This is a genomic window from Mycobacteriales bacterium (genome assembly GCA_030697205.1).
Classification (GTDB): domain Bacteria; phylum Actinomycetota; class Actinomycetes; order Mycobacteriales; family SCTD01; genus JAUYQP01.
The window spans coordinates 55,053-170,395 of record JAUYQP010000013.1; the positions used below are offsets into that span (position 1 = coordinate 55,053).

Annotated in this window: 103 protein-coding genes, 2 tRNA genes, 1 pseudogene and 1 riboswitch (2 of these 107 cut by a window edge); of the genes and pseudogenes, 31 read left to right on the top strand and 75 right to left on the bottom strand. The window is 73.3% G+C overall.

Translation table 11 applies throughout. The features are described 5' to 3' along the window. Positions 1-107, top strand: the end of a protein-coding gene (locus Q8R60_03645; protein MDP3711564.1) for a hypothetical protein. Its footprint begins 295 nt before the window's first position; the window shows 107 of its 402 coding nt (coding positions 296-402); the start codon falls outside the window, past its left edge; its stop codon occupies positions 105-107. A 2-nt stretch (positions 108-109) separates the two neighbouring features. Here Q8R60_03645 and Q8R60_03650 read toward each other — a convergent pair whose 3' ends face one another. Beyond that, positions 110-1,762 carry a DUF222 domain-containing protein gene (locus Q8R60_03650; protein MDP3711565.1) on the bottom strand — a complete coding sequence of 551 codons (1,653 nt, stop codon included), beginning with the start codon at positions 1,760-1,762 and terminating at the stop codon, positions 110-112. A gap of 153 nt (positions 1,763-1,915) precedes the next feature. Then, positions 1,916-2,239: a hypothetical protein gene (locus tag Q8R60_03655; protein ID MDP3711566.1), complete on the bottom strand. Its 324-nt coding sequence runs from the start codon at positions 2,237-2,239 to the stop codon at positions 1,916-1,918. A gap of 313 nt (positions 2,240-2,552) precedes the next feature. Here Q8R60_03655 and Q8R60_03660 point away from each other — a divergent pair, with 313 nt between their 5' ends. Further along, entirely contained in the window at positions 2,553-4,901 is a 2,349-nt protein-coding gene (locus tag Q8R60_03660; GenBank protein ID MDP3711567.1) for a helicase C-terminal domain-containing protein, read from the top strand. A 37-nt stretch (positions 4,902-4,938) separates the two neighbouring features. Then, complete coding sequence (locus Q8R60_03665) at positions 4,939-6,591, top strand: DEAD/DEAH box helicase (protein MDP3711568.1); 1,653 nt, start codon at positions 4,939-4,941, stop codon at positions 6,589-6,591. Between the two features lie 76 nt (positions 6,592-6,667). Here Q8R60_03665 and Q8R60_03670 read toward each other — a convergent pair whose 3' ends face one another. Beyond that, positions 6,668-7,168, bottom strand: coding sequence for a hypothetical protein (locus Q8R60_03670; GenBank protein ID MDP3711569.1), 501 nt, complete (start codon positions 7,166-7,168; stop codon positions 6,668-6,670). Positions 7,169-7,421: 253 nt separating this feature from the next. Then, on the bottom strand, positions 7,422-7,634 hold the full coding sequence (locus Q8R60_03675; protein MDP3711570.1) for a hypothetical protein: 213 nt from the start codon (positions 7,632-7,634) through the stop codon (positions 7,422-7,424). A 112-nt stretch (positions 7,635-7,746) separates the two neighbouring features. Here Q8R60_03675 and Q8R60_03680 point away from each other — a divergent pair, with 112 nt between their 5' ends. Further along, the gene (locus Q8R60_03680; GenBank protein MDP3711571.1) at positions 7,747-9,273 is read left to right on the top strand and encodes a methyl-accepting chemotaxis protein; all 1,527 of its coding nucleotides are present in this window, start codon (positions 7,747-7,749) and stop codon (positions 9,271-9,273) included. A gap of 22 nt (positions 9,274-9,295) precedes the next feature. Here the strand turns inward: Q8R60_03680 and Q8R60_03685 are convergent, their stop codons facing one another. The 5 genes from Q8R60_03685 to groL all read right to left on the bottom strand — a co-directional run bounded on the left by Q8R60_03685 (position 9,296) and on the right by groL (position 14,776). Further along, entirely contained in the window at positions 9,296-9,844 is a 549-nt protein-coding gene (locus Q8R60_03685) for a Uma2 family endonuclease (protein MDP3711572.1), read from the bottom strand. Between the two features lie 1,127 nt (positions 9,845-10,971). After that, positions 10,972-12,321, bottom strand: coding sequence for a dipeptidase (locus tag Q8R60_03690; GenBank protein ID MDP3711573.1), 1,350 nt, complete (start codon positions 12,319-12,321; stop codon positions 10,972-10,974). A 22-nt stretch (positions 12,322-12,343) separates the two neighbouring features. After that, positions 12,344-12,718, bottom strand: a complete 375-nt coding sequence (locus Q8R60_03695) for a Fic family protein (GenBank protein MDP3711574.1) — start codon at positions 12,716-12,718, stop codon at positions 12,344-12,346. Then, complete coding sequence (locus Q8R60_03700) at positions 12,715-12,921, bottom strand: ribbon-helix-helix protein, CopG family (GenBank protein ID MDP3711575.1); 207 nt, start codon at positions 12,919-12,921, stop codon at positions 12,715-12,717. Before Q8R60_03700 ends, Q8R60_03695 begins: the two co-directional genes overlap by 4 nt. Positions 12,922-13,147: 226 nt before the next feature. Then, complete coding sequence (gene groL, locus Q8R60_03705) at positions 13,148-14,776, bottom strand: chaperonin GroEL (protein ID MDP3711576.1); 1,629 nt, start codon at positions 14,774-14,776, stop codon at positions 13,148-13,150. A gap of 210 nt (positions 14,777-14,986) precedes the next feature. On the opposite strand from groL, the gene Q8R60_03710 reads away from it, so the two are divergent. Then, positions 14,987-15,721 (top strand): hypothetical protein, encoded by a 735-nt coding sequence (locus tag Q8R60_03710; GenBank protein MDP3711577.1) that lies wholly within the window; start codon positions 14,987-14,989, stop codon positions 15,719-15,721. A 1-nt stretch (position 15,722) separates the two neighbouring features. Here Q8R60_03710 and Q8R60_03715 read toward each other — a convergent pair whose 3' ends face one another. From Q8R60_03715 to Q8R60_03725, 3 genes are all read right to left on the bottom strand, one after another. Next, positions 15,723-17,954 (bottom strand): diguanylate cyclase, encoded by a 2,232-nt coding sequence (locus tag Q8R60_03715; protein MDP3711578.1) that lies wholly within the window; start codon positions 17,952-17,954, stop codon positions 15,723-15,725. Between the two features lie 98 nt (positions 17,955-18,052). Beyond that, positions 18,053-19,318 (bottom strand): threonine synthase, encoded by a 1,266-nt coding sequence (gene thrC, locus Q8R60_03720; GenBank protein ID MDP3711579.1) that lies wholly within the window; start codon positions 19,316-19,318, stop codon positions 18,053-18,055. Between the two features lie 12 nt (positions 19,319-19,330). Further along, a riboswitch (SAM riboswitch) is annotated at positions 19,331-19,478 on the bottom strand. Positions 19,479-19,517: 39 nt separating this feature from the next. Further along, on the bottom strand, positions 19,518-19,748 hold the full coding sequence (locus Q8R60_03725; protein MDP3711580.1) for a hypothetical protein: 231 nt from the start codon (positions 19,746-19,748) through the stop codon (positions 19,518-19,520). 169 nt (positions 19,749-19,917) lie between these two features. On the opposite strand from Q8R60_03725, the gene Q8R60_03730 reads away from it, so the two are divergent. Further along, entirely contained in the window at positions 19,918-21,312 is a 1,395-nt protein-coding gene (locus Q8R60_03730; GenBank protein ID MDP3711581.1) for a trehalose-6-phosphate synthase, read from the top strand. Between the two features lie 9 nt (positions 21,313-21,321). Further along, positions 21,322-23,562, top strand: coding sequence for an AAA family ATPase (locus tag Q8R60_03735; protein MDP3711582.1), 2,241 nt, complete (start codon positions 21,322-21,324; stop codon positions 23,560-23,562). A 161-nt stretch (positions 23,563-23,723) separates the two neighbouring features. On the opposite strand, the gene otsB is transcribed toward Q8R60_03735, so the two are convergent. The 3 genes from otsB to Q8R60_03750 form a co-directional block, all read right to left on the bottom strand. Then, positions 23,724-24,473: a trehalose-phosphatase gene (otsB, locus tag Q8R60_03740; GenBank protein MDP3711583.1), complete on the bottom strand. Its 750-nt coding sequence runs from the start codon at positions 24,471-24,473 to the stop codon at positions 23,724-23,726. A 14-nt stretch (positions 24,474-24,487) separates the two neighbouring features. After that, entirely contained in the window at positions 24,488-25,357 is an 870-nt protein-coding gene (locus Q8R60_03745) for a LytR C-terminal domain-containing protein (protein MDP3711584.1), read from the bottom strand. Between the two features lie 71 nt (positions 25,358-25,428). Next, a complete protein-coding gene (locus Q8R60_03750) occupies positions 25,429-25,734 on the bottom strand; it encodes a DUF3263 domain-containing protein (protein ID MDP3711585.1) in 306 nt (101 codons plus the stop codon). A gap of 210 nt (positions 25,735-25,944) precedes the next feature. On the opposite strand from Q8R60_03750, the gene Q8R60_03755 reads away from it, so the two are divergent. Continuing rightward, positions 25,945-27,909 carry a phosphodiester glycosidase family protein gene (locus tag Q8R60_03755; GenBank protein ID MDP3711586.1) on the top strand — a complete coding sequence of 655 codons (1,965 nt, stop codon included), beginning with the start codon at positions 25,945-25,947 and terminating at the stop codon, positions 27,907-27,909. Here Q8R60_03755 and Q8R60_03760 read toward each other — a convergent pair. The 3 genes from Q8R60_03760 to Q8R60_03770 all read right to left on the bottom strand — a co-directional run bounded on the left by Q8R60_03760 (position 27,906) and on the right by Q8R60_03770 (position 35,297). Then, positions 27,906-32,696, bottom strand: a complete 4,791-nt coding sequence (locus Q8R60_03760) for an NAD-glutamate dehydrogenase (protein MDP3711587.1) — start codon at positions 32,694-32,696, stop codon at positions 27,906-27,908. The two genes, Q8R60_03755 and Q8R60_03760, sit on opposite strands and share 4 nt — an antisense overlap. Before the next feature lie 98 nt (positions 32,697-32,794). Next, entirely contained in the window at positions 32,795-34,150 is a 1,356-nt protein-coding gene (locus tag Q8R60_03765) for an MCE family protein (GenBank protein ID MDP3711588.1), read from the bottom strand. Between the two features lie 73 nt (positions 34,151-34,223). Further along, positions 34,224-35,297 carry a penicillin-binding transpeptidase domain-containing protein gene (locus Q8R60_03770; GenBank protein ID MDP3711589.1) on the bottom strand — a complete coding sequence of 358 codons (1,074 nt, stop codon included), beginning with the start codon at positions 35,295-35,297 and terminating at the stop codon, positions 34,224-34,226. A 65-nt stretch (positions 35,298-35,362) separates the two neighbouring features. Here Q8R60_03770 and Q8R60_03775 point away from each other — a divergent pair, with 65 nt between their 5' ends. Beyond that, positions 35,363-35,551, top strand: a complete 189-nt coding sequence (locus tag Q8R60_03775) for a hypothetical protein (GenBank protein ID MDP3711590.1) — start codon at positions 35,363-35,365, stop codon at positions 35,549-35,551. 187 nt (positions 35,552-35,738) lie between these two features. On the opposite strand, the gene Q8R60_03780 is transcribed toward Q8R60_03775, so the two are convergent. The 7 genes from Q8R60_03780 to Q8R60_03810 form a co-directional block, all read right to left on the bottom strand. After that, complete coding sequence (locus Q8R60_03780) at positions 35,739-35,936, bottom strand: hypothetical protein (GenBank protein ID MDP3711591.1); 198 nt, start codon at positions 35,934-35,936, stop codon at positions 35,739-35,741. Further along, positions 35,933-36,760, bottom strand: a complete 828-nt coding sequence (locus Q8R60_03785) for a DUF692 family protein (GenBank protein ID MDP3711592.1) — start codon at positions 36,758-36,760, stop codon at positions 35,933-35,935. The genes Q8R60_03780 and Q8R60_03785 overlap by 4 nt, the downstream gene beginning before the upstream one ends. A 26-nt stretch (positions 36,761-36,786) precedes the next feature. Further along, positions 36,787-37,017 (bottom strand): hypothetical protein, encoded by a 231-nt coding sequence (locus tag Q8R60_03790; protein MDP3711593.1) that lies wholly within the window; start codon positions 37,015-37,017, stop codon positions 36,787-36,789. 23 nt (positions 37,018-37,040) lie between these two features. Then, a complete protein-coding gene (locus Q8R60_03795; GenBank protein ID MDP3711594.1) occupies positions 37,041-38,780 on the bottom strand; it encodes a glycosyltransferase 87 family protein in 1,740 nt (579 codons plus the stop codon). 92 nt (positions 38,781-38,872) lie between these two features. Then, positions 38,873-39,133 (bottom strand): hypothetical protein, encoded by a 261-nt coding sequence (locus Q8R60_03800; protein ID MDP3711595.1) that lies wholly within the window; start codon positions 39,131-39,133, stop codon positions 38,873-38,875. A gap of 17 nt (positions 39,134-39,150) precedes the next feature. Then, the gene (locus Q8R60_03805) at positions 39,151-39,381 is read right to left on the bottom strand and encodes a hypothetical protein (protein ID MDP3711596.1); all 231 of its coding nucleotides are present in this window, start codon (positions 39,379-39,381) and stop codon (positions 39,151-39,153) included. Positions 39,382-39,554: 173 nt separating this feature from the next. After that, positions 39,555-39,629, bottom strand: a tRNA-Thr gene (locus Q8R60_03810). 177 nt (positions 39,630-39,806) lie between these two features. Between Q8R60_03810 and Q8R60_03815 the strand changes: the two genes are divergently transcribed. The 7 genes from Q8R60_03815 (at position 39,807) to Q8R60_03845 (ending at position 44,973) form a co-directional block, all read left to right on the top strand. Further along, the gene (locus tag Q8R60_03815) at positions 39,807-40,145 is read left to right on the top strand and encodes a helix-turn-helix transcriptional regulator (protein MDP3711597.1); all 339 of its coding nucleotides are present in this window, start codon (positions 39,807-39,809) and stop codon (positions 40,143-40,145) included. Beyond that, complete coding sequence (locus Q8R60_03820; GenBank protein MDP3711598.1) at positions 40,135-41,481, top strand: HipA domain-containing protein; 1,347 nt, start codon at positions 40,135-40,137, stop codon at positions 41,479-41,481. Before Q8R60_03815 ends, Q8R60_03820 begins: the two co-directional genes overlap by 11 nt. A gap of 128 nt (positions 41,482-41,609) precedes the next feature. Then, positions 41,610-42,176 (top strand): hypothetical protein, encoded by a 567-nt coding sequence (locus tag Q8R60_03825; protein ID MDP3711599.1) that lies wholly within the window; start codon positions 41,610-41,612, stop codon positions 42,174-42,176. Then, entirely contained in the window at positions 42,173-42,829 is a 657-nt protein-coding gene (locus Q8R60_03830) for an RES domain-containing protein (protein MDP3711600.1), read from the top strand. The genes Q8R60_03825 and Q8R60_03830 overlap by 4 nt, the downstream gene beginning before the upstream one ends. Then, positions 42,826-43,683, top strand: coding sequence for an aminoglycoside phosphotransferase family protein (locus Q8R60_03835; GenBank protein MDP3711601.1), 858 nt, complete (start codon positions 42,826-42,828; stop codon positions 43,681-43,683). Before Q8R60_03830 ends, Q8R60_03835 begins: the two co-directional genes overlap by 4 nt. A 179-nt stretch (positions 43,684-43,862) precedes the next feature. After that, the gene (locus Q8R60_03840) at positions 43,863-44,477 is read left to right on the top strand and encodes a DUF305 domain-containing protein (protein MDP3711602.1); all 615 of its coding nucleotides are present in this window, start codon (positions 43,863-43,865) and stop codon (positions 44,475-44,477) included. Between the two features lie 40 nt (positions 44,478-44,517). Beyond that, positions 44,518-44,973: a DUF4442 domain-containing protein gene (locus Q8R60_03845; GenBank protein MDP3711603.1), complete on the top strand. Its 456-nt coding sequence runs from the start codon at positions 44,518-44,520 to the stop codon at positions 44,971-44,973. Here the strand turns inward: Q8R60_03845 and Q8R60_03850 are convergent. The 11 genes from Q8R60_03850 to Q8R60_03900 form a co-directional block, all read right to left on the bottom strand. Further along, the gene (locus tag Q8R60_03850; GenBank protein MDP3711604.1) at positions 44,948-45,523 is read right to left on the bottom strand and encodes a DUF998 domain-containing protein; all 576 of its coding nucleotides are present in this window, start codon (positions 45,521-45,523) and stop codon (positions 44,948-44,950) included. The genes Q8R60_03845 and Q8R60_03850 overlap by 26 nt on opposite strands. Continuing rightward, positions 45,520-46,437: an RNA polymerase sporulation sigma factor SigH gene (sigH, locus tag Q8R60_03855; protein MDP3711605.1), complete on the bottom strand. Its 918-nt coding sequence runs from the start codon at positions 46,435-46,437 to the stop codon at positions 45,520-45,522. The genes Q8R60_03850 and sigH overlap by 4 nt, the downstream gene beginning before the upstream one ends. 402 nt (positions 46,438-46,839) lie before the next feature. Continuing rightward, entirely contained in the window at positions 46,840-47,865 is a 1,026-nt protein-coding gene (gene rlmB / locus Q8R60_03860) for a 23S rRNA (guanosine(2251)-2'-O)-methyltransferase RlmB (protein ID MDP3711606.1), read from the bottom strand. Further along, the gene (gene cysS / locus Q8R60_03865) at positions 47,862-49,271 is read right to left on the bottom strand and encodes a cysteine--tRNA ligase (protein ID MDP3711607.1); all 1,410 of its coding nucleotides are present in this window, start codon (positions 49,269-49,271) and stop codon (positions 47,862-47,864) included. Before cysS ends, rlmB begins: the two co-directional genes overlap by 4 nt. Before the next feature lie 47 nt (positions 49,272-49,318). Further along, positions 49,319-49,792 (bottom strand): 2-C-methyl-D-erythritol 2,4-cyclodiphosphate synthase, encoded by a 474-nt coding sequence (gene ispF / locus Q8R60_03870; protein MDP3711608.1) that lies wholly within the window; start codon positions 49,790-49,792, stop codon positions 49,319-49,321. Continuing rightward, a complete protein-coding gene (ispD, locus tag Q8R60_03875) occupies positions 49,789-50,454 on the bottom strand; it encodes a 2-C-methyl-D-erythritol 4-phosphate cytidylyltransferase (GenBank protein MDP3711609.1) in 666 nt (221 codons plus the stop codon). The genes ispF and ispD overlap by 4 nt, the downstream gene beginning before the upstream one ends. 35 nt (positions 50,455-50,489) lie before the next feature. Next, positions 50,490-51,677, bottom strand: coding sequence for a hypothetical protein (locus Q8R60_03880; GenBank protein ID MDP3711610.1), 1,188 nt, complete (start codon positions 51,675-51,677; stop codon positions 50,490-50,492). 57 nt (positions 51,678-51,734) lie between these two features. After that, positions 51,735-52,217: a CarD family transcriptional regulator gene (locus tag Q8R60_03885; GenBank protein MDP3711611.1), complete on the bottom strand. Its 483-nt coding sequence runs from the start codon at positions 52,215-52,217 to the stop codon at positions 51,735-51,737. A gap of 166 nt (positions 52,218-52,383) precedes the next feature. Continuing rightward, the gene (locus Q8R60_03890) at positions 52,384-52,974 is read right to left on the bottom strand and encodes a GAF domain-containing protein (protein ID MDP3711612.1); all 591 of its coding nucleotides are present in this window, start codon (positions 52,972-52,974) and stop codon (positions 52,384-52,386) included. A gap of 130 nt (positions 52,975-53,104) precedes the next feature. Beyond that, entirely contained in the window at positions 53,105-54,154 is a 1,050-nt protein-coding gene (locus Q8R60_03895; protein ID MDP3711613.1) for a type III polyketide synthase, read from the bottom strand. Further along, positions 54,151-54,882 (bottom strand): methyltransferase domain-containing protein, encoded by a 732-nt coding sequence (locus tag Q8R60_03900; GenBank protein ID MDP3711614.1) that lies wholly within the window; start codon positions 54,880-54,882, stop codon positions 54,151-54,153. Before Q8R60_03900 ends, Q8R60_03895 begins: the two co-directional genes overlap by 4 nt. Positions 54,883-54,908: 26 nt before the next feature. Here Q8R60_03900 and Q8R60_03905 point away from each other — a divergent pair, with 26 nt between their 5' ends. The 6 genes from Q8R60_03905 to Q8R60_03930 all read left to right on the top strand — a co-directional run bounded on the left by Q8R60_03905 (position 54,909) and on the right by Q8R60_03930 (position 64,833). Next, positions 54,909-55,730 (top strand): UbiA family prenyltransferase, encoded by an 822-nt coding sequence (locus tag Q8R60_03905; GenBank protein ID MDP3711615.1) that lies wholly within the window; start codon positions 54,909-54,911, stop codon positions 55,728-55,730. A gap of 54 nt (positions 55,731-55,784) precedes the next feature. Further along, positions 55,785-56,486 carry an SCO family protein gene (locus Q8R60_03910; GenBank protein ID MDP3711616.1) on the top strand — a complete coding sequence of 234 codons (702 nt, stop codon included), beginning with the start codon at positions 55,785-55,787 and terminating at the stop codon, positions 56,484-56,486. A gap of 8 nt (positions 56,487-56,494) precedes the next feature. Beyond that, positions 56,495-57,112: a copper chaperone PCu(A)C gene (locus Q8R60_03915; GenBank protein ID MDP3711617.1), complete on the top strand. Its 618-nt coding sequence runs from the start codon at positions 56,495-56,497 to the stop codon at positions 57,110-57,112. 70 nt (positions 57,113-57,182) lie between these two features. Then, the gene (gene radA / locus Q8R60_03920) at positions 57,183-58,670 is read left to right on the top strand and encodes a DNA repair protein RadA (protein ID MDP3711618.1); all 1,488 of its coding nucleotides are present in this window, start codon (positions 57,183-57,185) and stop codon (positions 58,668-58,670) included. Positions 58,671-58,768: 98 nt separating this feature from the next. Continuing rightward, complete coding sequence (gene disA / locus Q8R60_03925) at positions 58,769-59,854, top strand: DNA integrity scanning diadenylate cyclase DisA (protein ID MDP3711619.1); 1,086 nt, start codon at positions 58,769-58,771, stop codon at positions 59,852-59,854. Between the two features lie 158 nt (positions 59,855-60,012). Further along, complete coding sequence (locus Q8R60_03930) at positions 60,013-64,833, top strand: hypothetical protein (protein ID MDP3711620.1); 4,821 nt, start codon at positions 60,013-60,015, stop codon at positions 64,831-64,833. Positions 64,834-64,845: 12 nt separating this feature from the next. Here the strand turns inward: Q8R60_03930 and Q8R60_03935 are convergent, their stop codons facing one another. The 5 genes from Q8R60_03935 to Q8R60_03955 all read right to left on the bottom strand — a co-directional run bounded on the left by Q8R60_03935 (position 64,846) and on the right by Q8R60_03955 (position 68,947). Next, positions 64,846-65,310, bottom strand: a complete 465-nt coding sequence (locus tag Q8R60_03935) for a chemotaxis protein CheW (GenBank protein MDP3711621.1) — start codon at positions 65,308-65,310, stop codon at positions 64,846-64,848. Between the two features lie 5 nt (positions 65,311-65,315). Next, positions 65,316-66,785, bottom strand: coding sequence for a CheR family methyltransferase (locus Q8R60_03940; protein MDP3711622.1), 1,470 nt, complete (start codon positions 66,783-66,785; stop codon positions 65,316-65,318). Then, positions 66,782-67,921 carry a chemotaxis-specific protein-glutamate methyltransferase CheB gene (gene cheB / locus Q8R60_03945; GenBank protein MDP3711623.1) on the bottom strand — a complete coding sequence of 380 codons (1,140 nt, stop codon included), beginning with the start codon at positions 67,919-67,921 and terminating at the stop codon, positions 66,782-66,784. The genes Q8R60_03940 and cheB overlap by 4 nt, the downstream gene beginning before the upstream one ends. Then, a complete protein-coding gene (locus Q8R60_03950; protein MDP3711624.1) occupies positions 67,918-68,244 on the bottom strand; it encodes an Hpt domain-containing protein in 327 nt (108 codons plus the stop codon). Before Q8R60_03950 ends, cheB begins: the two co-directional genes overlap by 4 nt. A gap of 109 nt (positions 68,245-68,353) precedes the next feature. Then, positions 68,354-68,947 (bottom strand): hypothetical protein, encoded by a 594-nt coding sequence (locus Q8R60_03955; protein ID MDP3711625.1) that lies wholly within the window; start codon positions 68,945-68,947, stop codon positions 68,354-68,356. A 26-nt stretch (positions 68,948-68,973) separates the two neighbouring features. Here Q8R60_03955 and Q8R60_03960 point away from each other — a divergent pair, with 26 nt between their 5' ends. Beyond that, the gene (locus Q8R60_03960; GenBank protein ID MDP3711626.1) at positions 68,974-69,891 is read left to right on the top strand and encodes an A/G-specific adenine glycosylase; all 918 of its coding nucleotides are present in this window, start codon (positions 68,974-68,976) and stop codon (positions 69,889-69,891) included. On the opposite strand, the gene Q8R60_03965 is transcribed toward Q8R60_03960, so the two are convergent. Both Q8R60_03965 and Q8R60_03970 read right to left on the bottom strand, forming a co-directional pair. Next, complete coding sequence (locus Q8R60_03965; protein MDP3711627.1) at positions 69,813-70,187, bottom strand: response regulator; 375 nt, start codon at positions 70,185-70,187, stop codon at positions 69,813-69,815. The two genes, Q8R60_03960 and Q8R60_03965, sit on opposite strands and share 79 nt — an antisense overlap. After that, on the bottom strand, positions 70,184-71,692 hold the full coding sequence (locus tag Q8R60_03970) for a HAMP domain-containing sensor histidine kinase (GenBank protein MDP3711628.1): 1,509 nt from the start codon (positions 71,690-71,692) through the stop codon (positions 70,184-70,186). The genes Q8R60_03965 and Q8R60_03970 overlap by 4 nt, the downstream gene beginning before the upstream one ends. Positions 71,693-71,800: 108 nt before the next feature. Here Q8R60_03970 and Q8R60_03975 point away from each other — a divergent pair, with 108 nt between their 5' ends. Further along, complete coding sequence (locus Q8R60_03975; protein MDP3711629.1) at positions 71,801-74,896, top strand: adenylate/guanylate cyclase domain-containing protein; 3,096 nt, start codon at positions 71,801-71,803, stop codon at positions 74,894-74,896. Here the strand turns inward: Q8R60_03975 and Q8R60_03980 are convergent. The 7 genes from Q8R60_03980 to Q8R60_04010 form a co-directional block, all read right to left on the bottom strand. Then, a complete protein-coding gene (locus Q8R60_03980) occupies positions 74,878-75,474 on the bottom strand; it encodes a hypothetical protein (GenBank protein ID MDP3711630.1) in 597 nt (198 codons plus the stop codon). The genes Q8R60_03975 and Q8R60_03980 overlap by 19 nt on opposite strands. A 15-nt stretch (positions 75,475-75,489) precedes the next feature. Next, positions 75,490-78,189 (bottom strand): hypothetical protein, encoded by a 2,700-nt coding sequence (locus tag Q8R60_03985; GenBank protein MDP3711631.1) that lies wholly within the window; start codon positions 78,187-78,189, stop codon positions 75,490-75,492. Positions 78,190-78,535: 346 nt separating this feature from the next. After that, positions 78,536-81,052, bottom strand: a complete 2,517-nt coding sequence (locus Q8R60_03990; protein ID MDP3711632.1) for an ATP-dependent Clp protease ATP-binding subunit — start codon at positions 81,050-81,052, stop codon at positions 78,536-78,538. Positions 81,053-81,350: 298 nt separating this feature from the next. Continuing rightward, positions 81,351-81,707, bottom strand: coding sequence for an Lsr2 family protein (locus Q8R60_03995; GenBank protein ID MDP3711633.1), 357 nt, complete (start codon positions 81,705-81,707; stop codon positions 81,351-81,353). Positions 81,708-81,829: 122 nt separating this feature from the next. Next, positions 81,830-84,217 (bottom strand): EAL domain-containing protein, encoded by a 2,388-nt coding sequence (locus Q8R60_04000; GenBank protein MDP3711634.1) that lies wholly within the window; start codon positions 84,215-84,217, stop codon positions 81,830-81,832. Between the two features lie 85 nt (positions 84,218-84,302). Beyond that, positions 84,303-85,790, bottom strand: coding sequence for a lysine--tRNA ligase (gene lysS, locus Q8R60_04005; protein ID MDP3711635.1), 1,488 nt, complete (start codon positions 85,788-85,790; stop codon positions 84,303-84,305). Positions 85,791-85,945: 155 nt separating this feature from the next. Then, a complete protein-coding gene (locus Q8R60_04010; GenBank protein MDP3711636.1) occupies positions 85,946-87,181 on the bottom strand; it encodes a DUF445 domain-containing protein in 1,236 nt (411 codons plus the stop codon). Between the two features lie 111 nt (positions 87,182-87,292). Between Q8R60_04010 and Q8R60_04015 the strand changes: the two genes are divergently transcribed. After that, on the top strand, positions 87,293-87,835 hold the full coding sequence (locus Q8R60_04015) for a Uma2 family endonuclease (protein MDP3711637.1): 543 nt from the start codon (positions 87,293-87,295) through the stop codon (positions 87,833-87,835). Positions 87,836-87,855: 20 nt separating this feature from the next. Here Q8R60_04015 and Q8R60_04020 read toward each other — a convergent pair whose 3' ends face one another. From Q8R60_04020 to Q8R60_04050, 7 genes are all read right to left on the bottom strand, one after another. Beyond that, positions 87,856-88,611 (bottom strand): type III pantothenate kinase, encoded by a 756-nt coding sequence (locus Q8R60_04020; GenBank protein MDP3711638.1) that lies wholly within the window; start codon positions 88,609-88,611, stop codon positions 87,856-87,858. Between the two features lies 1 nt (position 88,612). Beyond that, positions 88,613-89,491 (bottom strand): carboxylating nicotinate-nucleotide diphosphorylase, encoded by an 879-nt coding sequence (gene nadC / locus Q8R60_04025; protein MDP3711639.1) that lies wholly within the window; start codon positions 89,489-89,491, stop codon positions 88,613-88,615. A gap of 5 nt (positions 89,492-89,496) precedes the next feature. Then, a complete protein-coding gene (locus Q8R60_04030) occupies positions 89,497-91,110 on the bottom strand; it encodes an L-aspartate oxidase (protein MDP3711640.1) in 1,614 nt (537 codons plus the stop codon). Then, positions 91,107-91,568 carry an aspartate 1-decarboxylase gene (locus Q8R60_04035; protein ID MDP3711641.1) on the bottom strand — a complete coding sequence of 154 codons (462 nt, stop codon included), beginning with the start codon at positions 91,566-91,568 and terminating at the stop codon, positions 91,107-91,109. The genes Q8R60_04030 and Q8R60_04035 overlap by 4 nt, the downstream gene beginning before the upstream one ends. Further along, entirely contained in the window at positions 91,568-92,374 is an 807-nt protein-coding gene (panC, locus tag Q8R60_04040) for a pantoate--beta-alanine ligase (GenBank protein MDP3711642.1), read from the bottom strand. The genes Q8R60_04035 and panC overlap by 1 nt, the downstream gene beginning before the upstream one ends. Further along, positions 92,371-93,243 (bottom strand): DUF2520 domain-containing protein, encoded by an 873-nt coding sequence (locus tag Q8R60_04045; GenBank protein MDP3711643.1) that lies wholly within the window; start codon positions 93,241-93,243, stop codon positions 92,371-92,373. Before Q8R60_04045 ends, panC begins: the two co-directional genes overlap by 4 nt. Positions 93,244-93,333: 90 nt before the next feature. Then, positions 93,334-93,825 (bottom strand): PaaI family thioesterase, encoded by a 492-nt coding sequence (locus tag Q8R60_04050; protein MDP3711644.1) that lies wholly within the window; start codon positions 93,823-93,825, stop codon positions 93,334-93,336. 18 nt (positions 93,826-93,843) lie between these two features. Here Q8R60_04050 and Q8R60_04055 point away from each other — a divergent pair, with 18 nt between their 5' ends. Further along, complete coding sequence (locus tag Q8R60_04055) at positions 93,844-94,752, top strand: SAM-dependent methyltransferase (GenBank protein ID MDP3711645.1); 909 nt, start codon at positions 93,844-93,846, stop codon at positions 94,750-94,752. A 12-nt stretch (positions 94,753-94,764) separates the two neighbouring features. Next, positions 94,765-95,892 carry a hypothetical protein gene (locus tag Q8R60_04060; GenBank protein ID MDP3711646.1) on the top strand — a complete coding sequence of 376 codons (1,128 nt, stop codon included), beginning with the start codon at positions 94,765-94,767 and terminating at the stop codon, positions 95,890-95,892. A gap of 131 nt (positions 95,893-96,023) precedes the next feature. Here the strand turns inward: Q8R60_04060 and Q8R60_04065 are convergent, their stop codons facing one another. The 11 genes from Q8R60_04065 to dacB all read right to left on the bottom strand — a co-directional run bounded on the left by Q8R60_04065 (position 96,024) and on the right by dacB (position 105,258). Then, entirely contained in the window at positions 96,024-96,293 is a 270-nt protein-coding gene (locus Q8R60_04065) for a hypothetical protein (GenBank protein MDP3711647.1), read from the bottom strand. After that, positions 96,290-96,757, bottom strand: a complete 468-nt coding sequence (locus Q8R60_04070; GenBank protein ID MDP3711648.1) for a DUF3180 domain-containing protein — start codon at positions 96,755-96,757, stop codon at positions 96,290-96,292. The genes Q8R60_04065 and Q8R60_04070 overlap by 4 nt, the downstream gene beginning before the upstream one ends. Further along, positions 96,754-97,245 carry a 2-amino-4-hydroxy-6-hydroxymethyldihydropteridine diphosphokinase gene (gene folK, locus Q8R60_04075; protein MDP3711649.1) on the bottom strand — a complete coding sequence of 164 codons (492 nt, stop codon included), beginning with the start codon at positions 97,243-97,245 and terminating at the stop codon, positions 96,754-96,756. Before folK ends, Q8R60_04070 begins: the two co-directional genes overlap by 4 nt. Positions 97,246-97,269: 24 nt before the next feature. Next, a complete protein-coding gene (gene folB, locus Q8R60_04080; GenBank protein MDP3711650.1) occupies positions 97,270-97,626 on the bottom strand; it encodes a dihydroneopterin aldolase in 357 nt (118 codons plus the stop codon). Beyond that, entirely contained in the window at positions 97,619-98,077 is a 459-nt protein-coding gene (locus Q8R60_04085; protein MDP3711651.1) for a nuclear transport factor 2 family protein, read from the bottom strand. The genes folB and Q8R60_04085 overlap by 8 nt, the downstream gene beginning before the upstream one ends. Next, complete coding sequence (gene folP, locus Q8R60_04090) at positions 98,074-98,910, bottom strand: dihydropteroate synthase (GenBank protein ID MDP3711652.1); 837 nt, start codon at positions 98,908-98,910, stop codon at positions 98,074-98,076. Before folP ends, Q8R60_04085 begins: the two co-directional genes overlap by 4 nt. A gap of 2 nt (positions 98,911-98,912) precedes the next feature. Beyond that, complete coding sequence (gene ftsH, locus Q8R60_04095; GenBank protein ID MDP3711653.1) at positions 98,913-101,039, bottom strand: ATP-dependent zinc metalloprotease FtsH; 2,127 nt, start codon at positions 101,037-101,039, stop codon at positions 98,913-98,915. Between the two features lie 137 nt (positions 101,040-101,176). Next, complete coding sequence (hpt, locus tag Q8R60_04100; GenBank protein MDP3711654.1) at positions 101,177-101,731, bottom strand: hypoxanthine phosphoribosyltransferase; 555 nt, start codon at positions 101,729-101,731, stop codon at positions 101,177-101,179. Continuing rightward, on the bottom strand, positions 101,728-102,804 hold the full coding sequence (locus Q8R60_04105; protein MDP3711655.1) for a tRNA lysidine(34) synthetase: 1,077 nt from the start codon (positions 102,802-102,804) through the stop codon (positions 101,728-101,730). Before Q8R60_04105 ends, hpt begins: the two co-directional genes overlap by 4 nt. Positions 102,805-102,831: 27 nt before the next feature. Further along, on the bottom strand, positions 102,832-103,869 hold the full coding sequence (locus Q8R60_04110; protein MDP3711656.1) for a zinc-dependent metalloprotease: 1,038 nt from the start codon (positions 103,867-103,869) through the stop codon (positions 102,832-102,834). Positions 103,870-103,899: 30 nt separating this feature from the next. Further along, on the bottom strand, positions 103,900-105,258 hold the full coding sequence (gene dacB, locus Q8R60_04115) for a D-alanyl-D-alanine carboxypeptidase/D-alanyl-D-alanine-endopeptidase (GenBank protein MDP3711657.1): 1,359 nt from the start codon (positions 105,256-105,258) through the stop codon (positions 103,900-103,902). A gap of 74 nt (positions 105,259-105,332) precedes the next feature. On the opposite strand from dacB, the gene Q8R60_04120 reads away from it, so the two are divergent. Both Q8R60_04120 and Q8R60_04125 read left to right on the top strand, forming a co-directional pair. Beyond that, the gene (locus Q8R60_04120) at positions 105,333-105,857 is read left to right on the top strand and encodes an inorganic diphosphatase (GenBank protein MDP3711658.1); all 525 of its coding nucleotides are present in this window, start codon (positions 105,333-105,335) and stop codon (positions 105,855-105,857) included. 3 nt (positions 105,858-105,860) lie between these two features. Then, positions 105,861-106,628, top strand: coding sequence for a TSUP family transporter (locus Q8R60_04125; protein MDP3711659.1), 768 nt, complete (start codon positions 105,861-105,863; stop codon positions 106,626-106,628). Between the two features lie 182 nt (positions 106,629-106,810). Here Q8R60_04125 and Q8R60_04130 read toward each other — a convergent pair whose 3' ends face one another. Further along, positions 106,811-107,140: a hypothetical protein gene (locus Q8R60_04130; GenBank protein ID MDP3711660.1), complete on the bottom strand. Its 330-nt coding sequence runs from the start codon at positions 107,138-107,140 to the stop codon at positions 106,811-106,813. A 115-nt stretch (positions 107,141-107,255) separates the two neighbouring features. Here Q8R60_04130 and Q8R60_04135 point away from each other — a divergent pair, with 115 nt between their 5' ends. After that, positions 107,256-107,807, top strand: a complete 552-nt coding sequence (locus Q8R60_04135; GenBank protein ID MDP3711661.1) for an RNA polymerase sigma factor — start codon at positions 107,256-107,258, stop codon at positions 107,805-107,807. After that, the gene (locus Q8R60_04140; protein MDP3711662.1) at positions 107,804-108,205 is read left to right on the top strand and encodes a zf-HC2 domain-containing protein; all 402 of its coding nucleotides are present in this window, start codon (positions 107,804-107,806) and stop codon (positions 108,203-108,205) included. Before Q8R60_04135 ends, Q8R60_04140 begins: the two co-directional genes overlap by 4 nt. A 6-nt stretch (positions 108,206-108,211) precedes the next feature. On the opposite strand, the gene Q8R60_04145 is transcribed toward Q8R60_04140, so the two are convergent. The 6 genes and pseudogenes from Q8R60_04145 to topA all read right to left on the bottom strand — a co-directional run. Then, positions 108,212-109,450: a bifunctional diguanylate cyclase/phosphodiesterase gene (locus tag Q8R60_04145; GenBank protein MDP3711663.1), complete on the bottom strand. Its 1,239-nt coding sequence runs from the start codon at positions 109,448-109,450 to the stop codon at positions 108,212-108,214. Positions 109,451-109,550: 100 nt separating this feature from the next. Continuing rightward, a pseudogene (locus tag Q8R60_04150) lies at positions 109,551-110,099 on the bottom strand (PAS domain-containing protein). 510 nt (positions 110,100-110,609) lie between these two features. Beyond that, positions 110,610-110,685, bottom strand: a tRNA-Thr gene (locus Q8R60_04155). Positions 110,686-110,766: 81 nt separating this feature from the next. Beyond that, positions 110,767-111,945, bottom strand: a complete 1,179-nt coding sequence (locus tag Q8R60_04160) for a DNA polymerase III subunit delta' (GenBank protein MDP3711664.1) — start codon at positions 111,943-111,945, stop codon at positions 110,767-110,769. After that, positions 111,942-113,924 carry a dTMP kinase gene (tmk, locus tag Q8R60_04165; protein MDP3711665.1) on the bottom strand — a complete coding sequence of 661 codons (1,983 nt, stop codon included), beginning with the start codon at positions 113,922-113,924 and terminating at the stop codon, positions 111,942-111,944. Before tmk ends, Q8R60_04160 begins: the two co-directional genes overlap by 4 nt. A 61-nt stretch (positions 113,925-113,985) precedes the next feature. Continuing rightward, positions 113,986-115,343, bottom strand: the 3' portion of a protein-coding gene (gene topA, locus Q8R60_04170; protein ID MDP3711666.1) for a type I DNA topoisomerase. The gene runs 1,321 nt beyond the window's last position; 1,358 of the gene's 2,679 nt are visible here — the last part of the coding sequence; the start codon falls outside the window, past its right edge; its stop codon occupies positions 113,986-113,988.

Here is a 115,343-nt window from a genome sequence, read left to right on the forward strand (position 1 = left end):
GTGACTGGCTGGCGTTCGTGGGTCGCGCGGACTCAGACGGGACGCTGTTCCACCTCGACCTCGACGCGGGTGTGGTCGTCGGAGTCGAGGAGCAGTACCGGCCCTGACCTCAGCGAGCGGCCGGCCACCAGGTGTCGACGAGGGTGCGGGTGGTGGGTGGTCGTGGGTCGGGAATGACCGTCAGCAGTTCGAGGGGTGAGTACGACGTGAGGTCCTCGTCGGCCTCGTGTTCGCAGGGGTTGTCGTGCCGGCGCGGCTCGGGGTCGGACGGCTCGGGGTCAGGTGGCTCGACGATCTCGTGCGTGTCGACTGCCGCGACGTCGAGCAGCTCGCGGAGGTCGGGCGTGCGGAGCAGTTCCGGCTGTCGGCGCTGCTGCCTCGCCGGGACGGGCTCGTCGCTGCCGCTGTGGGGGGTGGTGAGCCAGCCGTGGGGTCCGAGGCGGCGTCCGTCGGTGAGGGTGAGGAGGTGCCCTTCGTGCAGGCGGGTGTAGTCGTGTTGGCACAGCGGGACGCTGTTGACGACCGAGGTCGGTCCGCCTTCGCTCCAGGGAATGGGGTGGTGCATCTCGAGCTGCGCGGGTGGGGCGTGGCAGTGCGCGCGGGCGCACCGGAAGCCCCATTGGGTCATCGCGGCGGTCCACATCGCGTGAGTGTGCAACCTGACGGTCCGTCCGACGTCCAACGGTTGGCTCGCGGCGTCGAGCACGACCCGGGTCAGCCGGGCGTCGCAGAGGTAGCGGGCCAGGACGTGCTCGGGGACGGCCTGACCGTTGGCGTAGGTCGCGGGCGGGACCGGCAGGTCACCGATGACGTCGGCGGGCTGCAGCAGCCCGTCGCGGTCGGTGAACAGCGGTTGGGTGAACGGGTCCGGGAACACCGGCCCCGACCCGCCTGCCGATCCGGGACTGATCTGGTGGGCGGCGAAGCGGGCTTCGGGGACGATCACGAGCAGGTGCGGGGCGGTCCCGCGGACGTGTTGCGCGCCGGCCTGGTCGAGGTAGAACCGGCTGATCCCGACGAGTGCGTCGGCGGTGCGTTGCGCGGGGGTGCGGGTGTCCCCGGCGCTGTGGTCACCGCGCCGGTAGGCAGCGACGGCGGTCGCGACGAGCTGCCCACCGTCGGCGTCGAGCAGCGCGCTGAGGTCCCACATCTCGTCATAGCCGGGTGTGATCGAGGCGGTCCGGCGGTCGTGGCGGTGCGCGTCATCACGGGCCTTCGGCTCCGGAGCGAGCGCACGGACCCGCTTGTCGAGCTCGGTCCGCAAGGTCGCTGAGTCAGTCAGCCGTGCGGCCTGGAGGAACGCGGCTTCCTGCGCGGTGAACCACTCCGGTCGACCGGCCCAGACCGTCCCGATGATGTGACGGCCGAGCAGCGTCAGCGCGGACGCGAGGACCTTCGCGTGCTCCCGGGAGACCTCCCCCGCCGCGAATGCTGCGGAGACCAGCGGCAACGCGGCGAGCTGCTTGCGCATCCGGACGTGGGTGCGGGCGTCAGCCTCCGACATGCGGGTGCGGGCCCGCAACGCCGACCAGGCCGCTTTGCACCCGTCGACCCGCCACGCCTCAGTGCGCTCGATCGCGTCCAACGCGGTGAGCTTCGCCGCGGCGATGAGGGCCTCCGCGTGGTGCAGCGCCTCGAAGTCCTCCAGACACGAGGCGTCCGCGCGGCCGTCAGCCAAGGCACCAGCGAGGGCAGTGGCGGCGTCGAGGACCTCGGCCACCGCAGGGGAGAGCGACGCACGGGTGGTGTCGTCGTACGGCACAGCCTCTCCCTCCTCGCTGACGCTAGTGAAGCATAGGTAGACTGGAGTCGCAAGAACCTAGGAAAAGTCGCGGTGCCGGTCTTTCGTGCAGCCGGTCATCGTCCCACGCAGCGAAGCCCCCACAGGACCACCTGTGGACAGCACCCAAGGGGCTTATTCGCCGCGGGCGAGAGAGCGCAGCTCGGCCAGGACCATCTGACGCAAGGTGTAGCCGTCGAGCTCGGCATCCGCCGCCGGGGTGGGCGAAGGGATCGCCACCCTCGGCGCAGCCACCGGCGGAGCAGCCACCGGGGGCGCGACAACCGGCGGAGCAACAGCCGGGCGGGGGGCCGGGACCAGGCGGGCGATCGCGTCGAAGACCGCGGGCGGAACGGGTTCCGGGACCATGCTGAGGTGGCGGGGCGAGGGGTCCGGCACGTCTGCCACCCCGACGACGGGCGGGAGCCAGTCGGGACTGAGTGGGTCGGCGACGGTCACGTCTTGGGCATCGGCACGTTCGGGGACAGAGCGGACCACCGGAACGGGTGATCCAGCGCGGCTCAGCCCTCGCCGAGCGCGAGCTGCTGACCGTCGGCGTCAGCGCCCACCTCGCCGAGCGGAGGAGCCGGTTGCTGCTCCGAGTCCGGCTGGCCGGACGGCGGGGAGCCGACGCCGGGCCGAGGCCGGGACTCCTCCGTCGCTGCCTAGGCCGAGCCCTCGTCCACACCTTCGTCGGTCACCAGGTCGTCGCGTTCCACAGCTCACCCCTGCCCGCCTGCGGCCGCGCCACACCGCGACTAGCGTTGTCCGGATGACCGGGCACCCGCGCTCCCTCGCGGATGCCCTGCGGGCCTGGCCGGACGACCGGCTCGCGGAGTTGCTGCAGGCCCGCCCCGACCTGGCGACGCCGGTCCCGCCCGATCTCGGGGTGCTGGCCGCTCGGGCCGCCGTGCGGCTGTCGGTCCTGCGGACCCTCGAGTCGCTCGACGCGGTGACGCTCGCCGTCCTGGAAGCCATGCTGCTGCTCGACGAGCCGCCGACGCTGACGGCGCTGCAGGGGCTCGTCAATGGTGCGGTCGGGCCGGAGCGGCTGCGCGATGCGGTCGACCGGCTCGAGGCCCTCGCACTCGTGTGGGGCGTGGACGACGAGCTCCACGTCATCGGTTCGGTCCGGGAGGCGCTCTTCGCCGGCGCGCTCGGCCTCGGGCGACCCGCCTCCGCTGTGCTCGGGGCTCTGTCAGACCGCCAGCTCGCGGCGATCGCGACGGTCCACGGCGTCGAGGGCAGCGGCCCGGCACCGCTGGTGGAGCTGCTCGGCGACCGGGAGCGGGTCGCAGCGCTGCTCGCCAGCGCCAGCGAGCAGTCCCGGGAGGTGTTGACGTCGCTCGCGGCCGGTCCGCCGGTCGGCCAGGTCCGCGACGCCCTGCGGCCGCACACCCCTGACGACGAGGCCAACCCGGTGCGCTGGCTGATCGCGCGCGGGTTGCTCGTCCCGGTCGACGGCGGCACCGTCGAGCTCCCGCGCGAGGTCGGGCTGGCCGTGCGCGGTGCCCGCCCCCTGGGCCGCGTCAGCCCGGAGCCGCCCCTCGTCACGACCACGGCGCTCGGTGTCGCGGCCGTCGACCGCGCCGCTGCCCACGCCGCGGGCGACCTCGTCGCGAAGGTCGAAGCGGTGCTGGAGTCGTGGTCGGTGCAGCCGGCCGTGGTGCTGCGCGCCGGCGGTCTCGGGGTGCGCGAGCTCAAGCGGACCGCCAAGGAGCTCGACTGCACGGAGCAGGTCGCGGCGCTGGTCGTCGAGGTCGTCGCCGCGGCCGGGCTCGCGGAGCAGACCGGGTCGGTGGAGCCGGAGTGGGTGCCGACCACCGCCTACGACCAGTGGACCCGCAAGGCGGGCGCAGCGCGCTGGGCCGCGCTCGCCCAGGCGTGGGTCGCGATGCCGCGCGTCGTCGGACTGGTCGGCCAGCGCGACGACCGCGACAAGGTGCTCGCCGCGCTCGGCCCCGACATCCTGCGCCCGGGGATCGTCTCCGACCGCAGCGCCGTCCTCGACGCGCTGCTCGACCTGCCGCCCGGCGAGGTGGCGGATCGCGACGCCCTCGTCGAGCGGCTGAGGTGGCAGGCGCCGCGACGCGGTGGCCGGGCCCGCGAGGCCGTCCTCGGGTGGGTGCTCGACGAGGCGGAGCTGCTCGGGATCACCGGCCGGGGAGCGGCAGCGTCGTACTCCCGCTCGTTGCTCGAAGGCGACGAGCGCAAGGCGGTCGACCGCCTCGAGGACCTCCTGCCGGCGCCGCTCGACCACGTGCTCGTGCAGCCCGACCTCACCGTGGTCGCACCCGGGCCGCTCGAGCGCGAGCTGGCGCGCGAGATCGCGCTGGTGGCCGACGTCGAGTCCACCGGTGGCGCGACGGTCTACCGCATCAGCGAGGCCAGCGTCCGGCGGGCGCTCGACGCGGGCCGCTCCGCGGACGAGATCGCGCAGCTGCTCACGACCCGTTCGCGCACGCCGGTGCCGCAGTCGCTGACCTACCTCGTCGACGACGTGGCCCGCCGGCACGGGCGGCTGCGGGTGGGGGCGGCGTCGGCGTACCTCCGCTGCGACGACGAGGCGCTGCTCGCCGAGGTGCTGGCCGACAAGCGGACCGCGTCGCTGCGGCTGCGCCGGCTCGCGCCGACCGTGCTGCTGTCGACCGCGTCGATCAACGAGGTGCTCGACGGGCTGCGCGGCGCCGGCTACGCCCCGGCGGCGGAGGCCCCCGACGGTGCGCTGCTCATCGCACGGGCCGACGCGCGTCGAACGACCGCCCGCCCCAAGCCGCCGCGCCAGTCGGAGCACGTCCTCCGGCCCGAGCAGGCCGCGCTCGCCGTGACGGCGCTGCGCGCCGGCGACGTCGCGTCACGCGCCGCGCGCCGCGCCCCGGTCACGGTCTCCCGCACCTCCGACGCGCTCGCCGCCCTGCAGGAAGCCGTCCGCGAGACGCGGCAGGTGTGGCTCGGCTACGTCGACGCGCAGGGCCGCTCGACCTCGCGCGTCGTCGAGCCGCGCGCGATCGAGGGCGGCTTCGTGCTGGCCTTCGACCACCTGCGCCAGGAGGACCGGACCTTCGCGCTGCACCGCATCACCGGCGTCGCCGCCGTCGAGGACGAGGGTGCCAGCGCATGAAGGAAGTCCCCGGGCCCGCGCAGGGTTGGACACACCGATGACCACTCCCGATGGACCGCTGATCGTGCAGAGCGACAAGACGCTGCTGCTCGAGGTCGACCACCCCCTGGCCGGCGAGTGCCGGATGGCGATCGCGCCCTTCGCCGAGCTCGAGCGCTCCCCCGAGCACGTCCACACCTACCGCCTCACGCCGCTCGGCCTGTGGAACGCGCGCGCCGCCGGTCACGACGCCGAGCAGGTCGTCGACGCGCTGGTCCGCTTCAGCCGCTACGCCGTGCCGCACGCGCTGCTCGTCGACGTCATGGACACGATGGACCGCTACGGCCGGCTGACCCTGGAGCAGGACCCGGTGCACGGCCTCGTGCTGCGCACCACCGACCGCGCGGTGCTCGAGGAGATCACCCGGTCGAAGAAGGTCAGCCCGATGCTCGGCGCCCGCGTCGACCCCGACACGGTGCTGGCCTTCCCGTCCGAGCGCGGCCGCCTCAAGCAGGCGCTGCTCAAGGCCGGGTGGCCGGCGGAGGACCTCGCGGGCTACGTCGACGGCGAGGCCCACGCGATCGCGCTCGACGAGAGCGACTGGCAGCTGCGCGACTACCAGCAGCTCGCGGTCGACGGCTTCTGGCACGGCGGCTCCGGCGTGGTCGTGCTGCCGTGCGGTGCCGGCAAGACGATGGTTGGCGCCGCCGCGATGGCGCGCGCGTCCGCGACCACGCTCATCCTCGTGACCAACACCGTCAGCGGGCGGCAGTGGAAGTCCGAGCTTCTCAAGCGGACCTCGCTGACGGAGGAGGAGATCGGCGAGTACTCCGGTGAGAAGAAGGAGATCAAGCCGGTCACGATCGCGACGTACCAGATCATGACCACCCGCCGGAAGGGCGAGTACACCCACCTCGAGCTCTTCGGCGCCCGCGACTGGGGTCTCGTGGTGTACGACGAGGTGCACCTCCTGCCCGCGCCGGTCTTCCGGATGACCGCCGACCTGCAGTCGCGCCGGCGCCTCGGTCTGACTGCGACGCTCGTGCGGGAGGACGGTCGCGAGGGCGACGTCTTCAGCCTCATCGGCCCGAAGCGCTTCGACGCGCCGTGGAAGGACATCGAGGCGCAGGGCTACATCGCGCCCGCCGACTGCACCGAGGTGCGGGTGACGATGACCGACGCCGAGCGGCTGACCTACGCGACCTCGGAGCCGGAGGAGCGCTACAAGGTGGGCGCCACCGCCCACACCAAGATCGCCGTCGTGAAGGCGCTCGCCGAGCGGCACAAGGACGACCAGGTGCTGGTGATCGGTGCCTACCTCGACCAGCTCGACGAGCTCGGGGCAGCCCTCGACATGCCGATCATCCAGGGCTCCACGAAGAACGCCGAGCGCGAGCGGCTCTACGACCTCTTCCGCCGCAAGGAGATCCCCGGCCTGGTCGTGTCGAAGGTCGCCAACTTCTCCATCGACCTGCCCGAGGCCGCCGTCGCCATCCAGGTCAGCGGCACCTTCGGCTCGCGGCAGGAGGAGGCCCAGCGGCTCGGTCGCGTGCTGCGCCCCAAGGCCGACGGCCGGTCGGCGCACTTCTACACCGTGATCTCGCGCGACACCGTCGACCAGGACTACGCCGCCCACCGGCAGCGCTTCCTCGCCGAGCAGGGCTACCCCTACACGATCGTGGACGCCGACGACGTCCTTACCGACGGCTGAGCGGTCCGCGCCTCCCACCCCTGCCGGCGCAGGCGAGATCGACGGCCCGCCCCTCCGCTGACCGCGCCTGTCCGAGTCAGGGGCAGCGGACGAGCTCGCAGGCCGCGGCGTCGCGCACGACCCGCCAGCGGTCACGCTCGACGAGTCGCAGCTGCTTGACCACGGCCGTGCCGCCCTCGGGCGCGAGCTCGACACTGACGCGAGCCAACCCGCCCTCCTGCACGACGTCGCCCACGACCCGGACCCTCGTCCGGACCGCGGCGGCCAGCCTCTCCCGCGCCACGTCGGCGAGGTCGTCGCACAGCTGCTGCTCGCCGCGGCTCTCGGGCTCGTCGGGGGTCGACAGCAAGCGGTAGCGCGCGCAGTCGCCCGACAGCGTCGCGGTCACCCAGCCCTGCGCGGCCCCGGCCGGGGTGTCGAGCCGACGCAGGTCGATGGCGGCGGTGATGCCGACAGCGAAGGTCAGCACGACGAGCAGGCCAAGGACCACGACCGGCGTACGTCGTACCTGCCTGGCCGTGCGGGCCTCGTTCTTGCGCTCCCCCGCCAGCTGACGCTCGGAGACAGGTGGGGACATGCCCCCATCCTGCCCGTTCGGCGTGCACACTCGCTGCCGTGGGGGCAGACGTCGGTCAGGGTCACCGGTGGGTGCCGAGCGTCGGGGTCGACCTCGCGTGCCTGTCGGCGCTGCTCGCCGCCGAAGGCGCTGGCCTGGGGCGAGCTCGCGGTGTGGCTGTCAGCCTGGACCTACTGGCCCTCCTGGTTGCAGCCGACCCTGCTGCCGGTGCTCTTCCCGACCGGTCGCACCGACTCCTCGAACTTCTGGGGGGTCAGCGCGAGCTGTTGCTCCGCGACGGGAGCCGGCTCGACGCGGGGCCGATCAGCAGGGTCGAGAGGGCACCGGCCAGCACGCCCCAAAGGACGGGGTTGCCCACCCCTGCGAGGTGCAGACCGACGCCGACGACCACCCCGACCACGACCGCGACGAGCGCGATCCGCATGAGGTCACCGTCGAAGGAGTAGGCACTGCGCTGTCGGCTCATGACGCGTCCCTACCCGGAGCGGCTGTGATCCACTCCAGCGCTTCAGCCGCGCCCGGTACGTGCCGATCGTCCCCCTATCCAGCAGGGGGGTTCCGTGGACCACCGTCAGCGCATGCTGCGGGCAGTCAACGTCTTCGGGTGGGGCGGCGTCGCGCTCTCCACCCTGGTGGCGGTCGTCGCCGAGCGCACGCTCGACGGCACCGCTGGGCTGCTCGCGATCGGCCTGTGGGCGCTCGCCAACACCGTCAACATGACCGTGGTCAGTGCGATCCCGGTCCTGCTGCGGCGCGCGCCGCACCTTCGGCCCGCCCTGCGCGGCATCCAGATCGGCCTCTACGTCACCAACCTCGTCGTGCAGAGCGGGTTGCTGGTCGCCGGCGGTGGCCTCGCCACCCCGCTGTGGTTGCTGTTCCTGCCGACCGTGCTCTTCGCGGCCCTCGACACCTCGCGCGCCGAGGCTCTTGTCTGGAGCCTGCTGACGAGCACGACCCTCGTCGGGTGCGCAGCCGCGACCGGCACGCTCGACCGCGAGCACGCCGCCGCCCTGGTCACCGGTGTCGTGCTCTTCCCTGCGCTCGCGGCCTACCTCAGCGCCCTGTCAGGTGCGCTCTACGGCATGCGGGCCGACGCGCGCGGTGCCCGGGCGGCGCTCGCCGGCCGGGTCGGCGAGATCGCCGGCGTCCTCGGCCAAGCCGCCGACGGTGACCTGCAGGTCAGCGTGACCGCGCACGCCGACGACCACGAGATCGCGCCCCTCGTCGCCGGCATCTCGACCAACCTCGAGGGACTGCGGACGCTGGTGGTGCAGGTCCGCACCGGGGGCGAGCAGGTCCGCGCCGCCGCCAGCGAGCTGCTCGCGACCGCGGAGGAGCACGCCGCCTCGGCGACCCAGCAGTCGTCGGCCGTCGCCGAGACGACGTCGACCATCGAGGAGCTCGCCGCTACCGCGGCCCAGATCGCCGAGACCTCGCAGGCGGTCGCCCGCTACGCCGAGGAGACCCTGCGCCACGCCGAGCAGGGCCGCACCGCCGTGTCGCGCAGCGTCGCCGCCATGGACACGATCAACGACCGGGTCGAGGGCATCGCGACCCGGGCGCTCGCGCTGGGCGAGAAGTCCCACGAGATCGGCCGGATCCTCGACGTCATCGACGACCTGGCCGACCAGACCAACCTGCTCGCGCTCAACGCCGCGATCGAGGCCGCCAGGGCCGGCGAGCAGGGTCGCGGCTTCGCGGTCGTGGCCGCCGAGGTCCGCAAGCTCGCCGAGCGCTCCCAGGCGTCGGCCGGCCATATCCAGGCACTGGTCGCGGACATCCAGGCCGAAACGCACCACACGATCGTCGCGACCGAGGAGGGCGCGAAGGAGGTCCGGGCCGGCACCGCACTGGCCCGCGACGTCGTCGACGCGCTCGAGCGGATCAGCGGGATGGTCGACGAGACCACCACCGCTGCCAAGGAGATCTCGATCGCGACCCAGCAGCAGCGCTCGGCCTCGGAGCAGGTCGTGGCGGCCATGACGCAGGTGTCCGACGCCTCCAGGCAGTACGCCGTGGGCTCCCGTCAGACGGCCGCGTCCGCGGCGCAGCTCGGCGCGCTCGCCGACGACCTGCGCGGGTCGACCGAGCGCTTCCGGACCTGAGCTCGCGGAATCCTCCGGCCGGTCAGTCCTGCAGCTCGGTCGGGGCGATGCGGACCGGGAATGGCGCGCTCAGCTCGCAGGCCTCGTCGCCGCGGACGTGTGCGACCTCGACGTAGCTGCCGTCGCGCAGCTCCAGCGCAAGCAGCGACGGCTCGTCGGGATCGACCAGCCAGTACGACGCAACCCCCGCCGACTGCAACCGGTCCCGCTTGAGGAGCAGGTCAACCCGCCGGGTGCTGGGTGAGAGCACCTCGACGGCGAGCAGCGGTGGCCCGGGGAGCTCCGTGCGGGTGAACTGGCCACGAGGGGCGACGAGGAGATCCGGGTGGACCTCTGTGTCGTCGGCCAGGGCGACGGCGAAGGGCGCGAGGACCACCTTGAGGTGCGGCGGGCAGGCCGCCCGCAGCAGCAGGTGGAGATTGCCCACCACGTCCTGGTGGGGCAGCGCAGGCCCCGGGCTCACGATCAGCGACCCGTCGATGAGCTCGTAGCGGTGCCCGTCATCGGGCAGCCTTTCGAGATCGGCCCGCGTCAGCGGTCGTACGAACGGCAAGGTGGTCATGGTCGTCATGGTGCCCCTGTTCGTCGCCCACGGCCACACCCTGCGCCACACGGGTCAGCCCTACCAGAGGGCGCAGTGGATCTGTGGGCGAGCGCTGCTCGGCTCGGAAACCTGCTGGCTGGAGGATGGGTAGCGGCGCACCTACCCGTCGTTGCGGCGAACGTCGTCAGACCTGGCGTCCGCCCACGTCAGAGCCTCGGCCAGCGGCACGTCAAGCGGTCCCTGCTCTAGCCAATCATCGTCAGTCCAGTGGGCGCTGTAGGCGCCGCGCCGGCTCCTGCCAACCCACACCTGGCCACGTCTGCCGATGTGCGCGGGCAGAGTGTTCAGAGCGGCTAACGCCTTGCTAGCGCAATCGGAGTGTGGGGAGCCTGTCGCCACGACAGCGTGGAGTGCCTGGGCAGTCCCGAACGCGTACGCGGCGTCTCGCCCTCGGGACCCTCGGGCGCTGCCCTCTGAATCATGCTCTGGAGCCGCAGCGGTAAGTCCCTGAGGGACCTCCCGTCGGCACCCTGCGAGGCATTCATAAACGGAGGCTAACGCGGGGTTACCCCCGGAGCTGCACCTCTGAACGGCTGGCGGTCATCGGCGTATCCAGGAGTGAGCCTCGCTGCTCCAAGCTGTCCTCATGGCGATCCGCCTAGTCGAGGCACTCCAACTCGGTGACAATCGAGGTCGCCGGTCGCTCCAGCCGACCAGGTACGTCGAGCACCCGCAGCCGGACCTTGTTGACCTTGTCCTCGCGTAGGCAAGACGGCAGCGGGCCCGGCTCGTACCAGGGGCTCGGACTCTCCTTGGTCGCGTCACGCCAGTACGCGAGTCGCAACGAGAGGCCCGCACCCCCCGGATCGGTCGCTTCCGAGGAGCAGCACCCAATGGTGACGCCGTCGCCGAGTCGTAGACCCCAGCCCTCAATGACGCGTTCCTTCGGCGCTGGGGGTGACGAGTCGCTGCACGCAACAAGCCCCGCTAGGCCGAGCAGAGCCAGGACGAAGGAGCACGAGCAATGGATCACAACCAACGGTAGGCCGGAGCTCATTCTGGTGGACAACACGCTTCACGGAAGCTTCCAACAGCGAGGAAGGCCGGCTATCCGTCAACCCGACGCCTCCTGGTCACGTCGAACGGTCGACGGGCTACTGCGTCGCCGACGACCCCGCGAGCCGCGAGAGGAACAGCGCCTCGGCGAGGCAGGCCCGCTGCCACATGGCGAGATCGAGGCTCTCGTCGATGCCGTGCCAGCGCGACGCCGGGTCACCGACCCCGGTGACCATCACGGTCGCGCCGGGGTAGGTCCGCGCGAACTCCGCGATGAAGGGGATCGACCCGCCGATGCCGGCTTCCACCGCGGGGTTGCCGTAGGCGTCGGCGAAGGCCTGCCGCGCCACGTCGTAGACGTCGCCCTCGGTGGACAGCGCGAAGGGCTGGCCCTCCGAGCCGGCGGTGACGGTCACTTCGGCGCCCCACGGGGCGTGGTCGCGCAGGTGCTGCGTGAGCGCCTTCATGGCCGCGCCGGCCTCGTCGCCGGGACCGATCCGCAGGCTGACCTTGGCGCGGGCGCGGGGCAGCAGGACGTTGGACGCCTCGGTGGTCGACGGCGCGTCGAGGCCGATGACGGAGACGGCCGGGCCGTGCCACATCCGGTCGGCCAGGGTGCCGCGGCCGAGCAACCGAGCGCCCTCGACCAGCCCGGCGTCGGCGCGGTAGGACGCCTCGTCGAGGTCCGGCGCCGACGAGGTCCCGGTGTGCAGGCCCTCGACGGCCACACAGCCTGCGTCGTCGTGCAGCGTCGCGAGCAGCCGGCACAGCGCCGTGAGCGCGTCGCCGGCAGGCCCGCCGAACATCCCCGAGTGCACCGGTCGCTCGAGCAGCCGCACCTCGACGTAGAGGTCGACGAGGCCGCGCAGCGAGGTCGTGAACGCGGGCACGTCGACGGCAGCGTTGGCCGAGTCGGCGATGACGATGACGTCGGAGCGCAGCAGGTCGCGGTGCTCGGCGAGCAGCGCGGTCAGCGTTGGCGAGCCGATCTCCTCCTCGCCCTCGACGAAGAGCACGACCCCCACCGGCGGTCGACCCCCGAAGGCCCGCAGCACCGCGAGGTGCATGAGCACCCCGGCCTTGTCGTCGGCGGCACCGCGCGCGTAGAGCCGCCCGTCGCGCTCGGTCGGCTCGAAGGGCGGAGTCGTCCACTCCGACAGCGGCCCGGTCGGCTGCACGTCGAGGTGGGCGTAGAGCAGCACCGTCGGTGCGCCCTCCGGCGCCGGCCAGATGGCGATCACCGCGGGCGCCCCGCCGGCGGAGACGATCTGCACGTCGGCCGCCCCGGCCGCGCCTGCGTGGGCGGCCACGACGTCGGCGGCCCGTCGTACCTCGGCTGCGGAGCCGGGGTCGCACGACAGCGACGGGATCCGGACGAGGTCCTCGAGGTCGCGGCGGGCGTCGGGGAGGACCTCGGCAAGGGCGCTGCGCAGGGCGTCGATCGTCATGCCCGCCACGGTAGCCGCGGCCTCAGCGCTCCCGGACGAGCAGCCTCGACGCGATGGCCTCGACGTCGACAGCGGTGGCGGAGACGTCCATGACGAGCTGGAAGGCCGCCTCGTCGTCCAGGTCCGGTGCGGCACCGTTGATGTCGAGGAAGACCACGGTGGCCAACCAGGCCAACCGCTTGTTGCCGTCGACCAGAGCGTGGTTGCCCGCCAGCGAGTGCAGCAGCGCCGCGGCCTTCAGCGCGAGCGACGGGTAGGCGTCCTGACCGAAGGCCGACGACCTCGGCCTGGAGCACGCGGAGTCCAGCAGCCCCAGGTCTCGGACCGGACCGGCACCGAGCAGCCGCACGAGTCCGAGCAGGTCGTCGAGGTCGAGGTAGCTGACGTGTCCCGTCACACGGAACCGAGCCGGTCGAGCACGTCTCCCCAACGCGCCGCGAGCCGCTGTGCGCTCTCCTCCACCGTCAACCGGTGACCCGCGCGCTCGTGCCGTTCGAGGACTGCCCGCCGGATCACCTCTTGCTTCGACGTCCCTTCGGCAGTGGCGAGCGCAGTGAGCGCAGCATCGAGCTCGTCGTCGGTACGCAGGGTGAGTGCCACGGATTGAGCGTACGCCGGGTGGTACCGGAGTGGTACCGCTTTCCTCGCGGGACGTCCTCGGAACTGGCCCGACGGTCACGCTCGCCCCTGAGGACGCAAGGAGGTGAGGAGGTACGACGGAAACGCCGACGGGGCGGGCGCCTCCGCGAGGAGAGCGCCCGCCCCGTCGTACGAGCTGGCCCGGCCGGAGGCCGGAAGTGCTGTGGTGCGTGTGCTGGGGGGTGGACTAGAAGTCCATGTCTCCCATGCCGCCACCGGGCATGCCGCCGCCGGCGGGGGCCTTCTCCGGCTTGTCGGCGATGACGCACTCGGTGGTGAGGAACAGCGCCGCGATGGAGGCGGCGTTCTGCAGCGCCGAGCGGGTGACCTTGGCCGGGTCGATGATGCCGACGGCGATCATGTCGACGTACTCACCGGTCGCGGCGTTGAGGCCCTGGCCCACGGGGAGGTTGCGGACCTTCTCGACCACGACGCCACCCTCGAGGCCGGCGTTGATGGCGATCTGCTTGATCGGGGCCTCGAGCGCCAGGCGCACGATGTTGGCACCGGTCGCCTCGTCACCGACGAGGTCGAGCTTCTCGAACGCGGTGACCGACGCCTGCAGGAGCGCGACGCCACCACCGGCGACGATGCCCTCCTCGACGGCCGCCTTGGCGTTGCGGACGGCGTCCTCGATGCGGTGCTTGCGCTCCTTGAGCTCCACCTCGGTGGCCGCGCCGACCTTGATGACGGCGACGCCGCCGGCCAGCTTGGCGAGGCGCTCCTGGAGCTTCTCGCGGTCGTAGTCGGAGTCCGACTTCTCGATCTCGGCGCGGATCTGGTTGACGCGACCGGCGATCTGGTCGGCGTCGCCCGAGCCCTCGACGATGGTCGTCTCGTCCTTGGTGATGACGACCTTGCGCGCGCGGCCGAGCAGCTCGAGGCCCGCGGTCTCCAGCTTGAGGCCGACCTCCTCGGAGACGACCTGGCCGCCCGTGAGGATCGCGATGTCCTGGAGCATGGCCTTGCGGCGGTCACCGAAGCCGGGCGCCTTGACCGCAGCGGACTTGAAGGTGCCGCGGATCTTGTTGACGACCAGGGTCGCGAGGGCCTCGCCCTCGACGTCCTCGGCGATGATCGCGAGCGGGCGACCGCTCTGCATGACCTTCTCCAGCAGCGGGAGCAGGTCCTTGACGGAGCCGATCTTGGAGTTGACGACGAGGACGTAGGGGTCCTCGAGGACGGTCTCCATGCGCTCGGGGTCGGTGACGAAGTAGGGCGAGATGTAGCCCTTGTCGAAGCGCATGCCCTCGGTGAGCTCGAGCTCGAGGCCGAAGGTGTTGCTCTCCTCGACGGTGATGACGCCTTCCTTGCCGACCTTGTCCATCGCCTCGGCGATGATCTCGCCGACCGTGGTGTCAGCAGCGGAGATGGAGGCGGTGGAGGCGATCTGCTCCTTGGTCTCCACGTCCTTGGCGGCCTTGCCGATCGCCTCGACGACGCGCTCGACGGCGGCCTCGATGCCCTTCTTCAGGCCCATCGGGTTGGCGCCGGCGGCGACGTTGCGCAGGCCCTCGCGCACGAGCGCCTGGGCGAGCACGGTGGCGGTGGTGGTGCCGTCACCCGCGACGTCGTCGGTCTTCTTGGCGACCTCCTTGACGAGCTCGGCGCCGATCTTCTCGTAGGGGTCCTCGAGCTCGATCTCCTTGGCGATGGAGACGCCGTCGTTGGTGATCGTGGGGGCACCCCACTTCTTCTCCAGGACGACGTTGCGGCCCTTCGGGCCGAGGGTGACCTTGACGGCGTCGGCGAGCTGGTTCATGCCGCGCTCGAGACCGCGGCGGGCCTCCTCGTCGAAGGCGATGATCTTGGCCATGCTGGTGGGTCCTCCCGGTAGGGACGTGCTCGACCACTCCGGCGCCCGCGACGGACGGACCGGATACGCCGGCCCTCGTCGGGTGGTCTGGCACTCGGGTGTGAAGAGTGCTACGTCCTTGTTAGCACTCTCCCCCTGCGAGTGCAAGACAGGTGGCGGTCGTCACCCCTGCGCTCCCATCCGCAACGGGCCCTCGTGCGAACGCCTGTCATGACGACCCTCGCCGCCCCGTCCCCGCGGGCGGGGGCCGTCGCTCCTTCACGCGCGAGGCACCTGCGCGGGACCTCGGGGAGGGAGGCCGCCCGCAGCGCCCTCGCCGTCGCCGCGGCCGGCGCCGGGGCCATCCACCTGTCGTCGGCCGGGGCTCACCTCACCGAGTGGGCACCGCTGGGCTACTCCTTCGCCGCCGCCGCTGCGCTTCAGGTCGTGTGGGGCGCCGCGCTGGTCCGCCGCGAGTCGCGGGCCCTGCTCCTCGCCGGCGCGCTCGGCATGGCGGCCGTCCTCGGCGTCTGGCTGCTATCGCGCACCGCCGGGCTCCCCGTCGGCCCCGGCCGCGGCGTCGCGCAGGCGGTCGGTGTCGCCGACGGGCTGTGCGTCGCGCTCGAGGTCCCCGTCCTACTCGGCGCCCTGGTCCTGCTCCGTCGGCCGGCGGCCCTGCGCCCGCCGGCGGGGCGCACGGCGCGCCGCCTCGTCGCCGCGACCACGCTCGGCGTCCTCGCCACGACCGGCGTCGCCGTCGCCCAGCCCCCGCACGCCCACCCCGGCCCGGCTGCGACCGCGAAGGCCGGCGGCCCGGGAGACATCGCCGGGACCCCAATGGTCGAGACCGGCATCGACGGCAACGGCAACGGGGTCGACGACGGCGTCGAGGCCTACTTCGCCGCGGAGTCCCTCGCCGCCCACGAGGGCCACGAGGGCTATCCCCAACCGGGCGCCTCAGGCTGACTCAGCCGCCACCCCTCGGCACGGGCAGCCCGCCCGCCCTGACCAGCCGGTCCCGGCCCGCTGCCTTCGCGGCGTAGAGGGCCTGGTCAGCGGTCAGCACCAGGTCGGCGCCCGTGCCACCGTCGTCCGGCCAGACCGCCAGCCCGCACGAGACGGTCGGGGCGGCGAGCAGGCCGTCCCGCGTGGGGACGCGCAGGTCCCCGAGGCGCTCGCGCAGCGCGGCGAAGCGCTGTCCGGCGGCCTCGGCGTCGGTGCGGGCCAGGATGACCGACAGCTCCTCCCCGCCGTAGCGGCACACCACGTCGGAGTCGCGGAAGACCGCACGCATCTCATCGGCCACAGCGCGCAGCACGGTGTCGCCGACGTCGTGGCCGTGCTCGTCGTTGACGCACTTGAAGTGGTCCACGTCGATCTGCAGCACGGCCAGCGGCTCGCCGCTGCGCTCCGCGCGGGCGACCTCGCGCTGCAGGGTCTCCTCCATGTAGCGCCGGTTGAACAGCCCGGTCAACGGGTCGCGGACCGACAGCGCGCGCAAGGTGTCGCGCAGGGCGAGGTTGGCGAGAGCGAGCGAGAGCTGGGCTGCGGTCGTGAGCGCCAGCTCCTCCAGCAGCTGTTCGTTCCGGTCCTCGTACAGGCACATGAGGTGCAGCGCGCCCGACGTGGACCCCTGGGCGATCATCGGGACGCAGAGCGCGGCCGCGACCGTCTCCTTGAGGTGCGTGCACCGCGGTGTGCCCGGACCGCTGCGGTGGACCTGCCCCCGACGTAGGGCCCAGCACTGGTCCGGCCGGAACCGCTCGCTCGAGGTCGGCTCTCCCCAGCTGGCCCGCACCTCGACGTCGTCGCGTGAGGCACCCATCGACGACAGCGCGCCGACCACGCCGGGGAACAGCCGCGGCGCGACGCGGGCCACGACGGAGTAGCCCTCGTCGGCGTCCGCGCACGACTGCAGCAGGTCACCGAGCTCGCGTAGCACCCGCATCTCGGCGTTGCTCCGCTCCAGGTCGACCTGCCGGAGCTCGAGCTCGGCCTCCCGCTCGCGCTCGGCCGTCACGTCGCGCGTCACCACGACGAAGCCGTCACCGACCTTGCTGGCCCGCACGTCGAAGCAGCGCCGCGCCTTCTGGCCGTCGCCCCAGACGTCCTCGTACCACAGCGCCGGCTCGACGTAGGACTCACCGGTCTCGACCACGGCGGCGTAGGCGGCGATCATTCCGGCGGGTCCCTGCTGCGGGAACACCCCGAGCAGGGTGCGACCGACGAGCTCCTCGCTGGAGTAGCCCGTGGTGATGCTCGCGTTGCGGTTGGCGTAGTCCCAGCGGAAGTCCACGATCGCACCGGAGTCGTCGCGCAGGGCGGTGAACAGCGACAGCGATTCGGTGAAGCTGGCCATCACCGCGCGCAGCCGCTCCTCGCTGGCCTGCGCCTCCGCCGCGACCCTCACCTGCCCGGACACGTCGCGCCAGGTCACGGCGAAGCCGTCGCCGAGCCGCCAGGCCCGCAGCTCGAAGGTGCCGGCCAGATCGTCGTCGGCGTAGTCGAGCGCAGCCGACGACCAGGGCACACCGGTCTCGACGACCTTGACGTATCGCTCGAAGAAGCCACTGTCGCGAAACTGGGGGAGCACCTCGCACAGCCGTGCCCCGACCAGCTCCGCCGGAGTGCGTCGGTAGGTGGTCGCGCCGACCGCGTTGATGTAGGTCCACTCGAAGTCGACGACGACCCCCTGCTCGCGCACAGAGCGGTACGCCGCGAAGCCGTCCAGCATGCTGTCGAGGCTCGTCCGCATCCGCTCCTCGCTCGCCTGCAGCGCCGACTCGGCCGCGCGACGGACCGAGGCGTCCCTGATGGCGGCCGCGACCAGGTTCGCACCACCCGCGCGCAGCGGCGTGAGGCTGATCTCGACGGGGACCTCGGTGCCGTCGGACCGCACCGCGGTGAGCGTCAGCGCCGGGCCCATCGAGCGCGGCGCCGGCGATGCGTGGAAGCCGTCGCGATGACCGACGTGGCGGACCTTGAGCGCGGTCGGCAGCAGCACTTCCACTGGGCGCCCGACCAGGTCTGCGGGGTCCCACCCGAGCAGTCCGCCGACCTGGTCGTTGCACCACACCACGCGGCCGTCCTCGCCCGAGACGACCACGGCGTCGGGGCTGCGCTCCGCGAGCTCCTCGAAGAAGGCGCCGCCGAGGACCGGCCGTGCGGAGTCCGGCTGCTCTCCGGTCACCGGGGTCACACCACCTTCGCGACGGGTCGGGCCCGATCGTCCGCCACCGCTCCAAGGCGGGTGGTCACCCTTTCGGGTGACGACGACCTCGCGCGGCTGCCGAGCGGTCAGTCCCCCAGACCGGTGCGGGCGAAGGCGGAGTACGACGGGGCGATCGTCGCGGTCGGCCCCACCTGGCCCGCGACGGCGTCGAGGGTCTTCAGCCCGTCGCCGGTGTTGTAGAGGACCGTCTCGGCGTCGGGGTCGACCGCGCCGGAGCGCAGCAGCTGGCGCAGGGTCGCGACGGTGACCCCGCCGGCGGTCTCGGCGAAGACGCCCTCGGTCTCGGCGAGCAGCCGGATGCCCTCCACGACCTCCTCGTCGGAGACGTGGCCCATCGCGCCGCCGGTGCATCGGACGGTGTCGAGGGCGTAGGGGCCGTCAGCCGGGTTGCCGATGGCGAGCGACTTGGCGATGGTCTGCGGCTTGACCGGCTGCACGGTGTCCCAGCCGTTCTCGAAGGCGGTCGCGATCGGCGAGCAGCCGGTCGCCTGGGCGCCGAAGACGCGGTAGGGCGTCGGCTCGACGAGGCCGAGCCGGCCGAGCTCGCCGAAGGCCTTGTCGACCTTGGTGAGCAGCGATCCGGACGCCATCGGGATGATGACCTGCTCCGGCAGTCGCCAGCCGAGCTGCTCGGCGACCTCGTAGCCGAGCGTCTTGGAGCCCTCGGCGTAGTAGGGCCGGACGTTGACGTTGACGAACGCCCACTCCTCGTTCTCGGCGATCTCCGAGCACAGCCGGTTGACGTCGTCGTAGGAGCCGTCGACGGCGACCAGCGCCTGGCCGTAGACGGCGGTCTGCACCACCTTGCCCTGCTCGAGGTCGCTCGGGATGAAGACGACCGAGCGCAGTCCGGCGTGGGTGGCGTGGGCGGCAACGGAGTTGGCGAGGTTGCCGGTGGAGGCGCAGGAGACCGTCGTGTAGCCGAAGGCCCGGGCAGCGGACAGCGCGACCGAGACGACGCGGTCCTTGAAGGAGTGCGTCGGGTTGCCGCTGTCGTCCTTGACGTAGAGCGAGCGCATGCCGAGCGCGGCGGCCAGCCGGGGCGCCGGGCGCAGCAGGGTCATGCCCGCGCCCAGGTCGACGCGGGTGGCGAGGTCCTGCCCGGCGGGCAGCAGGCCGGCGTAGCGCCAGATGGTCTGCGGCCCGGCCTCGATCGAGGCGCGGGTCACCAGTCGCAAGCGGTCCTCGTCGTAGGCGACCTCGAGGGGCGCGAAGCACTGGGAGCACACGTGCACGGGCGCGAGCGGCGTGACGGCCTTGCACTCGCGGCAGACGAGCCCGATCGCGGGTGAGTCCGCGAAGGCAGCGGGGACAGGGGTGGCGACGGTCATGCGGGAGGCCTCTCCTCATCTTCCCCGCGCGACCGGACTGGTCCGCGGGACGGAGTTGGCACCTGGCAGCGGGAGGCCTCGCGTGCCCTTGTGGGGCGGACCTGCGTGCTGGTTGCCGGGGCTTCGTCGGGCCGTGTCCCTCTGCCCCTCGGGATGAGCACTGCGTGTGGAGTTGTGGGTCGATCCTACCCGGCGCGGCTCAGGGGGTCGCGGCGACCGCCCCCTCGGGGGTGCGGGCCCGCCGCCAGAAGCGGAAGCGCGCGGCGTCGGCCGCGTGGGCCGCGACGACAGCGCGCACCGCGTGCTGCGTGGCGTGGCAGCGGCAGGCCCGACCGCAGCCGACGATGCCGGGGACGGGGCGACTGCCGGTGTCGTCGCGCATCGACGAGCATGCGCAGGACGAGCAGCGGTCGACGTAGGTGACCAGCACCGAGAGCTCCGGGGTCCGGGAGCGGAGCGCAGCCGTGCGCGCCGTGGTCCCGTGCCGAGCGACGCGGTGAAGTCCGTCCCACCGCCTTGTGGATCGATGATCGGCCACGGACAGTCACGGAGTAGTCACCCGCACGGGTGGAACCCTCCCGGGTGGATACGGTCCGTGCGTGCCCCGCCTCCTGCTCGCCTCCAACCGCGGGCCCGTGTCGTTCGTCGAGGAGCCCGACGGGTCGCTGCACCAGCGCCGCAGCGGGGGCGGGCTGGTCAGCGCGCTCGCCGGAGCCCCCGAGGACGCCCTGTGGGTCTGCGCGGCGCTCACCGACGCCGACCGGCGGGCCGTCCGCGAGGGGGTCGTCGTCGACGGGCCGGTCCCGACCCGGGTCCTCGACCTCGATCCGGTGGTGCTCGAGCGGGCCTACAACGGGGTCGCCAACTCCACGCTGTGGTTCGCCCACCACCTGCTGTGGGACGTGCCGTCGACGCCGACCTTCGACGCGGGCACCCGCGCGGAGTGGGGCGCCTTCACGGCGTACTGCTCGTCGTTCGCCGAGGCGCTGGCGGACGCGGGCGACCCCGGCGCCACCGTGCTCGTGCAGGACTACCACCTCTCGCTGGTGCCGCGGCTGCTGCGGGCCCTGCGCCCCGACCTGCGGATCGGGCACTTCAGCCACACCCCGTGGGCGCCCGCGGAGTACCTCCGGCTGTTGCCCGACGCGCAGAGCCGCGACCTGCTGACCGGCCTGCTCGGCGCCGACAGCGTCGGCTTCCACAGCCCGCGCTGGGCCGCGGCCTTCGGCCGCTGCTGCCAGGAGCTGCTCGGGGCGGAGTACGACGGGGAGGTCGTCCGTCACGCGGGCGGCTCGACCCGGGTGCGGGTGCACCCGCTAGGTGTCGCCGCCGACGAGCTGCGGGAGCGGGCGGGACAGCCCGACGTCGCGCTGCGGGCCGCGGCCCTGCGCGCGGTTGTCGGCGACCGGCAGGCCCTCGTGCGGATCGACCGCACCGAGCTGTCCAAGAACATCGTGCGCGGGCTCGAGGCCTACCGCGAGCTGCTGGTGCGGTGGCCCGAGCACCAGCGCCGGGTCGTGCACCTGGCTTTCGCCTACCCCTCGCGCCACGACCTGCCGGAGTACCGCGAGTACACCGGCCGGGTGCAGCGGCTCGCCCGTGACATCAACATCGAGCTCGGCGACCCGACGTGGCAGCCGGTCCACCTGGAGGTGCGCGACGACTACGCGAGGTCGTTGGCGGCGTACTCCCTCGCCGACGTCCTGCTGGTCAACCCCGTCCGCGACGGCATGAACCTCGTGGCCAAGGAGGGACCGCTGCTGTCGGAGCGCGGGATGTCGCTCGTGCTGTCGCGCGAGGCGGGCGCGGCCGACGGGCTCGGGGTGGACGCGCTGCTGGTCAACCCCTTCGACGTGAGCGAGACCGCCGAGGCGCTGCACCGGGCGCTGCTGACCGACCCGGCCGACCGGCGCGCGGCGTCGGACCGCCTCGCGGCGGCCGCCGCCGCGCTGCCACCCGCGGCGTGGCTCCAGCAGCAGCTCGACGCGCTCTAGGGTGCAGCGGTGCTGACCCTCACCGCCGTCCAGCGGCTCGCCGGCCACGAGCGCTCGCGCGGCATCGTGCGCGTCTCCGCCGCCGCCCTCGCGCTGCTCGGCGCGCGCCACCTCGACCTGGTGCTGTTGACGGGGGCCCGCGCGACGGGGGCGCTCGTCGCGCCCGCCCCCGACGGCACCCCCGGCGACGTGCTGCTGTGCGACGAGCTGATGCTCGCCAACCTCGGGGTCGCCGACGGCACCGCGGTCACCGTCGAGCTCGCGGGGATCCTGCCGGCGCAGACCGTCGTCGTCGCGGGGCCGCCGGAGGTCGTCGCGGTCGTCGATCCCGCACTGCTGCGCTCGGCGCTGCACGGCAAGGCGGTCACCACCGGCGACGCGGTCATGCTGCTGCCGCAGGAGCTCGAGCCGGCACCGGACTTCCGCGAGGCGAGCAAGAGCCTGCGCAACCGGCTGGGCTTCCAGCAGCAGGCGGCGCGGCTGTCGGTGCTGGAGGTCCACCCGCCGGGTCCGGTGCTGGTCGGGCCCGGCACGGCGGTGCGGTGGGAGGGCGGCCCGTCGACGCTCGGTGCGCTGCCGGTCGCGGGCGCGGTCCCCGCTGCGCCTGCCTGGGAGCCGACCCGGGGTCCCGTTCCCGCTGGCCCCGCGGTGGGCGTGCCCTTCCAGGCCGCTCCGGCGTCGGTCCTGCACCGGGTCGAGGACCTGCCCGGGCTCGAGTCGCAGGTGAAGGCGCTGACCGAGTGGCTCGACCTCGGCTTCCACCACCGCGACCTGCTCGCCACGCTCGGCACCCCGCCCTCGATGGGCGTGCTCGTCACCGGCGCGGCGGGCTCCGGCAAGGCCGCCCTCGTCGAGGCCGTGTGCACGACGGTGGGGGCGCGGCTGATGCGCGCCTGGGGCCCGGCGCTGGCGTCACTGGAGCCCAACGCCGCCGCCCGCGAGATCACGACCCTGCTGTCCGACGCCGCCCGCAGCGCCCCGGCCGTGGTCCTCATCGAGGACGTCGAGGCGCTCGCCCCGCGCGACGGCTCACCGCTGCTGCCGACGTTCCTCACCGCGATCCGCGACGTCGTCCGAGACGGCCGCGTGGCGGTCGTCTGCACCACCGCCGCGCCGGAGAAGGTCACTGCGGAGCTGCGCTCCCCCGGCACCCTCGACCACGAGCTGTCGGTGCCGCTGCCCGACAAGGCGCAGCGCCAGCGGCTGCTCGAGCACGCCACCCGCGCCGTGCCGCTCGACACCGACGTCTCGCTCGCCGATGTCGCTGGGCGCACCCCCGGCTTCGTCGCCGCCGACCTGCTCGCCCTGGTCAAGCGGGCCGCGCTCGAGGCCGCCGGCCGGCAGCGCGACGCCGCCCACCCGGTGGTGACGGCCGCCGACCTCGACGCGGCGCTCGACGTCGTGCGGCCCACCTCGATGGAGGGCACCTCGCTCGACCTCGCGTCACTCACCCTCGACGACGTCGGCGACATGGAGACGGTCAAGGCCGCCCTCACCGAGGCGGTGCTCTGGCCGCTGCAGTACCCCGACACGTTCTCCCGCCTCGGCGTCAGCGCTCCCCGCGGCGTCCTGCTCTACGGCCCGCCCGGCTGCGGTAAGACCTTCCTCGTCAAGGCGATCGCCGGCTCCGGCCAGGTCAACGTCTTGTCCGTCAAGGGCGCCGAGGTCCTGTCGAAGTGGGTCGGCGAGTCCGAGGCGTCGGTGCGCGAGCTCTTCCGCCGCGCCCGCGAGGCCGCGCCCACGCTGGTCTTCCTCGACGAGGTCGACGCGCTCGCCCCGACCCGAGGCCAGTCCACCGACGGGGGTACGACGGATCGGGTCGTCGCCGCCCTGCTCACCGAGCTCGACGGTGTCGAGTCGCTGCGCGACGTCGTCGTCATCGGCGCGACCAACCGCCCCGACCTCATCGACCCGGCGCTGCTGCGGCCGGGCCGGCTCGAGCGGCTCGTGTTCGTGCCCCCGCCCGACGCCGAGGCCCGAGCCGCGATCCTGAAGGCGGCGTCGAAGAAGGTGCCGCTCGCGCCCGACGTCGACCTGGCGGCGCTGGCAGCCCGCACCGACGGCTACTCCGCGGCCGACTGCGCGGCGCTGGTCCGCGAGGCCGCGCTGGGGGCGATGCGCGAGTCTATGGAGGCCGCGACGGTGACCCTCGCGCACCTCGAGGCCGCTCTGCTCGCGGTCCGGCCGTCCCTCGACCCCGCCCAGGTCGAGGCGCTCGCCACCTACGCCGAGCGCCGCGCCGCCCGCTGACCTCCCCACCCACCCACCTGCCGGCTGACTCGGGTCACGGTGGTCGCCCCAGTGACCCCGCATGACCGAGACCAGGCCCGATCATGAGCACGCCGCGAGGTGGGGTCGGGACACACCGCACGCGTGCTCGCCCACGTCGAGGAGATGTCCTTCCCGGAAGGTCAGAGCGAGCGCAGCAGATCCAGCACGCCCTCGGGGCCGTCGACGACGACGTCGGCGAGCGCGCGCAGTTCGGAGGGGCCCTCGTCGGACCCACTGCAGACCGTCAGGGACGGGCCGTCCCACTCCCGGGCCGCGGTCAGCAGCGGCACGTCGCCGAGGTCGTCACCGGCGACGACGAGCGCGCTCGGGCGGTCGGCCAGCAGCGACCGCAGCGCAGACGCCTTGTCGTGGCCGGGCGCGCGCAGCTCCAGCACGTAGCGGCCGGGGTGCACCTCGAGCCCCGCGGCGGCAGCGACCGCCTCGACCCGCGGACGCAGCTGCTCGAGCAGGCCAGCGGGGTCCGCGGCCGGGCGCGTGTGCACGACGACCGCCAAGCCCTTGTCCTCGAGCCGCGCGCCGTCAGGCAGCCCGGCCAGGGCCGCGCTCGCGACCACCACGCCCGGGTGCGGCTCGGGGGTCGACAGGACGCCCGCCTCCCAGCGCTGCGCGCCGTACTGACCGAGGACCACGAGCCCGGGTACGCCGCGCAGCGACCCGAGGGAGACCGCCACGTCGGCCGGGCGGCCCGTGACGATCGCGACGCGAGTGCCGAGCGAAGCCAGCACCTCGGCGATGCCGGGCAGGGCGGCAGCGGTCGCGGGGTCGCTGACGATCGGCGCGAGGGTGCCGTCGAAGTCCAGCGCGACGAGCGCGCGGGCCCGATCGGCCCGCAGGGCGCGGACTGCGGGGTGGTCGTCGAGGCCCGGCACGCCCGCCATGGTCGCTAGGAGGAGCGGTAGTCGCGGGTGAGGACCACGGTGAGGCCGGTGCCGGGCAGGCCCGGGAAGCGCGGAGCGACCCGGCCGATGCCGAACTGCCGCGCGAAGTCGCGGGCGACCGCCTCACCACCGGGCGGGTAGTAGACCGACGTCGTCGTCACCCGTCCGGTGAAGTTGCCGGTCTGGCGGATCGGCCAGCCGCCCGCGGCGAAGCGCTGCGCGGCCGACGCGGCGAGACCGGTGCGACGGCTGTTGTTGAGGACGGTGACGGGGGCCTTCGCGACAGCGCTCGGCGAGGCGGTCGGGACGACGACGGGGGTGGTCGGCACGGCGGTGACGGTCGACGTGGCGGTGGGCTGCGCCGTGCCGGTCGGCGTGACGCTGGAGGTCACGGTCGGCTGCGTGACCGGCGAGCCGACCGTCGGCGTGCCCTGCGGGGCGTCGCCGCGGGCCCAGAGCAGCGCACCGATGCCGAGCGCGACGCCGGCGACGGCGACGAGTGCACCGGCGGCAGCCCGCACCGGGGAGATGGCGTCGTCGTGGGCGGCGGCGCGACGGGCGGCGCGGCTGCCGAGCACCGGCTCCTCGAGCGGCGCCCCGGCCCAGACGGGGTCAGCCGCGCTGACCGGCTCCGACGCCTCGAGGTCTCCGCCGGGCGGCGCGAGCTGCCAGTCCGCCGAGGACGCGCCGGGCGTCGGATCGCCGAACGCAGCGCCGCCGGCAAGGACGTCCTGCTCGTCGAGCGCGGCCGGGTCGGCGAACGACTCGGTCTGCGCAGCGGTCCGCTCGGCAGCGAACCGAGCGGCGTCATCGTCAGCCGCGGCCTGGGCGCGCAGCCACGCGTCGGAGCCGGTGTCGTGCGCGGCCTGCAGCACGGGGTCGGACTCGGGCGGGTCGACGTCGGGGAACGACCAGTCGTCCCCGTGCGGGTCGCGCGGACCGCGGCTCAGGCGTCCATCCCGAGCCGGCGTGCCGAGCGGGTGCGCTGGCGGGTGGTCCGCAGCCGGCGCAGGCGCTTGACGAGCATCGGGTCGTGCACGAGGGCCTCGGGCCGGTCGATGAGGGCGTTGAGGACCTGGTAGTAGCGCGTGGCGGACAGGTCGAACAGGTCCTTGACGGCCTGCTCCTTGGCGCCGGCGTACTTCCACCACTGCCGCTCGAAGGCGAGGATCTCGCGCTCGCGCTCGGAGAGCGAGCCGTCAGCGGAGCCAGCCTCGACGAGGGGCGTCTCGGGCGTGAGAGGCAGCGCCACGGATCCTCCAGCAGACGAACTACAACGGTGTGACTCCATGAAAGCACAACGGCAGTGGCCGCCCACGCAGGCCGGGGGGTTGCCTCGAGGTGAGGATCAGCGGACCGCCCACGAGCACGTCGTCACCGGCGCCCCCGCCGTGCGACAGTCGAGGGGGCCGCCCCTGCAGCCGGCCCGCCTGACCGCTACCTCCGAAGGACCTCCCTCACCGTGCGCTCCACGCTCCTCCCCCTCCTCGTCCTGCCCCTGCTCGCCCCGCTGGCGGCGCAGCCCGCCCAGGCGGCCGCACCGCAGGCACGGGCCGCCTCGCTCGACCTGCCGCTCGGCCACGACCGCATCGGCATCAGGCGCGGCGACACGTGGTACCTCCGCCCGGACCTGGGCCCGGGTGCCGCCGAGACCTACCGCGACCACGTGGGTGGCTGGGTCCCCGTCGCGGGCGACACCGACGGGGACGGCAACGGCTCGGTCAGCCTCTTCAAGGGCGGCACCTGGCGGATCAGCGACAGCCGCGAGGGCGGCGTGCGCGAGGTCCGCTTCGGCATGCCCGGCGACCTGCCCGTCCTCGGCGACTGGGACAGCGACGGCATCGACACCCTCGGCGTCTACCGCTCCGGGCGCTTCTACCTGCGCGACGGCATCAGCACCGGCGCGGCCCGCGTCGTCGGCTTCGGCATCCCCGGCGATGTGCCGGTCGTCGGCGACTGGGACGGCGACGGCGGCACCGACATCGGGGTCAAGCGCGGCCGCACGTGGTACCAGCGCGACGCCGCCGACGGCGGGGCCGCGAGCCGCACGATCGCCTTCGGCCTGGCCGGCGACCTGCCCGCGGTCGGCGACTGGGACCACGACAGCAAGGACACGATCGCGGCTTTCCGCGAAGGCACATGGTTCCTGCGCGACGCCGGCGGGACCTACCAGCAGACCCGCTTCGGGTTGAAGGGCGACATGCCCGTCGTACGACGCACGCAGGGGCTGGCGCCCGGCGTGACGCACCGCGTCGCCCGCGACCCGCGCGGCTGGGTCGCCCACGTCGTCACGGTCGACCTGGCTGCGGCCTCGACGCCCGACGTCGTGCTCGGCCGCGACAGGCTCGCCGGCACCGAGCTCACCTCCTCGATGGCCCGCCGGTCCGGCGCGGTCGTGGCGGTCAACGGCGACTACGCGACGAGCGACGGCCGGCCGGTCCACGGCTTCGCCCGCGACGGCCGGCTGCTGCAGTCGCCGTCACTGCTGGGCAAGGCGGTCGGTCTCGACCTCGGCGCGACGACGGTGCCGATGGGCGCTCCGGACCTCTCCGTCACCGTCCAGCCGGAGGGGGTCGCCGAACAGGTGGCCGTCTCGCGCTGGAACCAGGGCCAGCCCGACGGCGACCAGCTCGTCGCCTTCACGGCCGCGGGCGCCACCGTCGAGACGCCGCGCAGCGGTGCCTGCTACGCCGGGCTCACCGACGCGACCCCGGTCGTGCGCGACGGCGTCGTCGAGACCTCCACGACCGTCACGGGTCGGCGTTGCTTCGGCGACCCGGCCATGGTCCCGCCGACCGGCACGATGCTCACGGCCAATACCTACGCCGCCCTGCAGCCCTTCATCGAGGCGCTGACCCCGGGCCAGTCGCTCGTGATGCGCCAGACCCTCGGCTTCCCTGGAACGGTGGACCTGCTGGGCGGCAACCCGATGCTCGTCGTCGAGGGCAGCGTCCCGTCCGGCAGCGTCGACGGCAACGGCAGCTTCTTCGACCCGAACCCGCGCACCGCGGTCGGGACCACCGTCGACGGCCGACTGATCCTGGTGGTCGTCGACGGCCGCCGCTCCGGCTACAGCACCGGGGTCTCACTGCGCGACCTCGCCGACCTGATGGTGTCGCTCGGCGCGCACAACGCGATCAACCTCGACGGCGGCGGCTCGTCGACGATGTGGCTCAACGGCACCGTCGCCAACCGCCCGTCCGACGGCAGCGAGCGCGGGGTCTCCAGCGCTCTCGTGGTCCTGCCCGCAGGCGACCCGGGTGAGACCGGGCTGACCTCGGTCACCTCGCCGCCGGCAGCGAGCCGACGGGCTGCGGGCCCGGTGACGCCGACCGTGCCGGCCGCCGTCGTGCCGGGACCGGCCGACAGCCTCGACCGTGCCTGGCGCGACCCGGCCAGCAGCGGTGGTCTCGCGCAGCTGCGCTAGCAGCGCTCGCCGGCGCGGCTGGTCTGGGTGAGGCCGCGGATCATCCGCAGCGCCACCGACAGCGTCGCGACGTCGTAGGTGCCCTCGGCCTCGATGTCGGTAAGCACCTGGGTCGCCCGCGACAGACCGGCGGCGTTGTCGTCGGTCCAGGCCGCGATCCGCACCGCCGGGTCGCCCGGCGCCGTGCTGCGCAGGACGTCGGCGGCGAGTGCGGCCTGGGCGGCGTAGAGGTCGTCGCGCAGCGCGGCCCGGGCCAGCGTCAGCCAGCGGTCGGTGCGGGGCAGCGCGACGATGCGCTGGCGCACGGCACCGAGCCCGAGCAGGTCGTCGAGAGCGAAGTAGAGCGGCGCGACGTCCTCGACCGCGTGCCCGGTGGTGCCGGCGACCTCCACGACGTCGAGCGCGGCGTAGACCGCGGAGAAGCCGGCGACCCGCAGGGCTAGGTCGGCCGGGACGCCGTCGGTGACGTAGCGCGCGGCGGTGGCGCGCAGCGACAGCAGCGCGGTCGAGGTCAGCAGGTCCGGCAGGGCCTCCGAGACCGTCGTGGCTCCGGGTCGGAAGGCGCTGACGGTCGCCGCGATGTCGAGCGGCTGGCGCCGGGTCGTGAGCAGCCAGCGGGTCGCCCGCTCCACGAGGCGGCGCCCCTCGAGCAGCATCGTCGTCTGGGTGCCGGTCGGCACGAGGTTGTCGAGGGCCTCCACCTGCTTCCACAGCGCGGGCATGCCGAAGACCTCGCTCGCGACCGTGTGTGCGCGCACGACGTCGTGCGCGGGCGCAGCCATCTCCTCGCCCATCCGGTAGGCGAAGGTCGTGCCGGCCGTGTTGACCAGCCGGTTGGCCAGCGCGGTCGCGACGATCTCGCGACGCAACCGGTGGCCGGTCATCTGCGCACCGAAGCGCTCGCGCAGCGGCTCGGGGAAGTAGCGCTCGAGCTCGTGGCCCAACCACGGGTCCTCGGGCAGGTCGGAGGCGAGCACCTCCTGGGTCAGCCCGATCTTGGTCCAGGCCAGCACGACGGCGAACTCCGGACCGGTGAGCCCGGTGCCGGCGGCCTCGCGCGCGTCGAGCTCGGCGTCGGACGGGAGATCCTCCAGACCGCGGTCGATCTGACCGGTGCGCTCTTGGTGGGTGAGGTAGCGGCGGTGGACCGGGAGCATCTCGAGCGACTGCGCGCGGGCGTTGCCGAGTGCGACGTTCTGGTCGTAGTTGTCCTTGAGGACGAGCGCTGCGACCTCGTCGGTCATCGAGGCGAGCAGCGCGTCGCGGTCCTGCGCGGCGAGCACGCCGTCGGCGATCGCCTGGCCCAGCAGGATCTTGATGTTGACCTCGTGGTCGGAGGTGTCGACGCCGGCGGAGTTGTCGATCGCGTCGGTGTTGACCCGCCCACCCGCGAGGGCGTACTCGATGCGACCGCGCTGGGTCAGGCCGAGGTTGCCGCCCTCGCCGACGACCCGGCAGCGCAGCGCCGCGCCGTCGACCCGGATCGCGTCGTTGGCCTTGTCGCCGACGTCGGTGTGGGTCTCCGTCGACGACTTGACGTAGGTCCCGATGCCGCCGTTCCAGAGCAGGTCGACCGGCGCCAGCAGGATCGCGCGCATGAGCTCCGCCGGCGTCACGGTCTCGGCGTGGACGCCGAGGACCTCCCGCACCTGCGGGGTGAGCGGGATCGACTTCGCGGTGCGGGGGTGCACGCCGCCGCCCGCCGAGATCAGCGCCGGGTCGTAGTCGGCCCACGACGACCGGGGCAGCTCGAACAGCCGCCGGCGCTCGGCGTAGGAGACCGCCGGGTCGGGGTTGGGGTCGAGGAAGACGTGGCGGTGGTCGAAGGCAGCGACGAGCCGGATCTGCTCGGACAGCAGCATGCCGTTGCCGAAGACGTCGCCGGACATGTCACCCACACCGACGACGCTGAAGGGGTGGCTCTGCACGTCGAGGCCGGTCTCGCGGAAGTGCCGCTTGACCGACTCCCACGCGCCTCGTGCGGTGATGCCCATCGCCTTGTGGTCGTAGCCCGCCGACCCGCCCGAGGCGAACGCGTCACCGAGCCAGAAGCCGTGCTCGACCGCGATCGAGTTGGCGATGTCGGAGAAGGTCGCGGTGCCCTTGTCGGCCGCGACGACGAGGTAGGGGTCGTCGGCGTCGTGCCGCACGACCTCGGACGGGGGTACGACGACGCCGTCCACGATGTTGTCGGTGACCGCGAGCAGGCCCCGGATGAAGGCGCGGTAGCAGGCGATCCCCTCGGTGGTCCAGGCCTCCCTGTCACCTGCGTCGACCGGCCGCTTGACGACGAAGCCGCCCTTGGAGCCGACCGGCACGATGACCGCGTTCTTGACCATCTGCGCCTTGACCAGGCCGAGGACCTCGGTGCGGAAGTCCTCGCGGCGGTCGGACCAGCGCAGGCCGCCGCGGGCGACCGCGCCGAAGCGCAGGTGGACGCCCTCGACCCGCGGCGAGCAGACGAAGATCTCGAAGCGCGGGCGAGGCAGCGGGAGGTCCGGCACCAGCGACGGGTCGAGCTTGAACGACACCTGCTCCTCGCTGTCCACCGTCCCGGTCTGGAACGCGCTGGTGCGCAGCGTCGCGGTGATGAGGTCGCGAAACGACCGCAGGATGCGGTCCTCGTCGAGGCTGGCCACTCCGTCGAGGGCGGCGTCGACGGCCGCGCGGGCCTCGGCCTCAACCACCTCCGACGCGCGAGCCGGGTCGAAGCGCGCCTCGAACAGCGCCACGAGCAAGGTGCAGACGGCGGCGTTCTTCACCAGCGTCTGCGCGACGTAGGTGTCGCTGAAGGTCGAGCCGACCTGGCGCAGGTAGCGGCTGTAGGCGCGCAGCACCACGACCTGCTGCCAGCGCAGGCCCGCGACGAGCACGAGGCTGTTGAGCTGGTCGCTCTCGGCGCGGCCCTGCCAGACCGCGGCGAAGGCGTCCTGGAAGGCCGCGCGCTGGGTGTCGTCGAGGACGGCGTCGCCGGGACGACGCAGGCCGAAGTCGTAGACCCAGGCGAGCGGTACGCCGGGGCGGGCGACGGAGTAGGGGCGCTCGTCGCTGACCTCCACGCCCATGTCCGAAAGGACCGGCATGACCTGCGACAGCGTCAGCGGCGGTCCGACCCGGAAGACCTTGAAGCGGTGCTCCCCCGCTGCGGCGTCGACCGGACGGTAGAGCGACAGGTCGAGGCCCTCCTCGCCGAGCGCCTCGAGCAGCAGCAGGTCCTCGACGGCGTCGGCTGCCGGGAAGTCCTCCTTGTAGGCCTCGGGAAAGGCGCGTCCGTAGGTCGCCTGCAGCGCCCGCGCACCGGCCTGTCCGGCGTTCGCCGTGAGAGCATCCGCGAGGTCGTCGTCCCAAGAGCGGGTGACCACCTCGAGCTGCTGCTCGAGGGACTCCAGGTCGACGTCGCGCACGGTCGGCGAGGTGGTCCGCACGACGATGTGCAACCGGGCGAGAACCGATTCGCTCACCTTGGTCGCGTGGTCGACGCCGCTGCCCTCGAAGGCCTCGAGCAGCAGCCGCTGGACCCGCAGCCGGTTGTCGGTCGTGAAGCGCTCGCGCGGCAGGAAGATGAGGCAGGACACGAAGCGCGCGTAGTCGTCGAAGCGCACGAACAGCCGGACCTGGCGGCGCTCCTGCAGGTGGAGCACCCCGAGAGCCGTGGCCAGCAGCTCGTCGTCGTCGACCTGGAACAGCTCGTCGCGTGGGTAGTCCTCGAGGACGCCGAGCAGCGCCTTGTAGTCGTGGCTGCCCGGGGTGAAGCCCGAGCCGGTCAGCACCTTCTCCACCTTGCGGCGCAGCACCGGCACCGACATGAGGGGCGCGGTGTAGGCCTCGTGGGAGAACAGCCCGAGGAATCGGCGCTCGCCGACGGGCAACCCCTCGGGGCCGAGCCGCTTGACCCCGACGTAGTCCAGGTAGGACGGGCGGTGCACCGTGGCCCTCGAGTTGGCCTTGGTGATGGTGAGCAACGCCGGGTCCATCGCGCGGCGGCGCACCTCCGCGGGCAGCGCCGACAGCGGGACCTCGGCAGGGGCCATTCCGGTGTCGCGCAGGATGCCGAGGCCGGTGCCGGGGACGGCCGCCAGGGCCGGCTCCTCGGGTGTGCCGGCGAGGACGTAGTCGCGGTAGCCCAGGAAGGTGAAGGCGCCGTCGAGCATCCACTCGGTGAAGGCCTGCAGCTCCTTGGCGTGGGGGGCGTCGTCAGCGGCCTCGGCGAGCCGCGCCGCCATCCGGGGCGTGTCCTCGACGGCAGCGCGCACGTCCTCGAGCACCCGGCGCAGGTCGTTGCGCAGCCTGTCGCTCGTCTCGCGGTCACCGATGCGGTCGATCTCGACGTGCATGAAGGACTCGTGCACGACGTCGGGCCCGTCGGCGTCGACGACCTCGAGCAGCGTGCCGACCGCATCGCGGCGCACCTTCAGCACCGGATGCACAACGAGGTGGATGCCGAGGTCGTGGCGGGTCAGCTCGGCGCTGACGGTGTCGACGAGGAAGGGCATGTCGTCGGTGACGACCTCGACCATGGCGTGCGGCGACGACCACCCGTCTGTCTCGACCGTGGGCTCCACGACCCGCACCAGGGCGGTGCCGGGTGTCCGCCGAGCCGCGAGCTCCAGGTGAGACAGGGCCGCACCCGCGACAGCGCGAGGCTCGCGGCCGATGAGGTCCTCGACGGCGACGAAGCGGTAGTAGCTGCGCAGCAGCCGCTCCGCCTGCTCCCGCTCGAGCCGGTCGCCGACCTGCTCCACTGCCGCGTCGACCAACTCGCGCAGGGCACCTGCGCGCATGGTCATGGCCTGTTCCGCCGACATCATGACGACCCTCCTCGGCCCGGGACGCCGTCGGCCCGGTCCGTGCCCGCGACCCTAGCGGCGCAGTCGTCCCTCGTGGGTCAGCGCGAGTAGCTGATCACGGTGCCGCGGGCCATCGGGCCGAACAGCAGCGTGGCGATGTCGGGGACCGCCTCGGGGTCGCCGCCCATCACGGGTGCAGCCGCGATCCGCAGGGCCTCGCGCTCCCCGAGCAGAGCGAGCGCCGGGTCGGCCGCCACCTCGCTGCGGCGCTCGCCATCGTCACTCGGGTCGGGGGTCCCGCGGCCCCTGCACGGCTCGGTCTGCACGCCGGGCGCCTGCTCCTCCTCGTCGCAGTAGCCGTCGGTGACCTCGATCGTGATCGGGAAGGGGACGACCTTGTTCTCGATGCCGAGACCGAAGCAGGTCGGCCCGCTGTCCTCGCCGTACACCGGCTTCTCGTCCGGGAAGTAGGCGCCCTGGTCCTGGACGACCTCAAGCGTGATGTGCAGGCCGGGCTGCCCGCGACCGAAGACCCGTTCCGCCTCGGGGATGACGTCGGCGATGCCGTCGAGCATGCAGGGCACCCCCGGCGCGTAGCGCTCGTAGGCCTTGAGCACCGGCAGGCTGTCGGCCGCGAGGCGCACGAGCCGCTGCTCGTTCTCGGTCGAGAAGGCGGTCAGCTCGTCGGCGAAGGCGCCCGTGGCGTCGAGGAAGCCCGACAGCTCGTCCTGCTGGTCGACCGCCGCGCGGCTCGAGAACGACAGGTCCTCGATGACCTGCAGCAGGTCCGGAGCCGCGCTGTCGAAGGTGGTCGCGAGGTCGGCGAGACCGCGCAGGTCCTGCTCGATGGTCGGCAGCTCGGGGTTGATCTCGGCGAGGTAGGCCGCGGTCCGCTCGAGGTTGGCGCCGACCCGGTCACCCCTGTCGCGCAGCGCGGTCGACAGCGCGTTGAGGGTGACCGACAGCTTCTCCGGCCGCAGGGTCTGCAGCAGCGGCAGCAGGTTGTCGACGGCCTGCGCGGTCTCGAAGGCCGAGGTCGACCGGTCGAGGCCGATGACGTCACCGTCCTCGATGGTGTCGCTGGTGGTGCCGCCAGGCTGCAGGGCGACGTACTTCTCCCCGAACAGCGTCTTGGGCAGCAGCTGCGCGGTGACGTCGGCCGCGACGCGGCGGGCCTTGTCCTCGTCGATGGCGAGGGTGAGCACCGCGCCCTGCGGCGTCGTGCGGATCCGGCGGACCTCACCGACGATGAGGCCGCGGACCTTCACGTCGGCGCCGGTCGTCAGCTGGTTGCCGGCCCGCGATGCCTCCAGGTCCACCATCACCACAGGGGTGAAGCGCTTCTGGTAGACCGCCACGGAGGAGCCGACGAGCAAGGTCAGGACTGCGAGGAACACCAGGCCGTTGAGTCGCTGGAGCGCGAGCGCCCGACCCTTGCGCAGCGGCGCTGCCACCCTGTGACCTCCCTCATACCCCAGACCGGGCGTGATCGTGCCATGTCGGGCGCGTTACGGTCACGTTCTGCCGTCACAGCGCGGCGAGCAGTCGTCGCGCCACGGGGGCAGCGGTCGCGCCGCCCGACGTGCCGGTCTCGACGAAGACGCACACCGCGAGGTCGCCACGAAAGCCGGTGAACCACGCATGGGCGACCGCGCCGTCGCCGTACTGCGCCGTCCCCGTCTTGCCCGACACCGGCCCGCCGGCGCCCTGGGCAGCGCGGCCGGTGCCGGTGGTCACCACCGAGCGCATGAGCTGGCGCAGTGACGCGGCGACGCCCGGCGGCAGCCGGCGTACGTCTTGCGTACCCGGGAGGAGGAGGGGTTGGCGCCAGGTGCCGGTGGCGACGGCCGCGGCCATGCTCGCCACGACGAGCGGGCTCGCCTCGACGCGGCCCTGGCCGATCGCGGCGGCGGCCTGCTCGGCGGGCACGGCGGTCTCGGGGACGAGGCTCGGGTCGACGGACACCGGCAGCAACGCGGGCTCGCCGAAGCCGTAGAGCGCCGCGGCCTGCTGCAGCGCTCCGGCCGGCAGGCCCTCGGCGAGCTCGAGGAAAGAGGTGTTGCACGACTGCGCGAAGGCCTGCGCGAAGGAGACCGTCCCGAGGTCCTTGGCCTCGTCGTTGCGGAAGCTGCGGCCGCCGCTGCTCGTCGTCGCCGGGCACCCGACCCGCGTCGCCGGTGTGGTCCCGCGCCGCAGCAGCGCCGTGGCCGTGACGACCTTGAAGACCGAGCCAGGGGCGTACGACGAGGAGTGCGCCGGGACGCCGGCGACCGGTCGGTTGGCGATCGCCCTGACCTGCCCGGTGGGTGCGTGGACCACGACGACGGTGGACCGGCTGGTGACGCCGGTGAGCGCTGCCTCGGCGGCCCGCTGGACGTCGAGGTCCAGGGTCGTGCGGACGCCCTCCGCGGCCTTCGGCGGGAACTCCTTGACGGTGACGATGTCGGTGCCGCTCGCGATGTCGCGCACGACGACCGTGCTGCCGCTGCTGCCCTGCAGCCGGTCGTCGAGGACGCGCTGCAGACCGCTGCCGGGGCGGCCGACGACGTTGGCCGTGAGGTCCTTGCTCGCCGAGAGCGGGCGCCCCTTGCGGTCGAGCACGGCCCCCGCGCACCGGGGGTGCTGCGCAGCTCGAGGCGCTGACGTTGCGGAGGTCGGGGTGGACGGTGGCGCTGCGGAAGACGACCTTCCACCGCCCGACGGCCTTCGCGACCTCGACCTCGCTCACGAAGCTGATGCTCCCGAGCCCGCCGAGGGTCATCGTCGCGGTGAACGGCACCCGGTCGCCGGCCGCGTTGAGCGGACCGGGGGTCGCGACGACCTTGGTGGTCTTCAGTCGCGCGTCCATCTGCTGATAGGTGCCGGCCGGGTCCTCGATGCCGGCGGTGAGGGTGTTGAGCTCCGGGTAGCGGCGCTGCTCCCAGGCCCGCAGGAAGTCAGCCGCCACCTTCGCGGCCGCGGCCCACACCCACCCCTTGCGCATGCGGCTCATCGTCCCTGCGCCGCTGACGCTTCGCTACGGAGGTCAGCGAGCGGGGCCGCTCAGCCCATCGGTGCGTCGTCGCGGGCCGCCCACGTCCGGACCAGCAGGCCGGCGAGCTCGACCAGCTCCGGCTCCCACGACGCGACCCACTCCCGCATGGCGACGTCAGGAGCCGCGTCCGCGCCGGCCGCCGCGGCGTCCTGACCGTTGGCCAGTGCGAGCAGCACCGCACGCTGCAGGTCGTCGAGCCCGCTCATGTCGGCCGCCCGCACAGCTCGCGCACCCGCAGGTAGTCCGCGCGGAACTCCTTGTCATCGCGACCGAGGCTCTGCCCGATCCGCTCGACGACGACGCCGTCGAGCGCCGGGCAGCGCGCGAGGACGACCGGCAACAGGTCGAGCACCTCGTCGGGCACGGGACCGTCGTGGGTGTCTCGTCGTACCTGCCTCTGCGATCCCTCCGGGGACCACCACGACCCGCCGCTGACGTGCACCTCGCGGACCCGCTCCAGCGGGTAGCCGTCGAGCAGCGCCACGGCGTCAAGGCCGAAGGTCGCGGCCTGGCAGTGCAGGTTGTGCAGGTCCAGCACGATCCACCCTTCGCCAGGGGCAAGCACATCAAAGAGCAGCGCCCCCTGGTCGAGGGCGTCGCGCACCGAGAGCGAGGTCGCGAGGTTCTCCAGGCCAACCGGGGCACCGACGACCTCAGCGATCCGCGCGGCCTGCTTGACGCCGCGGGCGACGACGTCGGGGTGGTGCGGCATCGGCAGCGGGCTGGAGCGCAGCACAGGTCCGGCGCTCATGAAGCCGAGGTGCTCCGACACGCGACGGTAGGGGCGACGGGCGAGCTCGACCTCGAGCCGCTGCAACCACGCCTCCTGGCGGGGATGGAGTGACAGCAGCGAGAAGCTCACGCCGTGGGCGTCGAGCAGCCCCTGCTCGGCGTAGTCGTCCAGCACGCCCGCGAGCCAGTCGGGGACGCCCGCCCGACCCCAGCCGACGTCGACGCTCCACTCGACGTGGTCGACGAGCCCGTCGGCGAACAGCGGCAGCGTCGCCGCGGCGAACGCCGGCTCGGGCATGAGCGACAGCCCGACGCTTGGCACGTTCAGCCCAAGCCGCAGCCCGGGCAGTCGCTCGGGTCGAACGCCCGCTCGCTCTCCTCAGGGGCAGGTACGACGGGAGCCGGTGACGTGGTCGTGCCCGGGACGGGGGCGTCGCTGCTCGCACCCGCCGGTGTCGGACCCGACGCCACGAGGGCGAGGCCGCCGGCCGCGACGGCCACCGTCCCCACGGCAGCGCGCCGCATCATGGCCAGGGTCGTCGGGGTCAGCCTCATGTGTCGCTCCTCGTCGGGTGCACCTACGACGCGACCACGAGGTGGTCGGTTCCCTCGCGGTCCCGCCGCGTCACGAGTCTCGGGAGCAGGACGGTCGCGGCGGCGGCTGTCAGGCCGCAGGTGTTGACGAGCAGCGCGCCCACGACGGGCACGTCGAGGCGCGTGGCCATCGTGGTGACCGGGACGACGAGCAGGGCGGCCCACCCTGCCGCCAGCCGGGTCCGGTCGGCGGCGACCAACGCGGCCAGCGGCAACGTCAACCAGACCAGGTGGTGCTGCCAGGAGATCGGCGACGCCGCGACCGAGGCAGCCGCGAGAGTGCCGACTGCCGCGAGCCGGTTGCCGGAGAGCTCGAGGCGCCGGGCACCGACGACGCCGATGACGACGAGGCCGACCGCGACCGGCAGCCAGACCCGTTCGGCGGTGGCGTGGTCGTCGAAGTCGCGCAGCAGCATGCCGCGCACCGACTGGTTGCCCGGGATGTCGTTGCGGCCGAAGCGCGAGCTGTCCCACAGCGCGGACGACAGCCACGTCGGGGAGCTCTGCCAGAGCAGCACGATCCCTGCTGCGGTGGCGCCCGCTGCCCAGAGGACCGTCGCGCGCAGCCGGGTCCAGCGAGCGCTCACCAGCAGCCACACGACGTAGATCCCCGGGGTGAGCTTGATGGCCGTGGCCAGTCCCACTCCCCAGCCCACACGCCTGCGTCGACCCAGCAGGTCAGACGCGACGAGGACGACGAGGAACAACCCGACCTGTCCGAAGCGGATGTGGCTGCGCACCGGTGTCGACAGCAGAAGCAGGGCCGCGGTGACCGGCAGGCCGATCCGCTGCACCACCGGGCGCATGGCCAGGTGCGCGACCGCGATGGCGGCGACGAGGGAAGCTGCGGTCCACAGCACCTGCACGAGCGGCAGGGGTATGCGCGAGAGCGGCTCGGCCAGCAGAGCGGCGAACGGCGGGTAGGTGAAGGGCAGGCCCGCCTCGGTCTCGTAGCCGTAGAGGTCACCGCCGCTGCCGACGACTCCGGCGCTGCCGACGTAGACGGCGAGGTCCACGAGCCTTCGCGACATCGGCTCGAGCAGCGGCGGCACCACGGCCACCAGGGCTGCCGCCACGGTGACGGCCCAAGCCCACGGAGAGCCCCGCAGCCAGCGCTGCGCGTCGGCGATCGGCAGTGCGCGTCGAGGTACGCGGTGCTCTGCCGCGAGGCAGACGGCGAGCGCCGTCGCGCCGACGAGCAGGGCGAGCACGACGTCGGACAGCCAGTGCAGGTCGAGGACCACCCTCGTCGTCGCGACGAGGAGCCCGACGGCGAGTCCCGTCGACAGGGCCGCCCGGCGGGAGCTGGTCAGCAGCAGCGCGACGAGGCCCCACCCGAGGACCGCCGTCGCCGTGCGCCCCGAGGAGAGGCCGGACCACGACACGAGCCCGGGGGGTGTCCGCGGGAGAGCCGACAGCAGGACGGTCTCGAGCACCTGCGCGAAAACCAGAGCGGCCGGGGCGGCAGCGGCGTACCAGGTCCGCTGCATGGCGGCGACGAGGAGCAGGAGCGGGTAGAGGACCGCACCGCTGCCGAGCTGGGAGAGCAGCGCTGAGAGCGGCTGGCTGCGGTCCGGGACGTGGTCCAGGACCAGCGCGCGCAACCAGCGGTCAGCACCGAGGGGCTCGCCGTGAGCTGCGAGGACGACCGCCAGCGCCACTGCCCCGAGCGCAGGGGCACTGGGCCACCCCACTGCCCGCGTGGTCGCCCGCTCGGTCGTCACTGCCGGAGGGTAGGCCCGATCCCGAGGCTGGTCTGCATGTCGCACTGGCTGGATCGAGTCGCCTGAGCGCGGGATGAGCTCGCCGCTCCGGACTACAGGTCCTGCTTGTGCCCGTAGCGCTGCCGGGCAGCCTCTCCCGACGTGCCGATGACCTTCCCGATGAACGCCCACGAGTAGCCCTGCGCGCGGGCCGCTTCGACGGCCGCCCTGACCGAACGCTCGGCGTCGGATCGAGACACCACAGCCTCGCGCAGCGCGACGTACGCCGCGGGGTCACGCTCGTCGCCGAGCGCCGGCTCGTAGTCCTCGAACCGGGATGCCAGTTCCTCGGAGTGATCCAGGATCTCCTGCACTGAACGTGGCACCCACATCACCTCAGAAACTTCTCGCGTGCACGCATCGCGTGCACGATGACCGGCGTCTCGGCACCGTCCACGATGCCGATCTCGAAGACGATCGCGGCCTGGTTGGCACCGATCAACATCGTGAAGCCGTCGTCCAGCTCGAAGACGCGGAACGGGTGTCGATACGCCTGCAGCATGTCCTCGTCGCTGACTCCGTGCTTCCGAGCGCTCTCGGCGATGATCGGCGTCGAGCCCACACCTTCACGGTAGGCCGGACAGCACCTGATGGCAAGTTATCTTGTTGACGAGGTGTTGGGGGTTCCTGCGACGGGGCAAGCGTTCATCACATCGCGGAACCTGGCGGGTCCGCAGCCGAGCGCCGAACAACACCACTCGGGCAGGGCCGCCGGCCAACCACCTGCGGTTCTTGTGGAGCCGGATGTCGGGCTTGAACCGACGACCTACCGCTTACAAGGCGGTTGCTCTACCACTGAGCTAATCCGGCACGCGCGTGCAAGCACGCCCGGCCGCCAGTATCGCAAGCCGCCCTGCGCCGTCGTGTCACTCGTGGACCTTTCACCTGCCCCGGAGGGGCGAACCTCTGGAACACCTGTGGAGCCAACACTGTGTCATAGTCATAAACACAGCGCTACGGCTTGGGCGCAATGTTTATGGAGCAGTCATGAAGAAGGCGCACCAGTACCTGCCGGCAACTGAGCATGCTCTCGCCGCCCTGGGTTCCCAAGTGGCGAGCGCGCGCCGCCAGGCCGGCTGGACGGTCGCCGACCTCGCCGAGCGCCTCGGGGTCAGTCGCAACGTCATCACGCGCATCGAGCAAGGTGCCCCCGGTACGGCTGTCGGCACCGTGCTCGAGGCCGCCGTCGTCTGCGGCGTCCCGCTGTTCGGCGTCGAGCCTGGAGAGCTGGGGCGCGTCGCCGAGACCGAGCGCAGCCGGCTGGCGCTGCTGCCGGCACGCGTGCGGGCCAGCGCCGCCGACGGCGAGGTCGACGATGACTTCTGAGCGGGCGGACAACGTCGACCCGCGCACCGGGGAGCTGCTCCGGCTCTACGTGTGGGCGTGGCTGCCGGAGCAGACCGAGCCGGTCCCCGCCGGCGTCCTCACCCGCACCGATCGCACCCTCACAGGCGACTCCGTGATCACGTTTACCTACGGCCGCTCCTACCGTGAGCGTCCCGACGCGATCTCGCTGTTCCAGGCCGAGCTTCCCCTGGCTTCGGGCACGTTCGACCCCACCCGTCCCACTGCCGTCACCGGAGCACCGGGGCGCACCCTGGTCAGCCGGCCCCGCCAGCCCCTGGCCCTGCACGGCTGCATCCGCGACGCCAGCCCTGACGCGTGGGGACGGCGGGTCATCAACCTGCGCAGCGCCTCCGACCCGGACCGGCACCTGTCAGAGCTGACCTACCTTCGCGAGTCGGGCAGCGACCGCATCGGAGCCCTGGACTTCCAGGACTCCGCGCAGACGTACGAGCCGCGCGGCGACGGCGCGACTCTCGAGCAGCTGCTCATCGCCGCTGGGCACCTCGATGCTGGCGAGCCCCTTCCGCCGGACCTCCGCGCAGCAGCGGCCCGAGGTACCTCGATCGGCGGCGCGCGCCCCAAGGCCCTGCTCACCGACGAGGCCGGTCGCTCGCTCATCGCGAAGTTCCCGTCCTCCACCGACACCCGCCCCGTCGTCAAGGCTGAGGCCGTCTCGATGCTGCTGGCGTCGCACGCCGGTCTTGACGTCGCCCGCGTCGAGGTGCGCGTCGTCGACAAGCGCGACGTCCTGCTCGTCGAGCGCTTCGACCGTGGCCGCGACGGCACCCGCCGCTGCCTCGTCTCTGCCCTGACGATCCTCGGTGAGCACGAGATGGGCTCTCGTCATGCCAGCTACACCGATCTCGCCGAGAGCATCCGCGTCGGGCCGTGGACCGATCCCGGCGCCACCCTGCAGGAGATGTACCGGCGGCTGGTGTTCAACGTGTGCGTCGGCAACACCGACGACCACCTGCGCAACCACGCCGCGTTCTGGGACGGCGGCCAGCTCACACTCACCCCCGCCTACGATCTCGAGCCGGTCACGCGACGCGGCAGGGAAGCGAGCCACGCCATCGCGCTCACCCGCGACGGACAACGCGACAGCCGGCTGGTCACCGCTCTCGCGGCAGCAGGCGACTTCCTCCTCACCGAGGCGGCCGCCCGCGCCGTCATCGACGAGGTCGTCGACGCCATCCGCCAGCACTGGAGCGAGGCCTGCGACCAGGCGCGGCTCACCTCCGCGGAGCGCGACGGCCTGTGGCAGCGAGAGGTCCTCAACGCCTACGCGTTCGAGGGGTACACGCGCGACGGCTAGCTCTGGCTGACGTCACGTCAGGGGTCCGTCAGGCCTGAGGTCCGCACGACACCCATCTTCCCCTGACGGGGTTGACAAGGTTGACGCACGTCCTACGCTGAGAGTTGACGAGGTTGACATAGGGAATGATGGCAACAGCAGCGAAGCGCGGGCGACTCACCACGACAGCGGAGCCGTCTGCACCAGGGCACATCCGTCTCCTGCACAGCCTCGAGGCAGAGCTGCGTCGGCGAGACCCCGACGGCGCCGGTCTCGACGGTGTCGACGACCTCGACGCGCTGGCGCGCCAGCTGGCCGACACCGCTCTGGAGAGCACCACCCGTTGGCTCGACCACCTCGGCCTTTTCTACGACGCGCACGGCGTGGCGCAGCTCCTCGGTCGCGACGGGCGACCGGTGACACGCCAGGCCGTCAGCAAGCGCAAGGGACTGCTCGCGCTGACGACCGGGAGCGGGCAGGTGGTCTATCCGGCCTTCCAGTTCCACGACCGCGCCCTCGCACCAGGCCTCGCGGAGGTGCTCGCCGAGCTGCCCGAGGACGTGGTCTCCCGCTGGACCGTTGCCTCCTGGCTCGCCAGCCCCCAGCGGGAGCTCGACGACGAGCGGCCCATCGACGTGCTCTACGAAGGCACTCCCGGCGCGGTGAGCGCGGTCGTCCGCGCGGCTCACGCATGGGCGGGAGACCTCGCGCAGTGAGCGTCGCACCACCACCGAGCGACCTCACGAGATTTCCCCGCCTCAGGCCCGCGGACCAGCGGCGCGCGCTCTACAGGATCTTCCACGCCCGCCATCACCGGACGGGCCGGCCCGACCCCGCGTGGCACTACAGCAGCGCCGTCGCGCCCGGAGAGGGCAACAGGTTCGACCTGCGCGCACCGCACGGCACCTGCTACTGGTCCGACCGCAAGTACGGCGCCTGGGTGGAGGTCTTCCGAGGGGCGCTGCTGGTGGATGCGGAGGATGCGCGCGCCCGTCGACTGCACGTCGCGATTCCGCCAGACCTGCGCGCCGCGGACCTCACGGCACCGCGGGCCTACAGCTTCGGTGTCACCGCCGAGATCAGCACGACCGGCGACTACACACTGCCCCAGGCCTGGGCGGGAGCGCTGCACGCCGCCGGGTTCGATGCGCTGCGCGGCACCTGCCGACACGACCCGTCGAGCCGCGCCCACGACGTGGCGGTATTCGGGCGATCCGGACCCGCCGCCAGGCGGCTCGGTTGGCGCACCACCCGCGACCGGGTCGAGACCGACCTCGAGCTCCGCCGCGAGCTCGATGAGCTCGGCGTCGCCACGGCCCCCGTCCCGCACACCGTGCCCGTCACGCCTCCGCCCGGGACAGCGCCATGACGGGCGCGCTGGGCGCGCTCGACGAGCGACAGCGCAAGCTCCTGCAGAGCTGGGTGCCCGGCGCGACGGTCGTCCGCGACCACAGCTGGGGTCTGGTGGGCACGACCGTTCTCGAGGTCCTGCACGAAGGCCGGCGCCTGCTGGTCAAGGCCGGCGACGCCGCCGACCACCACCTCGCTCGCGAGATCGCCGCGCACCGGGAGTGGCTCGAGCCGTGGACCAGGCAGGGCAGGGCGGCCGCCCTCGTCGCGGCGGACACCGACGCGAAGCTGCTCCTACGGGACTTCCTCGAGGGCCATCCCGTCCAAGGCAGCGCGCAGGAGTGGGACGTCGATGTCCACCACCAGGCCGGTCGGCTGCTGCGGGACTTCCACCGCCAGCGGTCGCACACAGACGAGCACTACGAGGCCCGACAGGACGCCAAGGCCCTGCGGTGGTTGGAGGCGCCCCACGGGATCGACGCCGACAGCGTGACCAGACTGCGCGCCGAGATCACGTCGTGGCCCGCGGGCCCTGCGAACGTGGTGCCGACCCACGGGGACTGGCAGCCGCGCAACTGGCTCGTGCATTGCGGCGAGGTCCGCGTGATCGACCTGGGTCGCGCGGAGCTGCGACCCGCTCACACCGACTTCGTGCGACTCGCGGCCCAGCAGTTCCGCGGGCATCCCGAGCAGGAGACCGCCTTCCTCGACGGCTACGGCTCCGACCCGCGCGACCCCGCAGACTGGCGCCGCACTCTCGTGCGCGAGGCCATCGGCACGGCCGTGTGGGCCCACCAGGTCGGTGACAGGCCCTTCGAGGAGCAGGGTCTGCGCATGATCTCTGACGTGCTCGTCCGACCCGGGCCCCCGTGACGGGAGGACAGCCCGGTCCGCACACGAGAAACGTCGGCATGATGTGTCCTCGCACCTGCACGGAACCGGCCCACGGCGCTCCCGCGTTGGACCGGGCAGACCCCTCGACCCTGGAGCCCGCCCTGACGCCCGCCCCGCCGACCCGGCTGCGCCGGCCGCGTACCGTAGTACCTGCCTGGGTGGCTGTCCTCGTCGGCGCCGCGTCCGTCGCCATCGGGCTCTACGCCGGACCGACAATGCCGTGGGCCGACGACGCCCCCGCCACCGCATCCGCCGAGGCGGGCTTCGCGCGCGACATGGTCGTCCACCACGACCAGGCCGTCGCGATGTCGCTCATCGCGATGCACCGCGCCAGCGACCCCGCGGTGCGCAGCCTTGCGACCGACGTCGTGCTGACCCAGCGCGGCCAGTCGGGCGCGATGCTCGGCTGGCTCGACCAGTGGGGGTTGTCGTTCTCCGACAGCAGCCAGCGGCGGATGGCCTGGATGGGGTCGGACCACCTGCTCCCCGACGGCCGGATGCCGGGGATGGCGACCACCGCCGAGGTCCAGGGCCTCGAGGCGCTGACCGGCACGGCCTTCGACCGGGCCTACCTGTCGATGCTCTACACCCACCACGCCGGCGGCATCCCGATGGCCGCGGAGGTCCTCGAGCGCACCGACGAGCCGGTCGTCGTCGCGATGGCGACGAGCATCCGGGCCAGCCAGACCGCCGAGCTCGAGGTCCTGACCGACCTGCTCGCGAAGGCCGGCGGCAGCACGCCCGCGGTCACGCCGCACGGCGACGGTCACTGATCCTGGACGCCGAAGTTACCGGCTAGTAACGTCCTGCGGCATGACCCCTGAGGAGATCAAGGCAGGCATGCCGCTGATGGTGCCGTTCATCGCGACCCTGCGACTGGAGTACGACGAGGTCGCGCCCGAGCGCACCGTCCTGCGCCTGCTGGACGACCCGGCGTTCCACAACCACGTCGGCGGCCCGCACGCCGGCGCGATCTTCACCCTCGCCGAGTCGGCGTCCGGCGCGGCCGTGATGGCGGCCTTCGGTGACCTGCTCGACCGCGTCACCCCGCTGGCCGCGTCGGCGACGATCACCTACCGCAAGCTGCAGAAGGGCCCGGTCACCGCGACCGCCGCCCTCGGCCGCCCCATCGACGAGGTCCTCGCCGGCGTCGAGGCGGGCGAGCTCGTGCAGTTCCCCGTCGAGGTCGTCATGACCGACGAGGCCGGCACCGTCACCTCGGAGCTCACGATCAGCTGGGCCCTCAAGCCCCACCGCCGCCCCGCCTGACCGCCGTCACGCAGACCCACACCAGCGAGCTGGTCAGCCCGACCCGCTGCAGCCCGCCGGACACGTCGTGCAGCGGCACCGTCAGCACCAGGCAGACCGAGGCGAGGACCCCCACGGCGTACGCCGGGACGGCCCCGCGCCGACCGCTGCGCCGCAGTGCCGTGGCCGCGACGAGCGGCAGGACCGCGAGCGCGACGTAGCCGACGGCCGCGCACGCCATGTGCACCGGGTCGGTCGCCCCGCCCCGCACCTCGGCGAGCGGGAACGCGGCCGCGCCCAGGGTCACCGCCCCCGCCACCCGCAGCAGCCCTGTCGTCAGCGCCGACCCGATGGTGCGCCCGACGAGCGGTGCGACGGCCAGCAGACCGAGCGCGCACCCGAGAAGACCGGCCGACACGAGGCCGCGCCCCGGCGTACCTGCTCGTTGGAGCTGCGAGATCGAGAGCTCGACCGGGTCGTAGCCCGGTCGGCGCAGGCCGGCCGTGACCCAGGCGAGGGTCAGCGCGGCGACGCCGAGGACCGCGGCGGCGGCCCGGGAGCTGTCGCTCAGCCGGCGTCGGCGATGGAGCGCTCGCGCAGGTGACCCTCGAGCTTGCGCTTGATGCGCTGCAGCGCGTTGTCGATCGACTTCACGTGGCGCTGGAGCCGCTCGGCGATCTCCTGGTAGCTCTTGCCCTCGACGTAGAGCCGCAGCACCTCGGTCTCGAGGTCGGACAGGACCTCGTCGAAGTGGGCCTGGAGGGCGCGGATGCGCTCGGCGGAGATGACCAGGTCGGCCGGGTCGCTGATCGCGACGGTCGGGAGGACGTCGCTCAGCGTGCGGTCGCCGTCGTCGTCGCCGGCCACCGGGCGGTTGAACGACACGTAGTTGTTGAGCGGGCCGTGCTTCTGGCGGGTCGCGGTCTTGATCGCGGTGATGATCTGGCGCGTGACGCAGAGCTCGGCGAAGGCGCGGAACGACGTCTGCATGTCGGGGTTGAAGTCACGGATCGCCTTGTAGAGGCCGATCATGCCTTCCTGGACGATGTCCTCGCGGTCCGCGCCGACCAGGAAGTAGGAGCGGGCCTTCACGCGGGCGAAGGCGCGGTACTTCGTGAGCAGCTCGGTGAGCGCGCCCTCGTCACCGGAGCGGGCGGCGAGAACGAGCTCGTCGTCGGGCCGGGAGTCGGCGTAGGCCGCCTTCCACCGGTCGACGCGAGCATCCTCGAGGCCGGAGTGGACCTCGCGGTCGAGCTCGTCGACGAGCTCCTCGACGTCGGCGATCTCGGCGGTGAGCGTGACGACCGGCTCGACGACCGCCTCGACGACGACCTCGGCGACGGCGTCCACCACGACGGGGGCCTTGCGGGTGCGCGGCGCCGTGACGGGCGGAACCAGCTCGACCACGGACTCGGGCTCCACGGCAGCCAGCCGTCGCGTGCGCGAGCGGGGAGCCGGAGCGGGCTTCTCGCGTAGCAGTCGCACGCGTGACCCTCTTCCCTTGTGAGGAGACCTGACAGATCCGAGCAGGGGTGGGGATGAACTGTAACGTCCTGTTGGCCTGCTGGCCAACAGTCCGATGCCACCTCAACGACGCTCCGTCGAGATGGATACGCGTGTTCCTGCGTCCGTGAGGTTGTGAGCCCGGTCACAACCGAAAGGTTCGCTGCCGTCCGGTTTCGCTGGTTTCGCGCCCGTATTGCCGCCGACGAGGCCCGCCCAGCGGCCTCTCCACCCCAGGATGTGGCGATCTCGGAAGGGGCGGTGAGCGCGCATGATCGCCACAACCGCGCGGCACGCACGCAGCCCCACGGGGACGTGGCGATCAGCGAAGGCGCCGCGGGCGTGCATGATCGCCACAACCGCCTCGCAGGGGGCGCGACCAGGTCAGGAGCGGGCGACGCGGCGGCGGCGGGCGACCTCGGCGAGCGCGACGGCCCCCGCGATCCCCGCGTTGAGCGACTCGGTGCCACCGGCCATGGGGATCGAGACGGTGGTGTCGCAGGTGGCCATGACCAGGCGCGACAGCCCCTCGCCCTCCGAGCCGACGACGAGCACGAGCGGCCCCGTCGCGAGCTCGAGGTCGTCGAGGGAGACCGCGCCCTCGCCGGCGAGGCCGACGACGAACAGCCCCGCCTCTTTGCACTCCTTGAGCGCCCGGGTGAGGTTGGTGGCCCGCGCGACGGGCAGCCGGGCGGCCGCGCCCGCGGAGGTGCGCCAGGCCGCGGCGGTCATCGAGGCCGCGCGCCGCTCCGGCACGATCACGCCCTGCGCGCCGAATGCGGCTGCGGAGCGCACGACGGCGCCGAGGTTGCGCGGGTCGGTGACGCCGTCGAGCGCGACGAGCAGCGGGGTGTCGGACGCCAGCGCGGCCTCCAGCACGTCGTCGGTGTGGGCGTAGACGTAGGGCGGCACCTGCAGCGCGAGGCCCTGGTGCAGGCCGCGGTCGGTCATCCGGTCCATCTCGGCCCGGGTCATCTCGACGATCGCGATGCCGAGCGTGCCGGCGAGGCGGACCGACTCGGTCACGCGGTCGTCGGCGTCGAGGCCGAGCGCGACGTAGAGGGTCGTGGCGGGCACCCGGGCGCGCAACGACTCCACGACCGGGTTGCGGCCCATGACGACCTCGGGGACGTCGCCGCCCTTGCGGGTCGACCGGGCCCGGGGGGCGCCCGCGTCACGCGCGGACGGCTTCGCGGTCGCCGCCCGCTTGGCGGCCGCAGCGGCCGCGCGCGCCTTCGGGTGGCCCTTGCGCTGCTCGGCCGGGGGCGTCGCCTTCTTGCCCTCGAGCCGGCGTTTGCTGTTGCCACCGGACCCGACGGCCGCGCCCTTGCGGTGCGAGCCCGGCTTCGCGGCGCGACCGCCCTGACCGCCCTTCGCGATGGGCTTGCGCCCTCCACCAGCTGTCGTCATGCGAGCCTCCACCGGACGCCGCCGGCCGTGTCCTCGAGCACGATGCCCGTGGCTGCGAGCCGGTCGCGGACCTCGTCCGCGGCGGCCCAGTCCTTGCGCTCGCGCGCGGCGGCGCGAGCCTCGATCGCGATCGCGACGAGCCCGTCGACCACACCCGACAGCTCACCGCCGGAGGTCCCCGGCCACTGGCTCACCGGGTCGAGGCACAGCACCCGCAGCATCCGGCGTACGACGTCGAGGGTGGCCGCGAGCGAGGCCAGCTCCCCGGCGGCGAGCAGCGCGTTGCCCGCGCGGACGCCGGCGTGCACGACAGCCAGCGCCTGCGGGACACCGAGGTCGTCGTCGAGCGCCGCGGCGAACTCCTCCCACGACGCCTTCGACGCACCCGGCTCGACCCCGGCAACTGCCTCGGTGGCGTTGCGGACGAAGGTCTCGATCCGGCCGTAGGCGGACTCCGCGTCGGACAGCGCCTGCGCCGACCACTCGAGCTGGGAGCGGTAGTGGGCGGTGCCGAGGGCGTAGCGCAGCACCTGCGGGCGGACCGTTTCGAGGACGTCGGCGACGGTGGTGGAGTTGCCGAGCGACTTGCTCATCTTCTCGCCGGTGCCGCCCGCGACCGTGACGAGGCCGTGGTGGAGCCAGTGCCGCGCGAAGGCGTGGCCGGCGGCGGCCGACTGGGCGATCTCGTTCTCGTGGTGGGGGAAGACCAGGTCGAGGCCGCCCGCGTGCAGGTCGAACTCGGTGCCGAGGGTCGCGGCGGCCATCGCGGAGCACTCGATGTGCCAGCCCGGCCGGCCCGGCCCCCACGGCGACGGCCACGACGGCTCGCCCTCCTTGGCGGCCTTCCACAGCGCGAAGTCGAGCGCGTCGCGCTTCTCGCCGGTGTGGCCGTGGGCGACGGCCTTCTCGGTCTGGCGCAGCTGGTCGGGGTCCTGGCCGGACAGCCGGCCGTAGCCCTCGACCGCGCGCACGACGAGGTAGACGTCACCGCCGGACTCGTAGGCCGCGCCGCTGTCGACGAGCTCGGCGACCAGCGCGACGATCTCGCTGATGTGACCGGTGACCCGCGGCTCGACGGTCGGCGGCAGGACCTGCACCGCGTCGTAGGCCTGGGTGAACGCCCGGGTCTGGCGGGTCGCGAGCGCCCACCACGGCTCGTCGTTGTGGGCCGCGTCGTGGATGATCTTGTCGTCGACGTCGGTGACGTTGCGGACGAAGGTCACGCGCTGGCCGGACTCGAGCAGCCAGCGGTGCAGGACGTCGAGCGCGATGCCGCTGCGCAGGTGGCCGACGTGCGGCGCGGCCTGCACGGTCGGACCGCAGACGTAGATGCCGACGTGCCCCGGGGTGACCGGCTCGAGGGGCCGGGCCGTCCTCGTCAGGGTGTCGTGCAGGCGCAGGCTCACATTGGCAAGGCTAGTGGGGCCGCGCGTCAGCCCCGCAGGTCAGCGCCTCAGGCCCCGGGCCGCAGGACCAGCGCGGTGGCGATCGCCGCCCGCCCCTCGCCACGGCCGGTGAGCCCGAGCCCGTCGGTGGTGGTCGCCGCGACCGAGACCGGTGCGCCGCCGAGCGCGGCCGACAGCGCCGCCTCTGCCTCGGCCCGGCGCGGCCCGAGCCTGGGCCGGTTGCCGACGACCTGCACGGCGACGTTGCCGATCTCCCAGCCGGCCTCGGTGAGCAGCCGCAGCACCTCAGCGAGCAGCTCCGCGCCGGAGGCGCCGGCGTGCTCGGGCCGGTCGGTGCCGAAGACCGCTCCGAGGTCGCCGAGGCCCGCCGCGGACAGCAGCGCGTCGCAGGCCGCGTGAGCCGCGACATCGCCGTCGGAGTGCCCGGAGCAGCCGTCCTCCCCCTCCCACAGCAGGCCGGCGACCCAGCAGGGCCGGCCCGCCTCGACCGGGTGGACGTCGACGCCGATGCCGGTCCTCACGCGCGCGCCGCCAGCACGGCCTCGGCCAGCAGCAGGTCCTGCGGTCCGGTCACCTTGAACGCATCCTCGCTGCCTGCCACCACCACGACCGTCCCACCTGCCCGCTCGACCAGCCCCGCGTCGTCGGTGTGCGCCTCCTGCGCCGCGGCGTGCGCCCGCTCGAGCACCGCCCGAGCGAAGCCCTGTGGCGTCTGCACCGACCGCAGCGCGGTGCGGTCGACGGTCTCGACCACCACGTCGCCCTCGACCCGCTTGACGGTGTCGACCACCGGCAGCACCGGCACCACGGCCTGTGCCCCCGCCCGGACCGCCGCCACCACCCGGGCCACGACGTCGGGCGGGGTGAGGCAGCGGGCGGCGTCATGGACCAGCACCACGTCGGCCTGCCCGGGCACCGCGGCCAGCGCCGCTGCGACGCTCTCCTGACGGGTGGCTCCGCCCGCGACGACGACCACGTCGTACGCCGAGAGCAGCTCCTGCACGTCGGCGACCGCGTCAGCGGGCGCCGCGACCACGACGTGGTCGACGCACCCGGCAGCCCGCAGGCCGCGGACGGCGTGGACGAGCAGCGGCTCGCCGGCCAGCTCGCGCAGGGCCTTGGGCCCTCCCGGTCCGAGCCGGACGCCGAGGCCGGCTGCGGGGACGAGCGCGGCGACGGTCACGACGGGCAGCGTGCCACCCGGGCCGGCAGCGCGGCTCAGGAGCCCTTGCGGCCGGGCATCGACGCAGGGCTGGGGGACGCCGCGCGGGCCTCGCTGGCGCGCCGCGGCGGCGGCGCGCCGTCATCGGTGAGCCGACCGAAGACGAGTCGGCCGTTGGCGGTGGTGAGCACCGAGGTGACCTGGACGAGGGCCTGCGTGCCGACGAGCGTGCGTGCCCTCTCCACGACGACCATCGAGCCGTCGTCGAGGTAGCCGACGGCCTGCCCGGCCTCCTTGCCGGCCTTCATCAGCAGCACCGGGACGTCGTCGCCGGCAGCGACAGGGGGACGCAGCGCGAGCGCGAGCGCGTGCAGGTTGAGCACCGACACCCCGGCCAGCTGCGCGGCCTTGGCGAGGTTGGTGTCGAGGGTGAGCAGCGCGAGACTGCGGTCGAGGCAGATGCGCACGAGCTTGCCGTCGACCTCGGGCACCGCAGGGACGTCGAGGTCGAGGACCTCGACGTCGACGCCGGGCTCGCGCTTGAGCGCGTCGAGGACCTCGAGGCCGCGGCGGCCCTTGGCCCGACGGGCGTCGTCGCCGGCGTCCGCGAGGCCCTGCAGCTCGGCCAGGACCGGCGCGGGGACGAGGAAGCGACCGTGCAGGAAGCCGGCGCGCACGACGTCGAGCACCCGCCCGTCGATGGCCACCGAGCTGTCGACGAGCCGGTCGAGCGCGGCGGCCGGGACGGGGCGCGGTGAGACGCCCGCCCGCTCGCCGAACATCGCCAGCACGCCGTCGCGCTTGCTCGCCCCGACCTGGAAGCCGAGGTAGCCGAGCGCGACGACGACGAAGCCGAACAGCGGGAAGGCGAGGTAGGCCTGCGGCAGGAAGAAGACCGGCCAGGCGACGCCGGCTCCGAGCAGGACGCCTCCGATGGTGCCGAGGGCGCCCGCGACGAGGGTGTCGGCGGAGACGTCGCGCAACCGGTGCTGGGCGACCGCGGCGGTCGTGGCGGTGGTGCGCCCGATGACGCCGCCCAGGACGTAGCCGAAGCCGGAGCCGAGGACCAGCCCGAGGGCGGTGCCGTTGAGCGAGCCGAGCACGGCCCGGTCTGCGTCGATGCTGGAGCCGACCTGGTAGCCGGCGCCCGCGAAGAAGACGACCACGAGGAAGCGCAGCACCTCGAGGACCGCCGAGGGCGGCCGCTTGGGCAGCACCTTCTTCGAGGGCGGTGGCACGCTCACGACCTCATCATCGGCAGGTCCGCCCTCCCCCGTGAGTGGCGTCACCGCCACGTCTGGCTAGGAGGCGAGGACCTCGTCGAGGATCGCCTCGGCCTTGTCCTCATTCGTGCCCTCGGCGAGCGCCAGCTCGGAGACGAGGATCTGGCGGGCCTTGGACAGCATCCGCTTCTCGCCGGCCGACAGGCCCCGCTCCTTGTCGCGGCGCCAGAGGTCGCGCACGACCTCGCCGACCTTGTTGATGTCGCCCGAGGCGAGCTTCTCGAGGTTGGCCTTGTAGCGGCGCGACCAGTTGGTCGGCTCCTCGACGGCCGGGGCGCGCAGGACCTCGAAGACCTTGTCGAGACCGGCCTGACCGACGACGTCGCGGACACCGACGATCTCGGCGTTGTCCGCGGGGACGCGGACCGTGAGGTCACCCTGCGCGACCTTGAGGACCAGGTAGATCTTGTCCTCGCCCTTGATGGTGCGGGTCTCGATGGCCTCGATGAGCGCAGCCCCGTGGTGGGGGTAGACCACCGTCTCGCCGACCTGGAACGTCATGTGTGGAAAGCCCTTTCGCCGACACCCAGGGTAACACGCGGTGATCGCCGCCACGGCCTGCCGACAGACGTCCCTCGGGAGCGTCTGCGCAGGTCAGAGCGGGTGCGCCGGCATGGACGTCCCTTGACAGGACGCCCCGGGGATGCATTCGGGGTGCAGCGAGAGGTCAGACCCGGCGGGCCTCCAGGACGCTGGCGAGGGTCGGGCGCAGCTGGCGCCACTCGAGCAGGACCGCGACCTGGCGGGCCACGGCCCCGAGCGCGCCGACCTGCGCGGGGCTCAGCGTGCGGGGCGTCACGTCGAGGACGCAGACGGCCCCGACGGCGTGGCCGGAGCGGACCCGCACGGGGGCACCGGCGTAGAACCGCAGGCCGGCCGAGCGCACCAGCGGGTTGCTGCGGGTCCGGGCGTCACGCAGCAGGTCCGGGACGACGACGGCCTCCTGCTCGAGGACCGCGAAGCTGCAGACCGCGTCGGTCCGGTCGGTGTCGGCGAAAGCGTCGGCGAGGCCGGCCCCGAGCCCGACGGAGGCCTTCACCCACTCGCGGTCCTCGTCGAGGAACGCCACGGCGGCCGACGGCACCCCGCAGACGTGGGCGGCGAGCAGCGCCAGGTCGTCGAAGGCCTGCTCGGCCGCGGTGTCGAGGACCCGGGTGCGGTAGAGGGCCTGCAGCCGCGCCGCCTCGTCCGGGTCGGGCGAGGGGGTCGGGACGGGGAGCGCTGCCGGGGTGACCGGGCGGACGGCGGTGCGGGGCACGAGGGCTCCTCGGACGTGGACACGGGCGGTGTCCCGTCACGGTGGACCCGCCGGCCGCGCGGGGCCATGGCCAGTCGGGACGGTTGTGGCGCACCACCCGGACGGGCCGGGTCCGGACGGACTACCCGGGTCAGCCGCGCACGCGCAGCAGGGTGGCGTAGAGGGTGAGGCCCGGCCCGAAGGCCATCGCCACGACGTGGTCGCCGGGCGCCAGCGGCCGGGTGGCGCGCAGCCGGTCGAGGACGAGCAGGACGGTCGCGCTGGAGCAGTTGCCCACGTCCCGCAGGACGTCGTACGACGCCTGCAGGTGCTCGTCGGCGAGCCCCAGCGCCTCCCCGACGACCTCCACGATGCGGCGTCCACCAGGGTGGACGGCCCAGCCTGCGACGTCGTCCACCGCGAGGTCGTGGCGGCCGAGCAGCTCCTCGACGACGGGCCGGGCGTGGACCGCGAGGACGTCGGGGACCTTGGGCGACAGGCCCATCTTGAAGCCGAGGTCGGTGACGTCCCAGGTCATGTGGTCGGCGGTGGAGTGGTCGGTGCGGGCCACGACATCGACGACCTCGAGCCCCGGGCGGTCATCGGGCGACAGGACGACCGCGGCCGCCGCGTCGCTGAAGAGCGCGTGCGCGACCACCTGCTGCAGGTCGACGTCGGCCGAGGCGGGCTGGACGTGCAGGGAGGTCAGCTCCAGGCAGAGCAGCACCGCGGGCCGCTGGCGGGCGGTGACGAAGTCGGCGACGGCCCCGAGGCCGGGCAGCGCGGCGTAGCAGCCCATGTGGCCGATGTGCAGCCGCTGCACGCCGGTGTCCATGCCGAGGTCCTGCGCGAGCCGGATGTCGAGGCCGGGGGTGGCGTAGCCGGTGCAGGACACCACCGCGAGCAGGCCGACGTCGGTCGCGTCGAGGCCGGCGTCGTCGAGGGCGGCAGAGACGGCGCCCTTGCCGAGCGGCATCGCCTCCTCGACGAAGCGGCGCATCCGGTCGCCCGTGCCCCAGCCGGAGACGTCGTCGACGGTCGGGTCCGCGACGCCGCGCCGGGTCTCGATGCCGCTGTGCTCCCAGACCTTGCGGGCCACGGGGTGGTCGGCGAAGCGCTCGCGGAAGAAGCCGTCCCAGAGGTCCTGCTGTCGCATGGGCGGCGGCAGCGCCGAGCCCGAACCGACGACGCGCGCGCTCATGTGGCCTCCCGACCTGTTTTCGTGCCGTGCGCCTGGAAGAGCCCGGCGGTGGACCGGGTCTCGAGCATCCGCACGTCCGGACGCCTTCCCCGCCACCAGCCGACGTAGTCGCGCAGGCTGGGTCGCAGACCCACGAGCGACAGGCGTACGCCGCCGGCCTCCGCGAGCGCGACGAGCCGTCGACGGTCGACGTAGAGCGCGGGGTCGTGCAGCCGCTTCGGGGGTCCGGCCGGGACCCGCTCGCCGACCGTGATCGAGCTGAAGCGCCCGAACCACGTGTCGGCGATCGTGTCGACGACGAGCGTCCCGCCGGGGCGCAGGACCCGGCAGGCCTCGGAGACCGCGGCCGCGAGGTCGGGGACGTGCTCGAGGACCTCCCCGGCCACGACGACGTCGGCGCAGGCGTCGGCCAGCGGCAGCCGCTGGGCGTCACCGCGCACGGGCACGACGCCGTGGGCCCGCGCGACCGGCAGCGCGGTCGGGGACAGGTCGACCCCGATGTGGCGGTGGCCGAGCGCCTCGACGTGCGGCGCGAGGACACCGCCGCCGCAGGCCACGTCGACGAGGACGCTGCCCTCCCGGGTGGCCCGCGGGACGTGGCGAGCCCGGGCCGCGGCGATCCAGTGCAGCATCGCGAACCCGCCACGGGGCGCCCACCAGTCGGCGACGAGGTCGTCGTACTGCTGGGGGTCGTTGCGCGGCCGGACCGGTGCCGTCGAGGTGGTCATCTGCCCCAGCCTGTCATGATCGCGCCGTGACGACCCAGGCGCGCGCGCGGGCGCTCTACCGCGCGTGCCACCCCGAGCCGACGATGGCCGTCACCGCGATCGCCGCCGGGCTCGCGCAGGCCACCGGCGGGCCGGCGGTGGTCGTCGGACTGGCCTTCCTGTCGGGGCAGCTCACGACCGGCTGGACCAACGACTGGCTCGACCGCGACCGCGACGTCGCCTCCGACCGCAGGGACAAGCCGGTCGTCCGCGGCGACGTCCCCGCCGCCGTCGTCAGCCAGGCGGCCGCGTTCGCAGGCCTGCTCTGCGTGCCGCTGTCACTCGCGATGGGGCTGGCCGCCGGGGTCGTCCACCTGGTCGCGGTCGCGTCGGCCTTCGCCTACAACGCCCGCCTGAAGTCGACGCTGCTGTCGTGGGCGCCCTACGCGCTGTCGTTCGGCCTCATCCCCTCGATCGTCACCCTCGCCGCGGAGGACGTCCGCGCGCCGCTGTGGGCCACCGGGGCGGGCGCCCTGCTCGGCGTCGGCGCCCACCTGGCCAACGCGCTGCCCGACCTCGACGACGACGCCGCGACGGGGGTGCACGGCCTGCCGCACCGGCTCGGCGCGACGCTCTCGGCGGCGCTGTCCGCGGTCCTGCTGCTCGCCGCGACGGTCCTGCTCGCCCTCGGCCCGGACGGCGAGCCGGGGGTGCTCGGCTGGGGCGCAGTGGGCGTCGCCGGGGTGGTGACGGCGGTGGGGCTGGTGCTTGCGCGGAGGCCCGGGTCGCGGACGGCGTTCCTCGCCGCGATCGTGGTCGCGCTCGTCGACGTCGCCCTGCTGCTCGTCCGCGGCGCCGACCTGCTGTAGGCGTCACACCGCTCCGACCCGACCGGGAGCGGCGTGCTGCGCGAAGATGGAGGCATGCGACCCCGCCCCCGTCTGCGCGCCGGTGCCACTGCGCTGCTCGCCGTCGCCCTGCTGGCCGGCTGCGCGAGCAGCAGCACGACCCCCGACCCGACGGCCTCGCTGGCCTTCCACGGCGTCGAGCCCGACCCGGTGCCGGCGCGGCCGAGCTTCACCCTCACCACGACCGAGGGGAAGCGCTTCGACTTCCTGGCCGAGACCAAGGGCCGCCCGACGCTGATGTACTTCGGCTACACCAACTGCCCCGACGAGTGCATCACCGCGATGGCCGACGTTGCCGCGGCCCTGCGCCGGGCGCCGGCTGAGCTCAAGGGCGACATCCGGGTCGTCTTCGTCACGACCGACCCGAAGCGCGACACCGCCCCGAAGCTGCGGACCTGGCTCGACCAGTTCTCGACGGAGTTCATCGCGCTGCGCGGCACCGACGACGAGGTCAAGGCCGCACAGACAGCCGCGGGCGTGCGACCGGCGGAGGAGGAGGGGCCGATCCCGACGCTGCCGGGCAAGCCCAACGAGCACCCGCACAAGGACGGGACCGCCCCGCACAGCCACTCGGGACCCCTTGGATACTCTGTGGGGCACACCAACGTGATCTTCGCGTACGACGCCACTGACCGCCTCCCGGTCGTCTACCCCGGGGGCGTGACGCCGGCGGACATCGCAGCCGACCTGCCACTGCTGGCCCGCACCGGGAAGTGAACCCACCTGTGAAGACGCGCACCGCTGCCGCCGCGCTGCTGCTCCCGCTGGCGCTCACGGCCTGCGGCTCCGGCAAGGACCCGCTCACCTACCAGGACCGCGACCAGGGCGACTCGGCCCAGGCCGTCGTTGACCAGGTCGCCGTGCTCAACCTGCGGGTGCTGCCGCCCCGCGACGGCGACGTGCTCCCGACCGGCGGCGACGCCCGCGTCGCCCTGACGCTGGTCAACGAGGACGACGAGGACGACGCGCTGCTGTCGGTGACCTCGCCCGCGGCCGCGTCCGTCGCGATCGTCAAGGACACCGCCCCGGTGGCCTCGGTCCCGATCCCAGCACGCCGCACCGCGGAGGAGGGCTACTCCCTCGTGCTGCGCGGGCTGACCGCCGACCTGCGCCCGGGCACCTACGTCACGCTGCGACTGGTCTTCCAGAACGCCCCCGCGCTCGAGCAGCGGGTGCCGGTGTCGACGCCCGCCGAGGTGCGCCCGCGCGCGTCGGCGAACCCGCTCGTCAACGAGCCGGCCCACGGCGGCGGCGGCGAGGGCCACGACGAGGTCGAGAACGTCGTCGAGAAGGCCGGCGAGGGCCACAGCGAGGACGGCGCGACCGAGGAGGGCGGGCACTAGCCCGGATCCCTCCGGCGGGGCCTGTGGAAGGTCCCCGTCGCTGTCGGCAGCCGCGGCTAGCGTCGCGCCCATGGCAGCCAAGGACCGTCCCGCGCACCGCTGCGGCGAGTGCGGCCACGCCGTCGCGAAGTGGCTCGGGCAGTGCCCCGAGTGCCAGGCCTGGGGCACGATCGCCGAGGTCGGCGCGTCCCGGGTCGGCGTGACCGCGGGTCCCGTGACCCGGCCGGCGCAGCGCATCGACGAGGTCGACGTGCAGGCGGCCGACGCCCGCCCGACCGGCGTGGGCGAGCTCGACCGGGTGCTCGGCGGCGGGCTCGTCCCCGGCGCGGTCGTGCTGCTCGCCGGCGAGCCCGGCGTCGGCAAGTCGACGCTGACGCTCGAGTGCGCGTCGCGCACCGCGCGCTCCGGCCGACGGGTCCTCTACGTCTCCGGCGAGGAGTCGGCAGCGCAGATCCGGATGCGCGCGGGACGGACCGGCGCCGTCGTACCCAGCCTGTGGCTCGCGGCCGAGACCGACCTGTCGGCTGTCCTCTCCCACATCGACGAGGTCCTCCCCGAGCTGCTCGTCGTCGACTCGGTGCAGACCATCGCCTCCTCTTCCGTGGAGGGGGTCGCGGGTGGCGTGACCCAGGTGCGGGCCGTCACGGCGGCCCTGGTCGGCGTCGCCAAGGAGCGCGGCATCCCGACCTTCCTCGTCGGCCACGTGACCAAGGACGGCGCGATCGCCGGGCCGCGGCTGCTCGAGCACCTCGTCGACGTCGTGCTGTCCTTCGAGGGCGACAAGCACTCGACGCTGCGGATGGTGCGCGGGGTCAAGAACCGCTTCGGCCCGAGCGACGAGGTCGGCTGCTTCGCCCTGGAGGACTCCGGCATCGTCGAGCTCGCCGACCCCAGCGGGCTGTTCCTCACCCGCCGCCGCGACCCCGTGTCGGGCACCTGCGTCACCGTCACCGTCGAGGGTCGCCGGCCGCTGCTCGCCGAGGTCCAGGCGCTCGTCGCCCCGTCGGACCGGCAGGGCAGCCCGCGGCGCGCCGCCGTCGGGCTCGACAGCGGCCGGGTCGCGATGCTGCTCGCCGTCCTCGAACGACGCGGGGGCGTCCGGGGGCTGGCCACCGCTGACGTCTACGCCGCGACGGTCGGTGGCGTGCGGCTGTCCGAGCCGTGCACCGACCTGGCGCTGGCCCTCGCGCTGCGCTCGGCCGCCCTCGACGCCCCGCTCCCCCAGGACCTGGTCGCGCTCGGCGAGGTCGGCCTGTCCGGCGAGCTGCGGCCCGTCGGCGACCTCGGGCGACGGCTCGCGGAGGCGGCCCGCCTGGGCTTCCGGACCGCGATCGTGCCGCCCTCCGACGTCGCGCCCCCGACCGGCATGCGGGTGCTCGTCGCGACCGACCTGCTCCAGGCCGTGTCGCTCCTGGGTGAGCCTCCCCGGCGACGTCCTGCCGCGGCCCCCCAGCCGGTCCGTGAGGAGCCGCTCGACGAGCACCTGCAGGACGAGGCGCGGGCGCTGCTGCGCGAGGCCTTCCCCGACGGCGCGCCCGGGTCGGCCCCGGGGGCCTGACCACCTCGTGACCGACCCGTGACCTGCGCGTGGCGGTCGCTGCCACCACGCGCGGGCGGCGCTCCCTAGACTCGCGATCACCAGCTCAGGAGGTCGGTGTGGTCGAGGCGCGGTCCGAGGACCAGCTGCGCACCACCCTCGCGGCGGTCGCCCCGGGCACCGCCCTGCGCGACGGGCTCGAACGGATCCTGCGCGGCAACACCGGCGGGCTGATCGTGCTCGGCCACGACAAGGGCGTGCAGGCCGTGTGCACCGGCGGGTTCGAGCTCGACGTGGAGTTCTCCGCGACGCGGCTGCGCGAGCTGTCGAAGATGGACGGCGCCGTCGTCGTCACCGGCGACCTCTCGCGGATCGTGCGCGCCAGCGTGCAGCTCGTCCCGGACCCGACCATCCCCACCGAGGAGACCGGCACCCGGCACCGGACCGCGGAGCGGGTCGCGAAGCAGACCGGCAACCCGGTCATCAGCGTCAGCCAGTCGATGCGCATCATCGCGCTCTACGTCGACGGGATGCGCTACGTCCTCGACGACTCCGCGGCGATCCTCTCGCGCGCCAATCAGGCGCTCGCGACCCTCGAGCGCTACACGCTGCGCCTCGACGAGGTCGCCGGCACCCTGTCGGCGCTGGAGATCGAGGACCTCGTCACGGTCCGCGACGCGATGGCGGTCCTGCAGCGCCTCGAGATGGTGCGCCGCATCGCCGCGGAGATCGAGGGCTACGTCGTCGAGCTCGGCTCCGACGGTCGGCTGCTGTCGCTGCAGCTCGACGAGCTGATGGCGGGCGTCGACGGCGAGCGCGAGCTCGTCGTCCGCGACTACCTCGTCAGTGGGAGCGGCCGCAAGCAGCGCTCCTCGGCCGACGCGCTGCTCGACCTCGACGCGCTGTCCGGCGCCGACCTGATCGACCTGTCGGCGATCGCCCGGGCCGTGGGCCACCCCGCGTCGACCGACGCCCTGGAGGCAGCGGTCAGCCCCCGCGGCTACCGCCTGCTCGCCAAGGTGCCCCGCCTACCCAGCCTCGTCGTCGACCGGCTCGTCGAGCACTTCGGCGGGCTGCAGAAGCTGCTCGCGGCCGGTATCGACGACCTGCAGGCCGTCGAGGGCGTCGGTGAGACCCGCGCCCGCAGCGTGCGCGAGGGCCTGTCACGCCTGGCCGAGTCCAGCATCCTCGAGCGATACGTCTGACTCGTCCCGCTTCTCGCGGGATGTCTGGCCGAACGGATGATGCCGGGGCACCTCCCCCCGCAGCAGCCTCGAGGGGCACGCGCACCGCCGCGACGTGCACCACGCCTCGGAGCCGGTGACCCAGCAGCCGGCCGCGAGCGACTGCTGGGGGTCCACCGATGTCCGCACAGCACGCCGCCACCACCCCGTCGACGCGCCTGCGCGCCTGGGTCGCCCAGATTGGGCTGCTCGCGGCCGCGTTGCTGCTGCTGCCGTCGTGGGCGCCGAGCGCGTCGGCGGCCACCGGGAGCGTCAAGATCGACAACGAGGTCCCGCAGAACAACAACAACCCCCACCAGGGCTGCGGGATCATCGTGGAGCTCTACGACTGGTCACCGGCGGGGCCGGCCAGCGTCTACGTCGTCTTCACCGGCCAGGGCGGCGCCGGTGCCGGGATCCTGGCCGGGTCCTCGCCCGCGAGCGGGGCGGGCAACCCCATCCTGTTCACCGCTGGCAGCGGCAACGCCGGCACCCCCGACGGGGCTCAGCTCTACGAGATCGACACCACCGGGCTCACCCCGAAGGCCGGCGGGCAGTTCCACATCGACGTCGACACCTACGACACCGCCACCGGCGCCGTCATCGGCAAGCAGAAGGTCATCTGGGTCGAGACCTGCAACAGCGACCTCGAGGTCACCAAGGCCGGCCCCGCCACCTACGTCCCCGGCGGGACGGGCAGCTACACGATCGACGTGACCAACAACGGGCCCAACCGGGCGCCCGGCCCGATCACCGTCGTCGACACGCTGCCCGCCGGCGAGACCGCGACCAGCGCGACCGGCACCGGCTGGGTCTGCGACCTGTCGGTCGCGACCAAGGTCACCTGCACCTACGCCGGCGACCTCGCCCGCGACGAGGACGCCCCCCGGATCACGGTCGGCATCTCCTACGGCGCCGGTGCGACCGGCAACCTCACCGACACCGCGACGGTCAGCTCCGGCCGGGTCGACCTCGACCCGAGCAACGACAGCTCGTCGGTGACGACCCGACCGCTGCCGACCATCGACGTCGGGCTCACCAAGACCGCCACACCGGCCGGGGTCGCCCCGGGCGCCACCGTCACCTACACCGTGACCGTCACCAACCACGGCACCGCACCCGTCACGGCCTTCTCGGTCAGCGACCCGCTGGGCACCGGCCTCAGCCCGGTGTCGGTGAGCACCACCTCGCTCGGGCTGACCTGCCTCGTCGGGCCGCCCGTGTCGTGCGCCTTCGCCGGCTCGCTCGCCGGGGGTGCCTCCGCGACCGCCACCGTCGTCGCGCGGGTCGGGGCGGCCTTCACCGGCCAGAGCGTCACCAACGCCGCGTCGGTCTCCATGCCGCTCGACAGTGACCCGACCAACAACAGCGACTCCGTGACGACCCGGGTCGTGCACCCGGTCGACCTCGGCGTGGTGAAGACGGTCACCTCCCCCGCACCTCCCGCAGCCGTCGCACCCGGCGACAGCATCACCTACTCACTGGCCGTCACCAACGCGGGCAACGGGCCGGTCACGACCTTCACCCTGAGCGACCCCGTGCCGGCGACGCACGCGCTCGTCAGCGTGACCGAGAACGACCCGCGGCTCGCCTGCACCAACGCCGTCTCGTGCACGTTCGCGGGATCAGCCGACGCCCTCGACCCGGCCGAGACCGTGACCGTCACGGTCGTGATGACCGTCCTGTCGAGCGTGACGGCGACCTCGGTCAGCAACACCGCGACCGTCCCGGCGGACAGCAACAACGCCAACAACAGCAGCACCGCGACGACCGCGGTCACCCAGCCCAAGGACGTCGCGCTCACCAAGGGCCACGCGCCGGCCGGACCCTTCGCTCCGGGCGACACGGTCACCTACACGCTGACCGCCACCAACGACGGCGTCCTGCCGATCACCGCCTTCACCATCTCCGACCCGCTCGCCACCGGACTCACCTGGGTGTCGACCACCGGTGGCCCCGGCCTCACCTGCGCGGCGAGCACACCCGTGTCCTGCAGTTACGCCGGCACGCTGACCACCGGCCAGAGCGCCGTGGCGACCTTCGTCGCTACGGTGACCTCGACCTTCACCGGCACCAGCGTGCTCAACGTCGCGACCGCCACCATGGCCGGTGACACCGACAACAGCAACGACTCCGCCAGCGACGTCATCGACATCACCCAGCCCAAGGACGTGGCGCTCACCAAGACGGCCAACCCGCTCACCGTGAAGCCCGGCGACACCGTCACCTACACCCTCACGGCCACCAACGACGGCGTCCTGCCGGTCACCGACTTCACCCTCGCGGACCCGCTCGCCACCGGCCTCACCTGGGTCTCGACCACCACGACCAGCACCGGCCTCACCTGCGCGACCAGCGCCCCGGTCTCCTGCACCTACGCCGGGACGCTGCTCGCCGGCCAGTCCGTCGTCGCCACAGTGACGACGACGGTGAGGGGCTCCTTCACCGGCACGTCGATCAGCAACGTCGCGACCACGACGATGCGCGGCGACAGCGACAGCAGCGACAACAGCGCCAGCGCGATCGTGGCGGTCACCCAGCCCAAGGACGTCGCGCTCGCCAAGGGCCACGCGCCGGCCGGACCCTTCGCTCCTGGCGACACCGTCACCTACACGCTGACCGCCACCAACGACGGTGTCCTCCCGATCACCGCCTTCACGATCAGCGACCCGCTGGTGACCGGCCTGACCTGGGTCTCGACCACCGGCGGCGCCGGCCTGTCCTGCGTCGGCGGGACTCCCGTGTCCTGCAGCTACGCCGGCACGCTGACCACCGGTCAGAGCGTCGTGGCGACCGTCGTCGCGACGGTGACCTCGACCTTCACCGGCACCAGCGTGCTCAACGTCGCGACCGCCACGATGGTCGGTGACAGCGACAACAGCAACGACTCCGCCAGCGACGTCATCGACATCACCCAGCCCAAGGACGTGGCGCTCACCAAGACGGCCAACCCGCTCACGGTGAAGCCCGGCGACACCGTCACCTACACGCTGACGGCCACCAACGACGGCGTCCTGCCCGTCACCGCCTTCACGGTCACCGACCCGCTCGCGACGGGGCTGGCCTGGGTGTCGACGACCACGACGAGCCCCGGCCTCACCTGCGCCTCGTCGGCGCCGGTGTCGTGCACCTACGCCAGCACGCTGACGGCCGGCCAGAGCGTCGTCGCGACCGTCGTCGCCACGGTGACGTCGGGCTTCACAGGCACGAGCGTCCTCAACGTCGCGACCGCGACGATGGCCGGTGACAGCGACAACAGCAACGACAGCGCCACCGCGCTGGTCGCGGTCACCCAGCCCAAGGACCTCGCGCTGACCAAGACCGCAGCGCCCTCCCCCGTCAGCGCCGGTGGCACCGTGACGTACACGCTGACCGCGACCAACGCGGGCGTCCTGCCCATCACGTCATTCACGCTGAGCGACGCGCTGGGCGCGGGCCTCACCTGGGTGTCCACCGCGACCTCCAGCCCAGGCCTCACCTGCGCTGCCGGCAGCCCGGTGTCGTGCGCCTTCAGCGGCAGCCTCACCAGTGGGCAGAGCGTCACGGTGACGGTCGTCGCGACCGTGCCCGCGTCCTACGCCGGCACCATCGTCCGCAATGCTGCGACGGCCACGACCCCCGGTGACGGCAACCCGGCCAACGACACGGCCGCCGTCACCACCGACGTGGTGCGGCCCGACCTGGCGATCACCAAGAGCGCTCCGTCGACCGCGACCTCGGGCAGCACCGGCAGCTACGTCCTCATCGTCACCAACACCGGTGCCGGCGGGGCGGCCGGCCCGACGACCGTCACCGACCCCGTGCCCTCCGGTGCGGTGCCGACCGCGGCCGCCGGTGCCGGCTGGACCTGCACCCTCGCCGCCGGCACCGTGAGCTGCTCCCTGCCCGGCGGCCTCGCCGCGGGTGCATCGGCCGCGCCGATCACCGTCGACGTCACCTGGGGCGCCCCCGGCACCGTGGCCAACACCGCGACGGTGGCTCCGGCCTCCGGCGAGATGGACCTGAGCGACAACACCGCGACGGCGAGCACCACTGTCGACCCCGCGCCGGTGCCTGACCTGTCCCTGGTCAAGACCGGCCCGGCCAGCGCTGCCCCCGGCGACACCCTCACCTGGACGCTCACGGTCGCCAACAACGGCACGGCACCGGCCACCGGGGTCCTCGTCACCGACCCGCTCGCCGCCGGCCTGACCCTGGCGAGCGCCTCCGGCAGCGGCTGGACCTGTGCCGGCACCACCGTGAGCTGCACGCTCGGGGCTCCGCTGGCGGTCGGCGCGACCTCCGTGCTCACCGTCAGCGCCCTGCTCGACAGCACCTTCGCCGGTGCCGTCGTCGCCAACACCGCCGTCGTCGGCCCGAGCGACGCGACGCCGGCCGACAACACCGACACCCACGTCACCGGCGTCGAGGGCGTCGACCCGGCCCCTGCGGACCTGGCGCTCACCAAGACCGGACCCGCGGACGCCGTCGAGCCCGGCGACACGATCACCTGGACGATCGAGGTGACCAACGCCGGCGGCTCGCCGATCGCAGGCTTCACCGTCACCGACCCGCTGGCCGACGGCCTCGTGGTCGAGACCGTGACCGGCGACGCCTTCACCTGCGACGCCTTCCCGACGGTGAGCTGCGTCCACGCCGGAGCGCTGGCTCCCGGCGAGTCGGTGACGCTGGTCGTGACCTCGGTGCTGCCGATCACCTGGGAGGACGACACCGTCGTCAACACCGCGACGGCCGGTCCGGCCGACGCGACCGACGACAACAGCGACACCGCCACCACCGACGTCGTCTTCCCGATCACCGGTGGCGGCGGCGGACCGGCCGTGGAGGAGCCCCCGACGGCCGCACCCGGTGGCGGTCTGCCGACCACGGGCGCCGAGCTGCTGCGGACGCTGGGCCTCGCCGGACTGCTCGTCCTGCTCGGCTTGGTGCTGTCGCTCGCGGGGCGGCGCCAGACCGCCTGAGGGGCGGGTCGGTCAGCCCTTGCGGACCGAGTCGACCATCGCCTCGAGCTCGACGAGGAAGACCGGCCCACCCGGGCCGCGCAGGACGTCCATGACGTACGCCGGGAGCACCCCTGCGTCGCCGTCGCCGGTGCCTGCGGGCGGGAGCTCCTCGCGGGCGACGACGGCGCGCACCCGGTCGACGGCGATGCCGACCAGGTTGCCGTCGCGCTCGACGACGAGCACGTCCCCGCGGCTCTCTCTCGTGGCCCCGATCCGCAGGTCGAGGACGGGCAGGGCGGTGCCGCGCAGGTCGAGCACCCCGGCGAGCGGCGGTTCCATACCCGGCAGGTCGGCGAGGCCCTGGAGCCGGACGACCTCGCGGACGGAAGCGAGAGGTGTGCAGTAGTCGCGCTCACCGAGCACGAAGGTGACGAGCCCGCTCTGGGTGCCACCCACCGGGTCGAGCGGTGGGACCGGGCGCAGCGGTGTGGTCATGGCGGTCATCCTCGTACCTCCGAGAGCTGTCCTTCGAGCTGCTCGCACAACGCGACCAGGTCCTCCACGCTGCGACCACCGAGCTCGGGCGCGGTCGCGTCCCCGGGCTGGCGCCCGAGCGTGTCCGCCGCAGCGCGGTACTCCCGCGCAGCGGCACCCGCGTCGCCGAGCCGGGCGAGGACGCCGGCGAGCAGGAAGTGGGCGAGCCCCGACGAGGCGTCGAGGTAGACGGCCTTGCGCAGGTCGACGAGCGCCTCGACGTCGCGGCCCTGGTTGACCAGCGCGAGTCCGCGCAGGTAGTGCCCCTCGAGGCGGAGCGGGTCGACCGCGACCAGGGCTGCAGCTCCCTGCGACGCCTCCTCGTAGCGGCCGGCCGCGAGTGACTCCCGCACCGACGCGGCGATCTCGACGGGCGAGCCTGTCGGCACCTTCGGCGCCGGTGCGGTCAGCCGCTCGGCGGCGACGACGGCCTCGCGCGAGGCCGGAACGAGGCTGCGCGGCTTGGTGAGCGACTCCCACAGCGCCGACCGGCGCGGCGCCTGGCGGCGCTCGTCGAGCGGAGGAGGCGGGCCCTCGTCGTCGGTGCGCCGGTCCGGCAGGACGGTGCGCCGCTCGCCGCCGCTGTGGTCGTCGAGCCGGCGGTAGACGAAAGCCGAGCTGTCCCCGCTGCCGAGCGACACGAGCCGGAAGTCCTCCGACACCTGCCACAGCGTCTCGGAGTGGCCGAGGAAGAGGTAGCCGCCGTCGCGCAGCGCCGTGTGCAGACGGGTCATGAGCGCCCGGGTCGTGTCGCGGCTGAAGTAGATCGTGACGTTGCGGCACAGGACGAGGTCGACCTGCTCGTCAGGCGCGAAGGGCACCGGCTCGGTGACGAGGTTGTGGTGGCGCAGCTCGACGAGGTCGCGGACCTCCTGGCGGACCTCGTTGGTGCCGTCGGGGTGGGTGATGAAGAAGCGGGCCAGCTCCTCGGGGGTCGCCATCTGCACGGCGCGAGCGCCGTACCTCGCCTGCCTGGCCGCGGCCAGCGCCCGCTCCGAGACGTCGGTGGCCACGACCTTGACGTCCCAACCGGCCGTCGAGGGCAGCAGCTCGCGCAGCATCATCGCCGTGGAGTAGGGCTCCTCCCCGGTGGAGCAGCCGGCGCTCCAGATGCGCAACCGGCGGCCGTTCGACTCCGCGTGGCGGATGAGCTCGGGCAGCACGTGGGTGCGCAGTGCACGGACCTGCGGCGGGTTGCGGAAGAAGTGCGTCTCCTGGATCGTCACCTCGTCGAGCAGCCGCTGGCGCTCGACCGGGTCACCGTCGACGCGATCGAGGTAAGCCGAGACGTCGGTGAGCCCGCACGCCCGCAGCCGCTCCGCGAGGGAGTAGGCGAGCGAGTCGCGGCGCGCGTCGTCGAAGGCCAGCCCTGCAGCGGCGGCCAGCATCCGGCGCAGCCGCACGAACTGCTCGTCGGTGAGCGAGAGCCTGCTCATCGCAAGCCGACCAGCTCGAGCAGCGCGGGAGCGACCTCGCCGATGGGCAGCTGCCGGTCGATGGCCTGCAGGGCCGCGGCGGCCGCGGGCATCCCGTAGACGGCACTGGTCGCCTCGTCCTGGCCGAGCGTGACGGAGCCGCGCTCGCGCATGGCGAGCAGCCCCGCGGCGCCGTCGCGGCCCATGCCGGTGAGCAGCACACCGACGGCCCGCGGTCCGAGCGCGTCGGCGACGGAGCGGAAGGTCGCGTCGATGCCGGGCACGTGGAACTGCCCCGGGTCCGGCGGCACGCACAGCACCCGCATCCGGTCGTCCTGCACGAGCAGGTTGCTGCCGCTCGGTGCGATCGTCACGGTCCCCGGCATGAGACGACGGCCGCTCTCGCCCACGACGACGGGCAGCGAGACGAGCTGGTCGAGCCAGGAGGCGAGGCCCGGGATGAAGCCCTCGGCCATGTGCTGGACGACGAGCACCGCCTGAGGGAGGTCGGCCGGCAGCGCCGACAGCAGGGTGAGCAGGGCCTGCGGGCCGCCCGTCGACGCGCCGATCGCGAGCAACCGGAGGTCACTGCGGGAGTCGAAGGGCTCACGCGGCTCGTCCGCGACAGCGGCGAGGGTGCGGGCCGCGGAACGCGTCCCCCCGGTGAGGACCGGCACGCTCTCGGTGGCGATGCCCTGGCTGCGCAGCCGGCCGCGAGGGTGCGTGATGACCCGGACCCGGGCGGCGACCCGCAGCCGCTTGCGCAGCGCGTCGGCGTAGGAGTCGAGGCTGCCGGTGTCGTCGGGACCGGGCTTAGCGAGCACGTCGACGGCGCCGGCCGCCAAGGCCTCCAGGGCGTTCTTGCTGTCCTCTCCACCGACGAAGGCGCTGTAAACGAGGATCGGCGTCGGGCTCGCGGCCATGATCCGCTCGATCGCCTCGAGGCCGCTCATCACCGGCAGGTCGAGGTCCATGAGCACCGCCGCGGGCCGCAGCCGGGCCACGAGCGCGACCGCCTCCCGGCCGTTGCGGGCCTCCCCGACGACGGTGAGGTCGTGGTCGGCCTCGATCGAGGCGCGTAGGAAGCGGCGTTGGACGGGCGAGTCGTCGACGACGACCACCTTGATCGGGCTCGGGGCCGCCGGGGTGACGCTCACGGCTGCCACCCCCCCAGCAGCGCGACGACGCCGCTCGCGGGCGCACGCAGGTCCTCCACCGCAGCGCCGGCGACCAGCTGCTCCTCGAGCGACCGGGCCGCGCGCGCGGCCTCGGCCGCACCGACGACGGCGGCGCTGCTCGCGAGCGAGTGCGCGGCCCGCCGCACCAGGTCGAGGTCCGACAGGCTGCCGTCACAGAGAGCCCTGAGCACGGGGAGCCGCTCGGCGAGCTCACCGGCGAAGGCCAGGCGCAGCGAGGCGACCGCGTCGTCGGACAGCCGCGTGAGCGCACCCGCCTCGCCGCCCACCCGCACTCCCGTCACCCAGCTGTCGTCGTCGCACGACAGCGTTTGCCCCGTCGGTCTGGTCTCGACGCGATCCGGGGTCGCCTTGAGGGCCGCCTGCCGCAGCGCTCCCCGCCTGCGGGTGGGCTCAGCGGACGCGGAAGACGATTTCGGCGACGGGCTTGCTCCCGACCTTGCCGCCGACCCGGTAGGTCCCCGGCTGCGCCGGCGCACGGGTGCCCTCGCACGCCGGTCTCGAGCGCTTCGCGTCCCAGCTGACGCGGACCCCGCGAGAGGCCCCGGGTGCCAGCGTGGCGACCTCCCGCGCAGTGCGGCGGTCGCAGTCCGAGCGTGCCCAGAAGCGGTCGGCACCCGTGGTCACGACGAGATCCACCACACCGGGCCCGAGGTCACGGGTGCACCTCGTCGTACCCCTGTTGGTCACGGTCAGGACGAACGACGTCGGGGACGTCGCGGTCGTGGGTACGACGACCGCGGCGAGGTCGGCGTCGCGGCACTGCGGGACGGCTGCCGGCGTGGGCCGCGGTGACGCGGTCGCGGGCGCGCTCGCGCTCGTCGTCGGCGTAGGGGTAGCCGGAGCGTCGGCGGTCAGCTCGTCGTCCCCGCCACCGCAGGAGCGCAGCACGAGCAGCGGCACGACGACGGCGAGGACGAACCCGGCGCGGCGTGCCCAGTAGGTCCCCGGCGGGAGCGGCCCGACCGGGCGCCAGTGCAGGGCCACGACAGCAGCGTGCCACGATCGGGGTGATGCTCGTCGACGACCTCTCCACCTGGTACGCCGGGGCCGCCCGCGACCTGCCGTGGCGGCGGGCCGGGACGAGCCCCTACGCGGTGCTCGTCTCCGAGGTGATGCTGCAGCAGACGCCGGTCGCGCGGGTCGCGCCGGTGTGGGAGGCGTGGCTGCAGCGCTGGCCCACGGCGGGTGCGCTGGCCGCTGCCGATCCGGCGGAGGTGCTGCGGCTGTGGGGGCGGCTGGGCTACCCGCGCCGGGCGCTGCGGCTTCAGGCCGCCTGCGCGGCTGTCGTCGAGCGGCACGGCGGGGAGCTCCCGACGACGGTGCCGGAGCTGCTCGCGCTGCCCGGCGTCGGCGACTACACCGCACGGGCCGTGGCGGTCTTCGCCCTGCGGCAGCGCCACCCGGTCGTCGACACCAACGTGCGCAGGGTGGTCGCGCGCGCCGTCGAGGGCGTCGCGGACGCTCCGGTCACCAAACGCGACCTCGCCCTGGTGGAGTCGCTGCTGCCCGCTGACGACGACGCCGCGGCCACGGCGTCGATCGCCCTCATGGAGCTGGGCGCGCTCGTCTGCACAGCCCGTGCGCCTGGCTGCGACCGCTGCCCGGTGGTCGCGTCGTGCGCCTGGGTCGCGAGGGGCCGCCCCCCGCTGGACGCACCGGTGCGCCGCCCGCAGTCCTTCGCCGGCACCGACCGCCAGGTGCGCGGCCGGCTCATGGCCGTGCTGCGCGACGCTCCCGGACCGGTCCCGGCCGACGCCCTCACGCAGGTGTGGGACGAGCCGGTCCAGCGCGCACGGGCCCTCGACGGGCTGGTCGCCGACGGGCTGGTCGACCCACTGCCCGACGGGACCTACGCGCTGCCGTCGCTGCCGCGCAGCAGCGACCGGACGACCTCGACGAGGTCGGCGAGGGCGTCCTTGCGCAGGTAGCCGTCGATGGCGGGCTCGGCCGCCGCTGCGGAGGCGAGGTCCAGCGCGGTGCAGAGGAGCACCACGACCGACGGCGCCGCGGCCTTGATCCGGGGCGCGGCCTCGACCCCGGTCAGCAGCCCCTCCAGCTGGTTGTCGAGGAGCACCAGGTCAGGGGCGAGCTCCTCGACCAGCTCGATGCCCCGCTCGGCCGTCGTCGCGACACCGACCAGCTCGAGGTCGGGCTCGGTGGCGAGCAGGATCTCCACGACGCTGCGGACCGCGGCGTCGTCCTCGACGAGCACGACCCGGGTCACGGCTGCCGCTCCTTCGGGAAGGTGACCCAGAAGGTCGCGCCGTCGCCCGGCCTGCTGCTCACGCCCAGCAGCCCACCGTGGGCGCCCACGAGTCGCCGGACGATCGCCAGGCCGAGCCCGAAGCCGGCGGTCCGCTCGCGCTTGGAGGCCTCCGTGCGCGACCAGCGCTCGAACAGGGCCGAGTGCTCGCTCTGCGGGATGCCCGGACCCTCGTCGCGGACGTCGAAGCGCACCTGGTCGCCCTCCTCGCGCACCGTCAGCGTCACGGGGGTCCCCGGTGCGTGCTTGAGGGCGTTGCCGACGAGGTTGTCGAGGACCTCACGGACCATCTCGGCATCGCCGGCCAGGGTCGACGGCGACCCCGGCTCGCGGGTGACGACGAGCACGTCCTGCCGCCCCGTCATTGCCGCGAGGTCCAGCGCCAGCCGCTCGAGCAGCGCGGTCACGTCTACCTCGCCCCACTGCGGCTCCACCCCCGTGATGGCCGTGCTCTCGTCGACGAGCAGCCGCTGGGTGAAGGACTCGATGCGGTCGAAGGAGCTGCGGACCCCGTCGAGCGCGATCGCGAGCTGCTCGGGGGAGAGCCGCGAGAGCTTGTTGGCGAGCAGCTGCGCATAGCCTTTCCCGGCGCCGAGGGGGGTGCGGATGTCGTGGCGCGCGGTGTCGACCACCTCCTGCCGCAGCGCGCGCTGCTCGCGCTCGGACTCCGCGCCGACAGCCCACAGGACCGCGGTGGCGGCGTGCGCCGCGAGGTCCTCGAGCAAGGCCACGTCGACCTCGTCGAACACGCGACCGCCGGGGGGGTTGGCGATGGCCAGCTCACCGAGCAGGTCCTCACCGGCCATCAGCGGCGTCGCGACGAGCGACCCGATCGGGGGGTGCACCCCCGGAAGGCCGACCCCCGCCGGATGACCCCGGATGTCGTCGAGCCGGGCGCTGGCCCGCAGCGCCAGTGGCACCGAGAGCAAGCCCACGACGCGGGGCATGCGCTCCGGGAAGAGGTGCCGGGGTGCGTCGTAGACGAAGTGGCTCGTCTCGGTGACGCTGCCGGGACGGAGCAGGAGCAGGGCGCTGTACGCCGCCCCCGTCATCGCCTTGGCCTCCGTGACGAGGGTCTGCAGGACCGACTGCACGGTCGGAGCCTCCGTGAGCAGGTGGCGCGACAACGCCGTGAGCCGCCGGAGCCCGTCGCTGCGGCGCACCTCGGCGGTGACGTCGCGCAGCAGCAGCACCTGCCGACCACCGACCTCGCGACGGGTCGCGTCGACCACACCGTGCGGCGGCAGCGAGACCCGCTGCGGGGGCGCCGACGGGTCGAGCGCCAGCAGCGCGTCGAGGTGGGCGGCGAGCACCGCGTCAGCGCCGTCCTGGTCCACCCCGAAGAGAGCGACCGCAGGGGCGTTGCAGGCCACGACCGCCCCTGCCTCGAGGATCACCACGGCGTCACTGGTCACGTGGAACAGCTCACCGACCGCGCCGTGGACGACCGGCCCACCCTGCGTCACAGCGACCTCCCTCTCGGTTGCGACGACCCTATCGGCGGCAACAGTCGCGTACCCGACATACCGGCAGACAGGTGCGGGTTAGGTTCGGGGCACTGACGGGGGTGAGTCGTGTCTCGGTCCGCGTGTCGCGGCTGTGGTGGCGAGAACCCCGTCGACGACGCCTTCTGCGGCCACTGCGGGCTGCGGGCCGCCGCCCTCGAGGTCGCGTCGGAGGTGTCGGCGGAGGCCTGGAGCTGTCGCGACTGCGGAGCGGGCAACCGACCGGCCACGGCGTACTGCGGTGCCTGCGGCGCGCGCTGGGGCGGCACCCGCGTCGAGGACCTGCGCCTGGTCACCGCACTGTTCGCCGACATCAGCGGCTTCACGACGCTCGCCGACACCCTCGAGACCGAGGACCTGCACGACGTCATCAACCCGCTGATCGGCGGGCTCGCCCGGATCGCGGAGAAGTACAACGGCTTCATCACGAAGTACGCCGGGGACGCGCTGCTGGTGATCTACGGCGCGCCCGTGGCTCACGAGGACGACGCGCAGCGGGCCCTGCTGACGGCGCTGGAGATGCACGCCACGCTGCCGTCGCTGCTCGAGCACATCGGGCCGGCGGCGGCGCACCTCACCATCCACGTCGGCGTCAACACGGGCAAGGTCGTGGCCGGTCGGGTCGGCTCGGACGCCCAGGCCGACTACTCCGTGCTCGGCGACTCGGTCATCCTCGCGCAGCGGCTCGAGTCGGTCTGCCCCTCGGGCCAGACCTATGTCGGGCCGTCGACCTACGAGCTGTGCAAGGGCGAGTTCGACTTCGAGTCGGTCGGCGAGCTGACCCTGAAGGGCAAGCTCAAGCCGGTCGAGGGCCACCGCCTCGTGGGGCGCAGACGAGCAGGTACGACGACCGAGCGGCCGTTGGTCGGCCGGTCGGCGGAGCTCGCGGTCGTCGACGAGGTCCTCGACGCCGTCGAGTCCGGGCGTGGGGTGCTGCTGTCGGTCTCCGGCGAGCCCGGCAACGGCAAGTCGCGGCTGCTCGCCGAGGCCCGCACCCGCGCGACCGGGCGCGGCGTGCGTTGGCTGCCGGCGCGCTGCCTGTCCTACGGCTCGGCCCTGCCCTACTGGCCGTTCGCCGACCTGCTCCGCCAGGCGCTGGCGCTGCGCGTCGAGGACCCGCCCGAGCAGATCCAGGCCCGACTGTGGGACGTCATGCCGCGCTCGACGATCGTCGGCGCCGAGCGGCTGCTCGGCCTGCCGGTCGACCCGGTCGGCCCGGAGCAGGCGCGGCGCGAGGTCCACGACGCGCTCGCCGCCTGGCTGCGGATGCTGGCCGAGCGCTCCCCCGTCGTGCTGTCGATCGAGGACACCCACTGGGCCGATGCCGCCACGATGGACGTGCTCGGTGAGCTGATCCGCACCACCGGTGACCTCGGAGTCGGTCTCGTCCTCACCTGCCGCCCCGAGGGGCTCGAGGCCGTCGAGGCGCTCGCGTCCGACACCGAGTCCCGTGCGCTGCCCGTCGGCCCGCTGTCGGACACCGCGGTCACCGAGCTCGCCGGGGACGTCCTCGGACAGCCCGCCGGGCCGGAGCTGATGACGCTGCTCGTCGAGCGCACCCGCGGCAACCCGCTGTTCGTCGAGGAGCTGTGCCGGTCACTGCAGGAGAGCGGCGCCCTCGTCGACACCTCCGCCGGCAGCGACCTGCGCCCCGGCTACGACCTCGCGTCCGTCCCCGGCACCGTGGAGCGGGTCTTCAACGCCCGCGTCGACGCCCTGCCCACACATGCGCTCGCGCTGCTGTCCACCTGCGCGGTCATCGGCCGCATCTCCCGGCTGTCGCTCATCCGGGCCGTCGTCGAGGACGACCCCCGCTCGACCCTCGACCTGCTGGCCGAGCTCGGGATGCTCGACACCGTCGTCGACAGTGACGAGCCATCCCTGGCCTTCCACCACGCCCTGCTGCACGACGTCGTCTACTCGCGCATCCTGCGCAAGCAGAAGCGGGCCCTGCACCGCCGCGTCGCCGACGTCGGGCGGCAGCTCTACGGCGACAGCGACATCACCGTCGAGCTCCTCGCCCGCCACCTCTACCTCGCCGATGCCGGCCTCGAGGCGGTCGACCCCCTCCTGCGAGCCGGCCGCCGCGCCAACGCGCTGTATGCCGTCGACGGTGCTGCGGTCCACTTCGAGCGAGCTGTCGAGGTGCTCGAGCAGGTCGGCACTCCGTTGCAGGTGGCAGAGGCCGTCATCGAGCTGGCGGCCATCCGCGAGCTGCAAGGCGACTACGAGACCGCGCTGGCGCTCTACGAGCGGGGGCGCCACGGTGCCGACCCCGCCCGCGCGTGGACCGGAACCCTCTCCGTCTTACGACGCAAGGGGGACGTGGAGCTCGCTCAAGCCGCCTTTCTTCAGGCACTTTCCGTCGTGGGGAGCAGCAGTCCGGTTTCGGTGCCCCTGTGGCTCGAGAGCGGATGGGCGCTCACCACCCTGGGACGGGCCCGCGACGCGGTGCCTGTGCTCTACACGGGGCTGAAGCTTGCTCCGGCGGACGACCACGCGGTACGCGGTCAGATCCACGTCCAGCTCGCTCGTGCCGAGCTCATGTCCGGACGGCCGGACCAGTGCGCCAGGGCCGTCACGGCGGCGATCTCCGAGGCCGAGGCGTCTCGCGACCTGCGCCTCGAGACCGCCGCGTTGCGGGTGCTCGGTCAGCTCGAGCACAGCCGCGGTGACCTCGCGGCCGCGCACGCCGCGACGTCGCGGGCCCTCCAGCTAGCCGATCGCACCGGCACGGTGGAGGAGCTGGCCGGGCTCTCACTGAACCTGGCCTTCATCACCTCGAGCCAGGGTGACCCGTCGTCAGCCGTCGAGCTGGTCCACCAAGCCGTGGGCCACTTCGAGCGGATCGACCACGGTGCCGGCAGAGCCATCGCCTACGGCAACCTGGCCTCCCTGCTCGTCGAGCTCGGGCGCTATGACGAGTCCCTCGGCTGGGCCGACCGAGCGCTTGCTCAGGCATCCCGCACGGGCCACCTGTCGACCCTCGCCGAAGCGAGCGAAGACCAGGGCCGGGCCCTGCTGGCCCTCGGACGCCGCAACGAGGGAGAAGCGGCGCTGCGCGTGAGCCGGGAGCACTTCCTCGCGACCGAGGACGAGGAGGGCGCCGCGCGGTGCGACGCCCTCCTCGCTGAGCTCAGTGAGGCTCAGCCCCAGAACTGCTGACCGCCGCCAGGCGTCGGGAGCGCGTCGTCCAAGGCCGTCACGAGTGCGTCACCGCTCGACAGAGGGATGTTCGACTCGTCGATGACCCGGCCGTAGGCGTCTCGGACCGAGCCGGTCACCCGCACCGCCATCCCGGTGTAACTCCGGATCGCCGTGTCGAGGAACAGCGTCGTCCGCAGACCGTCACCCGGCGCAGCTGTGCGCGCGAGCAACAAGTAGCTGCCGTCCGCAGACGGCTCACTCGCGTAGACCTCGAGCACGTACGTGGCGTCGGTACACGACGGCGCGCCCAAGCCGACGTTGCCCGTGACGGTGCCCCGGTCACTCTCCTCGACGACCGCCTCGTCGTAGAGGGCGGGCGCGAGCGGCGTGGCCGGCACCCGCTCGTTCTGGGTGATCGACAGCACGTGCCGCTGGAACGACGGCCTCCCAGAGACCAGGTCGTAGCAGCCGGCCTCGGCGGGAGGAGGCGGCACAGTCGGCGCCTTGGCAGCCCCGGCCGGCACGGCGTTGCCGGCCGTGACGGACCCGGCGAGCAGCGTCAGCGCTGCGAGTGAGAGTGCGTTCTTGCGGTCCATTGCGGTTCCCCCGAGTCAGAAGGTGTTGGGTGCCTGAGCGTCACCGGCACGGAAGCCGGCGGCCGGTGCGGTGACGAAGATCGGGGTCTGACCCGAGATCCCCATCGCGGTGATGAACGAGCTGAGCAACTGCCGGTCGAACGTCGCCTTGCCGATGGTTGCCGACTCCGGCGCCCACGTGAGGGCTGGGATCGGTCGCTCAAGGCGATGGCCCGCGACCTGGGTGATGGCGACCTGCGCCTTGGCGATCGTGCGCAGGTCCACGATGCTCTCGCTGAGCTTCAGCATCACCGTGTTGCCGTTGGCGCCGGTGTTGAAGGAGGTAGCCGTGAACTGGGCCACCGCGTTGTTCGCCGACGAGCAGGGCGCCGGGTCGCTCGAGTTGTCGAAGCCGTCGAAGTCCGAGTCGAGCACTGCGTTGGCTTGGCTCGTCACGGAGCCTGCAGGGAAGCACGGCTGGTTCTCGTCCCGGTCGGCGATTCCGTCACCGTCGGTGTCGAGGAGGGCCACGAGCGACTTCGACGCCGTGGCGAGCACGGATCCGTCCGCCCTCTTTGCCTGGAGCGACAGAACGTAGGTCCCGGGCAGCAGGCCCGCGGCCGGTGGCACATAGGCGGTCGAGCTGCCGGTCGCGACCTTGGTCGCCGTCGGGAAACTCGGACCCTGCAATGTCCAGTCGAAGACCGCCGCTGACTGGCCGAGCTCGTCCCTGCCGTCACCGGCCAGCCCAATGACCTTCTTCGTCGTGATGCTCGAGTCGAAGACCGGCGCGTAGATGGCTGCCGTGGGCGTCGCACCGCCCACGACGCCGCCGATGGCGTCATCCTGCTCAGCCACGAGGTAGCCGTCGGAGACGCGGTAGCGCAGCGTGCCCGTGGGGCACCCGAGGCTCGTGTCAGTCGTGACAGTGAAGGCCGCAATACCGGCCGCGGCCGTGAGCGGCTTGGCGGCGTTGACGATGGGCGAGACTGCGCCAGGGCAGACGTGGAAGACGTCGAGGCGCAGGTTCTGCGGCAGCCCATCGCGGACGTTCACGGTGACGGTCCGGCCCTGAACGGAGGCCGCGAGGAACTGCGGCGCGGCGTCCTCGTCACGGGCGTGGAGCAGGACCGAGCCCGGCGAACCGGGGTTGCCCTTCCACAGCTCCAGCCGGTCGGTCCGGCTGTCGGCCTGGAGCTCGGTGCCGAAACTGCCCACGTCATGGCGGCCGGGCCCGGGCACACCGTCGTGGTGGCTGTGGTCGTAGGTGACCCGGAACCCGTCGTTGGCCACGATCGCGCCGGAGGCGTCACGCTGGACGAAACGGAACTCGCTGCTTGCGAACGGCTGCTCGTAGTTCACGTCGTCATCGATGTGGGTGTGAGCATCCGTCCCACCTGGCGTGCCGTTCGTGGAACCGGAGAGGAAGAACGACGAGCCGACACCGACGCTGGCGCCGGCCCGTCCCACCGGCCCGTAGGACGGGCACGCGGATGTCGCGCCGGTCGCAAGCGGGGTGAGCTGGCAGTGCAGCGTGTCGAAGTCCGGCCTCTCGAGCAGCGAGGTGCCATCGTTCCACCCGGTGAGCTGGTAGTTCAGGCTCGAGGCGTCGTTCTGCAGCCAGCTCTTGTCAGGAACGTTCCACGCGCGGTCAGGCTTGGTGACATCGGCCTGCTTGTTGAACGAGTGGTAGGCGCCGTCGTAGCGCACGTCCGCTTCAGCGACAGAACCTGTCGTGTGCGTCAGTTCCATGGCGGCGATGGCTCCCGTGATGCTCGGCCGCGAGGACGTGGCGTCCACGACGCGACCCCAGGCCACGGTGCCTCCGATCGTGGCGTAGCCGTCGGCGCACGAGGTGTTGCCCGTGACTCCACCCTGGCTGATGCGCGACGAGATGACCCCGTAGACACGGTCGGCATTCCCGGTGGGGTTGACGCTGTTCCAGTTGTTGCGGGCGGTGTTGAGCTCCTTCGACACGGCTGAGTAGTTGGCGGTCGTGCCGCAGAACTGCCCACCGGACATGGAGGGTCCGACGTTGAGGAGACCGCTGGACAGAGTGGTGCGCAGGCCACCACTACCTTTGTTGAGTGCCTCTACGCCGTCGGCGACGGGCAGCACGCGATTAAGCGCGGTCATGCCCTTGGTCAATGCCGCTCGGTCCGCGTCGTCAAACTGACTCGAGGCCGAGTTCGGCAACAGGAAACTCCCGGCGTCGCCCATCGGCACGGTGAGGACTCGCATCGGGTTGCTGGCCTTCTCGACCACGGCCGAGATGGCCGTGCCGTCAGGGCGCTGCGTCACCGTTAAGGCATCGGAGACCGAGGTCCCGTCCGCCTTTGTGGTGGTGAAGCCCAGGGTTGCGGTGAAGCTCACCGTGGCAGCGTCCGCCCCGGCCGGTACGAGCTGGCTGCCGGGGACGAGGAAGAGCGGGTCGCCCTGCGCCGACGGGATCGGAGCGGTGCTCGGTGGCGCGATCTCCGACAGCGGGAGCGATGCGAGCGGCACCGCGCCCGTGGCGCCTCCGCTGAGTCGCAGCTCACCAGAGGTGACGCGCATCTTCGTACCGACCGGCGCACAGGACGGCACCTGCATGAACAGCTTCACGAGCGCGGACTTGCCCCTGACAAGCTTTGCGTAGGTCGGCAGGCCCTGGCTGACCATCACGTCGGCAACGCGCGGCTTCAAGCAGGGCTCCGTCACGGCGGCGACCGCCGGCGAGCCGGGAAGCAGCGCCATCCCTCCTGCCACGAGTGAGGCAGCCGCGCCGGAGGCCAGGGCGCGGCGGCGCAGCGCGGACGCGGGACGGCGGTGACGGGCGTACGACAGGTGCGTCATGAGAGCTTCTCCCCCTGCTGGTGCGCTCGCTCGGAACAGTCGGCGAGGGCTTCGGCGGTACTAGACCGCGACCCGGGGGGACGTCGCTGTCATCTGACTGACAGTTGATTCAGATGAGGCAGCAAGAGTTCGTCGATGAGCGGTATTCCCCTGCTACATATGGGCTAAGTGTCAGCAACCCGACACTCGCGCAACGACGAGAGCGGCACCCGATCGGGTACCGCTCTCGTCGTACGAAGGGGTCGTGCTACTCGGCGGCGGCTCCGCCGGTCTCGGCGAGGTCGGCGGGCGGCGCGTCGGGGACGGCCACCGGCTTGGGCTCACCGCGGAAGGTGAACGTCGCGTCGTCGCCCTCGCCCTCGACGTCGACCACGACGATCTCGCCGGCCTTGAGGGTGCCGAACAGGATCTGCTCGGACAGGTTGTCCTCGATCTCGCGCTGGATGGTGCGGCGCAGCGGCCGGGCACCCAGGACGGGGTCGTAGCCCTTCTTGGCGAGCAGCTTCTTGGCGACGTCGGTCGCCTCGAGGCCCATGTCCTTGTTCTTCAGCGCCGTTTCGACCCGCTTGAGCATGAGGTCGACGATGACGAGGATCTCCGCCTCCGACAGCTGGTGGAACACCACGATGTCGTCGATGCGGTTGAGGAACTCGGGCCGGAAGTGCTGCTTGAGCTCCTCGTGCACCTTGGTCTTCATGCGCTCGTAGGCGCCGACCTTGTCGTCGTCCTTGGCGAAGCCGAGGTTCAGGCCCTTGGCGATGTCACGCGTGCCGAGGTTGCTCGTCATGATGATGACGGTGTTCTTGAAGTCCACGACGCGGCCCTGCGAGTCGGTCAGGCGACCGTCCTCGAGGATCTGCAGCAGCGTGTTGAAGACGTCGGGGTGCGCCTTCTCGACCTCGTCGAACAGCACCACGGAGAAGGGCTTGCGACGCACCTTCTCGGTGAGCTGGCCGCCCTCGTCGTAGCCGACGTAACCGGGGGGCGAACCCACCAGCCGCGAGACCGTGTGCTTCTCCATGAACTCGCTCATGTCGAGCAGGATGAGGCTGTCCTCGTCGCCGAAGAGGAACTCCGCGAGCGTCTTGGAGAGCTCGGTCTTCCCGACGCCCGAGGGGCCGGCGAAGATGAACGAGCCACCGGGGCGCTTGGGGTCCTTGAGGCCGGCGCGGGTGCGGCGGATCGCCTGGGAGACGGCCTTGATGGCCTGCTCCTGGCCGATGACGCGCTTGTGGAGCTCGTCCTCCATGCGCAGCAGGCGGGCGGTCTCCTCCTCGGTCAGCTTGAAGACCGGGATGCCCGTCCAGATCGCGAGGACCTCGGCGATCTGCTCGTCGTCGACCTCGGCGACGACGTCCATGTCGCCGGCCTTCCACTCCTTCTCGCGCTGGGCCTTCTCAGCGAGCAGCGTCTTCTCCTTGTCACGGAGCGACGCGGCCTTCTCGAAGTCCTGGGAGTCGATCGCCGACTCCTTCTCGCGCCGGACGTTGGCGATGCGCTCGTCGAACTCGCGCAGGTCCGGCGGCGCCGTCATACGACGGATGCGCATCCGGGAGCCGGCCTCGTCGATGAGGTCGATCGCCTTGTCGGGCAGGAAGCGGTCGGAGATGTAGCGGTCGGCCAGCGTCGCGGCAGCGACGAGGGCGGCGTCGGTGATGGACACCCGGTGGTGCGCCTCGTAGCGGTCGCGCAGGCCCTTGAGGATCTCGATCGTGTGGGCCAGCGAGGGCTCACCGACCTGGATCGGCTGGAAGCGGCGCTCGAGCGCGGCGTCCTTCTCGAGGTGCTTGCGGTACTCGTCGAGCGTCGTCGCGCCGATCGTCTGCAGCTCGCCGCGGGCCAGCATCGGCTTGAGGATGCTGGCGGCGTCGATCGCGCCCTCGGCGGCACCCGCACCGACGAGGGTGTGGAGCTCGTCGATGAACAGGATGATGTCGCCGCGGGTGCGGATCTCCTTGAGGACCTTCTTCAGCCGCTCCTCGAAGTCACCGCGGTAGCGGCTGCCGGCCACCAGGGCGCCGAGGTCGAGGGTGTAGAGCTGCTTGTCCTTCAGCGTCTCCGGCACCTCGCCCTTGACGATGGCCTGCGCGAGACCCTCGACGACGGCGGTCTTGCCGACACCGGGCTCGCCGATGAGGACCGGGTTGTTCTTGGTCCGGCGCGACAGGACCTGCATGACGCGCTCGATCTCCTTCTCGCGCCCGATGACCGGGTCGAGCTTGGACTCGCGAGCGGCCTGCGTGAGGTTGCGGCCGAACTGGTCGAGCACCAGCGAGGTCGACGGCGTGCCCTCGGCGGGGCCGCCGGCCGCGGCCGGCTCCTTGCCCTGGTAGCCGCTCAGCAGCTGGATGACCTGCTGGCGCACCCGGTTGAGGTCGGCGCCGAGCTTGACCAGCACCTGGGCGGCGACGCCCTCGCCCTCGCGGATGAGGCCGAGCAGGATGTGCTCGGTGCCGATGTAGTTGTGGCCCAGCTGCAGCGCTTCTCGCAGCGACAGCTCGAGGACCTTCTTGGCGCGCGGGGTGAAGGGGATGTGACCGGACGGGGCCTGCTGGCCCTGACCGATGATCTCCTCGACCTGGTTGCGCACCCCCTCGAGGCTGATCCCGAGTGACTCGAGCGCCTTTGCGGCGACGCCCTCGCCCTCGTGGATCAGGCCGAGCAGGATGTGCTCGGTCCCGATGTAGTTGTGGTTGAGCATCCGGGCCTCTTCTTGGGCCAAGACGACCACCCGACGGGCTCGGTCGGTGAAACGCTCGAACATCTCTCGCTCCTCACGGGGCGGCTGACGACTGGCTCGTCTTCCGCACACTAGCCCCGCGCGCGCCCACCTGTCGGGTGAGACCTGGAGAGCGTCTCGCGACGCCCACCCACACGGTGCTGCCTATCGTTCTCCTGGGGCCCTCGAGCGGTTCAACCTCGCCCCCGCAGCGCGCGTTCCCGGGCCGGTTGCGCCGGGAGCGAAACCCCCCCAGACCGGGTACGACGAAGCCCGCGTCCCCTCTCGCGCGGGCCGCGGGCTCCGGTCGGTGCTGCGGGTCAGTTCGCCTTCAGGGCGCCGGTCAGTGCGCCTTGTCGTAGGCCTCGGTGACGACCGAGGACAGCCGGCCGCGCTCGCTGACCTGGTGGCCGTTCTTGCGGGCCCACTCGCGGATGTCCTGGACCCGCTGCTTGTCGGCACTGGCCGGCCTGGCCGGGCGACCGGGGCGGCGCGCGGCGGCGGTGCTGCCGCCGGACCGGCCGGCGCGGCGGGCCGATCCGACGTAGGTCGCGAGGTCGTCACGCATCGACGCGGCGTGGTCCGTGCACAGGTCGATCTCGTAGGACGAGCCGTCGAGGGAGAACGACACGGTCTCCGAGCCCTCCTCCTCGCCCTCGTGGAGGTCGCACACGAGCAGGACCTGGACCTTTTGCGCCATGTCTTCTTCTTCCTGTCACATCGTCGTCGCACGCAATGAGCGACGTCGCCAGGAAAGCATTCTCGAAAGCCGAATGCAAATGCAACGAACGCTTTGTGTCGCGATTCCTGCCGCGAATGCGGTCAGTGCGCCCCGGCGGCTGACGCCGCGGGGACGGACGCACCGTTGTACGGGGTCCCAGGGGTCCGGTCGCGCAGGGCGGCGCCGAGGGCCAGCGCCGGGACGGCCTGGCTGTAGAGGAAGCCCTGCGCGAGCCGGCACCCGAGGGCCTCCAGCCGCTCCGCCTGCTCGGGCAGCTCGATGCCCTCCGCGATGACGGTGAGCCCGAGGCTCGCCGCCAGGGTCAGCACCGCTGTGGCGAGGGCCGCCTCGCGCGGACCGAGGTGGACGTCCCGCACGAAGGCGCGGTCGATCTTGATGATGTCGACGGGCAGCCGCTGCAGGACGCCGAGGGCGCTGTAGCCGGTGCCGAAGTCGTCGAGAGCGATGCGCACTCCGAGGTGGCGCAGCTCCATGAGCCTGCCCGCGGCGGTCTCGGTGTCCTGCACGACCGCGGTCTCGGTGATCTCGAGGACCAGCTCCTCCGGGGGGAAGCCGCCGAGGCGCAGGGCCTCGCGCACGTCGTCGACGAAGGTCGGTGAGGCCAGCTGCACCGCGGAGACGTTGACCGACAGGGTGGGTGCTTCGGCCATCAGGCCGGCCGCGGCCTCGCGGTGCCAGGCGCCCGCATCGAGGCAGGCCTGCAGCAGCACGGCCCGGCCCAGCTCCTGCACGAGCCCGCACTCCTCGGCCAGGGGCACGAAGACGCCCGGCGGGATGTCCTCGCCGTCGTGGCGGGTCCACCGGGCGAGGGCCTCCACGCCTCGGATCCCCCCGCCGGGCAGCTCGACGACCGGCTGGTAGTAGGGGACGACCTCGCCGTGCGCCAGCGCGCGGCGCAGGTCCGCCTCCATGGCGACCCGCTGCAGCAACCGCTCCCGCATCGCGGGAACAAAGACCCGCCCGGTCCCCCGCCCCCTGCGGCGGGCCTCGCGACCGGCGTCCTTCGCGGCGTACATCGCGACGTCGGCGTTGCGGAGCAGGTCCTGTGGCGTGTCGTGGGGCTCGGCGACGACGACCCCGAGGCTCGCCGCGACCTCCACCGGTCGGTCCCCGATGCGCACCTGACCGGTGAGCGCACCCAGCAGGCGGTCACCTGCAGCCGTGGCCTCCTCGGGAGTGCCGACCCCGAGCATGACGACCGCGAACTCGTCACCACCGAGCCGCGCGACCGTCCACCCGTCCGGGACCGCCGCGTCCAGCCGGAGCGCGACCTCCACCAGCAGCTCGTCACCGGCGGCGTGCCCGAGGCTGTCGTTGACCGCCTTGAAGCCGTTGAGGTCGATCAGCGCGACCGCGACCGGTCCGGCGGCGAGGGCCTCGGCGACGCGGACGAACAGCAGCGTGCGGTTGGGCAGTCCGGTGAGCGGGTCGGTCTCGGCCGTCCGACGCAGCTCGGCGGTGCGCTCCTCGACGACGGACTCGAGGTCGCGGTTGAGCCGGCTGTTCTCCAGCAGCGCGGAGAACTGGCGCACGATGATGGTCACCATGATCACGAGGACGAGGACCGCGACCACCCGCTCTTGGACGATGCCGCGCAGTCGGTCCGAGATCATCGCGGTGAACACGACGATGGCCGGGATGTAGGGCAGTGCGCCCGACACCGGCCCGGGGAGGCGGTCGGGGCGGGCCTCGAGCACCACCGGCCGCTGGACGGCCGCACCGGCGGCGAGCAGCAGGAAGCCCCACCCCCAGGCGGCGTCGACCGGGTTACCCGGGACCCAGTCACCCGACATGGACAGCAGGCCGTAGGCGACGTGACCGGCGGCTCCGCACACCAGCGCCCCGGCGACGAGCAGCAGCGGGCGGGCGGTCGCCCGCGTCGCCCCGCCCAGGAGCAGGAAGAGCACCGTGATGAGCAGGACGTCGAGCGCGGGATAGGCCAGCGCCAGCACCTGGGCCAGCCCGCTCAGACCGCTCTCGCGGTAGGAGTCGGCCAGGACGAAGCGCCACGACAGCGCCAGTAGCGCAGCCGCGACCATGACGCCCTCGGTCAGCAGCCGCACCCGGCCGGTGACGAGCCGCGGTGCCTGCGGGTGGACGAGCAGGGCGGCGACGGCGAACGGGACCGACAGCACGAACCCGACGTCGGGCAGGCCGGGGAAGGGAACGGTCTCGCGCTGGACCACCTCGTACCAGCACCACGCGGCCTGGCCGGCCGCCCACGTGGCCGCGAAGCCTCCGAGCAGCGCCCACGAGGCGCGCAGACGACCCGAGCAGCGGCGGACCGCGCCACCGCACAGCAGCGCGGCGAGGGTCGGGGACGCGAGGTTGCCGAGGTCGTCGACGACGACAGCCGTACGACTGCCGGTGTCCAGGACCAGCACAGCGAGGTAGCCGAGGGCGGCCAGCGCCACGACCGCGACGCCTGCGGTACGGGCGGCACGGGCCAGCGGGCTGGGGGAGGCCACGCTGTGGCATCGACCACCGAACGCGCTGACTGCACCGCCTCGGCTGATCAGATCTCGGGTAGTCACAGGTGACTACGGTCGGCGCTCAGGCCTCCGGACGGACCAGCGGGAACAGGATCGTCTCGCGGATCGGCAGCCCCGTCAGCAGCATGACGAGCCGGTCGATGCCCATCCCCTGACCGCCGGTCGGCGGCATGCCGTGCTCGAGCGCGCGCAGGAAGTCCTCGTCGAGCTGCATCGCCTCGGGGTCTCCCCCAGCGGCCTTGAGCGACTGCTCGACCAACCGACGGCGCTGCTCGACCGGGTCGACCAGCTCGGTGTATCCGGTGGCCAGCTCGGTGCCCGCGACGACGAGGTCCCAGGCCTCGGCCAGGCGCGGGTCGTCGCGGTGGTCGCGGGCCAGCGGGCGGGCCGCGACGGGGTAGTCCCGCACGAAGATCGGGGCGAGCAGGGTGTGCTCGACGAGCTTCTCGTAGAGCTCCAGGACGACCTCGCCCGCTTCCCAGCCGGGCTGCAGCGCGACCTCGTGCTTCTCGGCGTACGCCGTGAGCCTGTCGAGGTCGGTGTCCGGGTCGACGGGCTCACCGACCGCCTCCGACACGAGCTCGTAGATGCCGGCGCTCCGCCACGGCTGCTCGAGGTCGATCTCGCCGCCCTGGCCGTCGGGCACCGTCGTGCGGCCGACGGCGCGCGCGGCCTCGAGCACCATGTCGCGGGTGCGGGCCGCGACGGTGTCGTAGTCGCCGTAGGACTCGTAGAACTCGAGCATCGTGAACTCGGGGAAGTGCGTGGAGTCGATGCCTTCGTTGCGGAAGTTCTTGCCGATCTCATAGACCCGGTCGAGGCCGCCGACGATGAGCCGCTTGAGGTAGAGCTCGAGGGCGATGCGCAGGGTGACGTCGAGGTCGAGCGCGTTGAGGTGGGTGTGGAACGGGCGCGCGGCCGCGCCGCCGTGGACCAGCTGCAGGTTGGGGGTCTCGACCGCGATGAAGCCGTCTCGCTCGAGGTTGGAGCGCACGGCCTGCACGATCGCGGCGCGGTCGCGCACGACCTGGCGGCTGCTGGCGTTGACGACGAGGTCGACGTAGCGCTGGCGCACCCGGGCCTCGGGGTCGGTGAGTCCGTGGTGCTTGTCGGGCAGCGGGCGCAGCGCCTTGGCCGTCATCGCCCAGCTGTCGGCGAGGACCGAGAGCTCGCCGCGCTTGCTGCTGATGACCTCGCCGGTGATGCCGACGTGGTCGCCGAGGTCGACGTCGGACTTCCACGCCGCGAGCCGCTCCTCGCCGACGCGGTCGAGGCTGACCATCACCTGCAGGACGGCCTCGCCCTCCTGCAGGGTGGCGAAGCAGAGCTTGCCGCCGGTCCTGCTGAGCACGACGCGTCCGGCGACGCTGACGGTCTCGCCACTGGCCTGGTCGGTCTCGAGGTGGTCGAAGCGGTCGCGGACCTCCTGCAGGGTCGCGGTCCGCGGGTAGCCCAGCGCGTAGGGCGGCGTGCCGCCGGCCAGCAGGCGGTCGTACTTCTCGCGGCGTACGCGGACCTGCTCGGGGACGTCTTCCGGCTCGTTCGACACGCTGCCGAGGCTAGCGGCAGGGTCAGCGGCACCTGGCCGCCGCCCACGGCCGCGCACCGGCCACCGATACGCATGATCAACAGCACATCTGCACGACGCACCGACCCGTCCTGAGCGTGGCCGTCCGTGCAGATGTGCTGTCGATCTTGTTGCGGTCAGGCGAGCAGGGTCACGGCGTGGATGGCGAGGCCGGCCAGGGCGCCGACGACCGTGCCGTTGAGGCGGATGAACTGCAGGTCGCGGCCGACCTGCAGCTCGATGCGGCGGGCGGTCTCCGGGCCGTCCCACCGCTCGACGGTGTCGGTGATGACCCGGGTCAGCTCGTCGCGGTAGCCCTCGACGACGTGCAGCACTGCACGCAGCAGCTGGTCGTCGAGCCGCCGCTGCAGCGCCTCGTCGCGCGCAACCCGGGCACCGAAGGCCGCGAGCGCCTCGGCCACCCGTCGGCGCAGGTCCGACGTCGGGTCCTCGACCAGCTCGAGCACGAGCTTGCGACCGGCGGACACCAGGTCGTGCAGCGCCTCGCGCACCTCGGGACGGGCGGACAGCCGCTGCACCAGGGAATCGGTGGACGCGATGGTCGACGGGTCCTCGCGCAGGTCCGTCGCAAGCCGGGCGAGGAAGGAGTCGATGGTCGCGCGCAACGGATGGCGCGGGTCCGCGTCGACGTTGGCGGCGACCCGCAGCAGCTCGTCGTAGACCTTCTCCGCCACCTTGCGGTCGACGAAGCGCGGCGACCAGTCGGGTGCCTGGTCCGCGACGACCCGCTGCACCTGCTCGCGGTTGTCGCGCAGCCACGCGTGCAGGCGACTCGCCGCGACGTCGACCAGACCGTGGTGGGCGCCGTCGGCGACGACCGGTCCGAGGACCCGTCCGAGCACCGGGCCCACCTGCACCTGCTCGAGCCGCCTGGTCAGCGCGTCGGCCACGAGGCCGCGGACGTCGTCGTCGCGCAGGACCCCGACAGCGGAACTCGCAGCGGTGGCGAGCTCCTGGCCCACCCGCTCGGCGTTGTGCGGCTGGGCCAGCCACGCCCCGACCCGGCGCGACACCTCCGCCCCGCGGACCCGCTCGCCGACCACCTCGGCCGACAGGAACTGCGTGCCGACGAAGTCCGACAAGCCCTGGCCCAGCTGGTCCTTGCGGGTCGGGATGATCGCGGTGTGCGGGATCGGCAGCCCGAGCGGCCGGCGGAACAGCGCCGTGACGGCGAACCAGTCCGCGAGCCCGCCGACCAGCGCCGCCTCGGCCCCGGCCCGGACCCAGCCGTCGCTCCCGGTCGCGAGGGTGACCGCGTAGACCGCGGCCGCGACCAGCAGCAGCCCGGTCGCCAGCGCCTTGTAGCGGCGCAGGTCCGCACGTCGCTGCTCGTCGGTCACGGTCGTCGTCACGGGCACCGCCCTACCCCACCACGCCCTGTGGATGACCGGGCACGTCTGGCGCCCGCGTGCACCACGGTGTCACCATGACAGCGGCAGGGACCCCGACAGGAGGTGCGCGGCATGACGATCGCAGCCCGGCCGGGCCGGCACTGGGTGCCCGACGACCTGCCGGGCCTGCCCGATGACGGCAACCGCTACGAGATCGTCGACGGGGAGCTCCGCGTGAGCCCGTCCCCGCCCTGGCAGCACAACGCGATCGCCTTCGAACTGGGCGTCGTGCTCCGTGCCGCAGCACCTGCCGGCCTGCGCGTCGTCGTCCCCGGCGGCGGCGTCCTCACACCGCGGGCCTACCTCATCCCCGATCTCGCCGTCGTCGAGACGGCCCAGGCGCTCGACCGCGACCACAAGGGCGATCCCGCCCGCATCCGTCTCGTCGTCGAGGTGCAGAGCCCGTCGACCGGTGTCGACGACGCCCGCGAGAAGGCACTGCACTACGCGGCGGCCGGCATCCCGTCGTACTGGCGGATCCTCCGCGAACCGACCCCCGAGATCGTCGTCCTCGAGCTCCAGGGCAAGGAGTACGCCGAAGTCGCCCGCGGGCCCGCGGTCGACGTCACCCTGCCCTTCCCGGTGCGGCTGGACCTTCCCTCCCTGCTGGTCTGAGCCACCGCGAGGGCGCGGGGTCAGGTGTTCTTCTCGTAGACGAGGCGCAGGCCGATCAGGGTGAGGTCGGGCTCGTGGTGGTCGAGGGTCTCGCAGACGCTGGCCATCAGGTGCGACAGCCCGCCGGTGGCGATGACGACGGGTCGCTCGCCGAGCTCGCGGGTGATGCGGGCGACCATGCCGTCGACCTGCCCGGCGAAGCCGTAGAGCAGGCCGGACTGCAGGGCCTCGTTGGTGGTCTTGCCGATGACCGAGCGCGGCTCGACGAGCTCGACCTTGAAGAGGCGCGCTGCCCGGGCGGCGAGGGCGTCGACGGAGATCTCGATGCCGGGGGCGAGCGCCCCGCCGAGGAACTCGCCGCGCTCGCTGACGACGTCGAAGTTGGTCGAGGTGCCGAAGTCGACGACGACAGCGGGGCCGCCGTAGAGGGTGTGGGCGGCGAGGGTGTTGACGACGCGGTCGGGCCCGACCTCGCGCGGGTTGTCGTAGAGCAGCGGGACGCCGGTCTTCACGCCCGGGCCGACGACGATGGTCGGGACGTCGGCGAAGTAGCGGTCGAACATCTGCCGCAGCTGGTCGAGGACCGCGGGCACCGTTGAGCAGACCGCGACGCCATCGGGCGAGGGGTGGCGCGACAGCAGGCCGCGGAAGACCAGCGCCATCTCGTCGGCGGTGACCCGCGGGTCGGTCTTGAGGCGGTAGCTCTCGAAGAGCTCCGGCCCGTCGAAGAGCCCGAGGACGGTGTTGGTGTTGCCGACGTCGACGGTGAGCAGCACGTCAGGGCTCCAGGCGCAGGTCGACGCCGAGGTCGAGGACCGGGGCGGAGTGGGTGAGCGCGCCGACGGCGAGGAAGTCGACGCCGGTCTCGGCGACGGCCCTGGCGGTCGCGAGGGTGAGGCCGCCGGAGGCCTCGGTGCGGACCCCGGCGGGCGCGCAGAGGGCGACGGAGGCGCGCATCTGGTCGAGGGTCATGTTGTCGAGCAGCACCAGGTCGGCGCCGGCCGCGACGACCTCGCGGACCTGCTCGACGGTGTCGCACTCGACCTCGACGTCGAGGCCGGGGAAGGTCGCGCGCACGGCCGCGAAGGCCTGCGCGACACCGCCCGCAGCGACGACGTGGTTGTCCTTGACGAGCGCGGCGTCCGACAGCCCCATCCGGTGGTTGACGCCCCCGCCGCAGCGCACGGCGTACTTCTCCAGCAGCCGCAGGCCAGGCATCGTCTTGCGGGTGTCGCGCACCCGCGCGCCGGTGCCCTCGACCGCGTCGGCCCAGGCCCGCGTGAGGGTCGCGACCCCGGACAGGTGGCACAGCAGGTTGAGCGCTGACCGCTCGGCGGTGAGCAGCGCGCGGACTGGCCCGCGGGCCTCGAGGACGACCTCTCCCCCGACGACCCGCTGCCCGTCGTGCTCGAACAGCTGCACCTCGACATCACCGACGACGTCGAGCACAGCCATCGCGACCGGCACTCCGGCGACGACGCCGGCTGCCCGCGGCACGAAGGCGGCGGTGCCGATGAGCCCTTCGGGGACGGTGGCCACGCTGGTCACGTCGACCCCGCCTGCGAGGTCCTCCTCGACAGCAGCTCTGGCGACGGATTCGACGTACGCCGGATCGAGGTCTGCGTCGGCGAGCGCCTGGGCGGTGGCGGCGTGCAGGGCGGTCACAGGTGCTGCTCCAGCGGCTCGAAGTCGGTCTGGTCGTGGGTGGTGACGAGGTGGCCGAGCCACGCGTCGTCGGCGAGCGGGAAGTCCTCGCGCCAGTGGGAGCCGCGGGTCTCCTCGCGCCGGAAGGCAGCGGCGGTGAGCGCGACCGCGACGGCGTGGAGGCTGGTGGCCTCCCAGGCGTCGGGGCCTGGAGCGGTGGAGGTGCGCGAGGCCAGCTCGGTCAGCCGGGCGGCGGTCGCGGCCATCGACGTCGACGAGCGCAGCACCCCGGCACCGTCGGTCATCGTGCGGGCGACGTCGGGGCGCACCGACGGGTCGAGCAGCACCGTCTCGGCGGCGCCCGCGACCGGCTCCCCCGGAGAGGCGAGGCCGCGGGCCAGGTCGTCACCGATGCGGGCACTGAAGACCAGGCCCTCGAGCAGGCTGTTGGACGCGAGCCGGTTGGCGCCGTGGACGCCAGTGCAGGCGACCTCGCCGCAGGCGTAGAGGCCGGGCACCGAGGTGCGGCCGTCGAGGTCGGTGCGGACGCCACCGCTGGCGTAGTGGGCCGCCGGTGCGACGGGGATCGGCTCGGTGACCGGGTCGACACCGGCCTCGCGACAGCGAGCCACGATCGTCGGGAAGCGCGCCAGCAGCAGCTCCTCCCCGAGGGCGGTCGCGTCGAGGTAGACGTGGTCGGTGGCGAGCTCGTCCATCCGCCGGCGGATCGCCTTGGCGACGACGTCGCGGGGGGCGAGGTCGGCGAGCGGGTGGTCGTCGGTGGTGATGACCCGCTCGCCCAAGCTGTCGACGAGCACCGCGCCCTCACCGCGGACCGCCTCGCTGACGAGGAACTGCTGTCCCGACATCGGCCCGAGGTAGAGCGCCGTCGGGTGGAACTGCACGAACTCCAGGTCGGTCACCGCGGCGCCGGCGCGCATCGCCAGCGCCACCCCGTCACCGGTCGACACCGACGGGTTGGTGGTGCTCGAGAAGACCTGCCCCATACCGCCGGTGGCGAGCACGACCGCCCGGGCGTGCACGGCTCCGACGCCGTCACGGGTGCCCTCGCCGAGGACGTGGAGGGTGACGCCCGCGGCCCGGCCGTCGGCGGCGACGAGCAGGTCGAGGACGAGGGCGTGCTCGACCAGCCGGATCCGCGGGTGGGCACGCACGGCAGCGACCAGCGCCCGGGAGACCTCGGCGCCGGTGGCGTCACCGCCGGCGTGCACGATGCGGTCGCGGTGGTGGCCACCCTCGCGGGTCAGCGCGAGCTCCCCCGACGGGTCGAGGTCGAAGGCCGCGCCGAGCGCGATGAGCGCGCGCAGCTCGCGCGGGCCTTCGGTGCACAGCACCCGGACGGCGTCGACGTCGCACAGCCCGACGCCTGCCTCGAGGGTGTCCTGCAAGTGCTCCTCGGGGCTGTCGTCCTCGGCCAGCGCAGCGGCGACACCGCCCTGCGCCCAGCGGGTCGAGCCGTCGTCGACGAGCACCTTCGTGACGAGCAGGACGCTGCCGGTGCGGGTGGCGTGCAGCGCAGCGGTGAGCCCGGCGACGCCGGAGCCCACGACGACGACGTCGGCGGTGGTGGTCCAGCCGGGCTCGGGCGCGAGCAGCCGGCGCCTGCTCACCAGACCAGCGTCGGGTCGTCGTCCCAGGAGCCGGGGGCGTGGGTCACGTGGAGCTGATCGCCGCGGCTGAGGCCGGTCTGCGGCAGCGCCTCCGCCGGGTCGGAGCCCGTGCCGATCACCTTGTTGTCGGCGTCGACGAAGACGACCTTCGGCTGGCGGGTGCGGGCCTCCTCGTCGTCCATCTGCCCGTAGGCGATGAGGATGACGAGGTCGCCGGGGTGCACCAGGCGCGCGGCCGCGCCGTTGATGCCGATGATGCCGCTGCCGCGGGGGCCGCTGATGACGTAGGTCTCGAGGCGCGCGCCGTTGGTGACGTCGACGATCGCGACCTTCTCCCCGGCGTAGAGGTCGGCCGCGTCGAGCAGGTCCTGGTCGACCGTGACCGAGCCGACGTAGTGCAGGTCGGCCTGCGTCACCGTCGCGCGGTGGATCTTGCTCGTGAGCATGGTGCGCAGCATCAGAGGTCCTCGTTCAGGGGGAGGTTGTCGATCAGCCGGGTCGTGCCCACCCGCGCGGCGACGACCAGCAGGTCGCCGTCGGGTGCTGCTTCGAACGTGCGGGAGTCCACCCGCTCGAAGTAGTCGAGGTCGACGCCGGGCTCGGCGTCGAGGACCGCCCGACCGGCGACGAGGTCGCGGGTCTGCAGGGCGCGGGAGAGGGCCAGGGCGGAGGTGCGCTCTTCCGGGGAGAGGAAGCGGTTGCGCGACGACAGCGCGAGGCCGTCGCTCTCGCGCACCGTCGGGACCGCGACGACGGTGACCGGCACGTCGAGGTCGTCGACCATCCTTCGGATGCACGCGAGCTGCTGGGCGTCCTTCTGCCCGAACAGCGCGACGTCGGGGCGGGTGAGGTGCATCAGCTTGAGCACGACCGTGAGGACCCCGTCGAAGTGACCCGGCCGGGTCGCGCCCTCGAAGCCGTCGTCGAGCGGGCCGGCGCTGACGGTCACGGCGACCGGGGTCGGGTAGACGACGTCGGGCGTCGGGGTGAAGACGACGTCGGCGCCGGCGGCCTCGCAGAGCTCGAGGTCGGCGGCCAGGGTGCGGGGGTAGCGGTCGAGGTCCTCGCCGGGCCCGAACTGCAGCGGGTTGACGAAGATCGTGACCACCACGGCGTCGGCGAGCGCGCGAGCCTCGCGGACCAGCGCGAGGTGGCCGTCGTGCAGCGCGCCCATCGTCATGACGACGGCGACCCGGCCGCGCAGGTCCTTGCGCGCGGCGGCCAGCTCGTCGCGCGTCGCGGCGACGATCATGCGAGCGGTCACCGGGGCACCGTGCCCAGCACCGACAGCAGCGAACCCGCGGCGTCCGCGGACAGCCGCCCCGAGGCCAGCGCGCGATCCGCCGTGAGACGGGCCAGGGCGAGGTACGCCGGACGCACGTCGGCGGGCAGCACGTCGAGGTGGGCCTGCACCGTGCCGGCGTCGCCGCGGGCCACCGGCCCGGTCAGCGCGGCGTCACCCGAGCGCAGGGCACCGTCGAGGGCCGCACCGAGCAGCGGGGCCAGCACCGCACCTGGCTGCTCCACACCGGCGCTGCGCAGCAGGTCCGCGGCCGAGGCGACGAGGGTGACGAGGTGGTTGGCGCCGTGGGCGAGCGCGGCGTGCCACAGCGGGCGCAGCGCGTCGTCGACCCAGACCGGCTCACCGCCCATCTCGATGACGAGCGCCTCGGCAGCCGGCCGCAGCTGCTCGCTGGAGGTGACGCCGAAGGACGCTCCGGTGAGGCGGGCGAGGTCGACCGGGGTGCCGGTGAAGGGCAGGACCGGGTGGAGGGCGAGGGCCGCGCACCCCCGTCGTACTGCGGGCTCGAGCACCGCGAGGCCGTGGCGGCCGCTGGTGTGCACCACCATCTGACCGGGGGTGAGCGCGCCGGTCTCGGCCAGACCCGCGACGAGGTCGGCGAGCGCGTCGTCGGGGACGGTCAGCAGGACGAGGGCGGCACCGCGGGGGACCTCGTCGGCGGCGACCAGCGGGACGCCGGGGAGCAGCTGCTCGGCCCGCGCCCGGGAGGCGTCGGAGACCGCGGAGGCGGCCGTCACGACGTGACCGGCGCGCGCGAGGGCGGCGCCGAGCACGGCACCGACGCGGCCGGTGCCGACGACACCGACGGTCAGGCGCGGGGGGAGGTTCACAGGGCGTTCCAGTCCTCGGAAGGGGTACCGGACGAGTGGTGCGTGAAGCGTAACGCCCGCGGCTCGGCTGTCAGTCCCCTGTGGTGCACGTCACCCGCGGCCGGAGTCCTCGTCGGTGCCGTAGCGGCCGGCCGGGCCGTCGGCCGGCAGTACCACCTGGGTGCAGCGGCTGGCCGCCAGCACCCGCCCCTCGGCGTCGTGCAGCTGCGCCTCGCAGAAGGCCACCCGCCGGGTCCGCTTGAGCACCGTGCCGGTCGCGGTGAGCGGCCCGACCGGTGTCGCGCGGTGGAACTCCACCCGCAGGTCGGCGGTGAGGAAGACCTCATCGGGGCCGAGCACCGTCCAGGTCGCGCCGCCCATCGCCGTGTCGAGGATCGCGGTCACCATCCCGCCGTGCACGCGGTAGCCGGCGGCGGTCGGGAAGCCGTAGTCCGGGGTCGCCTCCCAGCCGATCGTCACGGTGCCGACGCCGTGGCTCACCCGCCGGTAACCCAGGGTCTGCCACAGGTGCGGCGCCTCGCGGCTCTCCAGGCGCGCGAAGCGCTCGGCCATCAGCGGGTCGGTCTCCGGGGTGTCGCTCACGGGGCGCATGCTGCCAGGGTGCAGCCCTGGGTCGACGCGTGGGACGCCGCCCTCTACGGCGACGGCGGCTTCTTCGTGGTCGAACGGCCGCTCGACCACTTCCGCACGTCGGTGGCGGTCCCGCTGTTCGCCCAAGCCGTACGCCGCCTTGCCGGCCTCGTCGACGACTCCCTCGGCCGCCCCGACCCCTTCGACGTCGTCGACCTCGGGGCCGGTCGCGGTGAGCTGCTCGCGGCGCTGCCGGACGTGCCGGACCGGTGGCGGCTGACGTCGGTCGACCTCGCCCCCGGGCTGCCCTCGACGTTGCCCGAGCGCGTCGAGGGGCTGCTGCTGGCCAACGAGTGGCTCGACGACGTGCCGTGCGAGGTGCTCTTCGACGACACCCTCGTGCTGGTCGACCGCGAGGGATCGGAGTCGCTCGGGGACCGGGCCTCGGCCGAGGCGCTGCAGTGGCGCGACCGGTGGTGGCCCGAGGGTCGCCGGGTCGAGGTCGGGCTGGCCCGCGACCGCGCCTGGGCTTCGGCGGTCGGACGCCTGAGCCGTGGCGTCGCGGTCGCCGTCGACTACGCGCACGACGTCGGTCACCGCCGGCCGACCCTCACCGGCTACCGCCGCGGCACCCAGGTCCCGCCCGTGCCCGACGGCACCTGCGACCTCACCGCCCACGTCGCGCTGGACTCCTGCGCCGCCGCGACCGGCGGCCGGGTCGTGACCCAGCGCGACGCGCTCGCCCACCTCGGCCTCGACCCGGTCCCGCCGGACCGCTCGCTCGCGACGACCGACCCGCGCGGCTACCTCGCGCTGCTGCAGCGCGCGACCCAGGCCGCCGAGCTGATGGCCCCGCGCGGCCTCGGCGCCTTCGGTTGGCTGAGCGTCGCGGTCGACTGCGCCGACCCGCTCGCCGCCGTGCCCGCCTGGGGCGAGTGACAGGATCGCCCGGTGCAGCAGCAGGTCGTCGGCATCGGGGTGCTCGACCCGGCCTCCGCCGACGTCGTGCTCGAGCTCGGTGACCAGCACCCCTCGACCCACGGCGCGCTGCGCCTCGCGCTGACCCTCGACGGCGACCGGGTCGTCACCGCCGAGCCGATCGTCGGCTACATGCACCGCGGCGCGGAGAAGCTGTTCGAGGTCCGCGACTACCGCCAGCTCGTCATGCTCGCCAACCGCCACGACTGGCTGTCGGCCTTCTCCAACGAGCTCGGCATCGTGCTGGCCTGCGAGCGGATGCTCGGCATGGAGGTGCCGGTCCGCGCGACCTGGCTGCGCACCCTCATGGCCGAGCTCAACCGGCTCACCAACGGCCTGCTCTTCCTCGGGGCCTTCCCCGTCAGCCACGGCGAGCTCGAGCCGCTGCGGGCCGCCCACCGGGCCCGCGAGGCGATCGTGCGGGTCGTCGAGGAGGCCACCGGCGGCCGGTTGCACGTGGTCGCCAACCGGGTCGGCGGGCTCGCGATGGACGTCCCGGCCGGCTGGACCTCACGGGTCGCGGCGTGCCTCGACGTCGTGCGCACCGAGCTCGACGTCCTCGACGAGGCGCTCGCCTCCGACGCCTTCCGCCGCCGCACGCTCGGCGTCGGGGTCCTCGACCCGCAGGTGGTCACGGCGTACGGCGTGACGGGTCCGGCAGCGCGCGCGTCCGGCGTCGACGTCGACCTGCGGCGCGACGACCCCTACCTCGCCTACCCCGAGCTGGACCTGCGCGTGGCGACCCGGACCGCGGGCGACGCGCACGCCCGCTTCGAGGTCCTCGCCGAGCAGCTGCGCGTGTCGGTCGACCTGGTGGCGCAGTGCCTGCCGCGGTTGCCTTCGGGGCCGGTGTCGCTGCCGCTCCCGAAGTCGCTGCGGGTGCCCGTCGGCACCACGTGGTCATGGACCGAGAACCCGCTCGGGGCGATGGGCTACTACCTGGTGTCGCGAGGCCAGAAGACGCCGTGGCGGCTCGCCATGCGGACCCCGTCGTTCAACAACGTCTCGGCGCTCCCGGCCCTGCTGCCGGGTGTCGCGGTGGCCGACCTGACGACCGTGCTCGCGTCGCTGTTCTTCGTCATCGGCGACCTCGACAAGTAACCCCCCGCCCCGCCACCCGCGCACCCAACACCCCGGTGATCTTCGCCCTCTTGCGGCAGCTCACGCTCGAGGAATCACCAGAAGGCGAAGATCAACGGACAGTGGGGGGCGGGCCGCGGGGTGAGGGGCGGTCAGCGCAGGTAGTCGACGAAGCGGGCGCGCAGCAGCGGCTCGTCGTCGGCGCTGATCGGGTCCTTGCCCATCAGCTCGCGGACGACCTCGACGGCCTCCGCGAGGGTGCCGGTGATCGAGCCCGACGACCCGTCCTCGCCGGCGATCGCGTGCGCCGCGCGCAGGTGTCCGGCGATCTCCCAGACGAAGCCGAGGTCGTGGTCGCGGCGGGCCTTGTCGAAGGCGCGCTCGCGCAGGTCGTCGATGGGCAGCGCGTGGAGGTCGGTCACGGCCCTGACTCTTCCACGTCGGGCGCGCGACAGGCCCGCTCCAGCAGCAGCGCCGCCACGACGAGGAGCAGCGCGGCGGCGCAGGACAGCCCGGCGGCGAGGGCGTCGTCGGATGCGGCCACCGAGGAGTCGCGGCGCGGGAGCACCCAGCCGAGCAGCCCGGCGTAGCCACCGGCGAGCAGCGCGCCCGTCGCCGAGGACGCCTTCGCCAGCACGGCGGCGCGGGCGACCTGCATCGGGTGCAGGGGCCGCCCGGGCGTGCCGTCGGGCCGGCGTCGGTGTCGGACCCGGTCGCGCACGACCCTGGCGATGCCGAGCTCGGTGACGGCGAGCAGCACCATCGAGACCGCCGCGAGCGCGGGCAGCCGGGGCAGGTCGGCGTAGGAGGTCCCGGCCAGGAGGTACGCCGCCAGGCCCGCGACGGCGGCGAGCCCGGCCAGCGTGCGCAGCCGGGTCTCGGTCACGTCGGCACCGCGTCGGCGCCCGGCCCGGGCACGTCGAGCACCAGGTCGGGGCGCAGCCGGACACCGGTGGTGTCGAGCTCGGCGACAAGCTCGGCGACCCGGCCGTGACCGGGCAGCACCGCGTCGGGGTCGAGCGCGAGCCACGGCACGAGGACGAAGGCCCGCTCGTGGGCGCGCGGGTGCGGCAGCTCGAGGTCGGGGTCGCTGCCGACCGCGACCACGACGTCGACGTCGAGCGAGCGCGGACCCCACCGCTGGTCGCGGACCCGACCGGCGGCGGTCTCCGCAGCGACTGCCCGTACCCAGGCCTGCTCGGCGTCGCAGTCGAGGACGACGATGGCGTTGAGGAAGTCGTCCTGCCCGACGGGGCCCCAGGGGTCGGTCTCGTAGACCGGCGAGACCGCCACGGGCAGCAGCAGGTCGAGGGCCGCCCGCAGGTGGGCCAGGCGGTCGCCGGTGTTGGAGCCGATCGACAGCACCGCCGTCATCGAGGGGTCACGGTCATCGGGGGCTCACGGTCGCACCACGGTCACGGCCACGTCGTCGAAGGCGAGCGGGATCGGGGCCTGCGGCTTGTGGACCGTGACGCGGGCGCTGATGACCCTGCGGTCGGCGAGGCAGGTCTCGGCCAGCCGCGCGGCGAGCGTCTCGAGCAGGTCCACGGGGTCGCCGGAGACGACGGCCGCGAGTCGCGCGGCGAGGTCGGCGTAGTCGACGGTGTCGGCCAGGTCGTCCGACGCGGCGGCGGCGCGGGTGTCGACGGTGAGGACCGCGTCGACGACGAAGTCCTGGCCGTCGGCCCGCTCCGACGCCAGCACGCCGTGGTGGCCCCGCACCCGCAGCCCGGTGAGGCTGATGAGGTCACTCATCGTCAAGGCTCCCCAGCACCGGCGAGCCGTGGTGGACCTGGATCCGCCAGCCGTCCGCGCGCCGGCGGAAGACATTGGTCGAGACGACCGCCGCGCCGGTGCCCTCCGACTCCGATATCGCGGTGAGGACGTTCTCGGTGCAGGTGACGACAGCGGTGTCCCCCGCGACGCGCACCTGCACGTCGGTGAGGAAGAACTGGATGTAGGCGGTGCCGGCCATGATCGCCGACCACGACCGCAGGACCTGCGAGCGCCCGGTGAGCATCGGCCAGCCGGGGTGCACGCAGACCACGTCGGCCGCGGCGGCCGGGTCGTCCGCGCCGTCCCACAGGGCGGCCATCGCGTCGACGTCGGCCTCCTCGAAGGCGCGGTAGAGCTCGGTGTTGGCGGCCTCGACGGCCAGCCCGTCGGGCGTCGGTCCGGGCTCCGCGGCCTGGCGGCTGCTGCTCATGCGCGGGCCAACTGCTGGACGACCCGCACCGCGTCGGCGCTGGGCCGGACCGCGTGCACACGCACCGCCCAGGCACCCGCCTGCGCGGCGACGACCGTCAGCGCCGTCGTCGCGTCGTCGCGTTCCTTCGGCGGGCGCAGCGCCTCAGGACCGGCACCGAGCAGCAGCCCGAGGAAGCGCTTGCGGGACGCGCCCACGAGCAGCGGGCGACCGAGTGAGGCGAGATCGTCCAGGCCGCGCAGCAGCGCCCAGTTGTGGTCGGCCTCCTTCGCGAAGCCCAAGCCCGGGTCGAGCACGACCTGGTCGGGTGCGAGCCCGGCGGCCCAGCAGGCCTCCAACCGCGCGGCCAGCTCGTCGCGCACCTCGCGCACGACATCGGCGTACGCCGTCCTGGTCTGCATGTCGGCGCTCGCGCCCCGGCCGTGCGTCGCGACGTAGGGGACACCGCGCTCGGCCACGAGGGTGAGCATCGCAGGGTCGGCGACACCGGCGGAGACGTCGTTGACGAGGACGGCCCCCGCGTCCAGAGCCGCCGCGGCGACCGCCGCCCGGGTGGTGTCGACCGAGACCACGACGCCGCTATCGACGAGACCGCGCACGACCGGCAGGACGCGGGCGAGCTCCTCGTCGGCGTCGACCCGCGCGGCGCCGGGCCGGGTCGACTCGCCACCGACGTCGACGAGGTCGGCGCCCTCGGCGACGAGCGCCAGGCCGTGGGCGACCGCAGCGTCGACGGTCGCGTGGTCACCGCCGTCGCTGAAGGAGTCGGGGGTGGCGTTGACGACCCCCATGACGCGGGTGCGGCCGAGGTCGGCGAAGCCCCTCACGGACATGCTCAGGAGGCCGGGTCGGTCCCCGTGGCGCGACGCGGCTGCCGGGCGGTGCGGGACGTGCGGCCCGGGGCCTTCGACGGGGCGGCCTCGCGGTTGACCGCACCGGCGCGCTGGCGAGCCGGGGCGGTGCGGCGCGGAGAGCGGGACGCCTTGCTGCGGCCGCGGGCGAGGTCCTCGAGGTCGTCGGGCCCCATCGTGGCGAGCTCGGCGGGGGTGAGCACGGGCGGCTTGTCCGACGGCGGGCGCTTGCCGTTGCCGGTCGGGTGGATGCGCTCGGGACGCTTGACGACGGTCGCGAAGATCTCCGCGACCTCGTCCTTGTTGAGCGTCTCCTTGTCGAGCAGCTTCAGCACCATGTCGTCGAGCACGTCGCGGTACTCGACGAGGATCTCCCACGCCTCGTGGTGGGCGTTCTCGACCAGCGCGCGGACCTCGGCGTCGACGACCGCCGCGACCTCCTCGGAGTAGTCGCGCCCGTGGCCCATGTCGCGGCCCATGAAGACCTCGCCGGACTCCTGGCCGAACTTCACCGCGCCCAGCCGCTCGCTCATGCCGTACTGCGTGACCATCGCGCGGGCCGTCGCGGTGGCCTTCTCGATGTCGTTGCTCGCACCGGTCGTCGGGTCGTGGAAGACGAGCTCCTCGGCGGCGCGGCCACCCATCGCGTAGGCGAGCATGTCGAGCAGCTCGGCGCGCGACTGGGAGTACTTGTCCTCGGTCGGCAGCACCATGGTGTAGCCCAGGGCCCGGCCGCGCGGCAGGATCGTGATCTTGTGCACCGGGTCGGTGTTGGGCAGCGCGTGCGCGACGAGCGCGTGGCCGGCCTCGTGGTAGGCCGTGACCTTCTTCTCGCGGTCGTTCATCAGCCGGGTCTTGCGCTGCGGGCCCGCCATCACGCGGTCGATCGACTCCTCGAGGGTGGTGAGGGTGATCTGCTTCTGGCCGGTGCGGGCGGTGAGCAGCGCAGCCTCGTTGACGACGTTGGCGAGGTCGGCGCCGGTGAAGCCCGGGGTGCGACGGGCGATGACCTGCAGGTCGACACCGGCCTCGATCGGCTTGCCCTTGGCGTGGACGTCGAGGATCTGCTTGCGGCCGGCCATGTCGGGGCGGTCGACGGCGATCTGACGGTCGAAGCGGCCCGGGCGCAGCAGCGCCGGGTCGAGGATGTCGGGCCGGTTGGTGGCGGCGATGAGGATGACGCCGCCCTTGACGTCGAAGCCGTCCATCTCGACCAGCATCTGGTTGAGGGTCTGCTCACGCTCGTCGTGACCGCCACCCATGCCGGCGCCGCGGTGGCGACCGACGGCGTCGATCTCGTCGATGAAGATGATCGCCGGGGCGTTGGCCTTGGCCTGCTCGAACAGGTCGCGCACGCGGCTGGCGCCGACACCCACGAACATCTCGACGAAGTCCGAGCCCGAGATCGAGTAGAAGGGCACGCCCGCCTCGCCGGCGACCGCGCGGGCCAGCAGCGTCTTGCCGGTGCCGGGCGGGCCGTAGAGCAGGACGCCCTTGGGGATCTTCGCCCCGATCGCCTGGAACTTCGCGGGCGACTCGAGGAACTCCTTGATCTCCTGCAGCTCCTCGATGGCCTCGTCGGAGCCGGCCACGTCCGCGAAGGTCGTCTTCGGGGTGTCCTTGCTGACGAGCTTGGCCTTGGACTTCCCGAACTGCATGACGCGGTTGCCGCCGCCCTGCATCTGGTTCATGAAGAAGAACAGCAGGGCCAGGATGAGCAGGATCGGCAGGAAGCTGATGAGGATCGACACCAGCACGCTGTCGCGCGAGACCTTGGTGTCGTAGTTGACGTCCTTCTCGACCAGCAGGTTGGCGATGTCGCGGCCCTGGTCGAAGACGAATGACGTCTGGACCTTGTCGCTGCCGTCGATCTCCTTGCCGGGCTCGAGGGTGACCTTGAGCTGCTGCTCCTTGTCGAGCAGGATCGCGGTGTCCTTGCCCTTCTCGGCCGTCGAGACGACATCGCCGGCCTCGATGGCCGCGAGCAGCTTCGACGTCTCGACCTTCTTGTAGCCGCCGTCGCCCTTGAGGGCGCTGCTCAGCAGCAGGACGGCCAGCAGGCCGAGGAAGATGTAGACGAAGGGGCCACGGGCAAGGCGCTTGAGGTTCATCGACGCGGGGCTGTCCGCCCCGTCCCTCCTGACGGCAGATGGATCACGAACGGTACACCGCAGGGGGTGACCTCCACAGGGCTACAACGGTCGCCCAGCGGGTGGTGTTCCGCCACCCGGGGACACCCTCTCGCCGCTCAGGCCTCGCTGTAGACCGACGGGCGCAGCAGCCCCACGAAGGGCAGGTCGCGGTAGCGCTCGGCGTAGTCGAGGCCGTAGCCCACGACGAACTCCGCCGGGATGTCGAAGCCGACGTACTTCACCGGGATCTCGACCTTGGCCGCCTCGGGCTTGCGCAGCAGAGCGCAGACCTCGACGCTCGCGGGCTGGCGGGAGCGCAGGTTGCGCAGCAGCCAGTTGAGCGTGAGCCCGGAGTCGATGACGTCCTCGACGACGAGCACGTGCTTGTCGACGACGTCGCGGTCGAGGTCCTTGAGGATGCGCACGACCCCGGAGCTCGACGTCGACGAGCCGTAGGACGACACCGCCATGAACTCCATCGAGACGCGGGTCTCCATCGCCCGGGCGAGGTCGGCCATGACCATCACGGCGCCCTTCAGCACCCCGACGAGCAGCACCTCGCGCCCGACGTAGTCGGCGTCGATGGCGGCCGCGAGCTCCGCCACCTTGGCGCTGATCTCCTCCTCGGAGATGAGCACCTTCTCGATCTCGTCCGGCACGCGGGAGGTCACGCCTCGAAGGCTAGCCGCCCCTCCTGGCGGGTCACGCGGCCGCCTCCTGGCAGGTCGACCGGTCCTTGCCCGTGCCAGTCCTCGACGAGCGAGCGCAGGCCGTCGACGTGGGCCGCGGACAGCGCCCGCCCGCTGCGGCTCTCGCCCCAGCGCTTGAGGACGCGGGAGAGTACGGCGGGAGCGAGGGCGCCCAGCACGGCGAGCGTGTCCGCCTGCGGGCCGGCAAGGACCTCGTCGGCGAGCGCGTCGAGGGCGTCGGCGTCCTCGCGGAGCTGCCGGGCGGAGCGGACCAGGGCCTGGGCGACACCGGGGCCGAGCTGCTCCTCGAGGACCGGCAGGACGGTGGCGCGGACCCGCACCCGCGCGAAGGCCGGCTCGCCGTTGTGCGGGTCGTCCCAGGGGGTGAGGCCGGCCTCGACGCAGGCCTGCCGGGTCTGCGCGCGGGTGACGCCGAGCAGCGGCCGACGCAGCAGCCCGCGGGCCGCGGGCATGCCGGCGAGGCTGCGGGCGCCGGCCCCGCGGGCCAGTCCGAGCAGCACCGTCTCGGCCTGGTCGTCGAGGGTGTGGCCGAGCAGGACCGCGGCCGCGCCGAGCCGGTCGGTCGCCGTGCCGAGGGCGGCGTACCTGCTGTCCCTGGCCCGCCCCTCCGGCCCCCCGCCGCCCCGCCCCCCCTCGCGCAGCGTCCGCTCGGACGCGGTGCGGTCGGGGTCCGGGTGAGCGGACGTTGCTGCGGCCTCCTCCGCTGCCAGCCGGAGCGTCCGCTCGGTGACCGTGGGAGGCGCGTCCGGGTGAGCGGACGTTGCGGGAGGTGCGGGGAGGACCTCGGCGGTGAGACCGAGGGCCCGGCACTGGTCGGCGGCGCGGGCGGCCACCTCGGCGGAGCCGTCCTGCAGGCCGTGGTCGACGACGAGGGCGACCGCGCCGGGCCGCTCGAAGGCGAGCGCGGCGGCCAGCGCGAGGGAGTCCGCGCCGCCGGAGACGGCGGCGGCGACGAGCGCGTCGGGCGGGAGGTCAGCCAGGCAGCGGCGGACCGCGAGCCGCACGGCGGCGGTGGCGGGGGGCGGTCCGGGCACGGGGCAGAGGCCGGTCTCAGGCCGGTGTCATGCCGCGGACGGGCCGTGCAGCCGGCGGACCCAGTCGTGCGGCGCGGTGATCTCCGCGCGGGTCGGCAGCGCCTCCGGCGACTCCCACACCCGGTTGAAGCCGTCCATGCCGACCGCGTCGACGGCGGCGTCGACGAACCGCTTGCCCTCGGCGTACTGCAGGGCCTTGAGGTCGAGACCGAGCAGCCGGCGCAGTGCGCGGTCGAGCGGCCCGCCGCGCTGGCCGCGGCGCTGCTGGAAGCGGCTGCGGATGTGGGCGACGGTCGGCACGACCGACGGACCGACGCCGTCCATGACGTGCTCCGCGTGGCCCTCGAGCAGCGACATGAAGGCGGTGACGCGGTCCATCACGACCTTCTGCTCGGGCGTCTGCAGCAGCTCGACCAGCGACCCGCCACGAGGGACCTGGGTGATCGCGGTTTTGAGCCGCTCGACGACGGCCGAGGGGTCGTCGAGGCCCGAGGCGGTGAGCAGCGCGCCGATCTCTGCGCGGACGTGGTCGTGCAGCCACGGCACCGCGGTGAACTGCGTGCGGTGGGTGACCTCGTGTAGCGCGACCCACAACCGGAAGTCGTGGGGGTCGACGCCGAGCTGGCGCTCGGTCTCGACGATGTTGGGCGCGACGAGGATGAGGCGGCCGCGGGTGCCCGCGGCGGTGAAGGCTTCGTACTGCCCGAGGACCTTGCCGGACAGGAAGGCGAGCACCGCGCCCATCTGCAGCCCGGTGACCTTCGAGGTGACCGCGGTCGCGAGGCCCGGGCCCTTGGAGAGCGTGTCGGCGAGCGGCTCGAGGACGACCTTGAAGCCGTCGACGTTGGCCGCGGCCCAGCCCGCGCGGTCGACGACGGTGGCCTCGAGCGGCTCCCCCGGCGGGACCAGACCGGTGACGGCACGGACGTGCTCCTCAGCGGAGACGGCGAGGCCGCGCAGCTCGGTGACGACGTCGGTCGCCTCGGCCCACGAGACCGTGGGCGGCGCCGGCGCGAGCCGGGCAGCGGTGGCCGCGGCGAGCGCGTAGTCGATGGGTCCGGTCACGCCGCCGACCCTACGTCGCGACCTCGGGGGTTAGCGGCAGCCGCAGGAGGCGAGCACCGCGGCGAAGCGGTCGAGGGCCGCCTCGGCCTGACGGGTGGCACCCAGGGGTACGCCGTCGGCGGTCAGGTCGAAGGCGAGCAGCCGACCGTCGCGCGTCCGCACCAGACCCGCCAGCGCGCTGACGCCGTTGAGCGTGCCGGTCTTGGCCCGCACCACACCGGCGGCGGGCAGCGACGGCCCGGTGCGGTAGCGCTTGGCGAGCGTCCCGTCGAAGCCGGCCACCGGCAGCCCGGTCAGCGCCGGCCCGAGCCGCGAGGCGTCACCGACGGCCAACGCCCGCAGGACCGCGGTGAGCGCCGCAGGCTGGACCCGGTCGTCACGCGACAGCCCGCTGGCGTCGACCAGGGCGAGCGACCCGCGCGGCACCCCGGCCTCCTCGAGCACCGCGGCGACCGCGGCGGCCGCGCCGGTGAAGGTCGCCGGCTGGCCCTTCGCCAACGCGACCTGACGGGCGAGCGACTCCGCGAGGTCGTTGTCGCTGCGCACCAGCATGTCCTCGACGAGCTGACCGACGGTCGGTGAGACGACGCTCGCGAGGACGGCGGCGTCGCCGGCGGCCCGGCCGCGGGTGACCGGGGCCTTCACGCCCAGGGCCTTCGCGAGCGCCTGCCCGGCGGCCAGCGCGGGGTCGGCGACCCGCGGCCCCCGGCCGGGGAGCGAGCGGCCGGAGTCGACAGCGAGGCTCGACACCGGCATGACGTCACCGCTCGTCACGTAGGTCGGCCGCCAGCCCGGGCCGAGCCGCGGGCCGGCGTAGAGGGAGTCGTCCACGAGCACGCGCGTCACCGTCGTACTCCCGAGCTGGGTCACGAGGTCGCGCAGTCTGGCCGGTCGCGGGTAGGCGGAGCCGGTGCCCGTCGACAGCAGCGGGTCTCCCCCGCCGACGAGCACGACCTCGCCCGCGGCGGCGCCCGCGACCACCCGGGTGGTGAGCCGGGCGGCCGGGTCGAGCGCGGACAGCGCCGCGACCGCGGTCACGATCTTCGCGGTCGACGCGGGCAGCACGGGCTCGGTGTCGCGCAGGGACAGCAGCGCCTCGCCGGTCTCGACGTCGACGACCGACACGGCCAGCCGCCCGGTGACCGCCGGGTCCGCCAGCACCGGGGCGAGCGCCCGTGTCAGCGCGGCCGTCGACGGCAGCGCGCCGCCGGTGGGGGCCGGGGCGAGCAGCGGCGTGCGGGTCGGCTCCGGCCGCGGGCTCAGCAGAGGCAGCGCCTCGACGACCGGCGCAGGGTCGTCCCCGTCGAGCACCAGCGTCGCCCCGCCACCACCGGCCAGGGCGATCGCCAGCAGCGCAGCGGTGACCCGGCTGCCTGTGCTGCGGAACACACTCACCCCTGTCCGGACGCCCCCTGCCGTGCGCGACACTAGGTGCCCGCACGATTTTCGAGGAGAGGCCTTCCGTGGAGTTCGACGTCACCATCGAGATCCCGAAGGGTCAGCGCAACAAGTACGAGGTCGACCACAAGACCGGTCGCATCCGCCTCGACCGGATGCTGTTCACCAGCACGCGCTACCCCAGCGACTACGGCTTCGTCGAGGACACCCTCGGCGGCGACGGCGACCCGCTCGACGCGCTGGTGCTGCTCGACGAGCCGACCTTCCCGGGCTGCCTCATCCGCTGCCGCACAATCGGCATGTTCCGGATGAGCGACGAGGCCGGCCCCGACGAGAAGCTGCTCTGCGTGCCCGTCGGCGACCCGCGGCAGAGCCACCTGCAGGACATCTTCCACGTGCCGGAGTTCGACCGGCTTGAGATCCAGCACTTCTTCGAGGTCTACAAGGACCTCGAGCCCGGCAAGTCCGTCGAGGGCGCGTCGTGGGTCGGTCGCACCGAGGCCGAGGCCGAGGTCGTCGCCTCGCAGAAGCGCTTCCTCGAGGACCCGCACGCGGTCGACCACAGCGGCGACCCGGACGCCAAGCACTAGCCGGTGCCGGACACCGGCGACCTGCTGCTCCTGCTGCTGGCGGCCTTCGCGGCCGGCAGCCTCGACGCGATCGTCGGTGGCGGCGGGCTGGTGCAGCTGCCGGCCCTGCTCCTCGTGCTGCCCGGCCAGCCGGTCGTCAGCCTGCTCGGCACCAACAAGCTCTCGTCGATCGTCGGCACCTTCTCCGCGGCGGTCACCTACTGCCGCAAGGTCCGCGTCGACCGGCCGACCGCGGTCCGGATGGCGAGCGCGGCCTTCCTGGGCAGCGCCCTCGGCGCCTACCTCGCGACCGTGCTCGACAGCTCGGTGCTGCGACCGGTCGTGCTCGTCGCGCTGGTCGCGGTCTTCCTCTACACCGCGCGCCGACCGTCGCTCGGCGAGGTCGAGGCGCTGCGCCTGACCCCTCGCCGGCAAGCCGCACTCGCCCTCGTCGGCGGCTTCGGGATCGGGGCGTACGACGGGCTCGTCGGTCCCGGGACCGGCTCGTTCCTCGTGTTCCTGCTCGTCGGCGCCGCGGGGCTGTCGTTCCTGCACGCCTCGGCGACCGCGAAGGTCGTCAACACCGCGACCAACCTCGCCGCGCTGATCCTGTTCGCTGCCGGCGGCCACGTCCTGTGGGGGCTCGGCCTGGCGATGGCGGCGGCCAACCTGCTCGGCTCGCAGATCGGCGCGCGCCTCGCGCTGCGGCACGGGTCGGCCTGGGTCCGCAAGGTCTTCCTCGTCGTCGTCGGCGTCCTCATCGCCAAGCTCGGCTACGACCTGCTCACCTGACGAGCAGCTCCCCGCCCGCCCCGCCCGCACCATCCCGGATGATCAACAGGGGATCTGCACGGGACACGCCGACGGGTCGCGTGCAGACCACCTGTTGATCAACGGGTGCACGACAGGACCGGGCCCGCGACGAGCGCGGACCCGGTCCCGGGTCGAGCAGGGGGTACGACGACCCCGGTGCGTCAGGCGGCCTTGACGGCGCGCACCGGCGCGATCTCCACCGTGGGCTCGCCGGCGCGGTGGCCGATGGCCGCCACGACCGAGCGGACGAACTCGCCGCCGCCGACCAGCGCGAGGCCGGTCATGACCGGGTGCATCCAGTCGCTGCGGAAGTCCTGGCCGAAGGACGTGAAGACCGAGTAGTCGAGCATCCAGGCGAAGCCGGCGGCGAGCGCGACGCCGATGGTGCGGGTCAGGGCGGTCGGGACCTTGACGGGCAGCAGCTCGTCGAGGCACTGCAGGACGACCGTGAGGCCGAGGGCGAGGCCGAGGAAGACGACGAAGGCGTACATGTCCACCACTCCAGTGGTGCGGTCGGCGGGGCGCCTTGCCCCGCTCACCTGGTTGGACCCGACGCGCGCAGATCGGTTACAGGGCAACCTGGCAGCGGTGCGGTGCAATGGCAGCGTGCAGGTCGACGCGGCGCTGGTGGCAGCCGTCCAGCGCGGCGAGGCCGGCGCCATGGACGCGCTGATCCGCGCGACCTACACCGACGTCTACGCGCTGTGCCGCCGGCTGCTCGGCGACCCCTCCGACGCGGCCGACGCGACGCAGGAGGTCTACCTGCGGGTCGTCCGCTCGGTGCTCGCCTTCCGCGGCGAGTCCGCCTTCGGCACCTGGCTGCACCGCGTGACGGTCAACGTCTGCATGACGCAGCTGCGCCGACGCGGTGACGTCCGGGCCCGCGGACAGAGCGCCGGCATCGAGGACTTCCTGCCCGACGAGCTGACCTCCGACGACGCCGGACCGGAGGAGCGCGCGGAGCGCTCGGACCTCGCGGCCCGCACCGCCTCGGCGCTGACCCAGCTCTCCGACGACGCCCGCGAGGTCGTCGTCCTCAGGGACGTGCAGGGGCTGTCGACGAAGGAGGCAGCGGAGGTGCTCGGCGTCAGCGAGGGCGCGGTGAAGGTGCGGCTGCACAGGGCGCACGCACGACTGAGGGAGCTGGTGGGGGCATGACCGAGCTGAGCAAGGTCTGCGAGGAGGTGCAGTCGCAGCTTCCGGCGTACGTCGACAGGTCACTGCCGGTGCTGCGCCGTCGACTGGTCGGCCTGCACCTGCGGCGCTGCCAGGCCTGCCAGGCGGAGTTCTCGCTGCAGCGCGACGTCGCCGCCGGCCTCGGCCAGCTCGCCGCTCCGGCCGACGACCCGCCCGAGGGTCTGCTCGACGCGCTGCTGGAGCAGGCCGCCAGTCCTGGGCTGAAGGGTCGCGCGGCAGTGCCGGCGCGCGGCGCGGTCAGCGGCAAGCGCCCGGCGCTGTCGGTCGCGCTGCTCGTCGCTGGCGCGGCCGCGGGGACCGGCGTCGGCTATGCCGGCTGGCGCGGCGCGAGAGCAGCCCGGTCGAGGCTGCGGCGCTAGCGGCTGCTAGGCAGACCGCTCCTTCGTGACGCTCACGAGCGCGGGACGGGGCGCAGGCAGCCCACCGGCGAGCAGCAGCGTCAGCGCGGCAGGCTCGAGCGGCCGCGCGATGTGCCAGCCCTGCAGCATCACGCAGCCGGCCGCGATGACAGCGGCCTGCTCGGCTGCGGTCTCCACGCCCTCGGCGATGGTCGTCGCCCCCAGCGCGAGGGCCAGCCTCGTCGTCGCCTCGACGATGGCGGCCTCCCTCGCACTGCGGACGGTGCCCGCGGTGAAGCTGCGGTCGATCTTGACGATGTCGACGGGCAGGTCACGCAGGTGCGACATGGAGCTGTAGCCGGTGCCGAAGTCGTCCAGGGCGATCCGGACGCCCATCGCCCGCAGCGCGGCCAGTGCCACAGAGGTCTCCTGCGGCCGCTCGACGACGGCGGTCTCGGTCAGCTCGATGACGAGGCGGCCAGGGTCGAGGCCCGTGGCGGAGCACGCGTCACGGACCCACGCCACGACGGCACCGTCCTCGACGCTGCCCGGGGTCACGTTGACCGACACGGCGAGCGACAGCCCGGCACGCTGCCACTCGGCGGCCTGTGCGCAGGCTCGCCCGACGACCCAGCGGTCGAGGTCCGGCAGCAGCCCCCGGTCAGCCGCCAGCCCGAGGAAGTCACCGGGCGCGAGCGCACCGTCGACCGGGTGCTGCCAGCGCAGCAGCGCCTCGGCGAGGACGAGCTCGCCCGTCGTGGCGTCCGCGATCGGCTGGTAGACGAGCGCGAGACCCGAGCCCGTCCGCAGCGCCTCGGCGAGGTCGGCCTGCAGCCGGCGACGCCGCTCGTCGCGCGCGCGCAGGGCCGGCTCGAACGTCACCACCCGGGCCCTCCCGGAGGCCTTGGCCTCGTAGAGCGCGGTGTCGGCGTCGCGCAGCAGCAGGCCCGGGGTCGCCCCGTCGGCGCTGCTGCCGACGGCGACGCCACAGCTGCCGGACACCTCGACGACCCGACCCGGTATCGCGACCGGCTCCTCGAGGGCGGCGAGCAGCCGGGCCGCCGCGCGCTCCGCCTCGCCGACCTCGCGCAGCCGGGACAGGCACACGACGAACTCGTCGCCACCGAGCCGGGTGAGCAGCTCACCCGCCCTGCAGACGCCCCGCAGCCGGGCGGATACCGCCTCGAGCAGCGCGTCGCCCGCGTCGTGACCAAGGCTGTCGTTGACCTCTTTGAAGCCGTCGAGGTCGACGAACAGGACCCCCACCAGTCCGTCCTGCGCGAGGGCCGCGGCCAACCCCTCGTGCAGTGCGGTTCGGAAGCCCCGTCAACGCGTCGTGGCGCGACTGGTGCAGCAGGTCGCGCTCGGCGGCGGCCCGCCTGGTCGTGTCCGTGCAGATGCCCGCGACGGCGTAGGGCCGGCCGTCTGCGTCGAGGAGCGGGAACTTCGTGACGTGCATGGTGCGGGTGCCGGTCGGGAAGCGGATCTCGCTCTCGCTCTCGACCACCCCGCCGCCCTGCAGGGCAGCCAGGTCGGAGTCGACCAGCCCCACGACGGCGGGGTAGCCGAAGACCTCGCCGGCGGTCTTCCCGAGCAGGTCTGCGGGGGTCTTGCCGTGCATCGCCGCGAAGGTGGGGTTGACGCGCACGAAGCGGCCGTCGAGGTCCTTGACGAAGACCATCGCCGGTGCGTTGTCGATGAGCTCGGCGAGCCGCCGCTCGCTGTCCCGGACGCGCCGGGCCTCAATCTCCACCCGACGCTCGGCCGCCTCGCGGTCACGCTGCGACCAACCCCACGTCACGACGCTGGCGAGGGCCGCCAGTAGGACGTAGCTGGCGTGAGCGGCGGTCGCCGCGAGCGGGTGCTCCCGCGACCACGGGTCGCTGTAGACGTCATCGCTGGCCCACACCCCCATGACGCCGTGCTCGACGAGGACGACGCCGAGGGCGAGCCCGAAGGGCACCCAGTCCTGGTAGAGCGCGAGCGCCGCCACCACCACGAAGAAGTGGAAGTGCAGGAAGGAGTGGCCCCCTCCGACGTGCACCACCAGGGCGGCGGCGAGGACGAGGCCGAGCGCGACCGCCCCCGACGCGAGGGTGCGGTGCGCCGTCCTCGCCGCGACGACGCACAGCACGGCCAGGCCCACGCCAGCGCTGACCGCGTGATCGAGGTCGTGGCCGTTGAGCAGCGCCCAGGCAGGCAGCAGCAGCGCGTGCCCGACGAGGAGGCGGAGCAGGGCGCGGTGCCGCCCCCACCACAGGGCGTCGGGAAGGGACCTCCCGTGCGGCAGGCTGGACAGCAGCGCGTCGACGGTCGGGCGGACGACGGGCACCCTGCCACGTTGGCAGCGCACGACCACCGTGTCGCCACTAGATGTGACGACGCAGCACCCTGCATCGCGGGCTACTGCGGAGTAGTCCAAGTGTGGAGCCGCCTCGGGGAATCGAACCCCGGACAACCTCATTACGAGTGAGGTGCTCTGCCGACTGAGCTAAGGCGGCGGGACCCGGACGCGAGGACCGGGACCGCGGCGTGAAGTCTAGGGCAGGCCGCACCGGCCTCGCTGCCGGGACGCGCGCCCGTCAACCGGTCCGCAGCGACAGCGCCATCGACTCGACGGCGAGCAGCGGCGCGACGTTGGCGTCGAGAGCCTCCCGGCAGGCGAGGACAGCGTCGATGCGCCGCAGGGTCGACTCCGGCGAGGTGGCCCGGGCGAGCTGGGCGGTCTGCTCGCCGAGGTCGACGTGGACGAGGTCGACACCGCTGCCGAGCTGGTGGGCGAGCACGTCGCGGTAAAACGCGGACAGGTCACCGAGCGCGCGGTCGAGGGCGTCGCGCTGGGTGCGGGTGCCGCGCGACTTCTGCCGCTTCTCGAGGTCCTTGAGCGCGCCGGCGGAGCCACGGGTCGAGCCGGTGACGCCCTTGCCGGTGGCGCCCTCGCCGAGCGCGGTCGCCAGGGACTGGCGCTCGGTGGCGTCGCGGCCGGCCGTGAGCTGGTCGGCCTCCTCCTTGGCGGCGTCGACGAGCGCCTTGGCGGCGGCCAACGCCGCCGAGACGCCCTGCAGCGAGCGCGGCAGCGACAGCACCTCGCGACGCTCGGTGCGGGCCTCTTCGTCGGTGGCGAGCCGCTTGGCGCGGCCGATGTGGCCCTGCGCGGCGCGGGCCGCGAAGGCCGCCATCGCGGGGTCGACGCCGTCGCGCTCGACGAGCACGCGGGCGACGTCGTCGACCGGCGGGGTGCGCAGCGAGACCAGGCGACACCGCGAGCGGATCGTGGGCAGCAGGTCGTCGACCGACGGCGCGCACAGCAGCACCACCGAGCGCGGCGGCGGCTCCTCGATGGCCTTGAGGAGCGTGTTGGTGGTGCGCTCCTCCATCCGGTCGGCGTCCTCCATGACCGTGATCTGCCAGCGACCGCGGGTCGGGGAGCGCGACGAGCGGGTGATGAGCTCGCGCGCCTCGTCGATCTTGAAGTGCAGGCCCTCGGGCACCACCACCGCGACGTCGGGGTGGTTGCCGGTCAGCGCCTGGTGGCAGGTCTCGCAGTGCCCGCAGCCACCCTCGGTGCACTGCAACGCCGCCGCGAAGGCCCGCGCCGCGACCGAGCGGCCCGACCCCGGCGGCCCGGTGAACAGCCACGCGTGGGTCATCCCGCCGGCCGAGCCGGTGCCTCCTGCGACAACCCCGGCGGCCGAGGCGACCGCCGCCTGCAGCTGCTCGACGACCCGCTGCTGGCCGACCAGCCCGTCGAAGACGCTCACGGGACCGCCACCGCGGGACGCACCGGCAGCACCACTGCGACCCGACCGCGTACGGCCGCGTGGACGACGTCGACCGGGGCCTCTGCGGGCACGACGAGGTAGCGCTCGGGGTCGCGCGCGGCGAGCTCGAGGAAGCCGCTGCGCACCCGCTGGTGGAAGGCCAGCGACTCGCCCTCGATGCGGTCGGCCCCGCCCCGGGTCGCCCGGGCCAGCCCCACCGACGGGTCGACGTCGAGCAGCAGCGTGAGGTCGGGGCGCAGCGCCTCGGTCGCCCACGTCGAGATCTTCTGCACGTCGTCGCGGTCGAGCGCGCGGCCGGCCCCCTGGTAGGCCAGCGAGCTGTCGACGTAGCGGTCGGTCAGCACCACCGCGCCCCGCTCGAGCGCCGGCCGCACGACCTGCGCGACGTGCTGGGCGCGGTCGGCGGCGTAGAGCAGGGCCTCCGCGCGCGGCGCCAGGGCACCGGTCGCCGGGTCGAGCAGCAGCGCCCGCACCTTGCGGCCCATCGGCGTCGCCCCGGGCTCGCGGGTGACGACGACCTCGTGGCCGGCCTCCTCGAGCCAGGCCGCGAGCAGCCGCAGCTGGGTCGACTTGCCCGCTCCCTCGCCGCCCTCGAGCGCGAGGAAGCACCCGGCGTACGACGGTTGTGCCGGCTTGCGGGCGAGTCGGTGCATCACGTCGCGGCGGAGCGGCACGCCCGGTCGGTCGTCCATCTGCCGCAGCGACGCGCGGCCGACCAGCAGGGCGAGCACCCCACCGAGCACGAGCGTCACCGAGACGCCGTTGACGTCCAGCGACATCCCGCCGACGTCGACGGTGCGCATCCCGATCGAGCCGCTGATGAAGGGCGTCACGCCGGTGACGACGAACAGGTCGATGCGCATCAGCGACTGCACCAGACCGAAGGTCCGGCCGCGCACCGCGTCGTCGACCTCCCCGCCCAGCAGGGTCAGCCCGACGACGTAGGCGAGGCCGGCGAAGGCCCCGACCGAGACCGTGGCGAGCACCGCGACGGCCAGGTTGGGGACGAGCGCGAGCACGATCAGCGACAGCCCGGCGCCGGTGATCGACGGACCGAAGACCCGCCTGCGCGACATGTCACCGATCAGCAGCGGCCCGAGCGCGATGCCGCCCGCGATGCCGACGAAGACCGCGCCGAAGAGCAGGCCGTAGGCGCCCTGGCCGCCCTGCAGGACCGTGTCGGCGAACAGCTGCCCCTGAGCGATGACGGCACCGCCCGCCGCGAGCGCGCCGAGCATCCCGACGAGCAGGCCCTTGACGAGCTGGCTCGACCGGGCGAAGGCGAGCCCCTCGCGGATCGACTCCAGCATCGTGAGCCCGCTGTCGCGCCGGCCCTCACCGGGGCTGTCGATCCGCAGTCCCGCGATGACCGCCGCCGACACCAGGAAGGTGCCGGCGTTGACGTAGAGCGCGAGGTCGACCGGCCGGGCCTCGAGCACGTTGCGCGACAGCACACCCAGCGCGGCGAAGATGCCGGCTGCCACCGGCGCGGAGCCGTAGGTCGCGAACAGCGACACCTGGTTGGCCCGCTCGAGCTGGGTCGGCCCGACGAGCTTGGGGACCGAGGCCTCCTTGGCCGGGATCCAGAACAGCGACGCCGTCTCGATGAGGAACGACGCGACGAGCAGCCACACCAGCGACCCGGCGAGCGGGATCGAGACGAACAGCGCGAAGCGCACCAGGTCGCAGACGACCATCGTGCGGCGCCGGTCGAAGCGGTCGACGAAGGCGCCTGCGACCGGCCCGAGCAGCACCGCGGGGAGCAGTCGCAGGACGAGCACGCCGCCGGTCGCGTAGGCCTTGCCGGAGAAGCCGTCGACCAGCTGCGCGGCCAGCGCCGTGGTCGCGAGGAAGCCGAGCCAGTCGCCGAGCGAGGACAGCGCCAGCGCCGCGAACAGCCGCCGGAACGGCCCCTTCGACAGGACCCCTCCCGTCGGCGGTGACGGCTCGCTGCTCACAGGCGCAAGAGTACGGCGCAGGGACGCGCCTTCCCGTCGTACCCGCTCCGCCTGTGGAGCGTCACGCCTTCTTGGCCGGGGCCTTCTTCTTGGCGGGGGCCTTCTTGCGGGCGGCGGTCTTCTTCACGACCGGTCCGCGGGCGCGACGGTCGGCGAGCAGCTCCATGGCGCGATCGTCGGTGAGGCTCTCCGGGTCGTCGCCCTTGCGCAGCGAGGCGTTGGTCTCGCCGTCGGTGACGTAGGGGCCGAAGCGGCCCTCCTTGACCACCATCGGCTTGCCGGACACCGAGTCGTTGCCGAGCTCCTTGAGGGGCGGCTTGGCGGCCGCGGCCTGGCGCCCGCGCAGCTTGGGCTGGGCGAGCAGGGCCTGTGCCTGCGCGAGGTCGACGGTGAACAGCTGCTCCTCGGTCTCGAGCGAGCGGCTCTCCTTGCCCTTGGAGATGTAGGGGCCGTAGCGGCCGTTCTGCGCCGTGACCTCCTCGCCGTCGAGCTCGCCGAGGGTGCGCGGCAGGGTGAGCAGCCGCAGGGCGTCGTCGAGGGTCAGGGTGTCGAGCGACATCGACGCGAACAGCGAGGCCGTCGGCGGCTTGTCCTTGGAGCCCTCGGGCAGCGTGACGCTGACGTAGGGGCCGTAGCGGCCGGCCTTGGCCACGACGTCGAAGCCGGTGTCGGGGTGCTGGCCGAGGACGCGGTCACCGGACGGGGCACTCGCCAGCTCCAGCGCCAGCGCCGGGGTGAGCTCGTCGGGAGCGAGGTCCTCGGGCAGCGAGGCGCGCAGCTGCTCGTCGCCGTCGGGGCCGACCTGGACGTAGGGGCCGTAGCGGCCGACGCGCACGACGACCTCGCGGCCGTCCTCGGTGCGGCCGATGCGCAGGCTGTTGACCTCGCGGGCGTCGATCTCCTCGAGCCGGTCGCCGACCAGCTTCTTCAGGCCGCCCTGGCGGGCCAGGCCGCCCTCCTTGCCGTCGGCGCTGCCGAACCAGAAGCGGGACAACCAGGCGACGCCGTTCTCGGTGCCGCCGGCGATCTCGTCGAGGTCGTCCTCCATCGAGGCGGTGAAGCCGTAGTCGACGAGCCGGCCGAAGTGGCCCTCGAGCAGCCCGATGACGGCGAAGGCGAGCCAGGTCGGGACGAGGGCCGAGCCCTTCTTCCAGACGTAGCCGCGGTCCTGGACGGTCGTGATGATGGAGGCGTAGGTCGAGGGCCGGCCGATGCCGAGCTCCTCGAGCCGCTTGACCAGCGACGCCTCGGTGAAGCGGGCGGGCGGGCTCGTCGTGTGGCCGCTCGGGGTGAGCTCGTCGACCGCCAGGCCGTCGCCGACGGCGACCTTGGGCAGCCGGCGCTCGGTGGACTCGAGCTCGGCGTCGGGGTCGTCGCTGCCCTCGACGTAGGCGCGCAGGAAGCCCGGGAACGTGATGA

What these genes read in the sequence shown, in the direction of transcription:
- Q8R60_03785 (MDP3711592.1), bottom strand. Translation starts at nt 36,760, where the DNA reads ATGCCCGAGCCGGCGTTCGCCGCGGCGACGCTGCCGCTGTTCGCCGAC.
- Q8R60_04140 (MDP3711662.1), top strand. Translation starts at nt 107,804, where the DNA reads ATGACCGAGCTGAGCAAGGTCTGCGAGGAGGTGCAGTCGCAGCTTCCG.
- Q8R60_03990 (MDP3711632.1), bottom strand. Translation starts at nt 81,052, where the DNA reads ATGTTCGAGCGTTTCACCGACCGAGCCCGTCGGGTGGTCGTCTTGGCC.
- Q8R60_03690 (MDP3711573.1), bottom strand. Translation starts at nt 12,321, where the DNA reads ATGACGATCGACGCCCTGCGCAGCGCCCTTGCCGAGGTCCTCCCCGAC.
- Q8R60_03940 (MDP3711622.1), bottom strand. Translation starts at nt 66,785, where the DNA reads ATGAGCAGGCTCTCGCTCACCGACGAGCAGTTCGTGCGGCTGCGCCGG.
- Q8R60_03820 (MDP3711598.1), top strand. Translation starts at nt 40,135, where the DNA reads ATGACTTCTGAGCGGGCGGACAACGTCGACCCGCGCACCGGGGAGCTG.
- groL (MDP3711576.1), bottom strand. Translation starts at nt 14,776, where the DNA reads ATGGCCAAGATCATCGCCTTCGACGAGGAGGCCCGCCGCGGTCTCGAG.
- Q8R60_03930 (MDP3711620.1), top strand. Translation starts at nt 60,013, where the DNA reads ATGTCCGCACAGCACGCCGCCACCACCCCGTCGACGCGCCTGCGCGCC.
- Q8R60_03780 (MDP3711591.1), bottom strand. Translation starts at nt 35,936, where the DNA reads ATGAGCGGGCTCGACGACCTGCAGCGTGCGGTGCTGCTCGCACTGGCC.
- Q8R60_04085 (MDP3711651.1), bottom strand. Translation starts at nt 98,077, where the DNA reads ATGAGCAGCAGCCGCCAGGCCGCGGAGCCCGGACCGACGCCCGACGGG.
- Q8R60_03910 (MDP3711616.1), top strand. Translation starts at nt 55,785, where the DNA reads ATGCGACCCCGCCCCCGTCTGCGCGCCGGTGCCACTGCGCTGCTCGCC.
- Q8R60_03900 (MDP3711614.1), bottom strand. Translation starts at nt 54,882, where the DNA reads ATGACCACCTCGACGGCACCGGTCCGGCCGCGCAACGACCCCCAGCAG.
- Q8R60_04130 (MDP3711660.1), bottom strand. Translation starts at nt 107,140, where the DNA reads ATGTACGCCTTCGTCGTCTTCCTCGGCCTCGCCCTCGGCCTCACGGTC.
- Q8R60_03660 (MDP3711567.1), top strand. Translation starts at nt 2,553, where the DNA reads ATGACCGGGCACCCGCGCTCCCTCGCGGATGCCCTGCGGGCCTGGCCG.
- Q8R60_03895 (MDP3711613.1), bottom strand. Translation starts at nt 54,154, where the DNA reads ATGAGCGCGCGCGTCGTCGGTTCGGGCTCGGCGCTGCCGCCGCCCATG.
- Q8R60_03665 (MDP3711568.1), top strand. Translation starts at nt 4,939, where the DNA reads ATGACCACTCCCGATGGACCGCTGATCGTGCAGAGCGACAAGACGCTG.
- Q8R60_03815 (MDP3711597.1), top strand. Translation starts at nt 39,807, where the DNA reads ATGAAGAAGGCGCACCAGTACCTGCCGGCAACTGAGCATGCTCTCGCC.
- Q8R60_03670 (MDP3711569.1), bottom strand. Translation starts at nt 7,168, where the DNA reads ATGTCCCCACCTGTCTCCGAGCGTCAGCTGGCGGGGGAGCGCAAGAAC.
- Q8R60_03935 (MDP3711621.1), bottom strand. Translation starts at nt 65,310, where the DNA reads ATGACCACACCGCTGCGCCCGGTCCCACCGCTCGACCCGGTGGGTGGC.
- Q8R60_03710 (MDP3711577.1), top strand. Translation starts at nt 14,987, where the DNA reads ATGACGACCCTCGCCGCCCCGTCCCCGCGGGCGGGGGCCGTCGCTCCT.
- Q8R60_03960 (MDP3711626.1), top strand. Translation starts at nt 68,974, where the DNA reads ATGCTCGTCGACGACCTCTCCACCTGGTACGCCGGGGCCGCCCGCGAC.
- Q8R60_03980 (MDP3711630.1), bottom strand. Translation starts at nt 75,474, where the DNA reads ATGGACCGCAAGAACGCACTCTCACTCGCAGCGCTGACGCTGCTCGCC.
- Q8R60_03835 (MDP3711601.1), top strand. Translation starts at nt 42,826, where the DNA reads ATGACGGGCGCGCTGGGCGCGCTCGACGAGCGACAGCGCAAGCTCCTG.
- rlmB (MDP3711606.1), bottom strand. Translation starts at nt 47,865, where the DNA reads ATGACGACAGCTGGTGGAGGGCGCAAGCCCATCGCGAAGGGCGGTCAG.
- Q8R60_03995 (MDP3711633.1), bottom strand. Translation starts at nt 81,707, where the DNA reads ATGGCGCAAAAGGTCCAGGTCCTGCTCGTGTGCGACCTCCACGAGGGC.
- Q8R60_03885 (MDP3711611.1), bottom strand. Translation starts at nt 52,217, where the DNA reads ATGACGTTCCAGGTCGGCGAGACGGTGGTCTACCCCCACCACGGGGCT.
- Q8R60_03680 (MDP3711571.1), top strand. Translation starts at nt 7,747, where the DNA reads ATGCTGCGGGCAGTCAACGTCTTCGGGTGGGGCGGCGTCGCGCTCTCC.
- ftsH (MDP3711653.1), bottom strand. Translation starts at nt 101,039, where the DNA reads ATGAACCTCAAGCGCCTTGCCCGTGGCCCCTTCGTCTACATCTTCCTC.
- thrC (MDP3711579.1), bottom strand. Translation starts at nt 19,318, where the DNA reads ATGACCGTCGCCACCCCTGTCCCCGCTGCCTTCGCGGACTCACCCGCG.
- folB (MDP3711650.1), bottom strand. Translation starts at nt 97,626, where the DNA reads ATGAGTGACCTCATCAGCCTCACCGGGCTGCGGGTGCGGGGCCACCAC.
- Q8R60_03760 (MDP3711587.1), bottom strand. Translation starts at nt 32,696, where the DNA reads ATGACCATGCGCGCAGGTGCCCTGCGCGAGTTGGTCGACGCGGCAGTG.
- Q8R60_03685 (MDP3711572.1), bottom strand. Translation starts at nt 9,844, where the DNA reads ATGACGACCATGACCACCTTGCCGTTCGTACGACCGCTGACGCGGGCC.
- Q8R60_03985 (MDP3711631.1), bottom strand. Translation starts at nt 78,189, where the DNA reads ATGGCGCTGCTTCCCGGCTCGCCGGCGGTCGCCGCCGTGACGGAGCCC.
- radA (MDP3711618.1), top strand. Translation starts at nt 57,183, where the DNA reads ATGGCAGCCAAGGACCGTCCCGCGCACCGCTGCGGCGAGTGCGGCCAC.
- folP (MDP3711652.1), bottom strand. Translation starts at nt 98,910, where the DNA reads ATGTCCGTGAGGGGCTTCGCCGACCTCGGCCGCACCCGCGTCATGGGG.
- Q8R60_04015 (MDP3711637.1), top strand. Translation starts at nt 87,293, where the DNA reads ATGACGATCGCAGCCCGGCCGGGCCGGCACTGGGTGCCCGACGACCTG.
- Q8R60_04035 (MDP3711641.1), bottom strand. Translation starts at nt 91,568, where the DNA reads ATGCTGCGCACCATGCTCACGAGCAAGATCCACCGCGCGACGGTGACG.
- Q8R60_03825 (MDP3711599.1), top strand. Translation starts at nt 41,610, where the DNA reads ATGGCAACAGCAGCGAAGCGCGGGCGACTCACCACGACAGCGGAGCCG.
- Q8R60_03675 (MDP3711570.1), bottom strand. Translation starts at nt 7,634, where the DNA reads ATGAGCCGACAGCGCAGTGCCTACTCCTTCGACGGTGACCTCATGCGG.
- folK (MDP3711649.1), bottom strand. Translation starts at nt 97,245, where the DNA reads ATGACGGCGGTGCTGTCGATCGGCTCCAACACCGGCGACCGCCTGGCC.
- Q8R60_03845 (MDP3711603.1), top strand. Translation starts at nt 44,518, where the DNA reads ATGACCCCTGAGGAGATCAAGGCAGGCATGCCGCTGATGGTGCCGTTC.
- Q8R60_03790 (MDP3711593.1), bottom strand. Translation starts at nt 37,017, where the DNA reads ATGAGGCTGACCCCGACGACCCTGGCCATGATGCGGCGCGCTGCCGTG.